This window comes from Ruegeria sp. YKSD179, from assembly GCF_059612885.1.
The window spans coordinates 1-86,961 of record NZ_JBXWRL010000017.1 but is presented as its reverse complement, the minus strand read 5'-3'; the positions used below and the strand labels follow the sequence as shown (position 1 = coordinate 86,961).

The window sequence follows — 86,961 nt, the reverse complement described above, 5'->3', positions numbered from 1 at the left end:
CTTGGGCGAAGGTGGTTCGTTCTTTGGGGATGGCAATATGCCGGCTATCAACAACGAACAGGGAGTTGCGGCCCTTGAGACGCTTAAATCGATGACCGAGTACATGGACCCGGAATATCTAGTCTCCGACTCAACCTACGTGCAGCAGCAGTTTCAGCAGGGCAAGATTGCCATTGCAAATCTTTGGGCCAGCCGCGCGGCTGCCATGAATGATGAGGCTGAAAGCCAGGTCGTTGGCAAGGTGACTATGTCAGCGGCCCCTATGGGTTCTGCAGTACCAGCGACCACAATTTGGTGGGACGGTATCGTCCTGGCATCGAACATGAGCGATGAAGAGGCTGACGCTGCCTTCCGCGTAGCTATGGAAGGTATCGACGGTGATATGGTCAGCGCCAACAATGATGCGGCGGTGTGGCTTAACCCGGCTTACGCGGCTGGTCCGCTGGCAGCAGGAGCTGCAGCATCTGCTGAAGCCGGTGCCAAGCCATATCCGGCATCTGGTCCAATGGGCATAATGCACACAGCGTTGGGTAACGGTCTGGCCGATTATCTCACTGGCGCAAAGGACGCGCAAACTACATTGGCCGATATCGAGGCGGATTATGTTACCGCTGCGAAGGAAGCTGGCTTGATCAGCAACTGATCCTTCCACGGGGAGGGCTTCGGTCCTCCCTCGCCCTGTTCCTGAGAACCATGAGAAAGGCAGAGCCATGAATTTCCGGACATTTGCCGCCTTTGTCGGCCCTTCTGTCTTTATGATGCTTCTCTTTATCGCTTTCCCACTGGTCAGCGTGTTCAAACAAAGTTTCTATGTCACTCAACCAATCTACGAGACGGTCGAAAAGGAAACCTGTACACCCGGTTTTCTGAAACAAACTTGCGTGACGGAACAAGTTTCGCAGCCGAAATTGGATGAGCATGGTGAGGTGATCACGCAAACCCAATATGTCGGGCTGCAAAGCTATCGCAATGTTCTGGAACCGGAACGGGCATGGCGCGCGATAAGCGACGGTAATTGGCACGTTTTGTCGACGATAAACTTTTGGAAAGCGCTGCGTTTCACTCTGACCTTCACTTTGATCACACTGCCTTTGGTTGTTGGTTGTGGGCTGGGGATAGCAATTTTGATCAACAACGCGGCCAAATCAATACGTGGACCGGTGATATTCATTTCGCTCTTGCCCTTCATCATCACGCCTGTGATCGGTGTGCTGTCGATCAATTGGCTGTTCCGTGGTGATGGCATTCTGACCGCACTGATTGAATGGTGGCTAAACCGCGATATCGCCCTGTTTGCGCAGGCTTGGACAATCGAAATTCTGATGATGCTTTATCGCGTTTGGCACGTGGCGCCTTTCGCCGCCATCGTTTTCTATGCGGGTCTACAAACCGTCAATCAGGACAGTCTGGAAAGCGCGGTGATCGACGGCGCAACCCGTTGGCAGCGTTTGAAATACATAGTCATCCCCCACCTGATGCCTTTGATTATCTTCGTGTCTATGATCCATTTGATGGACAGCTACCGCGTTTTCGAAGAAATCGTAGGTTTCTCGAGCCAAGGCTATGTCATCTCATTGCAGTGGCTGACTTTCGACTACCTGACCCCGGATCAGGCAGGCAACCGGTCGATCAGCCGGGCTTCGGCCAACTCGATGCTAACCATGATCGGTGTTGTTATCCTACTTATCCTACCGCTGCGCCGCACTTGGCGTGATCATAAAGGGGGTCATTAATATGTCCTCGCGCGCACTTCGCCAGCCATTCAGCTTACGCCTGACTTCGAACGTTTGTCTGGCGCTTTGGTGTCTGATTGCGTCCTTCCCGATCTTCTGGATCGTTGTAATGAGCTTCAAGTCACCAGTGGACGCCTTCGATAGTAATGCGCTGAACGTTATTTTCGGCCCGGCAACCTTGGGTGTCGGCAAAGGTCTGTCACTTTTGGACATTATTTTTGGTGTGGCGGTTATTTGGGCGACGATCATTGTCGCAACAAGGGCCCTTCCATCTTTGGTGAAATCCTACACTAAACCTGGGCAAGAATGGTTTGGTTGGCTGATTGGTGTGCTGACTTTGCTATTGGGTTTTCTACTGGTTTTCTTTGTTATTTTGCCAACGTTTCTTGCCTTGCTCAATCCGTTGTTTGGCCCACTTGGACGCGACATTCTTGGCTTAACAACCGAACACTACAAAACTGTCTGGATAGACCGAGGGTTCTCGAACAACTTTAAGAATTCACTTATTGTCACCACTGGAGTTGTAACGGTTTCACTGACTGTTGGAACTTTGGCGGGTTATGGTCTGGCCCGGTCTGGGTCCACGCTAGCTTTCTGGATTCTTATCGTCGCTCTGGTGTTCCGCGCACTGCCCCATTCCGTGCTTGTCGCAGGTTATCTTCCGGTCTTTATCAACTCTGCCGAATGGCTTAGCCCGATACTGGGCGACAATGCGCCAACCCTATATGGCAAGCCGTTCGCCGTGATCGCCGTGCTTGTCGCCATCAACCAACCGTTTACGATTTGGATGCTGAGGTCATTCTTCCAGAACATTCCGGCTGAATTGGACGAGGCCGCCCGTGTTGACGGTTGCAGCCACTTTCAGGCCTTTCGCAGGGTCATCATGCCTGTGATGTGGCCTGGCGTTATTACGACCGGTTTGTTTAGTTTCCTGTTGGCTTATAATGACTTTCTTGTCACCGCACTTTTGCTGGACGCACAAAACCAAACCATGGTTCCGGCAATTGTGGGAATGTTCAACCGTGAGACGACCACAACAGATCAGGTTGTTGCTGTGGCCGCTGCGGTATCGATCACCGCGCCACTGATCTTCCTTGTACTGATATTCCAGCGCCAGATCGTGAGCGGCTTGACGGCTGGGGCGGTCAAAGGTTGATGAGCAAGAATGCAAGACATAACGCTATGTCGCGCCATCCGGCGCTGAACAGGATGCCGAGGGATTTTCTGAGATTTGGGGTCAAACATCCCAATCCCTCCTACTGGCAACCTGAAAGGACAAAGACATGAAAGGTTCCCGTCCTGAACAAGCGGTTCTGACCCGCGAAACGGACATGAGCAAAACCGAAGACACGCGCCGCGTTATTGAAACCATGGTCGACGGTTTAAACGACCACCGCATTGACGACATCGGAGAATTCTTCGCCCAAGGCTTCCGCTGGATGGGCAATCAGGGCTGCGGCACAAAGGTGGGCCTGCAGGAATTTCAGGACAACTGGCAGCGCCCGTTTCAGGCCGCATTCTCTGACAAGACCTGCATTGACGAGGCACGCCTGTACATGGGCGAGTGGGCGGCAGCCTTTGGCCGTCAGGAAGCCACTCATTCCGGCGAGTTCCTAGGCATCGCACCCACCGGCAAGCGGGTCGAGATCCGATATATGGACTTTTGGAAAGTCGTCGACGGCAAGATAGTCGACAACTGGGTGAATGTGGATTTCGCCCATGTCGCCGCGCAGCTAGGCGTGGATGTATTCAAAGGCGAAGGCTGGGAAGCATTTGACCGGGGAGAGAAAGCTCCGCCCCGGCCCGACAACTGAGGATTAGCACCATGGCAATCGAATATTTGAAACGCGGCAAATCCGACGAGGACCGGGCAGAAGATGACGCCAAAACCCGCGCTGTGGTTGAAGCAACGCTGAAAGACATCGAAGCCCGCGGCGACGCAGCCGTGCGTGAGTTGAGCGAGAAGTTTGACAACTATTCGCCAGTATCATTCCGTCTCAGCCAGAAGGAAATCGATAGTCTTATTGGACAACTGACGGATCGTGAAATTGCCGATATCAAATTCGCGCAAGAACAGGTACGTAATTTTGCGCAGGCGCAGCGGGATTCAATGTTGGACATCGAGGTTGAAACTCTGCCTGGCGTCATATTGGGTCATAAGAACATCCCTGTACAATCTGTTGGATGTTATGTGCCTGGTGGAAAGTTTCCAATGGTGGCCTCTGCCCACATGTCCGTGGCTACCGCCTCAGTTGCCGGTGTTCCTCGGATCATCGCTTGTACACCTCCCTTCCAAGGCAAGCCAAACCCGGCGGTGATTGCAGCCATGCATCTCGGCGGTGCGCATGAAATCTACGTTATGGGCGGCATTCAGGCGATCGGCGCAATGGCTTTGGGAACCGAGACCATTAATCCCGTTCACATGCTGGTGGGTCCCGGCAACGCTTTTGTCGCAGAGGCCAAACGCCAATTGTTTGGTCGCGTCGGTATAGACCTGTTCGCGGGGCCAACCGAGACAATGGTTATTGCGGATGAGACAGCAGCTGATGCGGAACTCTGCGCGACCGATCTGCTTGGTCAGGCTGAGCATGGCTATAACAGCCCCTGCGTTCTGCTGACCAACTCACGCAAATTGGCCGAAGATACCATGTCCGAAGTCGACCGTTTGCTGGGTATCCTGCCTACAGCTGGCACCGCGAAAGTGTCATGGGACGAGTATGGCGAAGTGATCGTCTGCGACACGTATGACGAGATGCTGAAGGTCGCCGATGACATCGCCTCGGAACATGTTCAGGTAATGACCGACCGCGACGACTGGTTCCTTGAGAACATGACTTGCTACGGTGCTCTGTTTCTTGGTCCGCGTACAAATGTTTCAAATGGCGACAAAGTGATCGGAACAAACCATACATTGCCAACAAAAAAAGCCGGGCGCTATACCGGTGGGCTTTGGGTGGGAAAGTATCTGAAAACTCACAGCTATCAGAAAGTACTTACCGATGAAGCGGCGACGCTTATTGGTGAGTATGGCTCGCGCTTGTGCATGCTGGAAGGTTTTGTTGGCCATGCCGAACAGTGCAACGTTCGCGTGCGTCGCTATGGCGGTATCAACGTACCCTACGGCGAACCCGCCCCCTACCGGGACGCCGCAGAATGAGTGACAAGCACACACAACACAAAGCCCTTATCGCACCACTCAGGGCGGCGATGTACGACTTTTCCGAGGCCGGTGTACGTAAAGCGTTGGCCGAAGTGACAAGCTCAGACGCCGTGTTCCACCTGTGCCATCCTTTTGGCGACAGCACAGGCAGTGATGCTTTTTTCGATTGCGCCTATAAGAACCTTTTGGATGCCTGGCCTGATTTAGAACGTCGTGACTACATTGTCATGGCCGGACCGGACGACGGTGGAGCTGACTGGGTCGGCTGTGGTGGCTACTATACCGGTACCTTCATCGGGCCTTGGCTGGATATCCCGCCCACCGGTCATCAGGCAACCATGCGGTTCCACGAATTCTACCGTTTTGTAGATGGCAAAGTCGTTGAGTTTCAGGCACTTTGGGACATCCCCGAAGTAATGATACAGGCCAAAGCCTGGCCGATGTCCCCAAGCCTGGGTCTCGAATGGCATGTGCCCGGTCCAGCCACTCAAGACGGTTTTGTTCCGGGGCCCTACGATGAAGCTAAGGGCACCAAGACCTGTCAACACATAATAGAAATGCTCGAATTTCTAAAAAGACATCCATCCCAAGGTGGCCCCGAGGTGATGGAGATGGAACGGTTCTGGCACCCTCGCATGAACTGGTACGGCCCTTCGGGTATAGGGACCGGCCGTGGTTACGCTGGCTTTCGAAACTGGCACCAAATTCCATTCTTGAATGGCATGCCGGACCGCGGGCAGTACGTTGATGACATAATCTACCATTTCTTCGGTGATGGCGAATATGCCGCTGTGACCGGCTGGCCTAACATGATTCAGACGGTTACTGGTGACGGCTGGATGGGGATTGTTCCTTCAGGAAAAATGATCACCATGCGGAGTCTCGATTTCTGGCGACTTGAAAACGGCAAGATCCGCGAGAATTGGGTTCTGGTCGACCTTCTTGACGCCTACCGACAGCTTGGTGTCGACGTCTTTGCCCGATTGCGAGAATTCAACAAGGCTCGCAACATAGGTCGCATCGATGTTCCCGATGGAATGCACTGATGACCGAATTGCCACGTACCCCTTCGTTTTCCCTTAGCGGAAAGACTGCCTTAGTAACCGGCGCTTCGTCAGGCATCGGTCAGGGCTGCGCGGTAGCTCTTGCCGAAGCAGGCGCTCACGTCGTTTGCGCGGCCAGAGGCAAGGAGCGATTAGATGAAACCGTTGCGGCATTGCAAAGGCAGGGCTGGTCGTCCGAGGCTGCGGTCGTAGATCAGGGTGATCTTATTGCCCTAAATCGGATTTTTGAGGGCCGAGTATTCGACGTGGTTGTGAACTCTGCTGGAATTGCACGCCATAGCCCGGCGATTGAGACAACGCCCGAGGATTTTGACACCGTCGCGGACGTAAATCTGCGATCGGCCTATTTCCTGTCGGCTTATGCCGCCAAGGCCTTGATGGCAGCAGATAAGCCAGGGTCAATCATTCACATCTCAAGTCAGATGGGCCATGTGGGCGGGGTTGACCGGGCGCTTTATTGCGCAACCAAGCATGGCCTCGAAGGTATGGTCAAAGCTATGGCCATTGAATGGGGCAAGCAACGAATTCGCATCAACACAATTTGCCCGACATTTATTCGCACACCCTTGACGCAATCCACGTTTGAAAATCCTGAACGCGCTGCGTGGATTATGGAGAAGATCAAGCTGGATCGCGTGGGCGAGGTCGAAGATATCATGGGTGCAGTCACTTATCTTGCGTCCGACGCTTCTGCTTTGGTTACAGGCACTTCGATGCTGATCGACGGAGGTTGGACGGCGGACTGATGGTTGAAAAGGTGACATCACTTCAAGTTGCCCAACTTGCCGGCGTCAGCCAATCCGCCGTCAGCAGGGTGTTCACACCCGGTGCTTCGGTCAGTAAAAAAACCGAAGATAAAGTGCGGAAGGCGGCCGCTAAGTTGGGGTATCGCCCCAATGTTTTAGCCCGCGCGATGGTATCCGGCAAAAGCCGTATCATCGGATTGGTTGTCGGCTATCTGGACAACTACTTCTATCCCGAAGCGCTCGAAAAACTGTCGAACGCACTGCAGGAACAAGGCTATCACGTTTTGATCTTCATGGCTTCTCGCTCGGCTGGGAATATCGACAATGTGATGGACGAAATCCTCGATTATCAGGTCGACGGGGTTATTTTGGCGTCGGTCCCGATGTCGTCGGACATAGCGATGCGCTGCCAGCAGGCTGGGGTTCCGGTTGTGTTGTTTAACCGCAGTCAGGATATCGAAGGCATCACCACTGTTACTTCCGACAACTACGCTGGGGGTCGCAAAGTGGCCGAGTTCCTTATTGATGGGGGGCATGAAAGGATAGCCTATATCGCGGGTTGGCAAGGTGCTTCGACCCAACGCGACCGCGAAGCTGGTTTCCGAGCCGCGCTTACAGAGGCCGGGCGAGACCTTTTCGCTCATGAGGTCGGTGATTTTCACACCGAAAACGCCCGCGCCGCAGCCCGACGAATGTTTGATGTTGCACCAGACAAACGACCCGATGCCGTCTTCGTCGCCAACGATCACATGGCACTGGCTGTGATGGACGTCATACGTTTTGAACTTGGCCTAAACGTACCCGAGGATATCTCGGTCGTGGGTTATGACGATGTACCGCCTGCCGGGTGGCCCGCCTACAATCTGACTACAATCCGACAGCGGGCCAATCTAATGGTGACCGAAACTGTTGACGCGCTTTTTGAACATATCGACACCCCGGAAATGGCCGAGCCTCGCAAGGTGGCCATTGATGGGCCACTGGTCGTGCGAACCTCGGCCCGTTTGCCAAAAGGGTGGGCCCCACAAAGGACAGAAACATGAAAGGCTTTGATCCCAAATTTCGGGATTTTCCCGACTATATCATTGGTATCACCAAGGAGATCTGGGAAGACCGGGGCATCTCGACCCTGCATGAGTATTACAGTGACGATATCGTCGTTCGTTCGCCCGGGTCGGTTGTTCTGGGTAATCAGAACGTTATCGGCGCAACAATGGCGACGCTGGCCGAGTTTCCGGACCGGCAGCTTTTGGGCGAGGATGTAATCTGGTCAGGTACACCGGAACAGGGCATGCTAAGCTCGCACCGGATCATTTCAACCGCTACGCATCTGGCCGAAGGCGTATACGGTAAGCCAACGGGTACCAAGCTGCGATACCGGATTCTTGCCGATTGTCACGCAATCAACAATCAGATCAACGACGAATGGCTGATCCGCGATCAAGGTGCAATTGTGCGTCAGATGGGTTGGGACCCAAAGGAATATGCGGCCGACCTCATTGAACGTGAGGGCGGGGCGGATAACTGCGTCAGGCCACTGACCCCGGAAACCGATCAGCCCGGACCTTATGAAGGACGAGGCAACGACAACGAGTGGGGACAACGTTACGCCGACATTCTGACCCGGATCATGAACGCCGATATGGGTGCGATCGAAGCAGAGTATGACCGCGCCGTGCAATCCGAATATGTGGGCGGTGTCACTGGCCACGGTTGGGGTGCAGTAGACCGGTTTTGGATGGGACTTCGGGCCTCCTTCCCGAATGCGGAGTTCAAGATCGAACACCAGATTGGCCGCGATGACACGAACATGGCCCCTCGTGCTGCTTTGCGCTGGAGCCTTTGGGGTAAGCATGACGGCTGGGGGGTTTTTGGCGCACCGACTGGCGCACAGGTCTATGTGCTTGGCATCAGCCACGCCGAATTTGGCGAGTTGATCGCCGGCCACCCGCTGCTGCGTCGCGAATATACGCTGTTCGACGAAACTTCGGTCTGGAAACAAATTCTGCTGCAGGGTGGAGAAAGCTGAGTGACCGTAATCGTTTCATCTCTGAATAACAGTCGAGCGGCGCGGCGATTTCATACGCATCGCGCATCACTGCGTGCACGTCGGCTGAACAATCGTCCTCCGGGAGGGCGGGTGTTGATCCCATCGCCCCAATTTCCAAGGAGACAATCTAATGAGCACCATCACACAACGTATCGTCCGCTATGGCGAACTCCAGCCCTGCAAAACGGCGTTTATTGACGCCCACACACCGGGCAGCGATCAAAAGGAAAACTTCACAATCATCGGCGGCGGCGTTTCCGAGTCGCCAGACCAGCATGTGCACATCACCGATAAGATAGGCTTCAACATTGGGGCAGCTGGGCAACCTCCGAAATGTCGCAACTCTTTGCACAGCCACACAACTGCCGAAGTTTTCTTTGTCGCCAAAGGGCGATGGCGGTTTTTTTGGGGCCGTTATGGCACAGCCGGCGAGTTCATTGCCGAAGAGGGCGATATCTTCAATATCCCAACCGGCATTTTCCGAGGGTTCGAAAATGTCGGCCAAGACTATGGAATGATCATGGCGATCCTGGGCGGCGACGATGCGGGGGGCGGCGTCACCTGGGCGCCGCAGGTTATCGAAGACGCGCAGGAGCATGGGCTGATGCTTGGTGACAATGGCGTTTTGTATGACAAAAAAAAGGGTCAGGAATTGCCGCACAACGTACGACCGATGCCTCTTTTGACCGAAGAGCAACTAAAAGAGTACCCAGAGGTGCCGGTCGAGGATGTAGTCGGAAAGTATGTTGCGCGTTATTGGGACCTGATGGCGCTGTCGGCGAACAAACCCGCTCGGGTGATCGGCGAAAATGCTCTGATCAAAGACAAACCGGGGTTCGAAGTCGATTTCCTTGGTCGGGGTTCCTCGATAACCGAACCAATCACGGCCGAAAAACCAGTAGTTCTGATGCCCGCGAGTGGCCACTGGCGTATTTCGGTGGGTGGTTACGAGACAACGCTGTCCACTGGCGATACCGCTTTGGTCTTGCCCGGTGAGTCTTATAGCGTTCAACCGTCAATGACGGGACAGGCAGGTTTGTACCGGATTTCGGCTACTGACGACCCGGCTGGAGCTACTTGGACAGAATGAATGTAAACCCGAAAGACACGCACGCCGTGTACGAACGGCAAGCCACAGAATTCGACAAGCGACGTTCCAAAGCTCTGTTCGAAGCGCGTTGGCTGGCGCGTTTCACCGCCAGCCTGAAACCGGGTGATCACGTATTGGACCTTGGCTGTGGCGCAGGAGATCCGATCGCGCGCTGGTTCATGGCAGAGGGTTTTGCTGTCACAGGCGTCGACTTCTCAGAGGCGATGCTAGCCATAGCTCGGGAACGTTGGCCTGATGGCGATTGGCGACATGCAGATATGCGTGAGTTTGAGTTGGAACAGCAGTTCGACGGCATCATCGCATGGGACAGCTTTTTCCACCTGACGGCAGATGAACAAAAGAACTGCATAGCTCGTATGGCGCACCATTTGCGTCCGGGTGGGATGCTGATGCTGACGGTTGGTCCTCGTGCTGGAGAGGTAAGCGGCACTGTTGGGGAAGAGCTTGTATATCATGCGTCTTTGTCACCAGCGGACTACGCCATTTGTTTGGAAGAAAACGAATTACGAATGACCGGTTTTCTGGCCGAGGACCCTGAAACCCAAAGCCGTACTGTTCTTATGGCGTGCAAAATTTAAGGAGACTCTTATGACCATAAAGACCACACATGTAGGGTCCCTGCCCCGAACCCAAGAGGTGGTGGATTTCATCTTCGCCCGGGAAAATGAGGAGTCCTACGATATTGATGCCTTTGACGGTTGCATGGCTGATGCAGTTTCAGAGACGGTGCGCAAACAGGTTGAAGCCGGGATCGACATCGTTAGTGACGGTGAAACTTCAAAGATTTCATACGCTACGTATGTCAAAGATCGTTACACCGGTTTCTCGGGAGATAGCCCGCGCAACGCGCCCGCAGATCTGAAGATGTTTCCAAGCTTCCTTCAGCGGTTGGCAAACGATGGAGGCACTCCTCAGTATGCTCGACCTATGTGCACCGGTGAGGTGCGTTCAAAGGGGCAAGGTGAGTTGCAGAAGGACATCGCCAACCTCAAGGCCGCAATGGCACAACATGGGGCAGATCGAGGTTTCATGAATGCAGCCTCGCCAGGTGTGATTTCCCTGTTCCTGCAAAATGACTTTTATCCGACACGAGACTCCTATTTGTCCGCTTTGGCCGACGCCATGAAAGAAGAATATGAAACCATAGTAGCAGCTGGGCTGGACCTTCAATTGGATTGCCCCGATCTGGCATTATCGCGCCACATGCTCTTTACAGATCTCTCGGATGACGAGTTTGTCGCGATTGCCAATTTGCACGTCGAGGCCTTGAACCACGCACTTCAAAATGTACCTCAGGACCGCGTTCGTGTGCACATCTGCTGGGGCAACTACGAAGGTCCGCATTGCTGTGACATCGCAATGGATAAGGTTTTCAACACTCTGATGTCGACGAAATCTCGATATGTCCTTTTCGAAACCTCGAACCCGCGCCACGCGCACGAATGGACTGTATTCCGCGACCGGAGGGGCGAAATACCTGAAGACAAGATTCTAGTGCCTGGGGTGGTCGACACCACCACAAATTTCGTGGAGCATCCAGAACTGGTAGCCCAGAGGATCACTCGTTTTACCGACATCGTGGGCTCAGACCGGGTAATCGCAGGCAGCGATTGCGGATTTGGAACATTTGCAGGTTTTGGTGCCGTCGACCCTGAAATTGCCTACGCCAAACTGGCGACGCTGGTCGAGGGGGCAAAGCTGGCTTCGTAATGACACCGCTGATCTGCTTACCCGGCATGATGTGCGATGCTCGCCTTTTCGGTCCTCAGATCAAAGCGTTGTCCAGCAGAATGCCAATAATGACCTTTCCGCTGAGCCAGCAAAATAGTGTCGAGGCGTTGGCAGCAGATATCCTGAACAATGCACCGCCCTTGTTCGCTCTGGCAGGTTTATCGATGGGCGGTATCGTAGCCATGGAGATTGTGCGTCAAGCTCCGGAACGAGTGTTGCGACTTGCGCTTCTTGATACAAATCCGCTGGCTGAATCACCTGAGGTGGCTGCGCGCCGTGGACCCCAGATGGCAGCAGTGCGCAAGGGTCGCTTGTGGAATGTGATGCGCGATGAGATGAAACCGAATTACTTGGCTGACGGTCCCCGCCAGGGGTCGATCCTTGACCTGTGTATGGTTATGGCTACCGATCTTGGTCCGGACGTCTTCCTGCGTCAATCTCAGGCGCTGATGGATCGTTCGGACCAAAGCGAAACCCTTTCCGCTTATTCTGGAAAAGCCTTGGTCCTATGTGGCCAAGAAGACGGGCTTTGCCCTGTCGAGCGGCATCAGTTGATGCATGATCTTATGCCACGCAGCACTTTTACAATTATTGATGGCGCGGGCCATCTGCCCACACTGGAACAACCAAACGAGACAACAGCGGCGCTGGTACGCTGGTTGGAGGACACATGACACCGTCCCTTTTATCTTTGCTCCGTAAGATCGACACGCCAACTGTCTGCAATGCCATTGAGGTGGCGCAAGGCAAGCGTGGATTCAATAGCTTCACCCGCCGTACCATGTTGTGTTCCGCGCCTGAAGAACCCGCAATAGTCGGATACGCCCGCACTGCAAAAATCGCAGCGGTCAATCCCCCGAAAGAAGCTCCGGACGTCATCAAGAATCGCCGAATGGATTACTACAAATATATGTCTGAGGCACCCGGCCCCAGCGTCGCAGTTATCGAGGATGCGGATTATCCAGATTGTATCGGTGCCTTTTGGGGTGAGATCAATACCTCGGTCCACAAGGGATTCGGTATGTCAGGTGTAGTGACCAACGGCGTTATGCGCGATCTGGGCGATTTACCCGAGGGGTTCCCAGTTGTCGCCGGTTCCGTCGGGCCAAGCCATGGTTTCGTCCATGTTCGTGAGATAGACACACAGGTATCAGTTTTTGGCCTAACGGTAAGTCCAGGCGAACTAATTCATGCCGATCGTCATGGTGCATTGGTGATACCTACTGATATCGTCGATCAATTAGAAACCGCAATCCAAAAGCTGTTGACGACGGAACGCATTGTCTTGGACGCCGCCCGCCCGCCTGAGTTCAATTTTGAAGCATTCGAAACCGCGTGGTCGGCTTTCGAGAAAGCCAGGGTCTGAGTTCGGTTGTTAAAAGAGCACGCCGCATTAGTCGAAGGTCTCCGCCAGTGTGGATTTGGGATCAACGGCATTTGCCCGTATTGCTGACACCCTTTGTAACAAACTGAACAATTTACTTTATGGACTATGCCTTTGCTCAGTTTTTGGGCGGTTCATAGGGATCAGGTGTTCCTGGTGGAATTGGGGGGTACTCCTGAAATGTCGCAAGGTGTTCCTGCAGTTGTGGTAGTGCCTTTTCCACCGCCCAAGTATGCGGAAAAAGTACGCTTTCGCGCTCATGCGGATCATTCAGAAGGTTATACACCCTGGGGGTATCGTAGGACTCGGTTGCGCCGAATGCTGTTGTGTTTTCTTTGAACAGGACCTTCCAATCCTTCCATTTGACACCGAATATCTGCTCGCCCATGTAGACGATCACGCCTTCTCGGTTGGAATTCGGCTGGGCCCCAAGAAAGAACTCAGATTGGTCAATGCCATCAAAGGCCCGGTCTTCCGGCACCTTGCCGCCTGCAAATGCTGCAAGCGTAGGAAACAGATCCATCGAGTGGACGACATCGTTACTAGCTGAACCAGCAGGAATCTTCCCGGGCCACTTGATAGCGAAGGGAACGCGCATGCTTCCTTCGAGGCTTGTAAAAAGAGTGCCGCGCCACGGTCCTGCAGTACCATGTACTGCTGGGACAGGCGAGACGTTGGCATTTCCAACCGGAAGCGCTTCGGGGCCGTTGTCAGCAGTAAAAATAACCACCGTGTCGTCGGCGATGTCTGCCGCCTCAAGCGCATCAACTATACGTCCGATATAGGAGTCTGTCTGGCGAAGAATATCTGCCCATACCCCGTTTCCAGTTGCTCCTTCGAACTCTTCGGAAACGATGTTTGGATAGTGGGTCTGCGTATAAGCAAGATAAATGAAAAACGGCGCGTCTGCCTCGCTCTTGGCTTCGATGAAATCGATGGCTTTCTTTGTCAGGTCGCCGTCAATTTCGCCGCGATAGTCCAGATCATAGTCGCGTGCTACTGTCGCTGGTTCGCCCGCAACGCCCTGCATCACAACAGGCTCTTCCATGTTTGCTTCGGCAAAGCCCGGAAGCGATCGCCAGACTGTGACATCAGTGGTCTCAACACCGTAAAACTCGTCGAAGCCCTGGTTCGTCGGAAAGCGTCCTTCGGTCCAGCCGAGGTGCCACTTGCCAAACATGGCGGTACTATACCCCGCATCCTTGAGCATCTCAGCCATCGTTATCTCCCATTGAGTCAAGCCGTAGACGCCGCCTCCCAGTGGGACTGTATGATTACCGCTGCGGATGCCGTAACGCCCCGTCATAGTTGCCGCGCGGGAGGGAGTACACTGGCTTTCCACGTTGAAGTTCGTAAGCCTCAGTCCTTCAGCCGCCAGCGCATCCATTTCAGGAGTGGCTGTGCCACGGATTATGCCGCCGCCGTTGAACCCCGGTTCACCCCAGCCAAAATTATCCAAAAAAATAAAGACGATATTGGGTCTGTCCTGAGCCAAAACAGCAGTGCCCAGAAGAAGAGACAGAAACAGTGAAAATATTCGCAATAACCACTTCATGACAACGCCCCCAAAACACACAACAACCCTGAGACTGACGAATAAGGTGACTGACCGTCAAGAATGAACTTCCGGTTTAGGTCCGATACGGTCATTCGCCGACGTTTCCCGGGTAAAGCTTGACGCATCATCACCAGCTCAACTTGTCCAACTTCCACAAGAATTTGACTAGGCGCCAAAAGAAATGAAGTGGCGGGTCGCCAATTTCAGACTCACAAAACCGGCAAATTGGGCCGCCCTCTCTAAACAACACTCGAGGTTACGAAGCTATCTCGTCAAAAATTCCTACTATCGCGGTTTAATCAGATTGTACCAGACGCAACCGCAACCCTCGTCCGGCAAAGCCGCAACGGCAATGTGGTCCCGCGCCAAGCGCTGAAGGTGTTATTTGGTTTCCTTACCGCAGGGTTGGTCACGTTTGTTCTGTCCCCATTCATCTCAGCATTTGCTGGCTTTGTTTCGAGTGACCTGACTTCCTACGCGGAATCGTTCCTCGCTCTTTTCACCGGACTTGGCGTATTCTGGGTCACAGCAGCGATCGTGCTTAAAGGGTCGACGCCTCGCGCGTGGTTTGGACGGGGACTTATCTGTATTGGAACCGCGCTTATAACGACACCGATCGGGCTGTCGGTCCTGTTCGCAATATACTTGCAAGACTGGATATCAGTCATATCCGGGACCGCCATTCAAAATGCAGGTACAACTGTGGCATCACTGTTTGGCGGTGTCGTCGTCGCGAATGCCCTGGCCTTGGGACTGGTCTTAGGATGTGTGTCAATGCTGTTTGGGCGATTGCTGGTGCAAGAGCACACTGAATTACCTGTCCGATACTGCAAACCCCAGTCATTCGCCTTATCCGATAAAGGATCGGCACGTGGGCTTTCATTGGAGCAGTCACAATGAACCTGGCCATCAATAACCATTTTCACAGTAATGAATCAGAGCCTTTAACCATGGACCCAATTCGCATCCTTATCGTTGCACCGGACGAAGCGCGTTCAGCAATTCAAGAGCTTGCAACACAGCTTGTAGGAGCTGAGATAGTTGGTGTTGCCTACAATCTAAGAACGGCAAAACAGATATTGGATCGCACGCAACCCGATTTGCTTCTGGCCGACGTAATGCTTCAAGGACTGCGTAGTATTGACGTAATTTCATATGCTTCTGCAATATTGCCAGATCTCAAGATCCTGGCGCTTAGCCCAAGCGACCCACCTCATGATCGCATTATCCTCGCCATTCAAGCCGGCGCACTTGGATATATTTGCCGTGCCGCTGGAGGCGATGAAATGCAAAGTGCAATAAACGAAGTGCTTGAAGGAAACTATTACCTGCCAACTGACACAACTATCGACGTTCTCAAGGACGCAGCGCCCGAGCTTGCCGCTTCTGCAAAGGAACGACTGAGCTTCATGTTTCAGGCCTTGCTCGGGTTCATTCCCGCAGCAGGTCTAATCGCGGCAGTCACAGGTTTTTTGTGGCGCGAGTATTGGGGTCAAATTGGCGTTCGCGTGGTTGATATAGGCGTTGATGCAAGTACGCGAGTCACCGAATTCGTACTAACTTTTCTGGTGCTTCTGGGAATTCTCGGCCCACTTCACTTTGTTGATAATTGGCGAGAAGCATTGAAGTCATGGGCAAACCGTCGCCCGCGACTTCGAAAGATAACCAAAGACTTTAAACCAGTGAAAATTGGAAAAACCACGATTGGAGAGATCGCGGCAAATGAAAAAGTTCAATGGCTAGCGGTGGCTGCGATCGTTCTGTCGGTCACGATTCCATTGGATTTCTCAGGTGGCAGAATTCTGACAATAATAATTGGCGCGGTGGTTGCGCTGGTGATGCTCGCAAATTTGTTCTCGTTGGAGGACTATCTGCCAGATCTGTTGCGCCCATCCAAACAACAAATAGGGAAAGCGTTGGTAATCGATGGTATGTTATTCTTGGTCCTGTTGCTTGTATTGAGCGCCGAAGTTTTCCTTTTAGGGCCCGACCTTCGCGAGGACGGATTGCATGGGTTTCTTGCACCCAAGGTTCTTGACCTTTCTGCCCGGCCGGTAACACTCATAGACCTGAATGAAAAATTCGAACCCATGCAAGCTCTTTACCTTGGTGGCAACGCAGATCTGTATGTTCTCTATGACCCCTGCGAAAAAGTTGTTCGAATGATCCCGGTTGGTTCTTCGCGGGTGGAACATATCCCTCAGGTCCAGTGCTAGTTCGCGTAGATGATCATATGCTTGGGTTCGAAATAATAACTCGGAACCTTTAATTCCAACATTGCGGTTGAAGCATAGCTTGTGAGGCAGATCGTCGGATCGAGCGACGATCGGACTGACTATTTGACACGCTGCGGCAATCCCGGATTATAGGTGAATGTCGAAAGTACAGCGCCCTCCGAAACCTCAACCTCGCCCCTACCTTCCAAGCTCCGAACGCTATGACCAAATGGTCTATCGCCGTTGTGGACAATCTGGCCTCAGATTACCCGCGGTCAGCCTCGGGCTTTGGCACAACTTCGGTGGAGACACGCCGCATGAGTTAAAGCGCGATTTGTGCCGGACTGCATTTGATCTTGGGATCACACATTTTGATTTGGCCAACAACTATGGCCCACCGCCGGGATCCGCCGAAGAAGCTTTTGGTGAAATCCTGAAGACCGACTTCGCAGGCTATCGAGACGAACTTATTGTGTCCACAAAGGCGGGATATGAAATGTGGCCGGGCCCTTACGGCGAGTGGGGCTCGCGAAAGTATCTTGTGGCGTCGTGTGACCAATCGCTCAAGCGTATGGGCCTCGATTATGCAGACATTTTTTATTCCCACCGATTTGACCCGGAAACCCCTTTAGAGGAAACCATGGGAGCCCTGGATTACATCGTGCGGTCAGGGCGGGCGCTTTATGTCGGTATCTCAAGTTACAATTCCGTTCGAACACGCGAAGCACTTGCAATTCTGGAAGAACTTGGAACGCCGTGCCTGATCCATCAACCATCTTACAACCTTCTCAATCGGTGGGTCGAGCATGACGGGCTTTTAGACACATTGAAGGAAAGGGGCGTGGGATCGATTGCATTTACGCCTTTGGCGCAGGGAATATTGACGTCGAAGTATTTAAAAAGCATTCCGGCTGGCAGCCGGGCCACACAGGGCAAATCCCTTTTGGACGGAATGATCAACGATCGATCTTTGGCGAGCGTTAAGGCACTAAACGAAATAGCACAAGCACGCGGACAATCTTTGGCTCAGATGGCGATTGCTTGGGTTCTTCGAGGTGGTCAGGTGACAAGTGCACTGATTGGAGCATCACGGCCCGAGCAAATCGCGGATTGCGTTGGCGCAGTCCACAATTTGGACTTCACCGAAGAAGAACTCTCCATGATTGACGAAGTCAGTTCGGAAGAGGAAATTAATCTATGGGCCCGATCCTCTGAAACTGAATAGATATTAACAAGTAGACACCGTGAAATCCCGTATTTGAGACGCAGCACCGCTTGAGATTTTGCTGCGGTTTCCAAGCTAACCCAAACTCGCTTGACCGTACTAAGCTCTGGCTGAGCGGTTACAATTCTTTTGTGAAGAAGTGATTCAAGGTTTAATTGGCCTGCATAGCCACAACGAACCTATTGGCCGAATAGCTGATCCGATTCAGGAAAAGATCGAAACGAAATTAGCGTGTAGGCTACCTTTGACTCGAATTTGAAGGGATGTGGAACAATGACTACACCGGAAGACAGATTAAGGGAAATCGGTCTCGAATTACCCGCGCCCACCAAGGTACCTGACGGGCTGCATCTCCCCTTCTCGTTCGTGAACATAAGGGCCGAGAGAGTACTTTTTTCTGGGCACCCCAAAAATGCGAAGGACGGAAGTATCGCCGGACCGTTCGGATTGCTGGGTAGCGATCTGTCGACAGAACAAGGGTACTTGGAGGCTCGGGAGGTCGCGCTCACGGTTCTGTCGAACATAAAGGCCGAGATCGGTGATCTTTCCCGAATTGTCGGTTGGTCCCGCGTGTTCGGGATGGTGGCCTCTGCACCCGGCTATACCGAGCAACATCTCGTCGTGAACGGATTTAGCGACTTGGTCGTCGATGTATTCGGTTCAACCGTAGGTCGGCATGCGCGATCCGCCATCGGGGTTCTTTCGCTGCCTCTTGGTTTTGCGATGGAGATTGAGGGCGAGGTATTGATCTCTCCCTGACTTTCGCCGGTCAAAATGACAGCCCGTATCTCCAACCGCTCATGAAGAGGCTAGCGAAGTTGTCCGGATTGGGGTTGAAAAATAGACTTCCGTTGCCAACAACGAACTTGCAAGCGATTGTTTCGTAACACTTACAAGTCTTCTTTTAGGAACTCGTGGGGCGGCACGCTGAACCGACAACCCCCACTTAAGCCAGTTTAAAAGCTAGTACCTTCTCAAATCTGAAGCGTGCCGCCCACATCGTCAGAACGACATTGTGGCAAAAATGTGTCCACAGTACACTTAGAAACATACTGTTCGCCATGTGGAAACCAGCGGCAGTTTTGAGGATACTCTTCTTGGGTGTGACGAAGCTTTTCGACCGCCTCGCTGCAAGCAGATGGCTAATTCCAGCTTGGGCGAAAGTTATCTGCACCTAAGCTGACAATCCGCGAAGTTTGAACGAAATCAGGGTTTGTTCAGCCAAAGGGGTCTTCGTCACGAACTTATCAAATGAACCGCACTATCCGTATTGCAATATCCGGAGAACGCTTCCGTAGAATACAAAATTGCCAAGCTAACCTTTGCCGGCAAGCAACTGAACCGCCAAGGTCGCGATCGTTCGGGCGAACTTGGCGGAACCGTCGGTACATTAGTCGATAGTAATGTCACCTGTGATCGTATTCGCAAACTTTCCGGTGTCCGGATCCGTCAGGGAAGAGAATGTACCGCCGCCACTGGCGCTGGTCCACTTTCCCGAACCACCGGAAACCGACCAATTACCCGTCAAAGCCCCGTCGGCCCCCAAGCCTGTTGCTTCCCAGGCCATGACCGCTTTTTCACCGGATGCGGTGTCGAAGACGCAGTTGCCCCCACCGGAAACTTCAGTCCCCATAATTTCGACTGCACCGAAGCAAGGGCCGCTGGCTCCCTCAAGTGGATGTCCGGGCTCTACCTCGAACATTTCGTAACTTCCACTGGTGCGCATTACCATGTGTCCATCGGCGATAGGCATCGGTTCGTTTGAGCTGGTGCCTATTCCGACCGCGCCGCTGCTGAACGTTTCGGCATAAGCTGGACTGATCGACACAATTGCCGCAATGACGAGAAAACGCATAACAAATACCTCCCTAAACGGTCCGCCTTAAGCCAATGAAGTGAGGCGGATAGGACAGTTTAGCACAAGCAAGGCTTAATCCCTAAAAACGACCACTCACCTAAAGTCCGGGCGCGATCGGAAGTCCCAATTAGTCTGCATAGCGATCGCTTGTTAGAGCGAAATAATCATTATTGGGTCAGCCGTTGTTCGTCACCCAGCATATTCAGATCAGTCAATGACTCTGATCTGATCTTGGTCGCCTCAAAAAGAAGAAAAGTAGCAATAATTAGCTCTAGCCCATCCTCCAACGTCGCCAGAGCAGGCTCGATGAATGGATGCGCAGTGTTACTGGCGTTTTCAAATACCGCATGCAAGAAATCGAGCCCCACTCCGACCGCGCCAAGCGCTATTACGAAACAGGTAAATTGAAAGATCGCTTTGCGAAGTTCCCCTGACGCACGACGGAACGCCAACCAAAGGGAGCCGAAGACAGGAATAGCGATACATACTGCCGCAAATAATTCACCGACGTCATCGGCCTCGACGCCAGCGAATTGAGGAAACACGTTCAGCCCAGCAACAATGTCGCCAATAGCCTCATGAATCTCCAGAGCATCATCCAGAAACAGAAGGCTGATGGCCAGCGCGACCCATCTGGCTGGCCCCTTCGTCCGCCAAAGTACAAAGCTTGCCAGACCCAGCTTTAAGATCATCCAAAGACCGGCAAAGCTTGCTTCATCGGTGAGGTCGGCCATCGATGGGATACCGGTCCGATATCCTGCAAGCACAGCAGCGGCGAAAAACACGTGAGTACCAATAAGCACGCCATCAGCGATTAACGAGCGATACAGTGTGGTCATAATCAAGACAACCTCGATGGCTGCGTTGACCTAACTTACCACAGTGTCATAAAATTTTCACCTAAATGTTACAATCGCCTTCAAAGCCAAATTATGCGAAATGCATAAAGAGATGGTTAGACTTCGCCTAACGGAACACCGAACGCAGTAATTTACACACACGAATATGCACTAATGATCTAGTTGCCTTCGTTTTCACTCACGTTGGCTGCCGCTCGGCCCAACCTGCAAAGATTTTCTCAAGCGCTACAACTACGTAATAAAGAACGATGCCCATAAAAGCGAGAGCTATGAGAACGGCAAACATCAAAGGATAATCTGAATTCGTTTTACCGCTGTCGAAGAGGGCTCCAAGACCACGTCCGTGCGGCGACACTATCTCCATAAGATTCGTGCCGATGAACGCCAGCGTTACCGCCACTTTGAGCGCTCCAAAGAACTCTGGCAAAGTCTTTGGAAGCGCAATCTTCCAAAAGACCGTTGCCTGACTAGCCCCAAGAGAGCGCAAGATATCGCGATACTCGGGCTCCAGCGTGGACAAGCCTATCGAAACCGAGACGGCGATCGGGAAGAACGAGATCATGAAGGCGATCAGAATTGTGTTGAAGTCATGTGCGCCCACGAAAAGAAGCGCCACAATTGGCACTACCGTCGCCTTGGGAATGGCATTAAAGCCGACCAGGAGTGGATAGAGCGCGTCGCGCATAGTTCGTGAAAAGCCCATAACCATGCCAACAAAAATACCGAAAGCAACAGCGATCAAAAGCCCGACAACTGTACGCCAAAGCGTCTGCCAACCCATGACAAGGAAAAGTTCCCAATACCGCGAATAAGCAGCTGGCAGATCCGAGGGAGCCGCCATGATGTAGTTTGGCCACCCATTGACCCAGACCAAAAGCTCCCAAAGCGCCAGAAAGACGACCATTGCAATTACCGGGACGGCGATTTTGCGGAGTGTCATGCCCCGACCTCTTCAGAGGGTGCACGACCCTGTGCGATCTCGATCTGATGCCGTAGGATATTGAGCCTGTCAGCAGCTTCAGGCGTGTACAAATCATCAAGCTCAGGTGGGCCATTGCGTGGGATGTTCATTACGTATTGTGTCTTTGCAGGACGGCCTGAAAGCACCACAACTTGATCAGCAAGAAAGATCGACTCGCGCAGGTCATGGGTAATCAGGACGCCAGTAAAGGGTTCTTCCGCTTTGAGTGAATGCATCGTCTGCCAGAGATCTTCGCGCGTAAAAGCGTCCAAAGCGCCAAAGGGCTCATCCAAAATCAGAACTTCGGGCTTGTGGATTAGAGAGCGGCAGAGCGAGGCCCGCTGGCGCATGCCTCCCGAAAGCTCCGACGGACGTTTGTCTTCGAAGCCCTTCAACCCAACAAGGTCGAGAAGGTGCAATGCCCTTTGTTCCTGCTCGGTTTTCGACATTTTTGTGGGGACGATTTCAAGGGGTAACATAACGTTTTTCAGGATCGTCCGCCATTCCAGAAGCACTGGGTTTTGAAATGCCATACCCACGGTGGAACGGGGGGACTGCACGCGCTCTCCGTGGAGCCAAACTTCGCCTCTGTCCGGTTTCATGAGGCCGGCAATCAGGCGGGTGAGGGTAGACTTCCCACAGCCGGAGGGCCCGACTACGGCGACGAAGCCGCCCTCGGGTACAGACACGTTCAGGCCATCTAGGACCGGAAGCGGACCCGCGTCCGTCGCATAGGCGTGATGAACGTCTTTAATGTGGATAAGTGGTTTTGTCATGAGAATTGATTGCGCGGTCCGCTGAGCGGACCGCGCCCGTAAAACTTACTTCAAAGCAAATCCACCTTCAGGGAGATAGGCGTCAGTGAAGTATAGCGATGCATCAGGTGTGTTCTGAAACTCATAAGTCTCGCCCAGCTGTTCGATTGCCTTCTTCATGCGGGCGGCGTCGATTCCGCCCATCCCGTTTGCTTTAACGTAATCGGTCGCAACGTTCTGTTCGATCGCCATCTGAAGACGCTCTTGCTCTAACCCCTTATCGGCCGCAGGGTTCCGCTGCACCAGTGAATCAATGCCTGCGGCCGGGTCGTCGATAACGTCTTGCCAGCCGGCTGCTACCGCGCGCAGGAAGCCACGAACCTGTTCGCTGTTCTCGGCAGCCCAGTCGGTGTTCACCAAGATAGCGTTGCCATAAAGCTCAAGCCCATGGTCAGCCATCAGGATATTCGAGATATCGTCATCGGCAACACCCAGACGTTTCAGGTTCACGACCGACGAGAAAGAGAAGCCTGTAATTGCGTCGACATTTCCTTCGGCAAGCATTGGCTCTCGGGTTGGAAAGCCGACGGGTTCCACCGTCACGGAAGAGGGATCAATGCCTGTTTCCTGGGCAAACACGGGAAACTGCGCCCACGCGCCATCTGGTGGAGGAGCTCCAAGAACCCTGCCTTCAAGGTCCTTCGGTTCCGAGACGCCCAGACTTTTTCGTCCAACGATTGCGAATGGCGGCTTGTCATAGATCATCATTACAGCGGTCACAGGCGCACCGGGGTTTTGATCCAAAAACTTGATGACCGAGTTTATGTCACCAAAACCCATCGGGAAGGCACCAGTGGCGATTTTTGGGATTGTCTGAACAGAACCCGAGCCCGCCTCAATGTTAACCGAAAGGTTTTCTTCAGCGAAGTGACCGTTGTCTATAGCTGCGAAATAAGCGGCCGAGGGTCCCTCGAATTTCCAGTCCAAGGCGAAAGGTACTTCTGTCTGGGCATTTACGACGGTTGCAGCAAAAAGACCGCTCGCGATGACAATAGCGCGGTGAAACATAGGGCAGCATCCTCCTGTTGGTGGTGTTTGGATTAAACGAACACCTTCTCGCATCGAAGGCTCAAATACACTAGTACGCACGCGCTTACCATGGCTTAGGCATCGAGCATTGTTCCAGAAATGGGCAAGAAGACATTGGATTGCCTGCCGTTTGAGCGGCAGAGAGTAAGCTTCACCTTCTGACCTAGGCATCAGAGCGCAGAGTAAAGTGTCAGTCGACATTACCAACAATGTATTCGTGGCTCTTTATGGTCCAATTAAGTGAAACGCCGCGCATGGTGAATACCAACGATCAGGACTTCAACTACTTTGGCAACGATTAAGGGCCTGTTTTTGATCCAACTCAATCCTGTCAGATTTCGGCGGTGATAAATCCAGTCCGTGAAATGAGAAAGGATTTTAAGTTGGCCACGACATCATACCCAGAACTGACGAATGCGATTTCAACGCAAGTCGGTCAATTGCGAAAGAACATTCCCAACACAATGAAGGGCTTTTCTGCGATGGCGCAGGGTGCAACATCTGATGGCTCCCTGGATGAAAAAACCAAGGAACTTGTTGCAATGGGGATCGCAATTGCTTTGCGTTGCGACGGGTGCATCGGTTTTCACACTAAAAGCCTCATCCGTCTTGGTGCCTCTCGCCAAGAATTTGAAGAACTTCTGGGCGTCGCAATCTATATGGGAGGCGGTCCATCCCTTATGTATGCGGCTCAGGCGCTGGACGCTTGGGAACAGTTTGGAGACCTGAGGAAATAGACAGATCGTTCGTTAGTCAGCGCCAAAGTGCCAGGTTTTGGGACTTCAAATGCGTCCGGTCGGTTTACCCAATAAGCGCAATGGGTAGTCGGTTTGTTGGATGCGCGACCCTTAGGTTAAATCAAAATCATGCGCGTTTGCAGCGCGTTAGATGATATTCTCCTGAAAGTCGCTGTGAAGGAATCGAACCGAAACCCGAAATTTCTGAATCTTTCTTCAAAGTTCGCTTTGGCAAAACTGGGAGGATAGCACCTTGTCCGCAATTCCGCTAGAAAGGCCAGTCAAACCCCGTTGCCTTTTCAGACACGTCCCACAGCTTCGTCATGACAACCTTGTCATAGGCGTAAGGTTCCAGAGTGCCCTTACCCACCGGGCCGACAAATTCCATGCGGCCCGTGGGACCGTAAAGAGCGCGCTCTTCCAAACCGTCTTCGGTCGCGCACATAACTTCCGGATAGGCACCTTTTTCGGCGGTTTGAACCATTGGCGACTTGGTCATCAGCCACCAAATAACCCGCGTTAAAAACCCACCGCTGGTGCTGATCAATGATGTCGCGGAAGATCCTGGATGACAAACATAGACCTCCACAGACTTGTTCGCGGCCTTAAGACGATCTTGCAGTTCATAGGCGAACATCATTTGCGCTAACTTGCTTTGGCTGTAGGCGGGATTAGCGCTGTAGTTCTGGTTCCAGTTCAAGTCGTCAAACTTTATTGTCCGCAGACCCATCTTATATCCAAGGCTTGCGACGACCACGATCCTGCCCCGAGATTCTTCTATACGCTCGAACAGCATGCCGCACAGTACAAAATGGCCGTAGTGGTTGGTTCCAAGCTGGCTTTCGAACCCGTCTTTGGTGAACTGCTGTTTCGGCACCTGAGCAATGGCCGCATTGCAGATTAACGCATCGACTCGGGGAACGGTCTTCAGCACTTCCTTTGCCGCTTCGCGTACGCTTGCCAAGTCTGCAAGGTCCATTCGGATAAAGCGCACATCGGCCTCTTCGCCGAACTCCTGTTTAAGCTCCTTAATAGCGGCGGTCGATTTCTCTTCGTTGCGATTCAGCATCACGACCTTCGCGCCTTTGGACAGCAGAATTCGCGAAGCCTGGAAACCCGTACCAGCATTGGAGCCGGTGATGCTAAAGGTCTCGCCACTTATGCGGAAGTTTTCCGTTTACTTCTTCTGAACGTTTAAACCTTGCGATCGTTTCTTCGAGTTGCTGTCTGAGTTCATAGTCGGCAGTCCTGTACTCAAAACCCAGCTTGTTCAAACCGTCAATCAAGTCAAAATATCTAAGGGCGGCCACAGCATCTGCAACGAACTTTTTCTCATCCAGCCCCAAGGTCTGTCTGAATTGCCACTGCAGAGAAACTGCGATGGTTTCGTTTAGGGTCTGGCGCGCCTGTCCCAGGACATTCGGGTCAAAGGAAGCGGGGGAAACTTCTTTTGACGACCGGCGACGGTTCCGGACGACTTGACAGGTCTGTTCCAGAATGCGTTCGAAGGCCTCAACCGTAATCCAGTTATTGGCCGAAATCAGATAAGCGATCATGACCAGATTAACCCTCTGCTGCTTCAGTCCGAAGCTGATCAAGTCTGTCAGCCCACCAGTCTGCCATTCTCACCCGCTCCTCCCAGTGTTCACCCCGAACATAGGCGCGTCGTACGTCGTTGCCCTCAACATGGGCCAGAGCGCGTTCAACCGCGTCTGCAGCCCACAGACCGCTTTCGTTTGCGAAGGTGCTGAACGTTGCTCTGAACCCGTGTGCAGTTATCTGATCGGACGAGTACCCCATCCGTCGGAGTGCAGCGTTCAGAGTGTTTTCCGACATGGGTTTCTTCCAGGAGCGCGCGGAGGGAAACAAAAAATCACTTGTTCCCGTATGCCGGTGCAACTCATTCAGCTGATCCAGCGCCTGCTGCGGCAGGGGCACCCGATGGGGGCGACGCATTTTCATTCGTTCCGCCGGGACACGCCAAGTCGCCTCCTGACAGTCAAATTCATCCCATGTCGCCAGTCTGAGCTCTCCGGGGCGCGGGGCCAGAAGGGCAAGGAGATGCAGCGCATGTTTTGTCGCAAGCTGACCCGAGAAAGCATCTATCCGGTTCAGAAGCAGGCCAAGTTCTTTCGGATCAAGTATCGCTGATCTGGAACGCACCTGCGGACGGATAAGCGCGCCCTTAAGGGCCTCTGTAGGATCCTTTTGCGCCCGTCCGGTCGCAATTGCATAGCGGAACACTGAGCCGATCGTGCTCCTTAGCCGGCTGGTTGTTTCATAGGTTCCTTTGCTCTCAACCTGCCGAAGCATGCGCAGAATATCCGGGGTCTCTATCTGCGCAACGGGGCGTTCTGAAAGCATCGGCTCTGTCTGACTGACGAGCCAGTTAAGCTTCTTCAGAGTGGCAGGCGCCCGCCCCTCTTTTTCCAGCTTTGATACATACTCCCGGGCCACAACGCCAAAGGTCACTGCGCGTTCCCGTTCGGCCTCAATCTTTGCCAGTTTCCGCTCCTCTCCCGGGTCTTTGTCTTCCAGCAAAAGCAACTTCGCGGCGTCGCGTTTTTCGCGTGCAAGTTTGAGGCTGACGAGAGGGTAAGGACCTAGAGAAAGGAGCTTTTCTCTACCCCCAAACCGGTACTTGAGCCGCCAGAGCCTAGACCCGCCGGGGTTGATCAGCAGGTGCAGACCGCCTCCATCGAATATTTTGCAAGGTTTTTCGCGGCTTGCGGTGTTTCGGATGGCTGTATCGGTCAACGGCATGGGAACAGGAATCGAATTAATGTGGTTTTGAAAGTACCCCCGGAAATACCCCCAGATCGTCTGGCTGCCCCCGGAATCACCTGAACGACGCTGGACTCAGAATGCAGCAAAATCATGGCGTTACCGAAAATATCGGACAGTGCTGGATGCTGCTGAAAGTATAAATGGTGCCCGGGGGCGGAATCGAACCACCGACACGAGGATTTTCAGTCCACTGCTCTACCCCTGAGCTACCCGGGCACCGGAACGGCTTCCGCCGTTGGGTGGAGGCGTTCTATGACTTGGCACTGGCAGTGTCCAGAGGCTTTTTCACATTTTTTCAATGTGGCTTGGGTACCCCAGGCACGTTGACCTCAACGTCTGCTTCCATGTCCTCTTCGCGCTGCGAAGGAACAGCGTAGGACCCGTTTAGCCATTTTGCCAAATCTATGTCCGCACAGCGTTTTGAACAAAATGGGCGGAACTTTTTCAATGTGTCCTCTCCACAGATCGGGCAACTCATTTCAGCGTCTCCGAAACTGGTACGCGACCACGTTTTCGCTGCAATTCAAAATGACCAAGAGGTGTCCACCCGGCAAGGATCGTTTCCTCGGGATCGGATTTAAACGCCTTGCGCAATGCGGCCTCAAAGCCTCGGCGATCCTTTTTTGGCATAGGTGCAAGATCCAAAGTAACCTGACCACCCAAACCCCGAACTCGCAGTGCGCGAGGCAAGGTTTTGGCGCATGCAAAATTAGCTTTCGTGCCTGCGGCCAGCGAAGTGTCACGGCCTGTGTTCACGTCAATCGCGACCAAAGCCCGTGTGGGTTGGATAAAGAGCGAACCGCCGCCCGGCAATGGTTCAGAAACGCCCAAAGCAGCGTCCAAGGCGTCCAGAACCCCATGTGCTTCGAAACCTCCAGGTCGCGTCACGACTTCGGCCGGATCAGTCCAATCGCGCCAAGCCAATATATGTGGGTCGTCGCCATCGCTGAGTGTTTCACATTCACTTCCGATGTCAGACATGACTTGCTCAGCCTGCGCGCGCATGGCTGAAATGTCTTCCGCAATCTCTTCTGGATCAGATGTCAGGCAGCAAGAACGAAGGATCAAACCGTAGGGGCTGTCCGCCATCTGAGTATGTGCGATTTCCAACAATTGGTTGCGAAGCTCTTCATCTTGAATGCGGCGCGAGATGTTCAAACCTGGCGCATCTGGCGTCACTATCGCATATCGGCTTTTGAACAAAAGGCGGTTGGTAACCGGGATTGCCTTTCCTGGCTCTGCATACCCCGTGACCTGCACGAGGATGTGGGCGCCCGGTGCCAGTCCTTTGACCTGACGCAGAAAAACTGAACCGTCAGGTGTCGTCAGGAACATGCCGCCCTGCCCTTTCACAGGTCGGTCTGCCCGCGCACGATAGATTGTACCGACGGGCGGAGCGTCCGCAGCGATCAGAAAGTCCTCCAGAACGCCATCCACCATCAAAGCGGCGGCTTTGCGTCCTTGAATCTCGTCCAGAACGATTGTGCGACCCTTCATGGCGCCTCTCGGTACAACGGATATCCAACACCTTGCAACAACGCAGCGGTTTCAGCCAGAGGCAGCCCAACGATGCCGGTGAAAGATCCGGAAATCCATGGAATGAATGCCCCAGCTGGCCCCTGAATCGCATAGGCACCTGCCTTGCCCTTCCAGTCGCCAGTCGCGAGATAGGCATTAATCTCAATATCCGAAAGGCGTTTGACTTTAACTTGGCTGATCACGTCCCTTTGCAAAACCTTATCGCCGCGTCGCACAGCAACTGAGGTGATCACCCTGTGCCGACGCCCAGACAAAGAATGCAGAAATTCCGCGGCATTCCCGGCATCCTCTGGCTTTCCCAAAATGCGGCGACCCAAAGCAACAGTAGTGTCCGCGCAAAGGGTTATGTCATCATGGTCTGCGGGGACCGCAGTGACTTTGGCCCGAGTAATTCGGTGGCAATAGGGAACAGGTAATTCCCCTTTCATTGGCGTTTCATCAATGTCGGGCGCAACGATGATATCGGGTATTACACCAAGCTGAGACAGCAGGTCCAGCCGCCGTGGGCTGCCCGATCCAAGAATGAACGCCATTGAAAACTGCGTTACTTAAAGCGGTAGTTGATCCGACCCTTAGTCAGATCATATGGGGTCATCTCGACCTGTACTTTGTCGCCAGCCAGAACGCGGATGCGGTTTTTACGCATCTTACCTGCTGTATGTGCGATAATCTCATGGCCGTTTTCCAGCTCGACCCGAAACGTCGCATTAGGCAGGAGTTCCTTCACGACACCGGGAAATTCGAGCGTATCTTCCTTGGCCATGTTATCTCCATCATTACGTTGCACCCGCAGAATCTGCGGAGGTGTGCGCCTAAATGAGCGTATTTGGGCGCTAATTCAAGGGCGGAATCACTTAAAGAGCACAGATTGTGACCGAATCGACTCGGGGCTGCTGTTCGATCCAATGTGCCCTGTTCAGCACTCTTCCATCCGCTCGGACGGTGGAAATGGCAGTCAGATCAACCTCGGCATATGTCCAGCCGGGTTGGTTCATTGTGCCCTCTGCCAAGACACCGTTTGAAGGGAACCCAACGTCAGGCGGCCCAAACACGCCGCCCATCCCTGTATTCACATCGACCGACTCCGACCACGCATATTCGCCGACCAAAGAAGACATCACCGAAACACATTGGTTTTCCAACGCGCGGGACATCGCCCCTATGCGAACGCGCCAATATCCGGAAAGAGCTTCGGTACAGGACGGTACAAGGATCAGATCCGCGTCCTGCAGGGCACGTCCCAGCAAAGGGAACTCGCTGTCGTAACAGATCAGAATGCCGATTTTACCCAATGCAGTATCGAACAGCTTAAGTGGCCCGCCCGCTGCAATGTTCCACGTTTCACGTTCGAAACGGGTCATGATCTGCTTGTCTTGGTGCTCGTGAACACCGTCAGGTGCGTAGAGAATGGCCCTGTTGACCGGGCGGCCCGAACCATCCAAGACCGGAGCGGAACTGCCCAGAATATAAACGTTTTGCTCCTGGGCGAGGCGTCTGTGCAGTTCGATGGTTTCTTCGACCCGGTCTGACACAGCATGGATGGAGCGTTCCAAGTCGCGGGCAACGTCAATCCCTTCCAACGTGGACAACTCCATTGCACCATATTCGGGAAACACCAACAGCTGTGCGCCGTGTTCGACGGCGTCGTCGACCCAGTGCGCCAGCTTATCTTCGTACTGCGCCCAGCTTTCAAGCCAGTCAAGCGGATATGCGGCGGTGGCGACTATCATCACAGTTCCCGTAACCAGAATTGGAGTGGCTTTGCGGTCTCGTTCTTATTGCCAATATCCTTCCACGAAAACTGAGCGACAACCCCCTGGATTGGTTGATATCCTCTCGCACGCCAAAATGAATCCAACGGTCGGTAATTCTTAGGGCGCATTGGGTGCTCCTCAGGCCGTTGAACGCTGCAAAACGCCGATTTGGAGAATCCCAGATGGCGGGCATGTGCTTCGCGTAGATCAAAGAATTTGTGACCGACTCTCTTGCCACGATAATCCTTCAACAACACAGATTCCGCGCAGTAGAAAATCTCGCTCAAATCAAACGCTGTTCCTTCGAATGCGGCTGAAAAATCCTCTGAATGGTCGACCAGCGGGGACCCTGTTGACGCACCAACCAAATTTTCTCCATCAAACGCACCAACAATAATGGCTTCTTTGCTATCGCGATAAGATTGCAAATATTTTCGTTCATATTCCAAGTCGCCGTCATAAAGGTATGGCCAGTCGCGAAAAACCTCGATCCGCAACCGCGCGACTTCGACCAATGCATCCTTCAATGCATAACCGGTCAATGGCCGAACTTCGATCACTTCAGCCATTGGAAACCTGCCTGATCCAATCAGACAAGTTGTAATAGGTCGTTACGCGGGTAATCTTTCCCTTGCTGAGGTCAAAAAAAGATCCTGCGGGCAAGCGATAGGGCTGGCCATTTGCCGCGGGCAACCCATCATCTGTTTCCAGATATTTGCCGTTAACAACGAACTCTGCGGCTCCGCGTGAACCGCCTGCGGCCTCGAAAATCACAATATCAGTCAGGTTTTCGCTGTAACAGCGGTTCATATGAGCGCAGAACGCTGCAAATTTTTCTTTTCCGACACGTATCTCACCTTCGTTGACATGGTGTGCGATATCTTCCGTAAGGCAATCCAACATGCCTTCGACATCACCGGCATTGAAGGCTTCAAAGTAGGTTTTGATAGTCGCGCTCATTGTAGCTCCGTCGGGTCGCCCCATTTTTCCTTTAGGTGATGGATGATCTGATCCCGGGTCTGACGATAGTGATGCAGTTTTTGTTCGCGTGTGTCACCCATTCCAGTAGGGTCCATGATTGGCCAGTACTCTACGTCCAAATGAAAAATCCGGGTTAATTCCAATGCTTTTCGTTGGCTCGCTGGTGAAAGTGCGACGATCAGGTCAAAAGAGCTCAGATCGTCGCCCCAATCTTGCATCTCATCAAATGAACGGGACCTGTGGCGGGACAACTCAACATCGATTTCCTGACAGGCCGCGATGCAGAAACCGTCGATCTCCATGTCGTTGTAGACACCGGCGGATTGAACATACGTCCCGGTGCCATAAAACTTTTTCATGATACCCTCAGCCATGGGAGAACGAACCGCGTTGTGGTCACAACAAAACAGGACCGACTGCGGCAAGGGTTTCACGTGTCAGCCCCCAAAATGCAATACGCAGATTAGCGTGAACAACCGGCGCGCAGTGTCGGTATCGACCTCTGCCTTTCCTTCAAGTCGTTCCTGCAAAACACGGCTACCTTCATTGTGGATGCCACGGCGCGCCATGTCGATCGTTTCGATCTGGCTGGGCGGCAGTGATTTGACCGCGTCAAAATAGCTTTCGCAGATTTGGAAATAGTCTTTGACAACCTGCCTGAACGGGCCAAGCGACAAATGAAACTCAGCCGCCTTTTCCTCCTGTTCGGTGGAAATATCGAAAACCAGCCGCTTATCCCGTATTGACAACTGAACATGATATGGACCTTGGGGCACGGCCCGATCATCCCGTGCTGGCAAAGAGAATGAGTTTTCTTCTAGCAGATCGTAGATCGCTACCTTGCGCTCTTGCTCGATCTCCGGCGTCGGAGGCGGAAGGTTTCTGTCGTCCAGTTCGATTTGTGAAATGCGGGTCATTTTCAGGTTGGTCCAGTCAGTTCGGATCAGAAGTATATCAACCGTTCCGGCGGGGCAATGGACTGCCGCGACGTCTTAGCCGTTCAGTCGATCTAACCTTGCTTGCACCGACAAACCGTGCGCCTCGAGACTTTCGGATCGGGCCAATTGAGCGGCTGCAGGGCCGATGGCGCGTAACGCCTCGGGCGTCATCTGGCTGAGCGTCGTGCGCTTGAGAAAGTCCATCACGCTAAGACCTGAGGAAAACCGGGCCGATCGAGCCGTTGGCAAAACGTGGTTCGGGCCGCCAACATAGTCTCCGATCGCTTCCGGCGTGTATTGACCCAGAAAAATAGCCCCTGCGTGAATAGTCTTGGCGCTTAGCTTATTTGGATTTGAAACACACAGTTCTAAGTGTTCCGGCGCGATGCGGTTCGAAAGGTTGGCGGCCTCATCCAGATCACGCGCTACTATCACGGCGCCAAAGTCACGCCAGCTGGCACCGGCGATTGTGCGGCGCTCCAGCGTTTCCAATCGCCTCTCAACAGCTTGGGCAACGGCCCTTGCGAAATCCGCATTATCGGTAATTAAGATGGACTGGGCGCTCTCATCGTGCTCCGCTTGGCTCAGTAGGTCCAACGCTATCCAATCTGGATCATTGTCTTTATCGGCTATGACAAGAATCTCGGAAGGCCCGGCAATCATGTCGATTCCAACCTTGCCGAAAACCCGCCGTTTCGCAGCGGCAACAAAAGCATTTCCCGGGCCTGTAATCTTATCCACTGGAGCAACGGTTTCAGTCCCATAGGCCAACGCTGCGATAGCCTGAGCGCCGCCAATTCGATAAATCGTGTCCACCCCAGCCAGCTTTGCCGCAAGCAAAACCATCGGATTGACCTGCCCATCTGGCGTTGGAACGGTTATAGCCAACTTCTGAACGCCAGCCACTTTCGCTGGGATCGCGTTCATCAAGACCGAAGACGGGTACGAAGCCAGACCGCCCGGCACATACAAGCCGGCAGCAGATACAGCAGACCACCGCCAGCCAAGCGTCGCACCATTAGAGTCAGTCCATTGTTGGTCTTCCGGCATCTGCTTCGAGTGATAATCCCGAATTCGCTCGGCAGCCATTTCAAGTGCGTTGTAATCATCGTCTGATACAAGATTTGTAGCAGAGCTGATCTCATCTGCACTGAATGCCAGGGTCTCTGGCGTCAACTCTAGCCGGTCAAACTTGGCAGTGAATTCGATCACCGCTTGGTCACCCCGATTACGCACATCTTCAATGATCTGCGCAACAACTGCATCAACGTCGGGGCTGTCTTCGCGTTTAGCAGTCAGCAGCGCCTGAAACGAAGCTTCAAACTCAGGTGAACCGGTGTCGAGAAAGGCAGGCATGGCATATACTCTCAAGCGTTTAGTCGGGTCTTAAAGCCCGAATTGGCCACCCTCAACCCTCGGTTGGGCAAGTGCTGCAATTTGCCTTCCGAAGATAATGAAAATGCGAGATCTATTCCGGATGGCGCGGCACATGGCCAGAGGGAGCCTGATAAGGGCGGGTTACGTCCTTCAGTGTGGCATCCACCGCTTCGACACGCAGTTTTATCGCTCCGTCGCCCGCCAATGTCAGTAGTATTTGACCAGCTCCATCTTCACCCGGCTCGAAATCGATCGACAACAAGGACAGGATCATATCCTTGTCGTTTCTATCGATACCCTGACTGGCGACTGAAAGGACTGAGGCGAACATCAATACCGATTGAACACGCTCGAAAGAACGGCCACGTTGGGCTGCGGCATCCTTATCTTCCCACCGGAAACGGTTCAGCAGCAGTGCAAATTGACGGTCTGCAGGCCGCCACTTCATCTCTGTTACTGGAAATACAGCATCCTGCGAAAGTGTCGAAATGACCTGCAAATCATCCGCGTCTTCCGCACCCAAATTCAGCGGGGCTTCGCGCCCGTCTTCAAAACTCGCATCGGTCATTGGCTCTTTATCCGTTCAATCTTTGCGCCCACGCCTTCCAGCTTTCCCACGACATGTTCGTATCCGCGGTCCAAATGATATACTCGGCTGACCGTCGTTTCACCTTCGGCTGCCAAACCAGCCAAAATCAAAGAGACCGAGGCCCGCAAGTCGGTCGCCATTACAGGTGCACCTTTTAGCTGATCGACGCCAGTGACCTTCGCCGTACCGCCGTGAACTTCGATCTGTGCGCCCATGCGAACAAGTTCCGGGGCATGCATGAAGCGGTTTTCGAAAATGCGTTCCTCTAAAACAGAAACTCCTTGGGCTGTGCACATAAGCGCCATCATTTGTGCCTGCAGGTCGGTCGGAAACCCCGGAAACGGTTCGGTAATGACATCTACCGATGTCACTGGCCCATTCTTGCGCGACACCTTTAGGCCTTTGGCGGTCTCCGAAATACTCACGCCAGCCTCTTCCAACTTGGACGCAAAAGATTCCACCAGCGATTTCCGCCCCCCTAGCAATTCGACCTCACCGCCGCAAATTGCGGGAACCAGCATATAGGTGCCGAGTTCGATCCGATCAGAAACAACCTGATGCGTGGCGCCATGCAAACGGTCGACGCCTTGAATCTCGATGGTTGATGTCCCTTCACCCGCAATCTGGGCTCCCATTTTGCGCAGACAATTGACTAAATCCACGATTTCAGGCTCGCGAGCTGCATTCTTCAGAACAGTCGTGCCCTTGGCCAGAGTTGCGGCCATGACAATGTTCTCAGTCGCTCCAACGGAAGCAAAACGCATCTCATGCACGGCTCCCTTAAGACCCCCCAAGGCCTTGGCGTGCAGATACCCGTCTTTCAACTCAATCTCAGCACCCAAAGCTTCCAACCCTTCGACATGCAAATCCATGGGCCGAGCACCAATCGCACATCCACCCGGCAAAGAAACCACAGCCTGCCCAAGGCGCGCCAGCATAGGGCCCAGAACAAGATTGGAAGCCCGCATTTTCCGCACGATGTCGTAGTCTGCCGTATGGCTTGTCAGATCATGGCTGGACATCGCCAAGACCTGTCCATCCTGCAATGACGAGACCTCTGCACCAAGCGACTGCAGTAGTTGCGTCATTGTTTTGATATCGCTCAACCTTGGCGCGTTTGTCAGTGTGAGTGGGTCTTCGCTCAGTAAGGTCGCAGGCATAAGGGTCAGGCAGGCATTTTTTGCACCCGCAATCGGTATCTGACCACTGAGCGGCCCATTGCCCGTAACCAATATCGAATCCATTTGCTCTTATTCCTCATTCTGATCCGGCTTAGCCTCTGCCGCCGCACGTGCCTTGGCCTGCGCCTTTCGCCGTGCAAGGTTGGCTTTCAGCGCTGCTTTCAGTCGGTCTTCGCGCGCACCGCCAGAATTGTCGTGTTTTTTTATTGAATTTTTGTCTGCCATTGTCTTTCTCTACAGGAGAGACAAAAAACCGTCCAGACACCCTTGCGCGACGTTTCTTTTGAGTCTAATCACCCGCCCACAGTGCTGCTGTAGCTCAGAGGTAGAGCACTCCCTTGGTAATGGGTGGGTCCATCCCAAAATTGGGTGCTCGAACATTGAGTTAGCAGTGTGGAGGAAAAATTAGTAGGGTATTAGTAGGGCATCTGCTCGCGAGCCCGAAAAAACGGTAGGCTGCTGTAGCTCAGGGGTAGAGCACTCCCTTGGTAAGGGAGAGGTCCGGAGTTCAAATCTCCGCAGCAGCACCATAAAAATCAATCGCTTATCGATAACCCCTTCTCCTTGAACCCATTTGAACTCCAATTGGAGAGGGTTTCACAATCAACGATCTGAAGCGGACGTTCATGCAATTCGCAGCAAGATCTTCTCCAAGCGGCGGTTTCAACTGATCGGCTCAGCACATGTATTGAAACGCTTGGCAGGTTTTGGTAGTTGATCCTCTTTCAAGGATTCTGAACGATAAACAGTTAAGAAGTGATAAGGGTCGGCATTGCCCGGAGCCTAGACATTTCAAAAAGTTTGGCCAATGTCTGCTCTCGTAATCTGCAAACGCCTACGTCCATGCCCGACCTCGAAAAACTTGACGCCTATCTTCTCTCCGACGAGGCCCATCCTGACAGCATGGGGCTTTCTGACCTAGACGGCTTCCTGACCGGCATCGCCTGCAGCCCGGAGGAAATGCCCGAGGATGAATGGCTCAATCATGCACTTGGCAGCGCGGAGGAGACGCCGGATGCAATCGTTGAGTTAGTCCGTGACTTGCTCGGCGACATCACAGAGCGACTGGTGCATAGCGGGCCGCTTGATCCTCTGTTTTGGGAGAAGCAAGACGGCACTGTCATTGCAATGGATTGGTGCGAGGGCTTCATGGATGCCGTGAAGATGCGTCCAGAACGCTGGGACGCCTTTGCGCAGACCGATTCCGGATCAAAGCTAATGTTACCCATTTTGGTTCACATGATTGACGACAATGGCAACTCGGAGTTCGGCATTCCTCCAGAGGAATTGGACGAAACGCTCGCCACAGCTGCTGATGCTATTCCGACGGTAGTACCGGCTATCTACAAGCACATTCGGATGGTGACGCGGAACTGAATCCCGAAGCTAACAGACCACCATAAGGGTGATGCTTAGGCAGCTCCAAACCGCGCATCGAGCATGGGCGAGCCAGAGACTAACGTCCACTTGAGCACAATACTGCAGGCGCATATCTTCGTCCCCCTCGATGCGGTCAAACCCGTAGCCTGTCTTCGCGACGGCTTTTTCAATTTCCGGCAGTCGCGCCTCAGGCACTTTGAGGATCATGACATGAGTGGCTGCCGATACCTTGACTGCGTCTGCCGCAATTCCAGCGGTTTGAGCCGCGCGTTCAATCTTGGCCGCATCCTTGGCGCAGTCCATGCCTGAGACACGGTAGCGAATAGGTAATACCTCAGAGAGTTCATTGTCAGACATGGCAGCTAAGTAGACCGGTCTAAGATGATAGCCAACCGATGATCCGCCGTTGGTTGCGGCGCAAAACAGGACATTTGGTGTCGCATCTGGTACTGTTCGTATCGAAAAATTTCAGAAGTGAGATTTCATGCCCAAAGTGCTTCTTCATCATGTCTCCTATCCCGTCAGGGATGTTGAGGAATCAGCTTCCTTCTACGAAAGTCTTTTCCTCCTAGAACGCCTGGAACGACCACCATTTTCGATACCCGGAGTTTGGTTGGCATGTCACGATCGCCAAATTCACCTAGTGCTGAACGATGCTGGAACCTATCGCACCAATTCGTCTCCTGACATTGCTGACGTTCACTTTGCATTCTGCACCGACGACTTCGAAGAAATGGTCGATCGCTTGGAGGAGGCTGGATTTAGGGAGGACTTGCCAGAGGGTGACAGAAAAAGACTACTTATTCTGCGTGAAGGCCTCGCCGGGTTCCCACAACTCTATCTGCTTGATCCCGACCTCAACACTATCGAAGTAAACGCAGCTCCAATGCCAGGAGAACACTGAAGCGAACTCGCTGTCATTACCCCTTTTGGCTTCGAAGCGGACCAAGTCAGGAAAGGAGCATGGGTCGGCTGTGTTGACTTAGACCGGCCGTCTGCCAGAATTGCGAACGATGCCCGGTGTGCGGGCGTAGCCGCAAATTCCTTTCAGAAATGGGGCAACTCTGTCGATCCGTGCTCAATCCAACTCGAACCGCAGGACGCCCGCTGCGGCAAGTTCATCATCGAGTTCCCTAGCTGTCAGAAATTCAAGGGCAAATGCCGCGCTGGCCTGTGAGGTTCGACTAAGGAATATCGACATATCGATATGAGTCCCAAGCTTTTCGGGTAGGATTGCCGCAGGAACCACCCCTGGTGTTGAAAGGACCGTGGTCAGCGGAGCGACTGCAAGCTCGACTTGGCCAGCGGCGACGGATGCGACCGGCTCGCCACCACCCATGGCCAGGCTCTTTGGTAAAAGTGCATTACTCAGATCGAGCCGCTCGATCACATCCAAGTAGGTGCGGCCACTTGTACCTGCACCCGTGTAGGCGATACTGTCGGCTTCATGCAAAAGGGCTCTGATAGTCTCGACGTCTTTTCCGATCGAGCCTTCGGTTTCCTCTTTTCGGCCAACGGCAAGGGGCACACGTCCAAAAGCTCGGTGACTGGCTGCGTCTGCTTTTCCAGCTTTTATGAGCGCCTTAGCGTAAGGGGGATTGGTCAAGCCGATGTCATAAGCTTCACCCGCCGAGATGCGCTCCGGTATCAAGGGGTTGAGATCAACCAACTGAGTGACCAATGCACCCGTTCCCGTTTCCAAGCGCGGAACGAGGTTATTCATGATCGCCCGGATCGCCACCGGTACAAAAATGCGCAGTTCGACTGGCATAGCAGATGAGATTTCTGAAGGTGTTTCCCCGCGATTATCCACAGCATGTGCCACCTTCTTGGATCGGCGGACAAGCTACCGTCCCGTAAGAGCAAAACACGCAACAATCGCCGGGTAACGGCTTAAGGACCTTGCCACATGAAGTGCACTCGTAGAACCACTGGCACGCGTCCGTTGGCATGGTTTCCACCTTAGCATGTCCACACTCAGGGCACTTGAGAGTGCTTTCCAGAACGAAAGTCATTTCCGTTAAATCTGAACTCTAATAATTCTAAAACCGGCGCGTTTTGTATTTAGTCGGCATGTACAAACAGACGATGTCAATTTCAGACTGCCGGTTGCAGGTCCAACCCCTTAAGTGACAGTTCGTCATCGCCCGCTTGATCCCAAGTGTGCGCGATGATTTTCCAGTCGTCGTCAGATTTTACAAGAAGATATCCACTCACGTCTTGGCTCACATCGGTGCCGTCTTCCAAAAGCTCCGACACTGCAAGCACGACTGCGATGCTCCCGAACTTAAGTATCTTCATACTCCGCGTATGCTCCTCAAAAGATTCAAGATTTTTCCGGGCCACCGCTTCCATACGTTCGATGAATTCATCCAGTGATCGCAATTGCGCCGGTCGCGCGGCACCGCATAAAACCGCTCCTGGGAAAAAGTCTCCCCGGAAGCGCTCCCAATCCGGCTCTTCCTGTTTGTTCCATTTCATGCCCTCGAAGTGATCGCGGACCAATGCGCGGATTTCTTCTTCATCTGACACTATATATCCTCCCAAGTTCAAATTCGTGCAATTTAACGCAGGGCGCAAACTCGCCAAAATGAACCAGCCGATGACGCTGCCTTTGGCTCCTTGGCAGCGTTCAATTAGAGCAATGTGTCCCTGGCCAGTGGGCTCAGCCCCCTATGCTACCGTTCGTCGGCACGTGAGAAACCCGGCTACTAAGTGGAAAACACTTTTTACAAATCACAACATCGGCGCTAATGAACAACGCCTTGCGGCCCATGCTTCATGAAATGCCACTGTCCGTAGCTGTCCTTCAAATCAAGTGCGATAGCTGTAGTACCTTTGGTTGATGCATTGCCAATCTCTGCAACTGAGAACTCAATACCGTTAGGCATATCGATACGTACACGATGCTCTCCATCGCCGTGTGGTGGCTTGATCGGGCGACCGGAGGATGTCAGCACATTCCCAATTTTTACTGTCGCCGTTCGTGCTTCCATATCCGAAGTGAAGTCGATGGGTTCAAAAACAGTGTCATGCAGCGTTGGGCACATGGCACGGAACACCCACCAGTGCGTTGCCTCTTCATCGGTTTCGCCACCGGTGAGAACGGTCTCCAGCGCCGCACGCTGAGCAGGCGATGCCGCTGGATCAATGATCAACTGCATCTCGCCGTTCCCTTCGTAAATCGGTCCAGGCCACGCATAGAGCACAGCGACTTTCAAACCCGCAAGGTCAAGGTCTTCAAAGTGTCCCTTGGTGATCTCCATCACCTCGTATCCGCGACAGTTGCCTTGGGTCGGATCCTCTTCGAACTGGCAGGGACATGAGTAACCGCAATTGCAATTCCCGAATGCCGGGCCTTCGACATACCAATCTTTGTGAGCCATAATGTGTCCTTTCTTCTTACTTCTACTATAGAGATGTGAGAATGCACCAAGCGCCCCATAAAATGAGGACGGCTCCGGTGCCCCGCGCAAAAAATCTCGGGTTGGGCAGGATCTTTTCAGCCAACACGTAAAAAGCGAGGCCAACAATCCAGTAAAGGTTCATGATACCGCCGACAAAGAGCAGCGCCATCAATGCCCAGCAGCAGCCAAAGCAGAAGGCGCCGTGATGCATTCCCATCAAAAGCGCGCCTCCGCTGCCTTTCCTGCGGTGACGTGTCAGGAAATCGGCAGGTGAACTGCACTGTTTGAGGCAGGCTGTTTTCAGTGCTGAAAATTGGAAGAGGCCGGCCAGGATCAAGACGACGCCCGCGGCCGGTCGTGACGCCAATGTCATCATGGAACCTTCGACGAGCCCTGTGGTTTCCGTCAGCCATTGCATTCCCGCCGCCAGCAAACTGAAGCCGCCCCATATGAGGAGATAGCCAAAAAGGAAGATCAGGCTGAGTTTTGTCGCCGACGCACGTTCAGACCCATGCCGTTTCAGCGCGGTATACAGAAGTAGCGTCGGCGCGGCACTGGGTGTCATCATGGCAATCATCATCACCCACCACATCAGCAGCACCAGCACTGCGTAGCCCATCGTCCAGGTTTTTCCCGGGCCCATTGCCATGGGGTCGCCGATCGGGCCGGCCATCCTCGTCATATCCAGCGCCGACATGTTCATGCCGACGCCGTAAAATGTATAAAGACCCGCCAACACGACGATTGCAAAAACCGAGCCGGCCACCACCCAGGTGTCACGCGCCATAACCCGTTCGACGGGCCCCACCGAACCATTCATCATAGGTCTTGCTCTAGGCGGCAACGCGGCCTTGGCCGGTCAGGTGCAAGCTTGCCATATGTGCGTGAGTACCCGTGTTCTTGACAAGGTCGAGATCGCCACCGGATGTCCTGGTCTGGCCTTTTGCCATTTCGGCGAACCCGAACTCGAATCCGTGCGGCAACCTGATGCCGATGCGGTGCGGCTCTCCGGTGACGATATTCGGTATTGGCTCCGCATTGATTTCGAAAACGCCTTCGGCAACACCTTTCGCCACGCGATCCTCAATGCTCATGTCTAATGAAACCGGGGCATAAAGCGTTTCATGCTTGTTTGGGCTCATCGCCCCAAAAACAAACCACATCGTGGCCATTTCTTCGGTGTCAGCCCCGCTCATGATCGCCTCAAGCGCTTTTCGCTGATCGGCGTCCGCTTTTTCGTCGATAATGAGTTGCATGTGCCCGTTGCCTTCATGGATCGGGCCGGGCCACTTATAGACACCCGCCGCGGTTAAGCCGTCGAGTGACGTGTCCCCGTAGTGTCCTTTGTGGATTTTATAAACGACCGCGGCTTCACATGTGCCGTCTGTCGGCAAGACGCCAAACTGGCATGGACATCCAAAATTACAATTACAGTTGGCGAGCTCTTCGCCCCTTATTTCCCAATCGATCACGTATTTGTCCCCCTAATATTTATGCGATCGCAAAAGACCGCATCAAGTTTTGCCCGGAGGTTGGCACTCATTAAATTGCGCGATCGGAGCGCGCAGCTGCCTCAAATCATCTGCTTTTCCTAGCAGAGCTTTCAAATTTTGTCACCGTTGACGCGTGTTGCGCCACTAGAGGTTGCATGTATCCGGCGGCGACCACTTCTGGTTTGGCCGTCGTGTGATTGCGGCGTCGCCAGTCGTTACAGGCTTTCCAAATCAATGGTAACGACCGACTTGCGCTTGAATACAAATACACTGGCGCAAAATGCATCCAATTTCATTTACGATGTTTCTTACGTTCCGGCGCTGAGTTTTCATTGCAGTTTCCTTCCTTACAACTGAACATAATAGCATTTCCATGGAAAGATGTGAACAGCTTCACATTTAGCCGAGCTTGCTGCTCGGCCTTATTTTCTTGTCTTGCCACCAACTTGAAAGAACTTCCGTTTCAGGCTCGGAGCCAACATTCATAAGATAACCCTCCTTAAGTGAATAGCTCGAACGCCCAACGGGTTTCCCAAGCTTCTTAGCTTGACTTTACCGCGGAATGGTGGCGGTTTCCGGACCAAACGTGTTCTTGATTTCCGAAACGAGGTCCGCAGGAAAACCACCTTCTTTCGCGTGGCGATATATTTCCTCGGCGCTGTCGGCTTCGTGCACACAGTAAAGCTTGTCACCGGCGGCATAAGTGTGATGCCAGACGTAGGGCACGCCAAGCCCAGCTACTACTGAATTGGACTTGGCCGCAATATCGCAGAGTTCTTCGGCACTAAGCTGGTCTGCTCCGGGAACATTCCTTTCGACTATAAATTTGGGCATTGGGGCTCCTTCTTAGTTAAAGTTTCGGTCTCTTGGCCAAAGTGAACCGCGCGCGTCGCATTCATTGGGCTCGCATTATGCGGCTGCCTTAGGAACGGCATGTCTGGTCATGGAAAGTTTGTAAGCGGGTCGTTTCGAAGCTGACGCATAGACAGCGGCAATTTTCGGGTGTGTTGAAAAAAGCATTTCTCTGTCCGGGTGCCATTCAGTGAGCATGGAAAGATAGTAATCAAGTGCTGAGAAACCCCTGTCCAAGAATGAATTCCGACCTGAAATACCGTTCTCCATAAGATCAAAGAAATCACTCAGTTCAGCCAAGCTTTGCTGTTCGACTTCGGCGATGGCAGCACACGACTGGGCATATCTCTCAGGGTGATTGCAACGCACTACGGTTGGATATCCAGTCGAAGTCATTACGTTCAACCAGAACAAAAATTCAGGCCTGTCTGCATCTCCCGGCTGCGGAGAGAGGCCAGCGTCTGGATGCATCTCGCACAGATAGGTGACAACTGCGCCAGTCTCGCCAATGGTTTTTCCATTGGGAAGTGTGAGAGCCGGTACACGCCCCGTCGGGTTGATGTTCAGATACTCGGGTTTCTTGTGTTCACCAGAGCTCATGTCCACATAGCGCGCTTCGAATGCCACCTCTATGTCGTGCATAAGAACCTCCACGATGATGGAACCCGCCATGTATTCCCAATGAAGCATGTACATACGGCCGCCCTCTGTGATAGATTTTCTTTTACGCGCTTAAATTTGTCGGTTTTCAGATCTATTTCTAATCCTTTCCAGAGCGCTTGCACGCGAGAATATCCTTGGAGGTACTAAAGTTTTTATTTAATGATTGAAAATGGCCTTATCACATTTGAATGCTTTGCAAGCGCTTGAAGCGACTCTTCGCCTTGGCAGCTTCTCCGCAGCGGCCATTGAACTTGGGGTAACGCCTGCCGCGGTCGGGCAGCGCGTAAGGGCATTGGAAGAATACCTCGGCCACGAGCTGTTCAATCGAACACCATCCGGGATCAAAGCGCAGGAAAACGCGCGAAATGTCGAAGCGCTGCTCACTAATAGCTTCTCTGGCCTGGCTACAGTATTGACTGAACTGAAAATCCGAAACTCCAGTTCACGGCTTTCCGTTACCCTGCCCGCGTCATTTGTCGAAAATTGGCTGACTTCTTTTATCTCTGAGTTCTATCAACGTCATACGTCAGTCGATTTGCGTCTCGATGCGTCCAACAGGGATGTAGATTTAATGAACGAAAATTTTGATTTCGCTGTGCGCTACGGCGAACCTCCAAATACCGAACTGGAGAACGTTGTCCTGTTCGAGGATTACATCCTTCCGGTCTGCTCCCCTGATTTCGCTCGTGGGCATATGATCGACCCTGTTTCCAGGTCCTTGAAGGACATACCGCTTATCCATGTAACAGGTCGCACCAGAGATCCAAGTTGGGTCGGCTTCGATGGGTGGGGCCGGACTTTCGGCTTTGACGAACAGCACCTTGGTCACGGTGTGCATTTCTCAAAAGTCAGCTCCGGGCTTCAGGCCGCCATAGCTGGGCAAGGTCTTGTCCTGTGTGGATTGGTTGAAGCATTCAATTCTATACGCTCCGGACTTCTGGTCGCCCCGTTCGGGCCAAACATGAACTGCAAGACAACTGGCTTATACAGGCTGCTTTGGGTCCGGCATCGCCCCATGGGTGAAATACAGCTGGACTTCAGGGATTGGCTTTTGGAAAAAGCTACACATTTCAAAAGAGAAAGCGACGATTTCCGAAACAGCATTATAGAATGAGCGTGTTGCTATAGGCCGCGTTGAGCGCAACACAGTCGTTCGCTGCATTTGGTCTGAACGGCTGCCATCGGTTGCGGCATACAATCACGCACGTGTACCGGGACATCCGTCTAAACCCCACTGCGCTGCCACGCGGGTTGTGTCAAAGCCGTGGGTGGGGCGGGGTCACCAGCAGAGGCACGCCTAGGCTGGATTTGCTACACGTGCTTTTCCGGATAGCGTTCGCGAAGCCATTCAATGAACTCGTAGGCTAACTCGTAAACGGTATCTGCCTGAGTTTGGGTCCTAACAGGTTCGATTTCCAGCATCGGCTCCCTCCGATCTCGGGGTGGGACAATAACAACGTAGAACCTCGCACTGCGGAGAAACTCCGCCTTGTGCGCGCTATCCCTCAACACCAATGGGACGCGAAGCTCAAAGTGGCGAACAAACACGGTCTTTTGCAAATCTCGCCAAACCACATCTAAAAATCTATCCTGGTGAACGAACACCAAGGAAAATGGCTTGTGAGACCAGACACCAAGTACGCCATCAGCGGCGATCTTAGTATCGCTTATCAGGTTTTCGGCGATGGCGAAGAAGACCTCGTCTTCGTTCCCGGATGGATATCCAACATTGATCTTTTCTGGGACGAGCCAATAGTTGCGCGGTTTTTGACTGAGCTCGCTAGCTTCTGTCGCGTCATACTGTTCGATAAGCGCGGTACCGGTTTGTCGGACCGAGGCGATGGCGCTGCGACGCTCGAAGAGCGGATGGATGACGTACGTGCCGTCATGGACGCAGTCGGCTCAGAGAGCGCAACGATCTTCGGATATTCCGAGGGCGGTCCAATGAGTGTTCTGTTTGCGGCCACCTACCCGGAGCGCACTCGAGCTCTTGTGCTGGCAGGAAGTTACGCGAGCCGCAAAGCACATGAGGATTACCAAGAAGGTCTATCGCAAACCGAAATTTCAAATTTGGTCGAGAAAGTCCGCGCGTCCTGGGGCACGTCGCTCGATATTGAGCAGCGCATTCCGAGCCTCGCCAACAATCCGAGGTTCTGCAACTGGTGGGCTCGGTTTTTACGTGGGGGCGCTTCTCCCTCAGCGGCCCTGGCCCTTCTGCGCATGAATCTTGAAATCGACGTACGGCCAATCCTCACTTCCGTACAAGCGCCAAGTCTGATCCTTCACGCGAAACGTGATCAGATTGTGAGCTGTTCCAGCGGTCGCTATCTGGCAGATCACATCCCAAACGCGCGGCTGGTAGAGATGGATGCCGACGATCATGTGCCCTTCACCGAGACGTCCGAACAAGTGTTGGCTGAGATCAGGCAATTTCTGACAGGTCAGGCAAAAAGCCAGATCGAAAAACGTGTTTTGGGAACAATCATGTTCACAGACATTGTCGGCTCGACCAAGCTGGCGCACGAGATCGGTGACAGAGCGTGGAACGACACTCTTGAAGCGCACCACGACGAGATCAGAAACCAACTTGAGATTTATGGTGGTCGCGAGATCAAAACCACCGGCGACGGGTTTTTGATCATGTTCGATGGCCCGGCACGTGCGATCCGCTGCGGACACTCCATCCAATCCGCAATGGAGACAATCGGACTGAAAATCCGCATCGGCTTGCACACCGGAGAGTGCACGATCTCCGGTGATGATGTTTCCGGAATAGCCGTTCACATTGCCGCACGTGTCGGAGGCTTGGCGGATGCCGGACAGGTCCTTGTTTCGCAGACCGTCCGTGATCTGGTGGCCGGGTCAGGCATCGATTTCGACAATCTCGGCAAACGCGAGCTACGAGGTATTGAAGGTCAGTGGTCGATCTGCTTGGCGCGGTTTAACTAGGCCATCCGCGGCGGAAAGACCGTTGACCGCGATTCAAGCGTCGAAATTCCAGATGTCCTGATGAATTTTCCAACCGGCGTCGGTTTTCTTTCCGATGACAATATATTTCCCGGTCAACGCGGTGTCGCCCATATTGCCGGAAAGTGTTCCAACTGAAACTGAAGTGTCGCCATGTATATCGATGGAGGTTGCGACAATACTGACGCCGCTCAGACCTGCATCAATGCCAGCTTGCCAATAGGCTTCTATCGCCTGTTTCCCGTCTATCCGGCCGGCTCCAGGAGGATGAATTGCCGCGTCATCCGTGTAATTCGAGGAAACGGCCGCCGCATCACTGTTATTGATGCCATCTGCAACGCCACTATCGAGTGCTTTTATCTGGTCTAAGTCAGACATTTTCTCCCCCCAATTCTAAGAAAATCGCCAATCAGCTTAGCATGAATTCACATGAATAGCTAAGTTCGTGACCAACAGACCCATTTGGAAAGTTGATCGCAGAGCAATCAAAAGCCCCGGAACTCTCGTCGCCAAGTGTACCAGGGCTCACGTCATGTCAGCAGATATCTAGTGGTAAACGTCAAGATTTACCTGAATACGGTGACACTGACGAAGGGTACTACAAACTACTGAATACAACTGCCGAAACTTAAGTGCTGATGTATGCATGATTTGTCCTCCCTACTTACAATGTAGCATGTTTCGCCGACTCATTCTGTGTCAAAGTTCACACTTAATGCGATTTGGACCCTTCATTTGGACCTTTGGACCGTCGTTCTGTAATGATGACAGTCGAATGTTTAGAATTATTATATGAGTATCAACAATCCGGAGCTAAGAGGCAGATGACTGACTTCAATCGCAGATACTTTTTGCTCGGCGCGGTGGCACTGATTGGTAGCAAGCCACTGCAGGCCGTCGCGCAAGATACGCCGAAGATTCACGTGGTGCACGATCCGAACTGTGGCTGCTGCAAAGCTTGGGTGTCGGTCCTCCAGGATGATGGTTTTGAAGTCACGACCGAACGCAGTGCGGGGACACTATTGATCCGCTACAAGATCGACAACGGGATACCGCAGAACATGATCTCATGCCACACGGCAAAAGTGGAAGGATACATGATTGAAGGTCACGTGCCAGCATCGGACATTCGACGACTGTTGGATGAGCGGCCCGACGCAATTGGGATCGCAGTTCCAGATATGCCTTATGGATCGCCGGGCATGGGACCAGAGAACCGACGTGAAGCTTATAATGTGTTTCTGATCCGTCGCGACGGGAGTACGGAGATTTTTTCCAGCTACGCAGCTGCGACCTGACGGCTAGCCAGAAAGTACATATTCGACCTTTCCCAATAGCCCATCCAAGCGGAGCACTCTAAAGTGATTATTAACGCAGTTCCCGACGCAACATTCCACACGCGCGTTCGCAATGATGAATTAAGCGGTGCCAACCCTTTTGAGTGGAAAGCGGTCACAACTGAGTCAGTGTTCGGTGGCAAAAGCGTCGTTCTTTTTGCTGTACCTGGTGCTTTCACACCGGCCTGTTCTGAGACCCACCTCCCCGGCTATGAAGCCAGTTTCCAAGAGTTTGTCGAACTTGGCGCGGAATGCGTAATTTGCCTCTCCGTCAACGATGCCTTCGTCATGCGCCAATGGGCACTTTCGCAAAACATCGAAAACGTGATGATGCTTCCGGACGGCAACGGTGAGTTCACCCGTAAAATGGGCATGTTGGTTGAACGCACAGAACAAGGAATGGGGATGCGGAGTTGGCGTTACGCGTTCCATGCCGTTGATGGTCAAATTAAAAAGATGTTTGTGGAAGCCGGATTCAAGGATAACCCTGCAGGTGTTCCGGTAGAGGTGTCGGAAGCAGGCAACATGCTCAACTACCTCCGCTCGCTTTGAGACAGAATTGGACCGGTTGCGCTCGGACAATTGCGCAAAAATATTCCTTGAGAGCGTCGCGGTGTCCCAGTTCCCCGCAGAATTAGTAGGGGATTAGTAGGGCAGCGGAGTACAAGTCAATCCAACCCTGCATGGCGTCTTCCAAGAACGCATCGAAGAAAACACAATAAAAAGCATAGGCTTATGCTACGTAATACGATTTCTTCAGCTTGCATCCAACTCTGTCAAAGAACCAGGCAAACACATTGGTAAGGGAGAGGTCGAGAGTTCAATTCTCTCCAGCAGCACCATAAATATATCACTTATCTGATCGCCCTTTCCACGCCCCCGTTCGCAGCAGCGCGCTTATGCATTGCGCACATCATCGCTCAGCAAAAGTGCGGCAAGTCTTAGGCTGGTTTTAGGTTGGATTTATCGTCATTACAGTAGACGGGTTTTCGGCTGAATGTATGACCAAAGATTGCAGAAATGTTGTGCACTTACCTACACGACAAAAGTGTTAGCCTCTGTTATTGATCAGCAATTTCAGCGCTTGCGGCGTCTCCAACAGGTTAGTTTGGAATGCTCAACCGCAATTCACAGATTTTTGGACAATCGTTGATTGTAATACATTATTCTGGGTTGGCGGCACCGATAAAGCGCTGCCGCCACACAAATCTTAACGCCCGTCGAACTTATCTAGAGCATCAGGATAATTCCTGTCATTCCGTTCTGTACCGTTTGTACTCTTTGATGACGCTGTGCCTCCGGAAAAGCTTCCAGCGTTGGTGCTGTCGGGTCCGTTACCCCAACCGTTATCGCCTCTTGTAGTTGGTTCCGGATCAGGATCCGGCTCTTCTATAACTGCGAAAGCAGGTGCCGCTAGGATCATTGATGCCGTAAATGCGCCTATGATAGCTATTTTAGTCTTTTTCATAATTTCCCCCGAAACTGGTTAAAACACGGCAACTAGGGTCTGGACTCATAACCAAAACAATACCGTTGCCGCGAGGGCGATGGCAGACAGGAAGATTATAGGGCACCTGTCATAGCGTGTCGCGACCCTGCGCCAATCCTTCAGCCGTCCGAACATGTTCTCAATCTTGTGACGGCTTCGATAAATCTTGGTGTCATGTGGGATGATGTCTTTGCGGTTACGGCGGGATGGGATGCAGGGTTTGATGCATCTTTCTTTTAATTCTTCGCGGAACCAGTCAGCGTCATAGCCGCGATCCGCTAACATCCAGTTCGCCGTAGGCAGTGAAGGTAGAAGCGCCCGTGCACCGATGTAATCGCTGACGTTCCCGGCTGTCAGGAATAGCTGGATTGGACGACCCAACGCATCGGTAACGGCATGCAGCTTGGAGTTCATCCCACCCTTGGTGCGGCCAATCAGACGGCCACGCCCCCTTTTTTAAGCCCCATACTGGAAGCTGTTCGGTGGGTCTTCAGGTGGGTCGCATCAATCATTAGCGTGCCTGTTGCATCTCCTTGAGCGGCCAATTCCGTCAGGATGCGTGCAAAGACGCCCATCTGGGACCATCGAGCCCACCGATTGTATAGCGTCTTGTGTGGCCCATAATCGGACGGAGCATCCCGCCAACGCAGGCCATTACGAATGACGTGAATGATGCCGCTGAGAACGCGGCGATCATTGACCCGCACAACACCACGAGGCTTCGGGAACAGATGTTGAATGCGTTTCAAGTGTGCTTCGTGAAGCCAGTAAAGATGCGACATGAACAATCCCCCTCTCGCTGTTGAATCACGAAGCCACAATGAATGGAATCAGCCACAGCAATGTCTGCTCAGCAAGGAACACCGGTCATCCGCCAGAAACCGTCAGATGACAGCACTGAGCCCAAAGCCGCAATTCAAATAATTAAGTTGGTGACCGCTATAAATTCGGGCTCCAGACCGATTTTAGCCAGCGTCTCGTCCCGAAATTTCTCGACGATGAGATACGCGTTCTTTGGGAGACCATGCAACTTGGCCAGATCGTGAGCGTCTTGGAATTTCAAAGTCACTAACTTCTGGCCGGAATTTAAAGTCAGAAAGAAACTAGCACTTATATGGGTCAGCTTCTCTAGTTGAATTAAGACAGTTTCTAATTTGAATTCCATCAACCTTTTAAACTGTACTAATGGACCCAAAGCCGGTTCGAACTACCTTCACGGCGTATATGTGATATCACGCTATACAGCAATTAACGGCCAACTTACCGAATGGCACGCGAAAGGGAATTAGTTATTAGGAGCTACGTAAGCGCAACAATTTATGCAAGACGCTTTTGGTTTACGCTGATTGCGCTATCGGTAGTTTTGGCATTTACCCCAAATTCTGGAGCGATCGCTCAAGAGCGGTTAGATGAATCCGCGGCATTGGATCTGGCTGCTCTAAACAACGAGAGCCCACGCGCAACACTCAGAAAGCTACTAACTCTGCGAGCTTCTCTGGAAGATGCAGTCGAAGTCTATCGAAATCAACGAAATCGAGCGAACGGAAAACGTGTTAGGGAATTGATAAGCGACCTGTCCTCGTTAATCGACCTTTCCAAAGTTCCGCCCGCAGCACAGCAAATTACCAGTATCGAGACAGTCAGTTATCTATTGAACATTATTGCTAGAGTGCCGCTGCCAGAATTATCGGATGTGCCTGGTGTTGATTCCTTTGACAGCAATGGTCGGGGGATTTATCGAATTCCTGGCACCCCTTTGAAAATTGTTCAAATGATGGATGGGTCGCGTGAACTCGAGTTTCTATTTAGTTCGGACACGGTGCAGGTTGCGCCCCGGATCCACAGCTCAGTAATTCATTTTCAAACAAAGCCAGAGGTCCGCATAGACGACTGGCGCACGGAATTATTGCAGGGCACGGGACCGATGATACCTGGTTGGTTGCAGAGAAACGTCCCGTCAGCACTTACAAAAAGTATTTTAGATACACCATATTGGAAGGTAATAATCGGTCTGGTTGCCATACTTTTAGTCTCATCCGCACTGATACTCTGGCATAAGGTGACACGTAATTATTCCACCAAAAGCGTACTTTCCGGCACGCTGTTGCGAATTCTATCTCCAGTTGTAGTGATAATCGCGGCCAGTTCTCTAGCTCGATTTTTTGAGAATCAATTGTTGGTAGTCGGGCGCCTATCGTCGCTTGTTAGTTTAGTTCAAACCTTTGTCACCTACATTGCGCTAGCATACATCGTCTGGCTTTTAGTTATCGCTGCGACGCAAGGATTCATGCAGCGTGTAAATAGCGAACAAGAAAGCATAGACAGAAACATGATTCGACTGATCGGTCGGGTTATTGGCGCAATCGCTGCGATCATCGTCATCGCTTTCGGAGCTGACGCTCTCGGGCTTCCAGTCCTAAGTGTCATGGCCGGTTTGGGCATCGGCGGGATCGCGGTCGCCTTGGCGGTCCGGCCGACACTTGAGAACCTGATTGGTGGTTTTATTCTTTACATAGATCGGCCAATCCGGGTTGGTGATTTTTGCTCATTCGGTGATAGAAGCGGAACGGTCGAGACGATCGGTATACGCTCGACGCAGATTCGTGCGCTAGATAGGACACTTATCACAATCCCCAATGCTCAGTTTGCTGACATGGAGCTGATAAACTGGGCCGAATGCGACCAAATGATGATCGATCACGTGATCGGTTTGCGCTACGAGACTGGCGCTGACCAGCTGCGCTATGTCCTGGCCAAGATCCGTGAAATGTTCCTCGGGCACCCAAGGATCGACAACGATACGATCCGAGTGCGGTTCTACGGCTACGGCGCAAGTTCGCTAGACATCCATATCCGGATCTACGCACGCACGCGGGAATGGAATGATTTTTATGCTGTCCGTGAGGATGTGATGCTACGCATAAAGGACATCGTGGAAGCTTCCGGTACAAGTTTCGCTTTTCCGTCTAGCACACTCTATTTAAGCCGCGATGCCGGGCTCGATTCTGAAAAAAGCACCAAGGCCGGCGACGAAGTTGACAAGTGGCGGCGAAGCAACCGTCTGCCTTTCCCCAGCTTTTCCAGTCCGGACGAAGCTAAAATGGAGGATCAGCTCTCCTATCCACCAATTGGGTCACCCGACTATGCCGCGACGAACGAAGAACTCGCTAGTGGTGGTGAGAGGCTTTCGGCAGCTGATCCCGAAGAAGAGCCTTGTACCAGCGATACTAGCTCTTCACAGAAGACCTGACCTGTGAGCTACACATCAACTATGCATCGAAGAAAAGCCACTAGTGCAAACGGCGAAGCGGTATTCATTTAGTCTGACAGTATTACTGCCCAGTGCCGCGCGGTAGCGAACGGCTAATTTGTCCGCAGATCAGTCGTTCACAGCGAACGACCGCTCTGAGCCCAAAGCCGAAGTTCAGAGGCCAAGAGTTTCCGACCTATAGGTCGGTTCCACGAGGTGAGAGCAAAAGAGCGAGGTGGGCGGCTTGTTTCGTATCACTTGTCAGTCCTAGCGAACACGGAATTCACGATGCCAAACGACCAAGGAGCCGCAACATACCACTGGTCATCAGTTGATTTCTCAGGGTCGAGATAGAGGAAATGGCACAGATCGCGCCCCTGGTGCACGGAGGGGATGTTTCGGCATACCTGATCGCCAACAATCCTCCACGTTCCGGACAATGGTATTCCATTCATCCAATCAAAATTCATCACTATCGTTCCATCTGAATTTCGTTCCTCTGAATAAGGAGCGCCGAACGGACCAACGTAATGCTGTTCGTCGAAAGCATCTGAATGCAAACGAACCAATTCATCATGAGCGATCCGGTCGGCCTCGCGGCCGTCGCCAAAGTTGAATGGCCACTCAGGCAGTCCCGATCCCAACATCGCTTCTTCGAACACGGAAAAAACGTGCGGATCCTTGTAGATTGCAAACCAAGGCTTCATCCAGTTTAGATTGAGCCAGACATTGTTTGCCAGAAACAACTCCATGTAAGCCTGTGCAGCCTTGGTGTCCCCTTCCCGAAAATTCGCCTCTGCGAGGTTCCGATGGTGCTGCTCACGTAATTCTTCTTCTGGGATACTGTTCAGTAGCTCCAACGCTCTTCTGCTGTCGCCAGCGCGCAAGTAGTTCCACGCCAGATCTCCCTTTTCGCCAGAATTTAGCCTTGGCGATAGTCGCTCATACTCTTGAAATTCCGCAATTGCGCCTTCGTAATTTCCTTCGGAGGTCAGGCTCATTCCGAGAACAAGGCGCAGCATAGAATTGGTTGGATTGTTGAAAACGGAGCCCCTCGCCAGAGCAAGAGCACGGTCGGGTTCGAGTTGCTCTAAGAGAGCACGAACCTTTAGGGCTGTGGCTTCAGGATTGCGCGGATCGCCTTGAAGAACCTGCTCAATCAATTCGGAGAATGTTGTCTTAGCGTCAAGTGTAAACTTAATCGTATTGAAGCTACCCTCCCATATCTGAAAATTGGCTTCGGCACTCCCCAGCTTAGCGTCGGTGAACTGCGGGTCCATCGATATTGCCTCGTCAAACAAAGGAAGCGCTTTTGCGATGTCTGTGAAGTCTTTACTATCTAGAAGCCTCTTGCCACTGGCATATGCCACGTAAGCCACAGGGTTTTGCGTTGGTCGGTTTTCCAGAATGTTCCGCTCAACTTCGTTGAGCTTTGCCTCCATTGCGCCTGCCGCTTTCAGCTTCACCCTGACAAGCATGTCCAGCAGTTGATGAGCCTCTCCCTGAAAAACCTCCTCCCAAACCACGCCGTCGCCCGACGCCAATGTATCCCGAAGTCGAGCGTGAAGTTCAATTACCCCGTGTTTCGATTTTGCTGAACCATCCAAGACGTAACGAACGCCCAGATCCCGTGCCACTTCACTTTCGTCGACGTCGATTCCCTCATAAGATTTTGCGATACTGTAAGGCGCCATCTCCAATTGCTTCAGACGCTCAAAAGACAAATGTAAGTTCTCTGTAGCTGCATCAGCGAATACTTGTTCCGAAGGGGAGTCGGCTTCGAACGGAACGACTAGAAGCCTTGAAACCTGGGGTTCTTCCTTAGGAAAAACAAAGATGTATACGAGTAAAGCCAGACCAGCCGTAGCGCATATAGCAGCGCCCGCGAATATGCTTTTTCGCTTGAATACTGCCGACTTGGGTAATGGGACAAACTTTCCTGCATCGTTATTGTCCAGCAATACGCGATAGGCGCGAACGGGTTGCGCAATATTCTTGACGAACTGCTCACCCACATCAGCGAAACCCAATTCCACCTTGCCATTTACATTTCTGAAGACACCTTCGGAGATCATTATACCGCCGCCGTCAGCTAAAGCTTCGAGCCGGGCAGCCAAGTTTACGCCTTCTCCAAAAATATCTTCGTTATCGACAACAATTTCGCCGGCGTTGACGCCAACGCGATAAGCAATGCGTTTGTGTTCTTCGCTGTCGATCTCGAGATTTGCAATGCGACGTTGAAATGCAGCCGCCCATGTAACCGCGTTAACGGCGCTATCAAATTCGATCAACGCTCCATCGCCAGTTGTTTTGACGATCCGACCGCCATGTTCTGATGCCAGTGGCTCAATCACTTCCTTCTGAATGACCTTCTGACGCGCGAGCGTGTCCGCTTCGTCCTGTTCGATCAACCGACTATACGCGACCATATCGATTGCGGCGATTGCAGCTAACCTTCTGATCCCGTGTGCGCCCTGCATTTCTTCTCCGAGGAATTCTCGAATTTTTGAAGTTCGTATGCATAGTAAACACAGAAACCAGTGGGCCGTCACTAGGGTGCTAAGCTGTTCCAACCGAGAAAGCCAACGTCGGTTATGTCCGCGCAGCAGACATTCACTGAATTCTGCCGAACGTCTGCACCGAGCCCAAAGCTGAAATTCATAGCATTAGCAACGATCACTCGCTGCGCACCTAAGATCCGCCCTTGCCTAGAGTGAAACAGCTGTTCAGCATTCTTAGAACAAGTTTCCATTCGCTACAGTGGCACAATCGAGCCCGATCATCTATTGTTTGCGAAAAAGGCAGTGCTCAGAAACGGTTTCGACGATGAATGACATCCAAGAACGGCGAAAATTCGCTATTGCTGTCGCCGCGGAAGCAGGTGCCCTCGCGTTATCCTACTTCACCAATCGTGACAATTTGGTTGTCGATCAGAAGGGCGCTCAGGACTGGGTCAGCGAAGCGGATCGTAATGTCGAGACGTTCATTAGGCAAAAGATCAGCGAAGCTTACCCCGAAGATGGGGTCTTTGGAGAAGAGCACGAGGCAAAGAGAGGCTTAAGTGGTTTTGATTGGGTGATCGACCCGATTGACGGAACAACAAACTTCATCCACGGCATACCCGCCTGGACGATTGTGTTGGCAGTTGTTTCAGATGGTAGTACACAGGTTGGCGTCATCCACGAACCAAATGTCGACGAAACCTATGTCGCTACCAAGGCCGCAGGCGCGACTTTAAACGGGCAGCCGATGCGTGTTGCATCAGATGTCGAGTTGGCATGCGGAACCATTGCTGTCGGCTATTCTAATCGGGTTGAAGCAACCAATGTCGTTCCAGTCATTGCAGCGCTCGTCGAAAAAGGAGCGCTCTATCATCGCAATGCCAGTGGCGCACTGTCATTGGCTTACGTTGCTGCTGGACGGTTGTTGGGCTATGTCGAAGAGCACATGAACGCTTGGGATTGTCTTGCCGGCCAGTTGATGGTTGCAGAAGCGGGTGGGTTGGTCGAGGATCAAGACGCAAAAAAAATGATCCGGGTGGGCGGTCGTGTTATTGCTGGACCACCCAAGGTTTTCGAGACGCTGATAGCCATTTGCGATGAGGCTTGGGGTATTGACTAAACTAGGTGATTGAGCGCCAACTGAAGTCAGGGCGGAGGTTTTCTAGATCAGCGCTCCAATAGTGACCCTGACCGGGTTGATCAAATCGACGATCGATTTTCTCGCCTGAGAGGTGGCACCAAAGAAGCGTTCCGACCGCACCATGCGTCACTAAGCCGAGGTCTTTGCAATCGTGAACCTTAACGATTGACGTCACTGCTTCAACTATTCTTTTCTGCGCTGCGTTTGCAGTTTCCCAACCCCGAAAGCTTGACCCCGGTGCGGCAAAAAACGCATCCGCAGCCGCTTCGAACTGACCGATTGGCAAAAATCCAGTCGCACTGCGATCGTTCTCGCCCAAGCGATGATCGGAATTCGGCTTTAGATTATGCATTCGCGCAAGAACTGAAGCCGTCTCAAGTGCCTTGCGCTCGCAGCTAGACCAGATCGCGCCAACCGACGACATCACGCTGGATCTCGCAAACGTCTTTGCGCGTTCAAGGCCGAGGTCGCTCAGCCCCCATTCGGTGATCGGCGAACCCGGCGTGACGACAACTTCTGGGTGAGAAATGACTATAAGCTTGCCCAAGATTATCCGCCCGGCAGCAAGACAGGTCCACGCTCAGCAAATGAAATTTTGATAGCAGTCCCCGTTTCAAGTGGGTCGTCCACATCGTCTTGCACCGCGAAGACCTGCCCGAAAGTTCCTTTTAATGTGTACTCCATCCGGACGCCCACATATGTGGCCTTGGCTACTTCTGCGGTGATGCCGGCGTCAGAGCCAATTACAATCCGGGAGGGGCGCACCGCCAAAGTAGCTGGTCCTTTGCTCAACCCGCGAGCTGGTAGTCTATGCCGATACCCTTCGATTTCAATTGTGGCCTGATCACGTTCAACTGATACGATTCTGCAATTGATCAGGTTCGCTTCACCGATAAAATCTGCCACGAATCGGTCTATTGGGGCATCGTAAAGCTGCCGCGGCGTGCCAATTTGAGCGATGGAGGCGTTGCGCATAACGACAATTTCGTCTGAGACGGCAAGGGCCTCCTCTTGGTCGTGGGTCACGTAGACGACCGTCAGGCCAAGGTCTTGTTGAATTGCTCGGATGTCTTCACGCACTTGCCGGCGGAGCTTCGAGTCAAGATTCGACAATGGTTCATCAAAAAGCAGGACTTGCGGTTCCAGCACCAAGGCCCGGGCTACCGCGACGCGTTGTTGTTGCCCGCCAGAAAGCTCGCTGGGCAATCGACCCTCGAATCCCTTCAAACCAACGAGATCCAACCCATACAACGCACGCGACCGAGCCTCACCTTTGTCATATCCGGAGAATGTCAGCCCGTACATGACGTTCTCTATTACGCTCATGTGGGGAAAAAGGGCATAGGACTGAAATACCATCGATACGTCGCGATCAGTAGCAGGCAGTCTTGTCACATCGCGGTCGCCTATCAGGATGCGACCGGAACTGGCCATCTCCAGCCCCGCGATCATTCGGAGAGTCGTAGTCTTGCCGCACCCCGATGGGCCCAGCAGCGTGACCAGTTTTCCTGCTTCAACTTTTAGGTCGATGTTATCAACTGCGACCACATCTTTCCCGAATACTTTCGAAACACCCTCAAACACCACCGGAGCAGCCTTGCTTGCAATCTTTTGATCAGTCATGTCGTTTTCTCTGCCCCGAGTTGTGTGCGCCGTCCAATCTGAACGCGGCCGACGAGAATCTGCAAAAACCCGACAGCCGCTAGCATGACAAAGATCAATGTGGTCGAGTAAGCGATAGCAAGTCCGTAGTCGTTGTTTTCGACCCGCCCAATAATATAGCTGGTCGCCATATCGTACTCGGCAGACACTAGGAAAATTACTGCCGAAATGGCCGTCATGGCGCGTACAAAGCTGTAGACGAGCGCGGCTAAGATTGCTGGCCTAAGTAGCGGGAGGATTACCCGTCGGAAAGTCTGCCAGGAGTTGGCTCCGAGCGTTAACGAGGACTCGTCCAAAGACTTGTCGAGCTGTGACATGGATGCGATGCCCGCCCGCACGCCAACCGGCATGTTGCGGAATATGAAGCTAACCACAAGGATTACGCCTGTCCCAGTGATTTCTATCGGCGGTACGTTGAATGCCAAGATATAGCTGACGCCGATGACCGTCCCAGGAATAGCGAAGGACAGCATAGTTCCGAATTCGAAAGCATTCTTGCCTGCAAAGCTTTGCCTTGTAAGCAGGTAAGCATTCACCAACCCGACCGCGGCCGTCAATGGTGCCGCGATTGCAGCAATGGTGATGGTTGTCCAGAAGCTGTCCCAAGCAGCCCCTGTCCAGCGAATCCCCTCTTCTTCAAATCGAACAGAGAAGGCTGTCACATAATGCTTAAGTGTCAGCGAGTTGTTGACACCCCAAAGTTCAACAAGACTACCGTAGATGATCATCCCATAGACTATTGCTGTAAACAGCGCCCATGTCAGTGCGATAGCTAACACCGGAATGGCCAGACCGTTCGGCATCAACGGATGGACACCTGCGTCTCCTTTGCCGGACACGGTTGTGTAGCTCTTCTTTCCTAACCAAGCCCGCTGCGCATAAAAGGCGGACAGTGTGAAGAACAAAAGAACCATGGCCAGCACTGCAGCTCGACCTTGATCGTACTGAGCGCCAACGATGGCGAAGAAAATTTCGGTCGACAAAACGTCGAAATTGCCACCCAGAACCAGTGGGTTTCCGAAATCCGCCATGGATTCGATAAAGCCGAGAAGAAAGGCATTTGCTAAACCCGGGCGCATCAATGGCAAGGAGACCGTTTTGAAGGTCTGCCACCGGTTCGCACGCAATGTTTGTGCAGCCTCCTCCATCGAGGGGGACACACCTTCGACAACGCCAATCAGGACAAGGAAAGCAATTGGTGTGAAGGCAAGGGTCTGCGCAATCAGCACTCCCGGCATCCCGTAGAGCCAACGAGTGGGCTGAATACCGAAGAGCTCGGCAAAGAAAACAGTGACTGACCCGGAAAGACCAAACAACAGGATTAATGCCAGCCCAATCACGAAAGGCGGCGTGATGATCGGTAAGACCGTAAGCGCTCGCATTCCCCTTTTGAAGCGGAACCCCGACCTTGTGACGACCAATGCAAAACACAAACCGAGCGAAGTCGTTATTATCCCAACCAGAATGGCAAGAAAGAGTGAATTCCAAGCGGCCCCACATTTTGCGCCGGCAAAACAGCCCAGCCCCCAGAGTCGATTATCAAAGAACTTCGACGCGAATACCGATACGGAATAAGTCCCGTCCTCTGTTATGAATGCCGAAAACAGCATGTTGGCAATCGGGTAAAACACAAATGCAGTTACAATTGTAATCACGCCTCCGATTGCACTAACGACGAAAACATCACCGTTGATCGCGCCGCGTGCCGCGATTCCTTGGGTAAGCAGGAACAGAAACGCCGACGCGCAAATCATGGCGCCGTATCCCATTCCGAATTGACGGATCTTCGGCTCTCCGAACAATGCGTTCAGCCATTCGAAGTTAAAGCCCCTGATGCCTATCGAGAAGCCTTGTGCAATGAGCCAGCCAAAACCCAAGGCACCTGCTAAGACCAGAATACGTGCGTATCGAGGATCGGACTTTGGCCTGTTCAGCACAAGTAGCGGAAGTACTAACGGGATTAGCAATGGCGCAAGCCACAGCTTCTCGGCTTGTCCTATCAAAAAGAGGGCTGGAGCATAGTCCTCATCAAACGGATAGCCATCCACCAACCACGCGAATGACCAAAGCCCATCTTCTACCATGTACCATGGCAGAAGGCAGAAGCCGACCCACCCAGCGATGATCCAGAAGATTAGCACTGGGTGGGCTGTTATTGTCTTTTCTTCAGTCACTTACTGAGGCAGAACCGAAACCTCTTCGTCCCACTTCTGTAGCAGCCGCTTGCGTTCGTCTGACGAGCCGTATTTCTTGAAGTCATAGTCGATCAGTTTGATCTGGCTCATGTCAGGCGCACTTTCGGATGTCTCGGCACCTTTGTTGGATGGCACCTGGAACGCGTTGACCTGCAGTGCCAAATTCTGAGCGTCAGTGCTAAGCGCCCAGTCATAGAATTTCTTGGCTTCTTCTTCGTTGCGCGCACCGTCGATGATCGACATGGAACCGATCTCGTATCCCGTGCCCTCACACGGCGCAACGACCTTTACCGGGAAACCCGAGACGGCTTGCTTAACTGCGTCGTGCATGAAGACAATGCCGATGGTGTTTTCACCGCGTCCCGCTGCCTTTATCGGAGCAGAACCAGACTTTGTATATTGGTTAATATTGGAGTGCAGGCCTTTCATGAATTCAAAGCCTTCGTCCTCACCGAATATCTGCACCATCGAAGCCAATGTCGTGTATGCGGTACCCGAAGAATTCGGGTTCGCCATCTGCACATGACCTTTATATTCAGGCTTCAGTAGGTCTTTCCAACATGCGGGTTCGGGCAGGTTGTTAGCAGCGAGCAAGTCGGAATTGTAACCGTAACCCAACGCGCCGGAGTATATTCCGATCGTCTTGTTGCCTGCACTTTCGGCCTGTGAAATTGCCCAGTCATGAAGTTGATCGCGCATCGGCGACATATACTCCATTGTCAGGCCCTCTTCAGCGGCTTGAAGATGCGGGTCTCCCGTTCCTCCCCACCAGACGTCACCTTTCGGATTTGAGCTTTCAGCACGAATTTGGGCAAATGTCTCACCAGAAGATTTACGAGTCATGTTTACGTCGATCCCCGTTGCGTCTTCGAAGCTTCGCGCCATCAGTTGGCACCAATCTTCCTGGGCCGAGCAATACAGTGTAAGCTTGTCAGCTTGAGCGGCGCTGAGTGATGCTGAGAGTGCAACTAGTGACCCAGCCAATGTCATTGTTGTTCTTTTCAAGACTTTTCCTCCCTTAGTATCGGATCGGTATTTAGCCCAACCCATTTATCGCCAATGGAGGTTTGCATTTCCGGGCATTCTTATCGGACACAGACTTGGCCCTGTTCCCCCGTGGCGGGGTCAATCACACCATTGATCTCTCTTTCCTGCAAGAAAATTACAAATCTCTTAAATTTGCAGTGCTCCGAAAATTTGGAGACCAACCGCTACTTTGCGTACTCACATGGCTCAAAACTGTCTTGGAGGGTACTAGTCTTGAAAGTCAGGTTACTCTCTACGGAATCGTTTGTAGAGTGTGGTGATGAATACCGATTTACGTTGGGGGCGTTTGAGTGACGAAACAATCTAAACCGTTAGTGATTTGCGCTCCCGAACCGCGCAGCCTTGATTTGATATTCACGCCTGAGAAGTTGTCAGAACTACGCGCACGCTATGAGTTGCACGAAACTGAAGCAGACGCCGTCGCTGGGCTTGGCGAAGCCTTACTTGCAAATACCCGATACGTACTGGGTCAACCGCCGATACCTTCCGAAGCTCTCGCAAAGATGAGTTCGCTGAAGGCGGTTTTTAACGTAGAATCGAACCTTTTGGATAACATGCCTTACGAAGAGATATTCAACCGGGGCATCTATGTACTCACAACCGGCTCAGTCTTTGCCGTACCAGTGGCGGAGATTGGACTCGGTTTCGCACTCGATCTCGCAAGGCAGATTAGCCAAGCTGATGCCGATTTCCGATCGGGAAGGGAACTCTGGGGCGGAGATGGCAATTCCTCCGCTCGGCTTTTAACGGAGGCTGACATAGGATTGATCGGTTTTGGGGACATCGGCCGAGCACTCCACCGCTTGCTCGTGGGTTTCCGGTGCAACGTCAGAGTCTTCGACCCATGGCTACCAAATTCAGTTCTTGAAGATCACCAAGTTATCCCAGCCGACCTCATTGAGGTTTTAACCGAGTCTGACTTTGTTTTTGTGCTTGCCGCAGCTACAACCGAGAACCGCGGATTGATTGGGGAAGAAGAATTTGCAGCAATGCGACCGTCGGCAGCCTTTATTCTTTTAAGCCGAGCAGACGTGGTCGATTTTGAAGCCATGCTAGACGCGATAGAGCGGAACCACATAATTGCAGCCTCCGATGTTTGGCCCGACGAGCCTCTGCCATTTGATCATAGAGGGCGCTCGTTACATGGTCTTATCAAGTCGGCGCACCGCGCCGGCGCCATAGACACTGCATTCAAAAAGATGGGTGATATGGTTCTCGAGGACATGGCCTTGATTGACCAAGGTCTGCCACCCATTCGTTGCAAACGCGCGGAAAGAGAAACTGCGGGTCGCATGCGTTCTAAGCCGGTGGCAAGAAATTAATTTCAGGGCGGTATCCGAAAAATTAGATTCGGGGGCAGATGGCTTTTGTAGCCAAGGTCAGCTTCGTCCGCAACTCGGTCATAGCCGTATTTTTCGCCAGTGTCTGGTCTGAGTCAAAGCAGCCGTTGACGCCGGGACCCGTTTATAGGTCCAGAACCTATGTAATCTAAGTTGCCAAGGTTAAATGTACTCAATAATTCGTTTTTGTCTATTTTTATTGTAAGAAGTTGGTCTGCAAACAATATTTGAAGAAATTAACGAAGTAGCTTCTTAGTCGAATTGATCATCGCGATTTACGGTATCTAATAAGACTAGTAGGTTTTGCTGAGAAAAACCAAAGTCACCGTTTTTTCAGCATTGAAAGCCAATTGCATATTCTTTGAAAGTTGAACGAAGACAATGGCCTAAAAGCAAAATGCCTTTTTGTTTTTTACCTTATTAAGGCGGTATTTATCTGTGCTGCAATTCCCCGCGTCAGCCCCCTCTTAAGCGTTGCATCAGATAAACCTCACTGCCCTCCGGAATTGGTTCGGTCAAACCCGTGGCAATGACGCGGCCATCGACGGCGATTGACACACCAGCGTCAATCGGGCCCTTCAGCTGAGGATGGATACGCACGAGTTCGCGCAACAATTCTCCGGTCGTGCGCGCTTGCACCTCAACAACTTGCTGGCCTCCGGTCAATGAGCGGAGACCAGACCAGAGATGAACTTCAACCATTGCCCTTCAGCGCGGCCAAGATGCGCGGCGGAGACATAGGCAGTTGCCGCATCCGCACACCGGCTGCATTTGAAACGGCATTGGCGATAGCCGCAAGAGGCGGAACAATCCCGGTTTCACCGACCCCACGAACGCCAAACGGATGGCCAGGGTTGGGTACCTCGACAATAACTGTATCGATCATTGGAAGGTCACTGGCTACCGGAACGCGATAGTCAAGGAATATCGAATTTTGCAATCGACCGTCTTCGCCATAAACATATTCTTCGTTCAGCGCCCAACCGATGCCTTGTGCCGCACCACCTTGAAATTGACCTTCAACATAGGAAGGGTGGATGGCTTTGCCCGCGTCCTGAATAACCGTGTAACGCGTGATGCTGGTCTTTCCGGTTTCAGGGTCGACCTCGGCGTCCACAATATGAGTTCCAAAAGAAACCCCGGCGCCTTCTGGAGTGGCTTCGAAATGGCCCGAGATAGGACCCCCAGTCGAGCCCATGTCTGCGGAAATATCTGCCAATGGCATCGGATCGAAGTCACCTGCGTTGGAACCCGAGGGTACTGCGCAGCCGTTTTCCCATTTTACAGCATCGACAGGAATACCCCACTTTGCCGCCGCCCGCTCACACAGCTTTTCGACGGCATGATGGGCGGCCTTGATCGTAGCCAAACCTGACGCATAAGTCACGCGGGAGCCGTGGCTCACGTCGTTGTACCCAAGCGTCGCTGTATCGGCGATAGTGACCCGAATATTCTCATAAGGAATGCCCAGAACTTCGGCGGCCATCAATGCCATCGAGGCCCGAGAGCCGCCGATATCCGGCGTTCCGACCATCAACTGGGCCGATCCATCCTCGGACAGCGCCAATGAGACCGAGGTTTCGCCGCCGTGGTTAAACCAGAACCCGCAGGATATTCCACGACCTTGCCCCGGCTTAAGCGGTGCTGAATAGTGAGGATGCGCCTTCGCAGCTTCGAGCGTTTCGACCAAACCAATACGTTCGTATCTGGGGCCAAAGCTGGCTTTAGTACCTTCGTGTGCAGCGTTTTTCAGTCGAACTTCGACGGGGTCAAGACCCAGTTCATTACACATCTCGTCAATCACCGATTCAACGGCAAAAGCCGCCATTGGCGCACCCGGCGCGCGATAGGCGGCTTGCTTTGGACGGTTTGACATCACGTCGTAACCGGTCTGTTTGACGTTGGTCAGATTGTAAGGGGCGAAGGCGCACATCGCCGTTAAGTCGCCCGGTGCGCCGGGGAAAGCCCCACCCTGAAGACGGAATACGCCCTGAGCGGCTGAAATTGTGCCGTCCTTCTTCATACCGATCTTTACATCCATTGAGGCAGATGAGGTCGGACCGGTAGCTCTGAAGACTTCGGACCGCGTCATCACGATCTTCACAGGGCGATTGGCCTTGCGGCTCAACGCAAGTGCGACGGGTTCGATGAAAACGGTGGTTTTACCGCCAAACCCGCCGCCTATCTCGGACGCCGTAACGCGCAGTTGCGCGGTTTCAATCCCTAACAGTGCAGCGCAGGTTTTTTGGGCGATCCAGTGACCTTGCGTCGTGCACCACAGCTCACCTTTCCCATCGTTGCCGAGCGATGCCAGACACGCGTGAGGTTCGATATAGCCCTGATGGGTCGCTTCTGTTACAAAACTATCCTCGATTACAAGATCGGCTTCGGCAAAGCCGGCCTCGACATCGCCATGTCCACTTTCATGATAACGCACGACGTTTGGGTGCATCCCTTCAGGAACAGAATAATCAGCGGCGCCCTCCCGAATGACCGGAGCATCCGGGGCCATTGCCTTGTCTACGTCGGTAACATGTGGCAACACTTCGTATTCGACGTCGATCAGCTTTAGTGCATCACGCGCCGACAGTGCTGAAGTCGCAGCGACCGCCGCAACTGCGTGACCGTCGTACAGCGCCTTATCTCCGGCCATAACATTTTCTAGAACATTCCAGAATTCGCCCTCAAGCCCTGGTTTAAACGGTACATCGGCAAAATCAGCGCGGGTTACTACCGCCTTTACGTCCTTATGCGCCTCCGCCTTTGAGGTGTCTATCTTCTCGATCCTAGCATGCGCATGCGGTGAACGAAGAATCGCTCCATGCAACATCCCTGGTGCATAAGCGTCTGCCCCAAATTTGGCGCGTCCGGTAACTTTGTCCAAACCATCCGGTCGATCCGGGCTTGTGCCAACAAAAGTGAATTGAGATTTGCGATCGTCGAGTGCCATTACGAAGCCTCCCGCATTTCGGCCGCCGTCTCCATAACGGCGCGAATGATCTTGTCGTAACCCGTGCAACGGCAAAGATTGCCTGCCAGCCAGTAACGAGTTTCTTCCTCGGTCGGGTCCGGGTTCTTTTCCAGCAGCGCTTTGGCTGCAACCAGTATACCCGGCGTGCAGATACCGCATTGCAGCGCCGCGTGTTCGATGAATTTTTGCTGCAGCGGATGCAATACTTTACCATCGGCAAGGCCTTCGACTGTTTCTATTGCCCTTCCTTCGGCTTCCACGCCAAGCATCAGACAGGAACAGACGAGACGGCCATCAACCGAAACCGAACAAGCACCACAGTCACCTGTTCCGCAGCCCTCTTTAGCGCCGGTAAGGTTCAGCTTGTCCCGCAGACAATCAAGTAGGGTTTCGCGTGGGTCGCAAAGGAATTCAACTTCATCCCCATTGACCTGAGTAGTTACGTGAAACTTGCTCATGCTTGTTCTCCCTTCGCACGGGCATAGGCGATTTTAGCGGCACGCTTTGCGAGAACACCCGCGACCTCGGTACGGAACTCAATCGTGCCCCGTTTGTCATCAATCGGGTTACACGCTGCCGAGGCCGCAGCAGCCAGTGCTTCCAAAGCTTCATCATCAAGCGAGCTGCCGATGATCGCGTTGGCGCAATCTTCAACCAGTAAAACGGTCGGCGCAACTGCACCGAGCGAAACGCGGGCTTCGGTGATCTTGTCACCGTCCAAACGCAGATTAACCCCGACACCGACGACGGCAATGTCCATCTCGGTGCGTGGGATAAAACGCAGGTACGCGTCACCACCACTCTCTCCTCGGGACGGAATGTTTACTGCAGAAACTACCTCACCCTTGGTCAACGCAGTTTTCCCAGGACCAGTTGGGATGTCTTCCACTGCAACCTCTCGGTCGCCTTTCGGTCCGGTTACGGTCACCGTCGCCCCAGCAGCGATCATGGCTGGAACGGAATCAGCGGCCGGAGAGCCATTGCACAAGTTGCCGGTAAGCGTTGCGCGACCTTGCACTTGGGTCGAACCGATCAGGTCCATTGCTTCGACCAATCCGGGCCAGTCGTTACCCAAATCGGGATGTTCGCTCATCTCGGCGCCTGTCACTGCGACACCAAGCGTCCAGCTACCGTCAGCGTTTCGTGTAATGTCCCGCACGCCATCTATTTTCTTGATGTCGATCAGCGTATCAGGCGTCACAAGTTCCGAACGCAGCTGTACCAGAACATCTGTACCACCTGCTAAAAACCGAGTGATTCCCGTCGCCTTGGATGCCAGAGCCGAAGCTTCTGCAAAGTTGGCGGGGCTGTGATAATCCATGAATTTACCTCGCACCTGTGGATCAGGGTCTACTGGGGTTCGGAGGGGACGTTAGTGCAGCATTCGACCAACGTCCATGGCAGGAGCGACCTATTTTTTACCGCAGCGACCCTTGACTGAAAAGGGCTCTAAAGATCGATCTCGATAACACCTTCGTTTAGGGCAGCTCGGCTTTGGCAAAGGATGATCGCGCCTTCACGTTGTTTGTTGGAAAGAACGAAATCTCGATGCTGGACATCGCCAGAAATTAAACCGCATTTGCAGACACCGCATATTCCATCCGAGCACTTTACGTCCACATGGATACCCGCTTCGTTCAGCACTTGTGCCGCATTCTTGTCTGCCGGAACAACCAGTTCTCGTCCTGAACGCACCAAACGCAGCTTGAACGGGTGATTTTCATATTCAGGTTGCTCAGGAACTGAAAAATACTCAAGATGTCGGGCTTCCTCGGGAAAACCCTGGCGTTCCGCAGCCTGAATGACTCCATCCATGTAGCGATCTGGTCCGCACGTATAAACGTGCCAACCTTCTCGGTAACTGCCCAGAATAACATCCAGGTCGGCGCGCGTACCTTCATCAGAAAAGTGATAATGAACCTGATCCGCCCAAGGCATTGCGGTCAAGTCCTCCAGATACCCTGCCGCATCCCTCTTGCTGGCCGAATAGTGTAATTCAAACGGAAGCTGCAACGCATGCAAACGATGGGCAAATGCAATCATCGGCGTGATTCCGATTCCACCGCCCATCAAAAAAGTTCTTGATGCGGTTTCCTCAAGTTCGAAATGGTTGATCGGTTTTGAAATGAAAACCTTTCGGCCCTCCTGAAAAATTCGGTGTAAAAGCGCGGACCCGCCCCGCCCTTCATCCTCGCGAAGGACGCCGATCTGATAGATGCTTCGGTCGGACGGGTCACCAGACATGGAATATTGCCGCAGGAATTCTGGGGCCACCAAAACATCCAAATGCGCCCCCGCTGTCCATTTGGGTAATGGTTTGCCATCCAAGGCAGAGAACTCATATTTACTCACATCTGCAGTCATTTTGTCCGCCAGGGTCAGCTCGACCCTCATGACCGGTGCATCCCCTGCAATTCGATAGTGATGGACAACCGAAAGATCACCATCCGACTTTCGAGCCTTATATTCCTCGGCCGAGACCATGGTCCGATACGCGGCGATACCTGCTTCGCGGTCCATTGCAAAAGGGTACGGCCATGGGTGCGGTGCCAGATTCGCGGGATAGACGGCCAAGGTCTGATCCTCGTATTTCAGGTCCAAATCCCTTTGCAGGTCCCGCCGATTTAGCGGATTAGCCGATGGGCGATAGGCCCCGTCAGCTTGCAGTTCGTTATCCCACCACCACTTCTTGATATCATTCAAGCCACCATTTCCGACGGCGTCATCCAATTTGGCCAGCACAGGTGCGGCGGCAGGGACGTTCATTGCCGCCCATCTAAAGGGACGTTCTTTGAAAATACCTTCAAGGTTCCACGGGCAGGTTTTCATGCACCGCCCGCACATGGCGCCGCCCGGCGTCGTGATCCTATACGTGGCACATTTTTGACTGTCGGACTTCCAGATCTCATAGCCGTTGAACATAAGTTTTGGTCCTGCCGTGATTGCCCCAGAAGGGCATTCACGGGCGCATTTGTTGCAACTTTCACAAAACGATTGCAGGCCAAAGTCGATAGGTTTGTCATGAGTCATCGGCATATCGGTCGTAACCACACCCGATTTCAGGCGAGGGCCCAAATAGGGGTTTAGAATAACCTCACCGATCCGGCTGACTTCGCCCAATCCTGACAGCAGCAGCAACGGAGGTTGCAGAACCTCACCATCCATCACCGTGTGGGCTTTGGCCTTATATCCAAGGTTGCGGATTTGTTGGGCTATCACCCCACCGAGCAGCGAAAACCTCAAATACGCGCGCATAGACTGGGCAACGCTTATCCAATCGTCGCCGCTTGCGCCTTCCATTGTCTCATAACCCTGGTCAATGATCATACTGACCGCCTGATCATGGGGCGGTTTAATCTCTTCTCCGGTTGCGTCGTGAGAATACCAAGTCCACTCGGGGCATCTGCTAAGGCCCACGGCATCGGCACCTAGGAAATAACTGGCGGCCTTGATGTTTTCGGCATTTCTGACCGGATCTGAGGGTCTTACGTCATTGGCGCTTTCGCCGTCCTGTAAGAGAACAAAAGCACCCAATGCCCGACGCTGCGCAAAACTCGGCGCCGACTTGCGAACATAGTAACCACCTTTCGCACTGTCCTGCAGCGCCTTGCCCATATCACCAAATTGGGCGCGCGCGAACATGTCTGCCCGCTTGGGTACGCGCGCAACATTCTCTTCGTCGATATACGTTGTCGGGTTGTCGACTCGTTTGAGTTTTTCAAAAGGATGCGCGCCGTCCACATACCTCCGCTTGGCATAAGCGTCTCGGTTCAACGCGTTCTTGGCAAATCCGGCACCCAGCCACCAAGCCGGTCCTTGCGTACGAAACCAAGGCTGCTGTGCCAGCGGACACAAAGGTTGATCATGGGAGAGTTCCAGTTCTGTCGTTACGGCGGCGAGGCCAAAGCGTCGGCCCAACCAAGGCGCAACTAGCTCGCCGTTTTCGACCGAAGCCAGCCCTGCAGCTACTGCCAACTTGCCTAAATCAACTTCTGACGACATGGATGTATGAGCCCGCGCGTCAAATCCCAAAAGTCGGATGTAATTTGCTATGACGACTGCATTTTCGGTGGCCCTCAGGCAGGCTCGGTGATCCTGAGCATCCAATATCCAGTCAGAGCCAGGTTCAGACGGTTCCGGGTCCCGGTGATGTTCATAAAGAAAAACGATTGAATGCCTGTGGTTCTCTATCGAGCCAGGTGCAGCTTCCATGCTCTCTTTTAGATCAGCCATTATGACATCGATGCCCGAAGCCAACGTTTTTGTCTGACGAGTTTTTAACGCATTAGCCAAACGGTCGATATCGGGATTTCGTCGCGGCTCGGGTAGGAACGCATCAGATGGCAATGGACCGCACCCCATCATCGATGCATCATTGAAGTAACCAAAGGCTTTTAAATGATTTGTTCGCTCGACCGGATCGGTTGGGATTTCTGAAATCACTGGATTAACAATTCCGTCTCGGATGGCATCCATCATGGCCTGAAACTCACCCATCGCGTTTACGATGTTTTCAGGACGCTCAGGTCGATGAAAGTTGAGACGCCGCATGGGTTTAACCTGCGACAGATCCGGCATCCGAGATTGCCGCGCCAACCGTTCCAACGGATACGGCCCCATGTGAACGGGGCGGTTTTTGTCCGAGAAAAAACGGATACCCATCGCGTGCCTCCTGATTGTTATCGTGACGTATCCCGCCGTAGACAGCAAAACCATTCATAGATAATCATAGATGGTATGAGGAAAATTGATTTTACTGAACTGGATGGAAAGGTTTTACGGGTCTTTCTGACAATTTTACAGGAAAGTTCGGTTTCAAAAGCAGCGGATCGGCTTGGGGTCACGCAGTCGGCGATCAGTCACACACTATCAAAGTTGCGACAAATTTTGGGAGATCCATTGTTCGTACGTTCGGGACAAGGCTTGACCCCGACCGAACGCGCGTTGGCGTTGAAAGACCCGGCGCAGCTTGTTCTGGATGGAATGCGTGCTCTGACCCAAGAGCGACCTTTTGATCCATTGTCTGAACAAATCAATATTCAGATCGCTGCTAATGACATGCCACGTGAGTTAATTTTTCCCGATCTCCTGCGTTCTGTCCGCGCCGAGAACGTCCGATTGAGATTGGAGTTCATATCTTCCGGAGTACCAGACCCTGAATTGCTACGAAGTGACCGGTGTCAGATGATGCTGACGCCGTTACCGCCAGATGGTCCAGATATCTTTCAAAAGCGGCTCTTAACCAGCCCTTTGATGATATTTTTTGACGCCAGCAGACGCGATCCGCCGGACAGTTGGGAAACTTATTGCCAAAGCGAGCATGTCGACGTGCGTTTTGCCGATGGTCGCAGCGCCCGCAGCGTTATGCGCGGCGTCGACCAGAGCCAGATTAACCCTGCAACGGTGACACTGCCCCATTTCAACGCGATCCCATCGTTTGTAAAAGGCAGCGATTTGATCTCGACGGACACAGCACTGATGAAGAAAGGACCCCTGGCAGGTTTGGATTGCGCAGAACTCCCGTTCGATTGCGAACCTGTGAACATATACATGGTTTGGCATCAGAGATCCGCGAATGATCCTGCGCATCGCTGGTTGCGCACGCGGGTCGAAGCGATTGCCGCCAACCTTCAAGCCTGAGAAAGAAGCCAGTCGCGCATAAGCGAAACAAGTTCGGGTTGGCGGGGCTTTAGGGGGGCAACGACGAAAAAAACAAGATCGTCGAACAAGGTTTCTTTCAGTGGTTGAACAAGCTCGCCTGAAGCGAGCTCAGATGCGACTAATGCAGCGTTCGCCAAAGCCACTCCCTGCCCCGATACTGCCGCATCAATCGCAAGGCTTGTTTGACTAAAGCTCATCGTCCTAGCCAGACCCGCCACTTCGACCCGTTCAAGGAACAGCGGCCACAGACCATGTGAGTCGGTTAGTAAGGTAAAACGCATCAGGTCATTTGGAACGGAAATTTGGTCGCCCAGCGAGGGGTTGCATACGGGAATGAACTCGTTCGAAAACAACGGCTTTGCATTGAAGCCGTCGCCAATTGGCCCGCGGCTTTGCCGAACAGCAATGTCCACACCATCTGTTCTGAAATCCGCCAAACGCTCACGCGCATCTACTTGCACCGCTATTTCCGGGTTCTTTCTTATAAAGTCGTTAAGGCGCGGAACGAGCCATTTCGACGCAAAGCTTGGCGTGACGGAGATAGTTATTTGGCGATGGCCCGATAGGTCGTCCACAGCTTCTTCGATCAACCTAAATGCCCGTCGCAACGGAGAATGAAAACGACGACCAGCCTCGGTCAATCTCAGTCCGCGGGGCAACCGTTCGAACAGGGCCTGCCCTAGTCGGGCCTCCAGCCCACGAACGTGCTGTGCAACTGCACCCTGAGTGACACCTAGCTCAGCAGCGGCCAAACGGAAATTCAGATGCCTTGCCGAAGCTTCAAAGGCGCGAATGGAATTGAGTGGGGGTAGTGCCGACATGACCGTTAACAGTAGTTTTTCTACAACATAAAGTCAGAAGAACTGATTGGTCAAACGCCCGCGCAGATTGCAAAATGCCGACAAACAAAGAACGGAGAAAAACAAATGACGAAAGTGGCATTGATCACCGCAGGCGGCAGTGGAATGGGCGCTGACGCGGCACGTAGGTTGGCGACAGACGGTTTCAAAGTTGGAATTTTGTCATCCTCGGGCAAAGGCGAGGCATTGGCCGCACAATTGGGGGGCGTGGGGATTACGGGGTCGAACCAATCCAACGATGATCTGAGAAAACTGGTCGACGCGGCAATGTCACATTGGGGACGTGTAGATGTTTTGGTCAATTCAGCTGGCCACGGCCCAAGAGCGCCCATTTTGGAACTGTCGGATGAAGACTGGAATGCCGGTATGGAAGTATACTTTCTGAACGCGGTTCGTCCGACCCGGCTGGTGACGCCAATAATGCAAGAACAGGGTGGCGGTTCAATCATCAATATCTCGACCTTTGCCGTCTTCGAACCCGACCCGGTATTTCCGACATCCGGCGTGTTTCGAGCAGGACTTGCGGCCTTTACCAAGCTTTTTTCTGACAAGTATGCGGCTGAGAACATCCGAATGAACAACGTCCTGCCCGGGTTCATCGACAGCCTTCCGGAAAAGGAAGAATTCCGCGCCCGCATTCCGATGGGTCGTTATGGCCGCAGTTATGATGAGATTGCCTCGGTTGTTTCCCTGCTGGCCTCTGAAGGCGGTGGATACATCACCGGCCAAAATATTCGGGTGGACGGTGGCATAACGCGATCAGTGTAATCCGCTAAGAACGTGCCTTGAACAGGTGAGTAAGCGCTGCGCCGGTCTCAAAAAAAGTCCGGCGCGTCCGCGTCCATGACTCATTGTATTGAGCCACTGGTGCAATTGGCAACCGGGCCAGGTCATCCTTCAACAGGCTTTCGGCCATCATCCTGCCGAAAACCGTGCCCGGCCCGATCCCGCGCCCAGAAAACCCGTGCACAGCCAAAACATTTGGGCCGAGTTTTATAATCTTTGGTAAATGATCAGAGGTCATAGCAATTCTGCCGTGCCATTCGTCAACCAAGGGCTGATCCGCAAGCGAAGGAAAAAGCGCGGAAAGTTTGCGCCTAACCCAACCATGATGAAAAGAGCGCCCAAAACTGCTCAAATCACCCATTCCGCCTATAATAAATCGACCATCCCGATCCATACGGAACGATGTCATAATCAACTCGGTATCCCAGCATCCTTCACCACCTGACAGTATGCAGGCACGAAGATTTTCGGCTAGTGGGGCTGTCGCGTATTGAAAAAAGTACATCGGAACATACTGCGGTCGCGTCAGATTTAGGTTTTGATGATAAGCGTTTGTGGCCTGAATAACGGCCTTGGCGTGTACTGTACCATTCGACGTGGCCAAAACCCAATGGTTATCCAGATAATCAAGCGACAGCACCGCGCTTTGTTCAAATATCTGTGCACCTGCCTGCGACGCTGCTCGGGCCAGTCCCACACAATAAGCCAATGGCTGGATCGTCCCCGCACGCGGGTCAAACAGCGCCGCTTGAAACTGGTCGCTGCCTGTTTTGGATTTCGTATCTTCTGCGGAAATCAATTCTACTGGCGCTCCGGATTCTTTTAATTGGGCGTACCGTGACTTGAGATCCATCTCGCCCACCCTTGAATGGGCGCAATGCAATGTTCCATTTTGAAGCGGATCGCAATCGATTTGATGACGTTCGATCAACTTAAAAACCTCGGCAGGGGCTGCCGCCAAAAGCTGAATTAGCCGATTCCCAACCTGCTCTCCCAGGCGTTCGCGGATTTTCTTCGGAGGCAGCCAAAGCCCCGCGTTTACCAACCCTACGTTGCGACCAGAGCCGCCATGACCGATCTCTTCCGCTTCAAGTAGGCAAACCGCAGCACCCGCCTTTGCGGCTGTAAGGGCTGCAGAACAGCCCGTGTAACCGCCGCCTATTACTGCCAAATCAACCGAAACACTCCCGGTTAATGAATTCGTTTCGACCTTTTCAGCACAGGTCTTCCGCCACAACGAATGATCAACAGAATTCACAGACAGATAGTTCCCTGCATTTCGCGCCGACAATTGAAACAAATTCAACCGACTACAAGTGCTCTTTGGTCTTCCCGGCCCATCGCCACAAGCAGGTTTTGACTTTCCTGCACTGCCGAGAACGCTGCTTTATCTTTCATTCCTCGCCAATTTGCCAGAACCAATGATTGGGCGACTGCTCCACCCAGCGTTGTTCCGGGACCCGTTACGATGAAAAGATCCGGTGCAAATTCCCGGGCCGCTGTTTGTACAGCGCGCGTGAAATCATAGGCTTCAGTCACCTGATACCCCAAGGTGTAGTCCCTCAGCTTTTGCGTATCGACCGCGCCGGGCCACCAAATTTTGCCACGCCCATCAATGATCGGACGATTGGGTTGGGTAAATTTTATCTCACTGAGAACCGCCTGTCCTTCCGCCGCGACGGGACTTTGTAGCTGAGTATGGAAGGCCGCGTGGTTGTGAAGACGCAGGGGAAATCTTTCCTGAACAACAGGTTGCGATTCCTCAAAGTCTGTCAAGCCTGCATCATTTCCGGCCAGAACCAACATTCCACCTAGATCAATTGATAATGCCAGTCTATGTCCCTGCACAACATTTATTCGAGCGACTTCCTTCAAAATTGATGCTTTGCGAATGGGGTCATTCACCCAATCATCACCTACAAACGGATAAACTAACTGGCCCCCAATCAAATTGGCCTGCATTAACGTGCCCATTGTATTAGCGACGCGGAAACCTTCCGCTGCGCTCAGTGCTCCCGCCGCGGTCAGCGCACTGTACCATCCCATGGAATTCCCGGTAACGGCGACTACTTCGATGTCGCTAGCCAAATTCTGCGAATCCGCCAACGAGGCTGAGAATATCAGCGCCGAGGCGACATCTCCGCGTGAATATTTAGCGGCAGAGAACCTATCTGCACCGTCCAAGCCCGTTATTGTTTCTTGCCCGTTCTCGGCTCGTATGGCGTCAAAGCCTTTAAACAGAGCCATCCGGCTTGGGTGATTGCGACGAAGATAGCCCAGTTCGGCCTTGTTATATGTCCCCCGTCCAGGACAAATCACGACGGCGGTTCGGGTCATATAGCTTCTCCCGTCAATTCCAAAGCTGCTTTCACTATGCCTTTGCGTGAGGGCAGGGTCGCCGCATAGGCTGGCCCTGTTGCGATAAAGCTGTCTTCGGCAACTACGCGTCCAATCGGAATATGAGACCGTTCCTCGCAGAATAAGGTCATCAAGCCTTCTGATTGACTTCCAGTTCTGCGGCATTCATCGACGATCAACACGTGTCGACAATCCTTGGTGGCTGTTAAAATTCCTTTAGTAGGCAATGGCGCTAGCCAACGCATGTCGATAACACGTGTCTTAACACCTGCGGCCTGTAATTCCGGTAAAGCCTGTTGCGACAAGTAGTTCCCGTTGCCATAGGTCACAATCGCCAGGTCGGTACCGTTTCCATGCACACCAACCTGGCCCAGTGCGATCCGTTGTTCCGACGACGGATAAATGGTCATCCACCCCCCGTCCTGAGGCTGGTGAAGATCACGTATTGGGTAGAGCGCTATTGGTTCCACAAACGCCACGACGCGCTGTTCTTCCCGGGCGAGCCGCACGCATTCCCGCAGCATTTTTGCCGCGTCTGCGCCGGTCGACGGACACGCTAAAATGACCCCAGGAATATCCCGCAAAACAGCAAGTGAATTGTCATTGTGAAAGTGTCCGCCGAAACCTTTCTGATAACCGAGTCCGGCAATACGAACCACCATTGGATTGGTAAATTGTCCATTCGAGAAGAATGGAAGCGTGGCCGCTTCACCTCTGATTTGATCCTCAGCATTGTGCAAGTAAGCGAGGAACTGAATTTCTGGGATCGGGATAAATCCATTATGCCCCATTCCAATTGCCAATCCCAAAATGGCCTGTTCATCCAACAAAGTATCGATCACTCGATCAGCGCCGAAACGTTGCTGCAGTTTTTGCGTAACACCATACACTCCGCCTTTGCGTCCCACATCTTCGCCCATACACACGATCTCAGAATGTTCCAGCATCAGATCAGTCAGCGCCCAGTTGATCAGGCGGCTCATGGGTTGCGGTTCGTCCAAAGCGCGCAGGTCGTTTCCAAAAGCGTCGGCTCGCGCCTTGGCGCCCGGTCCATTAGTGGGCTTGCATGGACGTTTAGGGGGAATCAAGCTTTTCATGACCTCCTGTGCATCGGCCAAGTGCGGGCGCGAGGATGCTTCAGCCGCGATCCGTTTGGCTCGCGCACATGTGTCTGTATAGATTCTCAACGCGTCATCGGGAGAGAGAGCCTCGGCTTGATCCATTAATCGGACCGAGTGCAAAAGCGGGTCATTGGCCTCGTCCGCTTCGACTTCGGATTTGCTTAGGTACGTCGTTGGCATATCTGCGCCTGCGTGACCATAAAGACGAACAGTCTTTAAGTGCAGGAATGCAGGCTTTCGCCTGGTGCGTACGTATTCTGCAGCCTCTTTGGCGACGGCATAAGTCTCATAGATATCCAACCCGTTTGCCTGAAAATACTTGATGCCAGGTCGACGCTGCATAGAAATCTGAATCCAGCCTTTAGGCGTTTTTACCGATATTCCAATTCCGTTATCCTCACACACGAACAACAATGGCAGAGGTGTCGACTGCACGCTTGTCCACCCGGCGGTGTTGATCGCCCCTTGCGCAGTTGAGTGATTTGCAGAAGCGTCCCCAAACGAACACATGGCAATGCCGTCTTCAGGCAACTGCCTATGCTCGGGAGCGTTTCGCCGAGCCGCGCCCAGCGCATAGGCCGCACCGACCGCCTTTGGGAGATGGCTGGCTATTGTCGACGTCTGTGGCGGTATCATCAACGCCTTGGACCCAAGAACCTTGTGGCGGCCGCCGGATGTCGGATCTTCGCATGAGCAGGCAAAACTCAATAGCATATCCCAGGCGATCTGCTGGCCCGGCAATTGTTCGGCACGCGCTATCTGAAACGCCGCATCCCTATAGTGCAAAAAGGCGATATCGGTCGGTCGCAATGCATGGGCTACGGCGGCCATCCCCTCGTGACCCGACGAACCGATCGTGTAGAAGCCCTTACCTTCTTTCTGCATAGTCCGGCTTGTTTGATCCAACGCCCGACTAAGAACCTGCGACCGGAATAGAGAAACCGCATCTTCTTTGGATAATCCTGATACAGGGGCGTTCCCGTGCGGAAATTCACGGTTGGCGACCCGGTTCAGGAAGTTCTGGTGAACGATCTGGGCGCGATCCATGGCATACCTCAATTTCAGCAGTGCATCGTTAGCCTTAATAACGCCTGCAACAATTCGTCATTGGTTTTTCCCTGCCAGTCTTAGCAGTTTGAGCGATCTGCACAGTTACCACCATACAGATACTGACGGCACGACTAGCAAGGTCGCATGTTTGTCATGGCTCTGGCCGACGTCAAACACCAGTGATATTGCATTCAAAAGGTATGAGGATTTGTCATATGATAGCGCCCCGTCGTTTCCTTCCATCAATTTCATCCCTGCTGGCCTTGGAGGCCGTGGACAGATTGGGCAGCGCTTCTGCAGCCGCGCACGAGCTTTCGCTCACGCAAAGCGCCATCAGCAGGCAACTTAAGGCTGCTGAAGACCAGTTGGGGATCGATTTGATCGAGCGCAGTCAAATGCGCCTGCAACTGACACCCGCCGCAAAAGACTATGTTGAAACCGCCCGGTCCTCATTGAAGGATCTTGCGCAGGCTGCCTTACGCCTTACGGCGAACCCGGCTGGTGGTTCTTTAAACCTGTCGATCCTGCCTGCATTTGGAATGCACTGGCTTGCCCCACGATTACTTGACTTTGCGCAAAGTCATCCAGAGGTGACAGTGAATTTGGGTACAAGGCTAAAACCTTTTGATTTCTCAAATGAGCATTTTCACGCAGCAATACATTTCGGACGTAAAGACTGGGCCGGTGTGAGTTACCTGAAAATCATGCGAGAAGAGGTTTTACCCGTCTGTTCACCCGCCTTGGCCTTGCAAGGCTTGAACACCTTGGAAATGTTGCGTGATGCGCCACTTTTGCATTTGGATACGCGCGCTGACGCCTGGGAGCAGTGGTTTTCAACACAAGGCCAAGCGGTCCAAGGCTTACAGGGAATGCTGTTTGATCAATTTTCAACCATGGTTCAAGCAACCATCCACGGCCTCGGTGTTGCGCTGGTTCCTACATTTTTAGTCAAGAAAGATCTGTCTGAAGGGCGGTTAAAGCTAGCGTGGAATGCACCCGCCATCAGTCTGGGAGACTACTATCTTGTATGGCCTAAGGATCGAGCCTTGCCCGAACCAGTCAAGTCGTTTCGTATTTGGCTGGAAGGACAATTGTCAGATAAATCACACCAGTGACAGACTATTGGCCTACCGATCGATCAACTAGTTTTGCCTATGTCGTTCCGGCACCTTAGCGTTCAGTTCAGACATCTAATGATCGGGCAATTAGCTCTTTCATCACTTCATTTGTCCCGCCGTATATCATCTGAACTCGCGCATCGGCGTAAAGTCTGGCAATCGGATATTCCATCATGAACCCGTATCCGCCAAACAGTTGCAAGCACTCGTGCATGATTTCGTTTTGCACTTCGGATCCCCAGTATTTTACCATTGACGCCGTAGCGGCATCCAACTTTCCGGTTTCAAGCTTGGCAATACACTCATTCACGAAACTGCGTAGAACTTCCGCTTTCGTTTTGCATTCCGCCAATTTGAACCGTGTATTCTGAAAGTCCATTACGCGCTGACCAAAAGCCTTCCGCTCCTGCACGTATTTCACTGTTTCGGCGATGGCAAAATCGATTGCACCCAAGGCCATTATGCCAATCGTCAATCGCTCCCACGGCAATTGGGTCATCAATTGATAGAACCCCTGACCCTCTTCCGGACCGAGCAGATTGGTCATAGGAACTTTCACGTCCTCAAAGAACAGTTCAGCGGTATCGTTGCCTTTCATTCCTAGTTTTTTAAGGTTCCTGCCCCGGCGAAAGCCATCTGCTCCATCCGTTTCGACAACTATCAAAGATACTCCTTTGGCGCCCAAAGCCTTGTCGGTTTTGGCCGTAACAATAATCAAGTCGGCAGACTGACCGTTCGTTATGAATATCTTCGACCCGCTTATACAATAAGAGTTGCCATCCTTGTCCGCCGAAGTGCGCACAGCCTGCACATCCGATCCTGTGCCAGGTTCAGTCATTGCTAACGCGCCGATCATTTCGCCGGAGGCCAGTTTAGGCAGCCACTTCTGCTTTTGTTCCTCGCTGCCGTAAGCGTCGATGTAGTGTATCACGATAGATTGGATGCCGTAGCCCCAACCTGCGTCGCCGCGCGCGCTTTGTTCATAGAGGGTTACCGCATCAAAACCCATTCCCCCGCCAACGCCGCCATATTCCTCGGCGATAGCACCAGCCATCAATCCGGCCTGCCCGGCTTTTTCCCAAAAGGCGCGATCGACCACTCCCTGCTCGATCCAAGTCTCGACATTGGGCACAAGCTCGTCGTCCAGAAATCGGCCGGCCATGTCAGCATACATCCGATGTTCTTCAGTAACCCAAGCGGCGGAACTGGTGAAAAGTGGCATCGCAACCTCGTTCATTGGCGTCAACCAAAGCTAACCTCACCTGCGATTCCTTCCAATCCGTATGACGTCGTGTCGGAGGAATGCAACGTAACGTTTTTTAAATCAGACGGTTAAGTGATCACGAAAACAGTCTTGTCGATGACAATACCGTGGGATTCGGCTTGATTGCGGAGCAACGCACACCTTATTCGAGTTACGTATCCGAGCACTCTAGTCTGCAAAGGAAAATGATCATGCCCCGCGCCTTTTCAGAACTGACATTCACGCCTTCTGTCCGCGCCCATCAAGAGCGCATGGGATCAGCGGAAACTTATAGCAAATTCTTGGAAACTGGCCCGCAACAGGGTCATGAAATCGGTCCGGCAGAGCAGGCGTTTATTCAGGCCCGGGATGGGTTCTATCAAGCCACCGTATCAGAAACTGGCTGGCCGTATGTTCAGTTTCGTGGCGGACCGGTTGGTTTTCTAAGAGTCCTGGATTCAAAAACGCTCGGCTACGCAGATTTCTCTGGGAACAGACAATATATTTCACGCGGCAATTTGGACGGCAATGACCGCGTTGCCCTGATCCTAATGGATTATGCCAACAAAAAGCGGCTCAAGGTTTTAGGGCGCATGACATTTACAGAAGGTCCTGGCGCTGCCGCCTCCCTTTACCCAAATGGGGCAGAGGCTAAAGCGGAACGTTCGGCTATCATCCATGTAGAAGCCTTAGACTGGAACTGTCCGCGCCATATCACACCGCGCTTTACCGAGGCCGAACTGCGCCCGCACTTGAACGAGTTAGGTAAGCAATTGGCCCAACTTCAGTCAGAGAATGAAAAGTTGAAGGCTGAGCTCGCAGAGCTGAAGGGCCCGAACGACATTTAAGTTACAAAAATATGCCATTGACCCTTGACCTTCCCGTCACTGGAAGCCCCATCTGAGGCAAGAACCTAGTGTCAGGACGACTCGGATGGTTGATCAAAACCAAACTCAATTGAAAGTTTCAGGGATGAGCTGCGCGTCGTGCGTTGCGCGTGTGGAAACAGCGCTATGTAACGCTCCCGGTGTAAAGGCGGCGTCTGTAAATTTTGCCAATGGAGTCGCGCAGGTCACATACGATGGAGCATTCTCGGCTATCACGAATGCTTTGGATGAAGCCGGTTATCCCGCGAAGTCACAGAAAATCGATCTAAAAGTCGATGGCATGAGTTGTGCGTCATGCGTTGGTCGGCTCGAAAACGCACTGAAGGAAAGCCCCGGAGTTTTGAGCGCCAGTGTGAACCTGGCCACTCAGCGTGCGACTGTGACCTTTGTTGAAGGAGCCTGTGACCCGGCATCTTTGGTGCAGGTCGTTAAGGAAACCGGGTATTCAGCGCGTCAAGCGCAGGACGTCAAACCAGATCAAGGCTTTGATACGCAATCGGATGAAATACAAACGCTAACTAGGACCACGGTGATTGCCGCAGCGCTTGCTTTGCCGGTCTTCGTATTGGAAATGGGTGGCCATATGGTCCCCGCCTTTCATCATTGGATTCAAGCCACGATTGGCGCCCAAAACAGCCATCTGATCCAGTTTGCCTTGACATCTGTGCTGATGATCGGTCCCGGGCATGTGTTTTTTGCCAAGGGTTTACCCTCATTGTTGCGCGGCACACCTGACATGAATGCGCTGGTCGCATTAGGTACCGGAGCAGCCTATCTATATTCGATAGTCGCGACTTTCTTGCCGCAAGCTCTGCCGAAAGGCACTGCTAATGTTTACTTCGAAGCTGCCGCGGTAATCATTGTTCTGATCCTGCTTGGACGACTGATGGAAGCCCGAGCCAAAGGAAAAACCGGTGCCGCAATCCGAAAGCTGGTGGGCCTTCAACCGAACACTGCCCGTGTTCTTCAGGACGGTTTATGGGTGGATAAACCCATTGAAAAGGTGGCAGAGAACGATGAGTTGATTATCCGCCCCGGCGAACGAGTTCCCGTCGACGGAGAGGTCTTGGACGGCAACTCTTACATCGACGAAAGCATGATTACGGGCGAACCAGTTCCCGTCGGGAAAACCGTCGGGGAACAAGTGGTTGGCGGGACAGTGAACGGTACTGGTGCGCTGCAAATTCGGGCCACGCGCGTTGGCCAAGACACAGTTTTGGCGCAAGTAATTCGTATGGTTGAACAGGCTCAGGGTGCCAAGCTGCCTATCCAAGGGCTGGTCGACAAAATCACGCATCGTTTCGTTCCCGTCGTAATTGCGGTTGCTGTTCTTACGGTCCTGGCATGGATGATACTTGGACCGACCCCTGCGTTACCGCTTGCGCTTGTTGCCGGAGTGTCGGTGTTAATCATCGCCTGTCCTTGCGCGATGGGTCTTGCGACGCCGACATCGATCATGGTCGGAACGGGACGAGCCGCGGAATTGGGTGTCCTCTTTAGAAAGGGCGACGCACTACAGACCCTTCAGCAGGCCCAAGTAATTGCCATGGACAAAACCGGGACGCTGACGCTTGGCCGACCAGAACTTACCGAGTTTGTCGCTGCAGATGGTTTTGAACGAACACACGTGCTGCGGCTGGCCGCCGCGGTCGAAGCGCAATCCGAACATCCGGTCGCGAATGCTATCACTCGAGCTGCCCCAGCAGAGCTACCGGAAGTTACCGAGTTTCGCTCAATAACTGGGCAAGGCGTCAGTGCCCGAGTCGAAGGACAGTCTGTTTTGGTCGGATCCGGGCGCTTTATGGCGCAGAACGGGGTGGACCTAGCTGCTCTTAACCATGTCGCAGAGGTGCACGCCAAGACTGGTGCAACCCCACTATTTGTCGCAATTGACGGCAGCGCAGCTGCCGCTTTAGCGGTTTCAGACCCGATCAAACCCGGCACAACGGAGGCGTTGAAGGCACTGCGCGCAATGGGATTGAAGCTTGTAATGATTACAGGGGACAACACCCTGACAGCAAAAGCGTTGGCTCAAACTTTGGGAATCGATGATGTAACGGCCGAGGTTCTGCCAGGAGGTAAACAAAAAGCCATAGCAGAGCTGCAAGGCCGGTATGGAACAACGGCTTTTGTCGGAGACGGAATTAATGACGCGCCCGCATTAGCGGCCGCAGACATCGGTATTGCAATCGGCACAGGAACCGACGTAGCTATTGAAACCGCTGATGTAGTATTGATGTCCGGCGATTTGCGCGGGGTCGCAAATGCATTGGATATCAGTCATCGCACAATGCGAAATATTCGGCAAAATTTGGGGTGGGCATTTGGCTACAATATCCTGCTTATCCCAGTAGCCGCAGGTGTGTTGTACCCGTTTGGCGGACATTTGCTATCACCCGCATTGGCCGCTGGCGCCATGGCGCTGTCTAGTGTGTTCGTTGTTTCCAACGCCCTGCGTTTGCGCCGGGCGCAAGTTCAATTGCCGGAGCCTGATTCACCACTTGCAACGCAGGAGGTTACATCATGAACATCGGAGACGTATCGCAACTGACAGGATTGCCCGCAAAGACGATCAGGTACTACGAGGATATCGGACTGATCAAACCTTTGCGTGACGACAACGGCTATCGACGGTTCCGTAATCAGGATGTCCACAAGCTGAATTTTCTTGGGCGCGCTCGCGCGTTGGGCTTTACCATTGAAGATTGCCGGACCCTGCTGGCCCTTTACGAGGATGAAACCCGTGCCAGTGCAGATGTAAAGCGCATTGCCCGCCAGCATCTCGGACAGATCGAGGCCAAAATTACTGATCTCAATGCAATGCGTGACACGCTAAGCCACCTAATAGAGGCCTGCGCCGGCGACGACCGACCAGATTGCCCGATACTTCAAGATTTGGGAGGTAAACCCTGAAGCGGGGTTGCCCTTTGTACCACCGTTTGATTTGTCGGTTCCGGATACCGCAATCGGGTTTTCTTAGTCAGGAAACCACTGCTCACTCGGAAGGATACTCAAGTGGCAAAAATCGCGTTCTTGGGCCTTGGGGTCATGGGTTATCCAATGGCCGGTCATCTGCAGGCGGTTGGCCATGAAGTTACCGTTTTCAACCGTACTTTGGTGAAGGCAGAGCCTTGGGTCGAACAGCACGGCGGCTCTGCGGCAGCCACACCAAAGGAAGCCGCACGCGGGGCAGAATTTGTCATTGCCTGCGTAGGAAATTACAACGATCTGCGCGTTGTTTGCGCCGGCGAGAATGGCGCTTCTCTGCCGCTGACAACGCTGGTGGATCAGTTTTATAAGGATGTTCAAATGCTGGGGGGGGCGGACGCTGGGACACCTCGGCGCTGCTCAAACGTTTAAGGGCAATGGATTAGCACATGAATGGAACGGAAGATCATTGGGCGAAAGCCCTGCGGAGCCACTGGGGGCTTGACGCTCGGTTAACCCGTTTGGACGGGGAATATGACCTAAACTTTTTAGTACACGCCAAGAACGGTCAAGATTATGTGCTTAAAGTTATGCGCGTCGACTGCCAACCAGAATTGGTAGACCTACAAATCAAAGCGCTGGACCATTTGGCAACATCTGCACCGGGCCTACCATTTCCCAAGGTTTTTCCGTCACTAGACGGCTTAGAACTGCCGTCAATTAGGGATGAGCAAGGTCAACCGCGCCTTGTTTGGTTGCTCGAATATCTTTCAGGGCGTTGTTACGCTGACGCTAAACCTAAGACCACGGACCTGATCCTGAAACTCGGCCGGTTTTTGGGGGCAACGGATCGTGCTTTAGAACAATTTTCGCACAATGGTTTAAATAGATCGGATTTCAAATGGGACCTTGTACAAGCAAGCTGGATTAGGCGCAAATTGGATATAATAACCAACGCTGATCGACGCGAAATACTTGAAGACATTGTGCGGGACTTCACCAGAATATCCGGCCAGTTGAACCGCCTGCCGAAACAGGCCATTCACAACGACGCAAATGACTACAACATTCTGGTCCAAGGAGAGTTGAGCGAACGCCGCAGCGTCTCGGGTTTGATCGACCTGGGCGACATGTGCGCCGCACCACGTGTTTGCGAGCTGGCCATCGCCGGGGCATATGTGGTCCTTGACCATCCAAAACCGGAACGTGCTCTTGCCTCTCTGGTTCAAGGCTATCATGCAGCCAACCGCCTGCGCGCCGAGGAGGTTGATCTGGTTTGGCCGCTACTACGGATGCGACTGGCAGTCTCGATTGTCAACTCGACGTTGATGGCAGCTGAGCACCCGGATGATCCCTATGTAACGATCAGTCAGGCACCGGCGTGGCGCTTTCTCGAAAGCGACAATATCAATGAGGGGCTTATGTCAGCCCGCCTGCGTACAGCTTGCGATTTACCTGTGGTCGACGGTGCAGAACGCATACTAGCCTATCTGAACGCGCATCGCGGACATTTTGCAAAGATGTTCGAAGTAGACTTGAACGAAGCTCCCATGGGGTCACTTTCGGTCGAAAACTCCACCTGGCCGCAAAATCCGTTTCATATGCCTTTGGATAAGGCAGCCCGCGTAGGTGAAGAGTTTGGTGAAGGTTTCTGGCTGGGCTATTACAATGAACCCCGATTAATTTATACCGAACCCGGATTTCGCAAGGGGCCATGGAAGGCGTCTGACCGTAGGACTGTTCATCTGGCTGTTGATGTTTTTGCACCGGCAGGTACCGTCTTGCACGCACCGGTCAGTGGGCGCGTCGAAGCTGTTGAGAACCGGACGGCACATTTGGACTATGGAGGCGTTGTGATCCTGCACCATGAAACGCCAGAAGGTGATCCATTCTATACACTTTACGGTCATTTGGACCCCGAAGCTTGCGCGCGCCTGAAGCCAGGTGATCCTGTTGCGCAAGGCGCAGCATTTGCACGCTTGGGCAATCCCTCCCAAAACGGCGGCTGGGCGCCGCACGTTCATTTCCAGCTCGCCCTGACAACGGATGGCATGCAAACCGATTGGCCCGGTGTGGGTGATCCGGACGAGTTGGATCTGTGGCACGCCGTTTGCCCCAACCCGGCTGCCCTGTTGAACTTGTCAGACGAGAAGGTTTTTTACCGCCCGACCGACAAGTTGTCCGTTCTTCAGAATCGGCAAGCACATTTCGGCGGCAACCTGTCTTTGACTTACGACGACCCTGTAATGCTGGTTCGCGGTTGGAAACATCACCTTTTCGACGAGTGGGGGCGACCATATCTGGACGCTTACAATAACGTTCCGCATGTTGGACACGCGCATCCCCGCATTCAATTGGTCGCGGCGGATCAGCTGAAAAGGATGAATTCAAACACCCGTTATCTGCATCCTGCGCAAACCGCATTTGCCGAAAAACTGCTTTCAAAACTGCCGGATCAATTCGAAGTCTGTTATTTCGTCAATTCCGGTTCTGAGGCGAACGAGCTGGCTCTGCGACTGGCACGAGCACATACCGGCGCCAAAGGAATTGTTACGCCTGACCATGGATATCATGGCAACACCAATGCTGCCGTCGCGATATCGGCTTACAAGTTCAACAAACCCCGCGGAGTAGGAAAGGCCGACTGGGTAGAGCTCGTCGAAGTGGCCGACGACTATCGCGGCTCGTTCCGCCGCGACGATCCCGTACGTGCCGCCAAGTTCGCGGATTTGGTAGACCCTGCAATTGCATCCCTTAAACAGAAGGGACACGGGCTGTCAGCATTTATTGCTGAAACTTTCCCTTCAGTTGGGGGCCAGATCATTCCTCCCTCTGGTTATCTGTCTGCAGTATACGAAAAAGTCCGAGTTGCTGGCGGTGTTTGCATAGCCGACGAAGTTCAGACCGGGTTGGGACGACTGGGAGAGTTTTACTTTGGCTTTGAACATCAACAGGCGCTGCCGGATGTCGTGGTGATGGGCAAGCCTATCGGCAACGGCCATCCTTTAGGAGTCGTAGTCACGACCCGTGAAATCGCCGAAAGCTTTGACAATGGTATTGAGTTCTTTTCCACATTTGGTGGATCAACGTTGTCGTGCCGTATCGGAAAGGAAGTTCTGGACATCGTCGATGACGAAGGACTGCAGGAAAACGCCAGCTTAATGGGGGCTCGACTGAAGGACGGGCTAATCAATTTGCAAGATGGGTTCTCGCAGATCGGTGATGTTCGCGGTATGGGTCTGTTTCTGGGGGTTGAACTAGTCAACCTTGATGGAACCGAGGGGACCGAGATTTGTGGCTATGTAAAAAACCGTATGCGCGACCATCGAATTTTGATCGGAAGCGAGGGACCAAAGGACAATATTCTCAAAATTCGCCCGCCTCTGACCATCGGAGCCGAAGACGTCGACATGATCCTTTGGGCCATGCGCAATGTGTTGTCTGAGATCGGAGACTATGTGCCAGCAGCTACCTGCGATCACGATCATCATCATGCTGGATGCAGTTGTTGCTAGAACGCAAATCCCCGGAGCGAGGGCCGGTGATTTTCCCTGTATTCCAATGTGCTGTGATTGACAAAGGTTTCTGGCCGATCTTCAATACCCGGAGCGTGGATGTTATTCACCGCAGCGCTATCCCAAATTCCTCGGCCAACGAGGAAAGAGCTGGAGAATAATCAAGCCGAACGATGAGGGACGCCATCGTCATGGCGTCCTCGCGTTCACCTTCTGCACCTGCCGCGATCATCTGCGCAAAACAATTTTCTTCTGCGCCTAGACATCCGCATTCCGTACCATGCTGAACGAAAGTTCTTCGGCCATGTTGGGCACACAACGATAACATATGGTCCAAGGTCGAAATCGCGGCACG

Annotated in this window: 84 protein-coding genes, 2 tRNA genes and 2 pseudogenes; 37 read left to right on the top strand and 51 right to left on the bottom strand. The window is 52.8% G+C overall.

Features of this window, described 5'->3' with window-relative positions; translation table 11 throughout:
* From AC2FNE_RS11225 to AC2FNE_RS11160, 14 genes are all read left to right on the top strand, one after another.
* The coding region (locus tag AC2FNE_RS11225; protein ID WP_496805392.1) for an extracellular solute-binding protein at positions 1-643 on the top strand (643 nt) is incomplete at its 5' end.
* Positions 644-710: 67 nt separating this feature from the next.
* On the top strand, positions 711-1,733 hold the full coding sequence (locus AC2FNE_RS11220; RefSeq protein WP_170477327.1) for a carbohydrate ABC transporter permease: 1,023 nt from the start codon (positions 711-713) through the stop codon (positions 1,731-1,733).
* A 1-nt stretch (position 1,734) separates the two neighbouring features.
* Positions 1,735-2,889, top strand: coding sequence for a carbohydrate ABC transporter permease (locus AC2FNE_RS11215; RefSeq protein WP_496805391.1), 1,155 nt, complete (start codon positions 1,735-1,737; stop codon positions 2,887-2,889).
* Positions 2,890-3,016: 127 nt separating this feature from the next.
* Positions 3,017-3,547 (top strand): ester cyclase, encoded by a 531-nt coding sequence (locus AC2FNE_RS11210; RefSeq protein ID WP_170477321.1) that lies wholly within the window; start codon positions 3,017-3,019, stop codon positions 3,545-3,547.
* An 11-nt stretch (positions 3,548-3,558) separates the two neighbouring features.
* Positions 3,559-4,890, top strand: a complete 1,332-nt coding sequence (gene hisD / locus AC2FNE_RS11205; protein ID WP_170477318.1) for a histidinol dehydrogenase — start codon at positions 3,559-3,561, stop codon at positions 4,888-4,890.
* Entirely contained in the window at positions 4,887-5,939 is a 1,053-nt protein-coding gene (locus AC2FNE_RS11200; RefSeq protein WP_496805390.1) for an ester cyclase, read from the top strand. Before hisD (AC2FNE_RS11205) ends, AC2FNE_RS11200 begins: the two co-directional genes overlap by 4 nt.
* Positions 5,939-6,703 carry an SDR family NAD(P)-dependent oxidoreductase gene (locus AC2FNE_RS11195; protein ID WP_170603566.1) on the top strand — a complete coding sequence of 255 codons (765 nt, stop codon included), beginning with the start codon at positions 5,939-5,941 and terminating at the stop codon, positions 6,701-6,703. The genes AC2FNE_RS11200 and AC2FNE_RS11195 overlap by 1 nt, the downstream gene beginning before the upstream one ends.
* Positions 6,703-7,746: a LacI family DNA-binding transcriptional regulator gene (locus AC2FNE_RS11190; RefSeq protein ID WP_170603564.1), complete on the top strand. Its 1,044-nt coding sequence runs from the start codon at positions 6,703-6,705 to the stop codon at positions 7,744-7,746. Before AC2FNE_RS11195 ends, AC2FNE_RS11190 begins: the two co-directional genes overlap by 1 nt.
* Positions 7,743-8,732 carry a nuclear transport factor 2 family protein gene (locus AC2FNE_RS11185; RefSeq protein ID WP_496805389.1) on the top strand — a complete coding sequence of 330 codons (990 nt, stop codon included), beginning with the start codon at positions 7,743-7,745 and terminating at the stop codon, positions 8,730-8,732. Before AC2FNE_RS11190 ends, AC2FNE_RS11185 begins: the two co-directional genes overlap by 4 nt.
* 151 nt (positions 8,733-8,883) lie before the next feature.
* Positions 8,884-9,843 carry a cupin domain-containing protein gene (locus AC2FNE_RS11180; RefSeq protein WP_170603562.1) on the top strand — a complete coding sequence of 320 codons (960 nt, stop codon included), beginning with the start codon at positions 8,884-8,886 and terminating at the stop codon, positions 9,841-9,843.
* A complete protein-coding gene (locus AC2FNE_RS11175) occupies positions 9,840-10,442 on the top strand; it encodes a class I SAM-dependent methyltransferase (RefSeq protein ID WP_496805388.1) in 603 nt (200 codons plus the stop codon). The genes AC2FNE_RS11180 and AC2FNE_RS11175 overlap by 4 nt, the downstream gene beginning before the upstream one ends.
* Before the next feature lie 10 nt (positions 10,443-10,452).
* A complete protein-coding gene (locus tag AC2FNE_RS11170) occupies positions 10,453-11,574 on the top strand; it encodes a cobalamin-independent methionine synthase II family protein (protein ID WP_170603560.1) in 1,122 nt (373 codons plus the stop codon).
* The gene (locus AC2FNE_RS11165) at positions 11,574-12,269 is read left to right on the top strand and encodes an alpha/beta fold hydrolase (RefSeq protein ID WP_496805387.1); all 696 of its coding nucleotides are present in this window, start codon (positions 11,574-11,576) and stop codon (positions 12,267-12,269) included. The genes AC2FNE_RS11170 and AC2FNE_RS11165 overlap by 1 nt, the downstream gene beginning before the upstream one ends.
* On the top strand, positions 12,266-12,961 hold the full coding sequence (locus AC2FNE_RS11160) for an RraA family protein (RefSeq protein WP_496805386.1): 696 nt from the start codon (positions 12,266-12,268) through the stop codon (positions 12,959-12,961). The genes AC2FNE_RS11165 and AC2FNE_RS11160 overlap by 4 nt, the downstream gene beginning before the upstream one ends.
* A 136-nt stretch (positions 12,962-13,097) precedes the next feature.
* Here the strand turns inward: AC2FNE_RS11160 and AC2FNE_RS11155 are convergent, their stop codons facing one another.
* A complete protein-coding gene (locus AC2FNE_RS11155) occupies positions 13,098-14,534 on the bottom strand; it encodes an arylsulfatase (RefSeq protein WP_496805385.1) in 1,437 nt (478 codons plus the stop codon).
* Positions 14,535-14,915: 381 nt separating this feature from the next.
* Between AC2FNE_RS11155 and AC2FNE_RS11150 the strand changes: the two genes are divergently transcribed.
* The 4 genes from AC2FNE_RS11150 (at position 14,916) to AC2FNE_RS11135 (ending at position 18,737) form a co-directional block, all read left to right on the top strand.
* Positions 14,916-15,437: a hypothetical protein gene (locus AC2FNE_RS11150; RefSeq protein WP_496805384.1), complete on the top strand. Its 522-nt coding sequence runs from the start codon at positions 14,916-14,918 to the stop codon at positions 15,435-15,437.
* Positions 15,434-16,753, top strand: a complete 1,320-nt coding sequence (locus AC2FNE_RS11145) for a response regulator (RefSeq protein ID WP_170603554.1) — start codon at positions 15,434-15,436, stop codon at positions 16,751-16,753. The genes AC2FNE_RS11150 and AC2FNE_RS11145 overlap by 4 nt, the downstream gene beginning before the upstream one ends.
* A gap of 157 nt (positions 16,754-16,910) precedes the next feature.
* The gene (gene mgrA / locus AC2FNE_RS11140; protein ID WP_170477280.1) at positions 16,911-17,978 is read left to right on the top strand and encodes an L-glyceraldehyde 3-phosphate reductase; all 1,068 of its coding nucleotides are present in this window, start codon (positions 16,911-16,913) and stop codon (positions 17,976-17,978) included.
* A gap of 273 nt (positions 17,979-18,251) precedes the next feature.
* Positions 18,252-18,737 (top strand): RidA family protein, encoded by a 486-nt coding sequence (locus AC2FNE_RS11135; RefSeq protein ID WP_170603551.1) that lies wholly within the window; start codon positions 18,252-18,254, stop codon positions 18,735-18,737.
* 631 nt (positions 18,738-19,368) lie between these two features.
* Here the strand turns inward: AC2FNE_RS11135 and AC2FNE_RS11130 are convergent.
* From AC2FNE_RS11130 to AC2FNE_RS11110, 5 genes are all read right to left on the bottom strand, one after another.
* The gene (locus tag AC2FNE_RS11130) at positions 19,369-19,833 is read right to left on the bottom strand and encodes a hypothetical protein (protein ID WP_170477274.1); all 465 of its coding nucleotides are present in this window, start codon (positions 19,831-19,833) and stop codon (positions 19,369-19,371) included.
* Between the two features lie 170 nt (positions 19,834-20,003).
* The gene (locus tag AC2FNE_RS11125; RefSeq protein WP_170603547.1) at positions 20,004-20,675 is read right to left on the bottom strand and encodes a DUF8692 domain-containing protein; all 672 of its coding nucleotides are present in this window, start codon (positions 20,673-20,675) and stop codon (positions 20,004-20,006) included.
* 199 nt (positions 20,676-20,874) lie between these two features.
* Positions 20,875-21,636, bottom strand: a complete 762-nt coding sequence (locus AC2FNE_RS11120; RefSeq protein WP_170477268.1) for an ABC transporter permease — start codon at positions 21,634-21,636, stop codon at positions 20,875-20,877.
* Positions 21,633-22,433: an ABC transporter ATP-binding protein gene (locus AC2FNE_RS11115; protein WP_170603543.1), complete on the bottom strand. Its 801-nt coding sequence runs from the start codon at positions 22,431-22,433 to the stop codon at positions 21,633-21,635. Before AC2FNE_RS11115 ends, AC2FNE_RS11120 begins: the two co-directional genes overlap by 4 nt.
* A gap of 45 nt (positions 22,434-22,478) precedes the next feature.
* Positions 22,479-23,480 (bottom strand): ABC transporter substrate-binding protein, encoded by a 1,002-nt coding sequence (locus AC2FNE_RS11110; RefSeq protein ID WP_170603717.1) that lies wholly within the window; start codon positions 23,478-23,480, stop codon positions 22,479-22,481.
* A gap of 404 nt (positions 23,481-23,884) precedes the next feature.
* Between AC2FNE_RS11110 and AC2FNE_RS11105 the strand changes: the two genes are divergently transcribed.
* Entirely contained in the window at positions 23,885-24,238 is a 354-nt protein-coding gene (locus AC2FNE_RS11105) for a carboxymuconolactone decarboxylase family protein (RefSeq protein ID WP_254442550.1), read from the top strand.
* A 268-nt stretch (positions 24,239-24,506) separates the two neighbouring features.
* Here the strand turns inward: AC2FNE_RS11105 and AC2FNE_RS11100 are convergent, their stop codons facing one another.
* The 17 genes from AC2FNE_RS11100 to AC2FNE_RS11020 all read right to left on the bottom strand — a co-directional run bounded on the left by AC2FNE_RS11100 (position 24,507) and on the right by AC2FNE_RS11020 (position 35,609).
* Positions 24,507-25,400, bottom strand: coding sequence for an SDR family oxidoreductase (locus tag AC2FNE_RS11100; protein ID WP_496805393.1), 894 nt, complete (start codon positions 25,398-25,400; stop codon positions 24,507-24,509).
* Complete coding sequence (locus tag AC2FNE_RS11095) at positions 25,381-25,794, bottom strand: hypothetical protein (RefSeq protein ID WP_496805383.1); 414 nt, start codon at positions 25,792-25,794, stop codon at positions 25,381-25,383. The genes AC2FNE_RS11100 and AC2FNE_RS11095 overlap by 20 nt, the downstream gene beginning before the upstream one ends.
* Positions 25,795-25,801: 7 nt before the next feature.
* The gene (locus AC2FNE_RS11090) at positions 25,802-27,001 is read right to left on the bottom strand and encodes a tyrosine-type recombinase/integrase (protein ID WP_496805382.1); all 1,200 of its coding nucleotides are present in this window, start codon (positions 26,999-27,001) and stop codon (positions 25,802-25,804) included.
* 165 nt (positions 27,002-27,166) lie between these two features.
* Positions 27,167-27,241 (bottom strand) — tRNA-Phe (locus AC2FNE_RS11085).
* Between the two features lie 79 nt (positions 27,242-27,320).
* Positions 27,321-27,503: a DNA gyrase inhibitor YacG gene (locus AC2FNE_RS11080; protein WP_170603530.1), complete on the bottom strand. Its 183-nt coding sequence runs from the start codon at positions 27,501-27,503 to the stop codon at positions 27,321-27,323.
* Positions 27,500-28,522: a ribonuclease E/G gene (locus AC2FNE_RS11075; RefSeq protein WP_496805381.1), complete on the bottom strand. Its 1,023-nt coding sequence runs from the start codon at positions 28,520-28,522 to the stop codon at positions 27,500-27,502. Before AC2FNE_RS11075 ends, AC2FNE_RS11080 begins: the two co-directional genes overlap by 4 nt.
* Entirely contained in the window at positions 28,519-29,097 is a 579-nt protein-coding gene (locus tag AC2FNE_RS11070; RefSeq protein ID WP_170603526.1) for a Maf family protein, read from the bottom strand. The genes AC2FNE_RS11075 and AC2FNE_RS11070 overlap by 4 nt, the downstream gene beginning before the upstream one ends.
* 11 nt (positions 29,098-29,108) lie before the next feature.
* On the bottom strand, positions 29,109-29,327 hold the full coding sequence (gene infA, locus AC2FNE_RS11065; RefSeq protein ID WP_005978431.1) for a translation initiation factor IF-1: 219 nt from the start codon (positions 29,325-29,327) through the stop codon (positions 29,109-29,111).
* A 91-nt stretch (positions 29,328-29,418) separates the two neighbouring features.
* Complete coding sequence (locus tag AC2FNE_RS11060) at positions 29,419-30,294, bottom strand: carbon-nitrogen hydrolase family protein (protein ID WP_170603524.1); 876 nt, start codon at positions 30,292-30,294, stop codon at positions 29,419-29,421.
* Positions 30,294-30,887 (bottom strand): GNAT family N-acetyltransferase, encoded by a 594-nt coding sequence (locus AC2FNE_RS11055; protein ID WP_496805380.1) that lies wholly within the window; start codon positions 30,885-30,887, stop codon positions 30,294-30,296. Before AC2FNE_RS11055 ends, AC2FNE_RS11060 begins: the two co-directional genes overlap by 1 nt.
* Positions 30,880-31,278: a ketosteroid isomerase-related protein gene (locus AC2FNE_RS11050; RefSeq protein ID WP_170477234.1), complete on the bottom strand. Its 399-nt coding sequence runs from the start codon at positions 31,276-31,278 to the stop codon at positions 30,880-30,882. Before AC2FNE_RS11050 ends, AC2FNE_RS11055 begins: the two co-directional genes overlap by 8 nt.
* Positions 31,275-31,733 (bottom strand): arsenate-mycothiol transferase ArsC, encoded by a 459-nt coding sequence (locus AC2FNE_RS11045; RefSeq protein ID WP_170477231.1) that lies wholly within the window; start codon positions 31,731-31,733, stop codon positions 31,275-31,277. Before AC2FNE_RS11045 ends, AC2FNE_RS11050 begins: the two co-directional genes overlap by 4 nt.
* Positions 31,734-31,736: 3 nt before the next feature.
* The gene (locus AC2FNE_RS11040) at positions 31,737-32,216 is read right to left on the bottom strand and encodes a UPF0262 family protein (protein WP_170477228.1); all 480 of its coding nucleotides are present in this window, start codon (positions 32,214-32,216) and stop codon (positions 31,737-31,739) included.
* 75 nt (positions 32,217-32,291) lie between these two features.
* The gene (gene hisD / locus AC2FNE_RS11035; protein ID WP_170603518.1) at positions 32,292-33,593 is read right to left on the bottom strand and encodes a histidinol dehydrogenase; all 1,302 of its coding nucleotides are present in this window, start codon (positions 33,591-33,593) and stop codon (positions 32,292-32,294) included.
* A gap of 112 nt (positions 33,594-33,705) precedes the next feature.
* Entirely contained in the window at positions 33,706-34,182 is a 477-nt protein-coding gene (locus AC2FNE_RS11030; RefSeq protein WP_170477223.1) for a DUF2948 family protein, read from the bottom strand.
* Complete coding sequence (murA, locus tag AC2FNE_RS11025; protein ID WP_170603516.1) at positions 34,179-35,447, bottom strand: UDP-N-acetylglucosamine 1-carboxyvinyltransferase; 1,269 nt, start codon at positions 35,445-35,447, stop codon at positions 34,179-34,181. Before murA ends, AC2FNE_RS11030 begins: the two co-directional genes overlap by 4 nt.
* 6 nt (positions 35,448-35,453) lie before the next feature.
* A complete protein-coding gene (locus tag AC2FNE_RS11020) occupies positions 35,454-35,609 on the bottom strand; it encodes a hypothetical protein (protein ID WP_170603514.1) in 156 nt (51 codons plus the stop codon).
* Positions 35,610-35,839: 230 nt separating this feature from the next.
* Between AC2FNE_RS11020 and AC2FNE_RS11015 the strand changes: the two genes are divergently transcribed.
* Both AC2FNE_RS11015 and AC2FNE_RS11010 read left to right on the top strand, forming a co-directional pair.
* Positions 35,840-35,914: transfer RNA gene (locus AC2FNE_RS11015), tRNA-Thr, on the top strand.
* Positions 35,915-36,227: 313 nt separating this feature from the next.
* Positions 36,228-36,761, top strand: a complete 534-nt coding sequence (locus AC2FNE_RS11010; protein WP_496805379.1) for a UPF0149 family protein — start codon at positions 36,228-36,230, stop codon at positions 36,759-36,761.
* A gap of 9 nt (positions 36,762-36,770) precedes the next feature.
* Here the strand turns inward: AC2FNE_RS11010 and AC2FNE_RS11005 are convergent, their stop codons facing one another.
* Positions 36,771-37,121, bottom strand: a complete 351-nt coding sequence (locus AC2FNE_RS11005; RefSeq protein WP_496805378.1) for a heavy-metal-associated domain-containing protein — start codon at positions 37,119-37,121, stop codon at positions 36,771-36,773.
* Between the two features lie 127 nt (positions 37,122-37,248).
* On the opposite strand from AC2FNE_RS11005, the gene AC2FNE_RS11000 reads away from it, so the two are divergent.
* Positions 37,249-37,668: a VOC family protein gene (locus tag AC2FNE_RS11000; protein WP_496805377.1), complete on the top strand. Its 420-nt coding sequence runs from the start codon at positions 37,249-37,251 to the stop codon at positions 37,666-37,668.
* Between the two features lie 174 nt (positions 37,669-37,842).
* Here AC2FNE_RS11000 and AC2FNE_RS10995 read toward each other — a convergent pair whose 3' ends face one another.
* From AC2FNE_RS10995 to AC2FNE_RS10960, 8 genes are all read right to left on the bottom strand, one after another.
* Positions 37,843-38,577, bottom strand: a complete 735-nt coding sequence (locus AC2FNE_RS10995; RefSeq protein ID WP_496805376.1) for a molybdate ABC transporter substrate-binding protein — start codon at positions 38,575-38,577, stop codon at positions 37,843-37,845.
* On the bottom strand, positions 38,570-38,779 hold the full coding sequence (locus AC2FNE_RS10990) for a GDCCVxC domain-containing (seleno)protein (RefSeq protein ID WP_245222719.1): 210 nt from the start codon (positions 38,777-38,779) through the stop codon (positions 38,570-38,572). Before AC2FNE_RS10990 ends, AC2FNE_RS10995 begins: the two co-directional genes overlap by 8 nt.
* An 82-nt stretch (positions 38,780-38,861) precedes the next feature.
* Positions 38,862-39,296, bottom strand: a complete 435-nt coding sequence (locus AC2FNE_RS10985; RefSeq protein WP_496805375.1) for a nuclear transport factor 2 family protein — start codon at positions 39,294-39,296, stop codon at positions 38,862-38,864.
* 218 nt (positions 39,297-39,514) lie between these two features.
* Positions 39,515-40,150 carry a DUF1326 domain-containing protein gene (locus AC2FNE_RS10980; protein WP_496805374.1) on the bottom strand — a complete coding sequence of 212 codons (636 nt, stop codon included), beginning with the start codon at positions 40,148-40,150 and terminating at the stop codon, positions 39,515-39,517.
* Between the two features lie 25 nt (positions 40,151-40,175).
* On the bottom strand, positions 40,176-40,994 hold the full coding sequence (locus AC2FNE_RS10975) for a DUF2182 domain-containing protein (protein WP_496805373.1): 819 nt from the start codon (positions 40,992-40,994) through the stop codon (positions 40,176-40,178).
* Between the two features lie 10 nt (positions 40,995-41,004).
* Positions 41,005-41,643 carry a DUF1326 domain-containing protein gene (locus AC2FNE_RS10970; protein ID WP_496805372.1) on the bottom strand — a complete coding sequence of 213 codons (639 nt, stop codon included), beginning with the start codon at positions 41,641-41,643 and terminating at the stop codon, positions 41,005-41,007.
* Between the two features lie 573 nt (positions 41,644-42,216).
* On the bottom strand, positions 42,217-42,498 hold the full coding sequence (locus AC2FNE_RS10965) for a DUF4242 domain-containing protein (protein ID WP_496805371.1): 282 nt from the start codon (positions 42,496-42,498) through the stop codon (positions 42,217-42,219).
* 75 nt (positions 42,499-42,573) lie between these two features.
* Positions 42,574-43,212, bottom strand: coding sequence for a glutathione S-transferase family protein (locus AC2FNE_RS10960; protein WP_496805370.1), 639 nt, complete (start codon positions 43,210-43,212; stop codon positions 42,574-42,576).
* Between the two features lie 136 nt (positions 43,213-43,348).
* Here AC2FNE_RS10960 and AC2FNE_RS10955 point away from each other — a divergent pair, with 136 nt between their 5' ends.
* The gene (locus AC2FNE_RS10955; RefSeq protein ID WP_496805369.1) at positions 43,349-44,293 is read left to right on the top strand and encodes a LysR substrate-binding domain-containing protein; all 945 of its coding nucleotides are present in this window, start codon (positions 43,349-43,351) and stop codon (positions 44,291-44,293) included.
* A gap of 506 nt (positions 44,294-44,799) precedes the next feature.
* Positions 44,800-46,128 (top strand): adenylate/guanylate cyclase domain-containing protein, encoded by a 1,329-nt coding sequence (locus AC2FNE_RS10950; RefSeq protein WP_496805368.1) that lies wholly within the window; start codon positions 44,800-44,802, stop codon positions 46,126-46,128.
* Between the two features lie 33 nt (positions 46,129-46,161).
* On the opposite strand, the gene AC2FNE_RS10945 is transcribed toward AC2FNE_RS10950, so the two are convergent.
* On the bottom strand, positions 46,162-46,524 hold the full coding sequence (locus AC2FNE_RS10945) for a YybH family protein (protein ID WP_496805367.1): 363 nt from the start codon (positions 46,522-46,524) through the stop codon (positions 46,162-46,164).
* Positions 46,525-46,970: 446 nt separating this feature from the next.
* Between AC2FNE_RS10945 and AC2FNE_RS10940 the strand changes: the two genes are divergently transcribed.
* On the top strand, positions 46,971-47,444 hold the full coding sequence (locus AC2FNE_RS10940; protein WP_496805366.1) for a DUF411 domain-containing protein: 474 nt from the start codon (positions 46,971-46,973) through the stop codon (positions 47,442-47,444).
* A gap of 63 nt (positions 47,445-47,507) precedes the next feature.
* Entirely contained in the window at positions 47,508-48,035 is a 528-nt protein-coding gene (locus AC2FNE_RS10935; RefSeq protein WP_496805365.1) for a peroxiredoxin, read from the top strand.
* A gap of 658 nt (positions 48,036-48,693) precedes the next feature.
* Here the strand turns inward: AC2FNE_RS10935 and AC2FNE_RS10930 are convergent.
* Together AC2FNE_RS10930 and AC2FNE_RS10925 are read right to left on the bottom strand one after the other, a co-directional pair.
* Positions 48,694-48,951, bottom strand: a complete 258-nt coding sequence (locus AC2FNE_RS10930; protein WP_496805364.1) for a hypothetical protein — start codon at positions 48,949-48,951, stop codon at positions 48,694-48,696.
* Between the two features lie 45 nt (positions 48,952-48,996).
* Positions 48,997-49,754, bottom strand: a protein-coding gene (locus tag AC2FNE_RS10925) for an IS5 family transposase (protein ID WP_496805363.1) whose coding sequence is annotated in 2 segments (ribosomal slippage) — positions 48,997-49,418 and positions 49,418-49,754 — 759 coding nt in all. Because the reading frame shifts where the segments join, the coding sequence is not laid out codon by codon here.
* A gap of 641 nt (positions 49,755-50,395) precedes the next feature.
* Here AC2FNE_RS10925 and AC2FNE_RS10920 point away from each other — a divergent pair.
* Positions 50,396-52,222 (top strand): mechanosensitive ion channel family protein, encoded by a 1,827-nt coding sequence (locus tag AC2FNE_RS10920; protein WP_496805362.1) that lies wholly within the window; start codon positions 50,396-50,398, stop codon positions 52,220-52,222.
* 254 nt (positions 52,223-52,476) lie between these two features.
* Here the strand turns inward: AC2FNE_RS10920 and AC2FNE_RS10915 are convergent, their stop codons facing one another.
* Positions 52,477-54,702 carry a tetratricopeptide repeat protein gene (locus AC2FNE_RS10915; RefSeq protein WP_496805361.1) on the bottom strand — a complete coding sequence of 742 codons (2,226 nt, stop codon included), beginning with the start codon at positions 54,700-54,702 and terminating at the stop codon, positions 52,477-52,479.
* A 346-nt stretch (positions 54,703-55,048) separates the two neighbouring features.
* Between AC2FNE_RS10915 and AC2FNE_RS10910 the strand changes: the two genes are divergently transcribed.
* Positions 55,049-55,843 (top strand): inositol monophosphatase family protein, encoded by a 795-nt coding sequence (locus AC2FNE_RS10910; protein WP_170606161.1) that lies wholly within the window; start codon positions 55,049-55,051, stop codon positions 55,841-55,843.
* 1 nt (position 55,844) lies between these two features.
* On the opposite strand, the gene AC2FNE_RS10905 is transcribed toward AC2FNE_RS10910, so the two are convergent.
* The 4 genes from AC2FNE_RS10905 to AC2FNE_RS10890 are packed head-to-tail and all read right to left on the bottom strand — an operon-like array spanning position 55,845 to position 60,726.
* On the bottom strand, positions 55,845-56,411 hold the full coding sequence (locus AC2FNE_RS10905) for a histidine phosphatase family protein (RefSeq protein ID WP_170606163.1): 567 nt from the start codon (positions 56,409-56,411) through the stop codon (positions 55,845-55,847).
* Positions 56,412-56,413: 2 nt separating this feature from the next.
* On the bottom strand, positions 56,414-57,487 hold the full coding sequence (locus AC2FNE_RS10900; RefSeq protein WP_496805360.1) for an ABC transporter ATP-binding protein: 1,074 nt from the start codon (positions 57,485-57,487) through the stop codon (positions 56,414-56,416).
* Positions 57,484-59,700 (bottom strand): ABC transporter permease, encoded by a 2,217-nt coding sequence (locus AC2FNE_RS10895; protein WP_496805359.1) that lies wholly within the window; start codon positions 59,698-59,700, stop codon positions 57,484-57,486. The genes AC2FNE_RS10900 and AC2FNE_RS10895 overlap by 4 nt, the downstream gene beginning before the upstream one ends.
* On the bottom strand, positions 59,701-60,726 hold the full coding sequence (locus AC2FNE_RS10890; RefSeq protein ID WP_170606168.1) for an ABC transporter substrate-binding protein: 1,026 nt from the start codon (positions 60,724-60,726) through the stop codon (positions 59,701-59,703).
* Positions 60,727-61,058: 332 nt separating this feature from the next.
* Here AC2FNE_RS10890 and AC2FNE_RS10885 point away from each other — a divergent pair, with 332 nt between their 5' ends.
* Positions 61,059-62,090 (top strand): hydroxyacid dehydrogenase, encoded by a 1,032-nt coding sequence (locus tag AC2FNE_RS10885; protein ID WP_170606170.1) that lies wholly within the window; start codon positions 61,059-61,061, stop codon positions 62,088-62,090.
* Positions 62,091-62,564: 474 nt separating this feature from the next.
* Here AC2FNE_RS10885 and AC2FNE_RS10880 read toward each other — a convergent pair whose 3' ends face one another.
* The 5 genes from AC2FNE_RS10880 to AC2FNE_RS10860 form a co-directional block, all read right to left on the bottom strand.
* A complete protein-coding gene (locus tag AC2FNE_RS10880; RefSeq protein WP_170477213.1) occupies positions 62,565-62,810 on the bottom strand; it encodes a MoaD/ThiS family protein in 246 nt (81 codons plus the stop codon).
* Complete coding sequence (locus tag AC2FNE_RS10875; RefSeq protein WP_496805358.1) at positions 62,803-65,058, bottom strand: xanthine dehydrogenase family protein molybdopterin-binding subunit; 2,256 nt, start codon at positions 65,056-65,058, stop codon at positions 62,803-62,805. The genes AC2FNE_RS10880 and AC2FNE_RS10875 overlap by 8 nt, the downstream gene beginning before the upstream one ends.
* The gene (locus AC2FNE_RS10870) at positions 65,058-65,537 is read right to left on the bottom strand and encodes a (2Fe-2S)-binding protein (RefSeq protein ID WP_170603509.1); all 480 of its coding nucleotides are present in this window, start codon (positions 65,535-65,537) and stop codon (positions 65,058-65,060) included. Before AC2FNE_RS10870 ends, AC2FNE_RS10875 begins: the two co-directional genes overlap by 1 nt.
* Positions 65,534-66,400 (bottom strand): FAD binding domain-containing protein, encoded by an 867-nt coding sequence (locus tag AC2FNE_RS10865; protein WP_496805357.1) that lies wholly within the window; start codon positions 66,398-66,400, stop codon positions 65,534-65,536. Before AC2FNE_RS10865 ends, AC2FNE_RS10870 begins: the two co-directional genes overlap by 4 nt.
* 128 nt (positions 66,401-66,528) lie before the next feature.
* A complete protein-coding gene (locus tag AC2FNE_RS10860; protein WP_496805356.1) occupies positions 66,529-69,741 on the bottom strand; it encodes a reductive dehalogenase in 3,213 nt (1,070 codons plus the stop codon).
* A gap of 75 nt (positions 69,742-69,816) precedes the next feature.
* Here AC2FNE_RS10860 and AC2FNE_RS10855 point away from each other — a divergent pair, with 75 nt between their 5' ends.
* A complete protein-coding gene (locus tag AC2FNE_RS10855; RefSeq protein WP_170477198.1) occupies positions 69,817-70,719 on the top strand; it encodes a LysR family transcriptional regulator in 903 nt (300 codons plus the stop codon).
* On the opposite strand, the gene AC2FNE_RS10850 is transcribed toward AC2FNE_RS10855, so the two are convergent.
* Positions 70,710-71,561, bottom strand: a complete 852-nt coding sequence (locus AC2FNE_RS10850) for a LysR substrate-binding domain-containing protein (RefSeq protein WP_496805355.1) — start codon at positions 71,559-71,561, stop codon at positions 70,710-70,712. The two genes, AC2FNE_RS10855 and AC2FNE_RS10850, sit on opposite strands and share 10 nt — an antisense overlap.
* A 105-nt stretch (positions 71,562-71,666) precedes the next feature.
* On the opposite strand from AC2FNE_RS10850, the gene AC2FNE_RS10845 reads away from it, so the two are divergent.
* Complete coding sequence (locus AC2FNE_RS10845; protein WP_170603501.1) at positions 71,667-72,368, top strand: SDR family oxidoreductase; 702 nt, start codon at positions 71,667-71,669, stop codon at positions 72,366-72,368.
* Positions 72,369-72,372: 4 nt separating this feature from the next.
* Here AC2FNE_RS10845 and AC2FNE_RS10840 read toward each other — a convergent pair whose 3' ends face one another.
* From AC2FNE_RS10840 to AC2FNE_RS10830, 3 genes are read right to left on the bottom strand one after another with little or no spacing between them, the layout of a single operon-like run.
* Positions 72,373-73,644 (bottom strand): NAD(P)/FAD-dependent oxidoreductase, encoded by a 1,272-nt coding sequence (locus AC2FNE_RS10840; RefSeq protein WP_496805354.1) that lies wholly within the window; start codon positions 73,642-73,644, stop codon positions 72,373-72,375.
* Between the two features lie 44 nt (positions 73,645-73,688).
* Entirely contained in the window at positions 73,689-74,723 is a 1,035-nt protein-coding gene (locus AC2FNE_RS10835; RefSeq protein WP_496805353.1) for an ACP S-malonyltransferase, read from the bottom strand.
* A complete protein-coding gene (locus tag AC2FNE_RS10830) occupies positions 74,720-76,912 on the bottom strand; it encodes a dehydrogenase E1 component subunit alpha/beta (RefSeq protein ID WP_170603497.1) in 2,193 nt (730 codons plus the stop codon). The genes AC2FNE_RS10835 and AC2FNE_RS10830 overlap by 4 nt, the downstream gene beginning before the upstream one ends.
* Positions 76,913-77,130: 218 nt before the next feature.
* On the opposite strand from AC2FNE_RS10830, the gene AC2FNE_RS10825 reads away from it, so the two are divergent.
* Positions 77,131-78,030 carry a LysR family transcriptional regulator gene (locus AC2FNE_RS10825; RefSeq protein ID WP_496805352.1) on the top strand — a complete coding sequence of 300 codons (900 nt, stop codon included), beginning with the start codon at positions 77,131-77,133 and terminating at the stop codon, positions 78,028-78,030.
* Positions 78,031-78,097: 67 nt separating this feature from the next.
* Here AC2FNE_RS10825 and AC2FNE_RS10820 read toward each other — a convergent pair whose 3' ends face one another.
* The gene (locus AC2FNE_RS10820) at positions 78,098-79,255 is read right to left on the bottom strand and encodes an acyl-CoA dehydrogenase family protein (RefSeq protein ID WP_170603493.1); all 1,158 of its coding nucleotides are present in this window, start codon (positions 79,253-79,255) and stop codon (positions 78,098-78,100) included.
* A 233-nt stretch (positions 79,256-79,488) separates the two neighbouring features.
* On the opposite strand from AC2FNE_RS10820, the gene AC2FNE_RS10815 reads away from it, so the two are divergent.
* The 5 genes and pseudogenes from AC2FNE_RS10815 to AC2FNE_RS10795 all read left to right on the top strand — a co-directional run bounded on the left by AC2FNE_RS10815 (position 79,489) and on the right by AC2FNE_RS10795 (position 86,606).
* Positions 79,489-80,124, top strand: coding sequence for a pyridoxamine 5'-phosphate oxidase family protein (locus AC2FNE_RS10815; protein WP_496805351.1), 636 nt, complete (start codon positions 79,489-79,491; stop codon positions 80,122-80,124).
* An 85-nt stretch (positions 80,125-80,209) separates the two neighbouring features.
* Positions 80,210-82,690 carry a heavy metal translocating P-type ATPase gene (locus AC2FNE_RS10810; RefSeq protein WP_496805350.1) on the top strand — a complete coding sequence of 827 codons (2,481 nt, stop codon included), beginning with the start codon at positions 80,210-80,212 and terminating at the stop codon, positions 82,688-82,690.
* On the top strand, positions 82,687-83,076 hold the full coding sequence (cueR, locus tag AC2FNE_RS10805) for a Cu(I)-responsive transcriptional regulator (protein ID WP_170477172.1): 390 nt from the start codon (positions 82,687-82,689) through the stop codon (positions 83,074-83,076). The genes AC2FNE_RS10810 and cueR overlap by 4 nt, the downstream gene beginning before the upstream one ends.
* Positions 83,077-83,178: 102 nt before the next feature.
* Positions 83,179-83,424, top strand: a pseudogene (locus AC2FNE_RS10800) (NAD(P)-binding domain-containing protein); the annotation flags it as partial.
* A 116-nt stretch (positions 83,425-83,540) separates the two neighbouring features.
* On the top strand, positions 83,541-86,606 hold the full coding sequence (locus tag AC2FNE_RS10795; protein ID WP_496805349.1) for an aminotransferase class III-fold pyridoxal phosphate-dependent enzyme: 3,066 nt from the start codon (positions 83,541-83,543) through the stop codon (positions 86,604-86,606).
* Positions 86,607-86,712: 106 nt separating this feature from the next.
* Here AC2FNE_RS10795 and AC2FNE_RS10790 read toward each other — a convergent pair.
* Positions 86,713-86,961 (bottom strand): annotated as a pseudogene (locus AC2FNE_RS10790) (hypothetical protein); the annotation flags it as partial.

Excerpts from the sequence above, each read along its gene's own strand:
- AC2FNE_RS11095 (WP_496805383.1), bottom strand. The coding sequence starts at position 25,794 with ATGATCGCTTATCTGATTTCGGCCAATAACTGGATTACGGTTGAGGCC.
- AC2FNE_RS10945 (WP_496805367.1), bottom strand. The coding sequence starts at position 46,524 with ATGTCTGACTTAGACCAGATAAAAGCACTCGATAGTGGCGTTGCAGAT.
- AC2FNE_RS11000 (WP_496805377.1), top strand. The coding sequence starts at position 37,249 with ATGCCCAAAGTGCTTCTTCATCATGTCTCCTATCCCGTCAGGGATGTT.
- AC2FNE_RS11180 (WP_170603562.1), top strand. The coding sequence starts at position 8,884 with ATGAGCACCATCACACAACGTATCGTCCGCTATGGCGAACTCCAGCCC.
- AC2FNE_RS10955 (WP_496805369.1), top strand. The coding sequence starts at position 43,349 with ATGGCCTTATCACATTTGAATGCTTTGCAAGCGCTTGAAGCGACTCTT.
- AC2FNE_RS11110 (WP_170603717.1), bottom strand. The coding sequence starts at position 23,480 with ATGTTTCACCGCGCTATTGTCATCGCGAGCGGTCTTTTTGCTGCAACC.
- AC2FNE_RS11220 (WP_170477327.1), top strand. The coding sequence starts at position 711 with ATGAATTTCCGGACATTTGCCGCCTTTGTCGGCCCTTCTGTCTTTATG.
- AC2FNE_RS10865 (WP_496805357.1), bottom strand. The coding sequence starts at position 66,400 with ATGGATTATCACAGCCCCGCCAACTTTGCAGAAGCTTCGGCTCTGGCA.
- AC2FNE_RS10965 (WP_496805371.1), bottom strand. The coding sequence starts at position 42,498 with ATGCCCAAATTTATAGTCGAAAGGAATGTTCCCGGAGCAGACCAGCTT.
- AC2FNE_RS11135 (WP_170603551.1), top strand. The coding sequence starts at position 18,252 with ATGACTACACCGGAAGACAGATTAAGGGAAATCGGTCTCGAATTACCC.
- AC2FNE_RS10975 (WP_496805373.1), bottom strand. The coding sequence starts at position 40,994 with ATGATGAATGGTTCGGTGGGGCCCGTCGAACGGGTTATGGCGCGTGAC.
- AC2FNE_RS10855 (WP_170477198.1), top strand. The coding sequence starts at position 69,817 with ATGAGGAAAATTGATTTTACTGAACTGGATGGAAAGGTTTTACGGGTC.
- AC2FNE_RS11020 (WP_170603514.1), bottom strand. The coding sequence starts at position 35,609 with ATGGCAGACAAAAATTCAATAAAAAAACACGACAATTCTGGCGGTGCG.
- AC2FNE_RS11215 (WP_496805391.1), top strand. The coding sequence starts at position 1,735 with ATGTCCTCGCGCGCACTTCGCCAGCCATTCAGCTTACGCCTGACTTCG.
- AC2FNE_RS11160 (WP_496805386.1), top strand. The coding sequence starts at position 12,266 with ATGACACCGTCCCTTTTATCTTTGCTCCGTAAGATCGACACGCCAACT.
- AC2FNE_RS10850 (WP_496805355.1), bottom strand. The coding sequence starts at position 71,561 with ATGTCGGCACTACCCCCACTCAATTCCATTCGCGCCTTTGAAGCTTCG.
- AC2FNE_RS11175 (WP_496805388.1), top strand. The coding sequence starts at position 9,840 with ATGAATGTAAACCCGAAAGACACGCACGCCGTGTACGAACGGCAAGCC.
- AC2FNE_RS11010 (WP_496805379.1), top strand. The coding sequence starts at position 36,228 with ATGCCCGACCTCGAAAAACTTGACGCCTATCTTCTCTCCGACGAGGCC.
- AC2FNE_RS11115 (WP_170603543.1), bottom strand. The coding sequence starts at position 22,433 with ATGACAAAACCACTTATCCACATTAAAGACGTTCATCACGCCTATGCG.
- AC2FNE_RS10910 (WP_170606161.1), top strand. The coding sequence starts at position 55,049 with ATGAATGACATCCAAGAACGGCGAAAATTCGCTATTGCTGTCGCCGCG.
- AC2FNE_RS11125 (WP_170603547.1), bottom strand. The coding sequence starts at position 20,675 with ATGACCACACTGTATCGCTCGTTAATCGCTGATGGCGTGCTTATTGGT.
- AC2FNE_RS10815 (WP_496805351.1), top strand. The coding sequence starts at position 79,489 with ATGCCCCGCGCCTTTTCAGAACTGACATTCACGCCTTCTGTCCGCGCC.
- AC2FNE_RS11080 (WP_170603530.1), bottom strand. The coding sequence starts at position 27,503 with ATGAGTTGCCCGATCTGTGGAGAGGACACATTGAAAAAGTTCCGCCCA.
- AC2FNE_RS10835 (WP_496805353.1), bottom strand. The coding sequence starts at position 74,723 with ATGACCCGAACCGCCGTCGTGATTTGTCCTGGACGGGGGACATATAAC.
- AC2FNE_RS10810 (WP_496805350.1), top strand. The coding sequence starts at position 80,210 with ATGGTTGATCAAAACCAAACTCAATTGAAAGTTTCAGGGATGAGCTGC.
- AC2FNE_RS11030 (WP_170477223.1), bottom strand. The coding sequence starts at position 34,182 with ATGACCGATGCGAGTTTTGAAGACGGGCGCGAAGCCCCGCTGAATTTG.
- mgrA (WP_170477280.1), top strand. The coding sequence starts at position 16,911 with ATGTCGAAAGTACAGCGCCCTCCGAAACCTCAACCTCGCCCCTACCTT.
- AC2FNE_RS10980 (WP_496805374.1), bottom strand. The coding sequence starts at position 40,150 with ATGGCTCACAAAGATTGGTATGTCGAAGGCCCGGCATTCGGGAATTGC.
- AC2FNE_RS10830 (WP_170603497.1), bottom strand. The coding sequence starts at position 76,912 with ATGGATCGCGCCCAGATCGTTCACCAGAACTTCCTGAACCGGGTCGCC.
- AC2FNE_RS11210 (WP_170477321.1), top strand. The coding sequence starts at position 3,017 with ATGAAAGGTTCCCGTCCTGAACAAGCGGTTCTGACCCGCGAAACGGAC.
- AC2FNE_RS11120 (WP_170477268.1), bottom strand. The coding sequence starts at position 21,636 with ATGACACTCCGCAAAATCGCCGTCCCGGTAATTGCAATGGTCGTCTTT.
- AC2FNE_RS11155 (WP_496805385.1), bottom strand. The coding sequence starts at position 14,534 with ATGAAGTGGTTATTGCGAATATTTTCACTGTTTCTGTCTCTTCTTCTG.
- AC2FNE_RS10990 (WP_245222719.1), bottom strand. The coding sequence starts at position 38,779 with ATGACTTTCGTTCTGGAAAGCACTCTCAAGTGCCCTGAGTGTGGACAT.
- AC2FNE_RS11195 (WP_170603566.1), top strand. The coding sequence starts at position 5,939 with ATGACCGAATTGCCACGTACCCCTTCGTTTTCCCTTAGCGGAAAGACT.
- hisD (WP_170603518.1), bottom strand. The coding sequence starts at position 33,593 with ATGCCTGCCTTTCTCGACACCGGTTCACCTGAGTTTGAAGCTTCGTTT.
- AC2FNE_RS11130 (WP_170477274.1), bottom strand. The coding sequence starts at position 19,833 with ATGCGTTTTCTCGTCATTGCGGCAATTGTGTCGATCAGTCCAGCTTAT.
- AC2FNE_RS11200 (WP_496805390.1), top strand. The coding sequence starts at position 4,887 with ATGAGTGACAAGCACACACAACACAAAGCCCTTATCGCACCACTCAGG.
- AC2FNE_RS11090 (WP_496805382.1), bottom strand. The coding sequence starts at position 27,001 with ATGCCGTTGACCGATACAGCCATCCGAAACACCGCAAGCCGCGAAAAA.
- AC2FNE_RS11040 (WP_170477228.1), bottom strand. The coding sequence starts at position 32,216 with ATGACCCGCATTTCACAAATCGAACTGGACGACAGAAACCTTCCGCCT.
- murA (WP_170603516.1), bottom strand. The coding sequence starts at position 35,447 with ATGGATTCGATATTGGTTACGGGCAATGGGCCGCTCAGTGGTCAGATA.
- AC2FNE_RS11050 (WP_170477234.1), bottom strand. The coding sequence starts at position 31,278 with ATGAGCGCGACTATCAAAACCTACTTTGAAGCCTTCAATGCCGGTGAT.
- AC2FNE_RS10880 (WP_170477213.1), bottom strand. The coding sequence starts at position 62,810 with ATGGTTGAAGTTCATCTCTGGTCTGGTCTCCGCTCATTGACCGGAGGC.
- AC2FNE_RS11190 (WP_170603564.1), top strand. The coding sequence starts at position 6,703 with ATGGTTGAAAAGGTGACATCACTTCAAGTTGCCCAACTTGCCGGCGTC.
- AC2FNE_RS11075 (WP_496805381.1), bottom strand. The coding sequence starts at position 28,522 with ATGAAGGGTCGCACAATCGTTCTGGACGAGATTCAAGGACGCAAAGCC.
- AC2FNE_RS11165 (WP_496805387.1), top strand. The coding sequence starts at position 11,574 with ATGACACCGCTGATCTGCTTACCCGGCATGATGTGCGATGCTCGCCTT.
- hisD (WP_170477318.1), top strand. The coding sequence starts at position 3,559 with ATGGCAATCGAATATTTGAAACGCGGCAAATCCGACGAGGACCGGGCA.
- AC2FNE_RS10960 (WP_496805370.1), bottom strand. The coding sequence starts at position 43,212 with ATGTACATGCTTCATTGGGAATACATGGCGGGTTCCATCATCGTGGAG.
- AC2FNE_RS10900 (WP_496805360.1), bottom strand. The coding sequence starts at position 57,487 with ATGACTGATCAAAAGATTGCAAGCAAGGCTGCTCCGGTGGTGTTTGAG.
- AC2FNE_RS11055 (WP_496805380.1), bottom strand. The coding sequence starts at position 30,887 with ATGGCTGAAGTGATCGAAGTTCGGCCATTGACCGGTTATGCATTGAAG.
- AC2FNE_RS10870 (WP_170603509.1), bottom strand. The coding sequence starts at position 65,537 with ATGAGCAAGTTTCACGTAACTACTCAGGTCAATGGGGATGAAGTTGAA.
- AC2FNE_RS11185 (WP_496805389.1), top strand. The coding sequence starts at position 7,743 with ATGAAAGGCTTTGATCCCAAATTTCGGGATTTTCCCGACTATATCATT.
- AC2FNE_RS11060 (WP_170603524.1), bottom strand. The coding sequence starts at position 30,294 with ATGATAGTCGCCACCGCCGCATATCCGCTTGACTGGCTTGAAAGCTGG.
- AC2FNE_RS11170 (WP_170603560.1), top strand. The coding sequence starts at position 10,453 with ATGACCATAAAGACCACACATGTAGGGTCCCTGCCCCGAACCCAAGAG.
- AC2FNE_RS10845 (WP_170603501.1), top strand. The coding sequence starts at position 71,667 with ATGACGAAAGTGGCATTGATCACCGCAGGCGGCAGTGGAATGGGCGCT.
- AC2FNE_RS11145 (WP_170603554.1), top strand. The coding sequence starts at position 15,434 with ATGAACCTGGCCATCAATAACCATTTTCACAGTAATGAATCAGAGCCT.
- AC2FNE_RS10940 (WP_496805366.1), top strand. The coding sequence starts at position 46,971 with ATGACTGACTTCAATCGCAGATACTTTTTGCTCGGCGCGGTGGCACTG.
- AC2FNE_RS10915 (WP_496805361.1), bottom strand. The coding sequence starts at position 54,702 with ATGCAGGGCGCACACGGGATCAGAAGGTTAGCTGCAATCGCCGCAATC.
- AC2FNE_RS10930 (WP_496805364.1), bottom strand. The coding sequence starts at position 48,951 with ATGAAAAAGACTAAAATAGCTATCATAGGCGCATTTACGGCATCAATG.
- AC2FNE_RS10820 (WP_170603493.1), bottom strand. The coding sequence starts at position 79,255 with ATGCCACTTTTCACCAGTTCCGCCGCTTGGGTTACTGAAGAACATCGG.
- AC2FNE_RS10875 (WP_496805358.1), bottom strand. The coding sequence starts at position 65,058 with ATGGCACTCGACGATCGCAAATCTCAATTCACTTTTGTTGGCACAAGC.
- AC2FNE_RS11070 (WP_170603526.1), bottom strand. The coding sequence starts at position 29,097 with ATGGCGTTCATTCTTGGATCGGGCAGCCCACGGCGGCTGGACCTGCTG.
- AC2FNE_RS10825 (WP_496805352.1), top strand. The coding sequence starts at position 77,131 with ATGATAGCGCCCCGTCGTTTCCTTCCATCAATTTCATCCCTGCTGGCC.
- AC2FNE_RS11005 (WP_496805378.1), bottom strand. The coding sequence starts at position 37,121 with ATGTCTGACAATGAACTCTCTGAGGTATTACCTATTCGCTACCGTGTC.
- AC2FNE_RS10795 (WP_496805349.1), top strand. The coding sequence starts at position 83,541 with ATGAATGGAACGGAAGATCATTGGGCGAAAGCCCTGCGGAGCCACTGG.
- AC2FNE_RS10860 (WP_496805356.1), bottom strand. The coding sequence starts at position 69,741 with ATGGGTATCCGTTTTTTCTCGGACAAAAACCGCCCCGTTCACATGGGG.
- cueR (WP_170477172.1), top strand. The coding sequence starts at position 82,687 with ATGAACATCGGAGACGTATCGCAACTGACAGGATTGCCCGCAAAGACG.
- infA (WP_005978431.1), bottom strand. The coding sequence starts at position 29,327 with ATGGCCAAGGAAGATACGCTCGAATTTCCCGGTGTCGTGAAGGAACTC.